Raw genomic sequence first — 113,754 nt, 5'->3', positions numbered from 1 at the left:
CGCCGACCTGCGGGAGCCGTTCGCGTACGTGCTCCGTGAAGGCGTCACGAATGTCATCCGGCACAGTGGCGCCCTGAGGTGCGAGATACGGCTCGGCGACTCGTCGCTGGAGATCCGTGACAACGGCCGCTCGCCCGCCCGTTCGCACGGGTCGGGGAACGGGCTTTCCGGGCTCGCGGAACGGCTCCGCGCGGTCGACGGGCGGATCGAGGCAGGTCCGCTCCCCCAGGGCGGTTTCCGGCTGCGGGCGAGTCGCGCGTGATCAGGGTGCTGCTGGCCGACGACCAGGCACTCGTCCGGGGCGCACTCGCCGCGATGCTGGCCTTGGAGTCCGACATCGAGGTGGTCGCCCAGGTCGGGACGGGTGACGAGGTCCTCGACACCGCACGGCGCACCCGTCCCGATGTCGCGCTGATCGACGTGCAGATGCCGGGAATGGACGGCCTGGCGGCCACGGCGGAACTACGCGCCGCCCTCCCCGCCTGCCGTGTCGTTATATGTACGACTTTCGGGCGACCTGGTTACTTCGCTCGGGCGATGGAGAACGGCGCGTCGGGGTTCGTGGTGAAGGACTCGTCCCCGGAGCACCTCGTCGACACGGTACGGCGGGTGCACTCCGGCCTACGGGTGGTCGATCCCGCCCTCGCCGCCGAGTCCTTGGCCAGCGGTTCCAGCCCGTTGACCGCCCGGGAGCGCGACGTGCTGCGCGAGGCACGGCACGGCGGCACGGTGGCCGAGGTCGCCAGGGCCCTGCGGCTGTCCAACGGGACGGTGCGCAACCACCTGTCCTCGGCCATCGGCAAGACGGGCGCGAGCACCCGCGCGGAGGCCGCGCTGATCGCCGAGGGATACGGCTGGCTCTGATCCCGCGCCCCGCCTCAGGTGGCCTCCGGGGAGGCACGGCATTCGGCCGGACCGTATCCTGGGTGGACGATGCCCGAAGGACACACGATTCATCGCCTGGCCGCGCAGCACCGGCAGGTGTTCGGCGGCGGAGCGGTGCGCGCCGAGAGCCCGCAGGGCAGGTTCGCCGCCGGAGCCCGCCAGATCGACGGCCGGGTGCTCCGGGAGACCGACGCGCACGGCAAGCACCTGCTGCTCGGATTCGACGACGACCGCTGGCTCCACGTGCACCTGGGCATCTACGGCAGAAACGCCTTCGGCCCGGTTCCGGCTCCCGTGCCGACGGGCGCGGTACGGCTCCGCCTCCGCAACACCGAGGAGTACGCCGACCTGCGCGGCCCCAACACCTGTGAACTGCTGGATCCCGCCGAGAAGAAGGCGCTGCACGATCGGCTCGGCCCCGATCCCCTGCGGGCCGACGCCGATCCGGAGCTCGCCTGGCGGCGGATCAGCCGCAGCCGCACCTCCATCGGCGTCCTGCTGATGGACCAGTCGGTCGTCGCGGGCGTGGGCAACATCTACCGCGCCGAGGCGCTGTTCCGGCAGGGCGTCGACCCGTCCCGCCCCGGCCGCGACCTCACCCACGTGCAGTGGACGGCCATCTGGTCGGACCTGGTGTCGCTGATGGCCGACGGGGTGCGGGTGGGCCGGATCGACACGGTCCGGGCCGAGCACACACCGGAGGCGATGGGCCGCCCGCCCCGCGTCGACGACCACGGTGGCGAGGTCTACGTCTACCGCCGCTCGGGGCTGCCCTGCTTCCTGTGCGGCGGCGAGATCCGCACCGAGGTGCTCACCGGCCGCAACCTCTTCTGGTGTCCGGGTTGCCAGCCCCGGTGATCACAGCAGGCGGGCGGCCGCCTCGATCGAGGCCTGGCTCGCGGGCAGGAGCGGGAGCCGGACCGAGGCGGTGGGGATCAGCCCCCGGGCGTGCAGCACACCCTTGACCACGGTGGGGTTTGGCTCGGCGAACAGGCTCGCCGACATGGCGGAGAGCCGGTGGCCCAGCGCGCGGGCGTGGGCGACGTCGCCGGAGCTCCAGGCCTCCACCAGTTCGACGAACCGGCCGGTGCGCAGGTGGGCGGAGGCGAGGATGCCACCGGAGGCGCCCAGGGCGAGCAGGGCGGAGAAGAAGGGGTCGTCCCCGGCGAGCACGGCGAAGTCCTCGGGCAGGTCCGCCAGCAGGGTGACGGTGTCCTGGTCGACCCCGCCCACCGCGTGCTTGACGCCGGTCACCATGGGCAGTTCGCCCAGCCGTCGCAGGGTGTCCGCGCCAACGGACTGTCCCGTCCGGTAGGGGATGTTGTAGACGATCAGCGGCACCGGGCTCTGCTCGGCCAGCACGGTGAAGTGGGCGAGCACTCCGGCCTCGGAGGGGCGGACGAAGGAGGGCACGGTGACCAGCGCGGCGTCCGCCTGGTCCTTGAGCCCGCGCAGTGCCTCGACGGAGCCACGGGTGTCGCTGGTCCCGGCGCCGACGACCAGCGTCGCCCCTCGCTCCTGGCACGCCTTCGCGCACACCTCGATGATCGCCTGCCGCTCCTCGCCGGCGAGCATGGCGACCTCGGCGGTGGTGCCGAGCGCCACCAGCCCGGCCGCTCCCTCGTCGAGCACGGCGCGCGCCAGACCGTCGAGCGCCTCCACGGCGACCTCGCCGTCCTCGGTGAACGGGGTGATCAGAGGAACGTAAACCCCACGAAATGTCATGATCCCAGCCTCGCGGCATCGACCATGCAGGTCCAGTTCCGTTTTCTTCCGAGACCATTAAGCTGAACTGATGCTCGATGTACGACGACTCCGCCTGCTCCGCGAACTCGCCTACCGGGGCACGATCGCGGCCGTCGCCGAGGCCATGACGTTCACGCCCTCGGCGGTCTCCCAGCAACTCGCGGCCCTGGAACGGGAGGCCGGGGTGGCGTTGCTGGAACGGACCGGCCGCCGGGTGCGGCTCACCCCGGCGGGAGTCGCGCTGGTCGGGCACGCCGAAGCCGTACTGGAGCGGCTGGAGCAGGCCTCGGCCGAACTGGCGGCCGCGCACGCGGGCCTGGCCGGCAGCGTCCGGGTCGGCGCCTTCCCCACCGCCACCCGCACCATCCTGCCCGCCGCCCTCGCGGCCCTGGGCCGTGACCATCCCGGACTGGAGCCGATGGTGGACGAGATCGACCCGGCCGAGGTGGCGCCCCGGCTCCGGGCGGGTGATCTGGACGTCGCCCTCGTCCACGAATACGACTTCGTCCCCGCCGTCACCGATCTGGCCCTGGAGACCGAGCCCCTGCTGGAGGAGCCCATGTATCTCGCCTCCGGCTCGCCCTGCGGCGGCGAGGACGACTCCCTGGCGGGGCGGCGCGACGCCGCCTGGATCGCCTCCAGCCCCGGCACGCTCTGCCACACGATGACGGTGCGGGCCTGCCAGGCCGCCGGATTCGCGCCCCGGGTCCGCCATCACATCGACGACTTCGCCACCGTGCTGGCCATGGTCGCGGTGGGCCAGGGCGTGGCGCTCGTACCGGAGCTGGGGGCGGCCGATCCGCCCGCCGGCGTCCGGCTCACCGAACTGCCGATGCGCCGCCGTACGCAGATCGCCTTCCGCCGGGGAGCCTCCGCCCACCCGGCCATCGCCGCCTTCATCACCGCGCTGCGGTCGTCGATCCCCTGCGACCGCGGCGCGCGGCCCGCCGGGTAGCCGCGGCCGGCCGTCATTCGTTCTTCGCGACCGCCACGGGCACGACGCCCGCCGCCGTGACGGCTGGGCGTCGCCAGGGTCCGTTGAAGAGGAAGATGGCCGGGATGAAGAGCACCAGGCAGCCGAGCGAGACGAGCAGCCAGCTCTGCCAGCTGGTGGCCGCCACGAACTGCGGGATGACGAGCAGGCCGCCCACCGCGATGATCTTGGTGAGGAAGCCGAACAGGCCCCATGCGGTGCCCTGCAGCCGGGGGTCGACGTCCTCGGCGTCCTCGGAGTAGTTCGCCATCCACGGCGCGTAGGCGACGCCCAGCGATCCGCCGAGCAGCGCTCCGACGACCATGAGCTGGCCGGAGGTGACCGAGTCGTCACCCAGGCTGTGGGCGAGGTAGGCGGTGACGAGCACCGCGCAGACCGTCCCGATGAGCGAGTACGGCTTGCGCAGCTGGGTGCGGTCGGAGATGCGGCCGGCGATGATCAGCGTGATCAGGTTGAGGATCCAGAAGGCGGCCATGATGGCGGACGCCTGCGCGGTGGTGACCCCGATGCTCTCCACGAGCATGATCTGGCCGAACAGGGTGAGGGTGAGATAGAGGACGAGCCACAGCGAGATGCCGATGACGTGCGCCCAGATGCTGCGGTGGCCGAACAGGGAGCGGGCCCGCGGCGGCCGCGACATGTCGACCACCCGCGTCGTCTGGTTCTCGGTCTGCTGGATGCGCGCCCGCAGTTCCGGTGAGAGGTCGGCGATGTTCACGGCGATGACGACCGAGATGACCAGCGAGAAGCAGCCCATGATGACGAACTGGGAGCGCCAGGAGTTGTCGAAGATCGGGAGTGTCCAGGCGGCCACCGCGGCGGCGATGAAGTTGGCTCCGACCGGTCCCCATGTCCAGAAGCCGAAAGCCTGGGCGCGGCCCATCCGGGGGGAGAAGTCACGCACCAGAGGGGCCGTGCTCGCCATCGCGACGCCGTCCACGAAGGCGAGGACGATCCGTGCGATCAGCAGGTCACGCGGGCTGTGCACCAGCGTCATCCCGAAGCAGCACACGGCCGTCAGCATCATGAGCGGAACCAGGAGGCGCACGCGGCCCAGGTGGTCGGTGAGCCGGCCGCCGACGGCCGCCGCGACGGCGCCGGTGACCGCCGCCGCCGCGGACACCGCGCCGTAGGTGGCGAGGTTCATCTCCAGGTCTTTCAGCAGGAGCGGGACCAGGGGTGCGATCTGCGCCTCGTATGACCCGATGAGGATGGCCAGCACGGCCATCGTGAGGATCTTCATCCGGCGGGCACCGGTGGGGTACTCGTCGAGTTCGCGTACGTAGGAAAGCCTCATGAACGGCCTCTCAAGCTGTAGTCCGTCGCCGACCCAGCGAAGATTTTCTAGAAGGGAACTCTAGAATTATTTTCTGAGATCCTCCGTCACCCCACCCGGCACGTCAAGAGGTTGTGCGACCCGCGTCACATCGGGGAAACATCCACGACCCCGGAAAGTCCACCGCGCACCCTGCGGGGAGCGCGCCACCCGGCCCGCCCCGGCGCCCGGCGCGGGCACGCCGCAACGAGGTTCCATCCGAGGCCCAGCGGAGACGGCCAGAGTCACGGCGCGGCGGTCTTCCCATTTCTCCCAGTTTTTTCTAGAGTCAGGTTCTAGAATTAGAATCTGGAATGACGCTCTCCCCGAGGAGAACGATGACCACCTCACCCAAGCCCGCTCCGAAGCCGACGCCGGACACCCAGCCGTTCTGGGACGGCACCGCAGCGGGAGAACTCCGCGTCCAGCGCTGCCTGACCTGCTCCCGCCACTACTTCTATCCACGTCCGAGCTGCCCCCGGTGCGGGTCGGGAGACGTCGAATGGGTCACGGCCAGCGGCCGGGCGACGCTCTACTCCTACGTGATCAACCACCGTCCGGCTCCGGGCTTCCAGGACGACGGGCCGTACGCGATCGCCGTCGTCGAACTGGAGGAGGGCGTGCGGATGATGACCAACATCGTGGGCGTCGACATCACGCCCGAGAACCTACGGCTCGACATGCCGCTCCGCGTCGTGTTCGAGCAGCGCGGCGACGTGCGCGTCCCTCTCTTCGAGCCGGCAGGAGCCCTACGTTGAACATCGTCATCGCGGGGGCTGCGGAGACCGACCACCTCGGCAAGCTCCCCCACTACTCGGCCATCGGACTGCAGCTCGAAGCCGCGCGCAACGCGCTGGCGGACGCGGGGCTGACCAAGGACGACGTCGACGGGGTCGCCGCGGTCGGCATGCCGGGCCCCGTCCAGGTCGCCCACGCGCTCGGCGTCACACCCGCCTGGCTCGACGGCACCGGTGTCGGCGGCTCGTCCTTCCTGTTCCACGTACGGCACGCCGTGGCGGCGATCCGCGCCGGACTCTGCCACACCGTGCTCATCACGCACGGCGAGTCCGGCCGGTCACACGTGGGCGCCGGCCGGTTCGGGCTGGGGGCCGACTCACTGCTCGGACAGTTCGAGCTGCCGTACGGGGTGTTCGGTCCGGCGACCACGTTCACGGTGACCGCGCTGCGCCACATGAAGGAGACCGGGCTCACCCACGAGCAGCTCGCGGAGGTGGCGGTGGCCCAGCGCCGCTGGGCCCATCTCAACCCCCGGGCGATGATGCGCGATCTGATCACCGTCGACGACGTGCTCGCCTCCCGGATGGTCGCCTACCCCTTCCATCTGCTGGAGTGCTGCCTGGTCACCGACGGCGGCGGCGCGCTCGTCGTCACCTCCGAGGAACGCGCGCGGGCCCTGGGCGTCCGCAAGCCGCTGGTGCACGTGCTGGGCACCGGCGAGTCCGCCGACTCGCCGATCGTCTCCCAGATGGAGGACTTCACCACCTCGAAGGCGTTCCGCCGCTCCAGCGAGGCCGCGTTCGCCGAAGCCAAGATCGACCACGCGGACGTGGACCATCTGATGATCTACGACGCGTTCGCCCACGTGCCGATCTACGGCCTGGAGGACATGGGCTTCGTCGGGCGCGGCGAGGCCGGCGCGTTCATCGCCGAAGGCCACACCTCCCCCGGCGGCAGACTGCCGATGAACACCAACGGTGGTGGGCTGTCCTACACCCATACCGGGATGTACGGCATGTTCGCCATTCTGGAGTCGGTACGCCAGCTACGCGGTGAGGCCGCCGCCCAGGTTCCGGACGTGGAGCTCGGCGTCGTGCTCGGCAACGGCGGCATGTTCATGTCGGCCGCCACCCTCGTACTGGCCAACCGGCGCCCGTGACCCGGCGGACACCGGCGGCCGGCTGCCTCCCGCCCGTCGTCCTGAGCGCGGACTCACCGCGCTCAGTCACGCCAGGTGACCAGCGCGTCCAGGGCCTCGACCTGCGATCCGCGCACCAGCAGCGGGTTGACCTCCAGCGACTCCAGCCGCTCCCCCAGGCTCGTGGCGAGGGCCGCGATCCGGACGACGACGTCGGCGACGGCGTCCAGGTCCGCCGGCTCGGTGCCGCGGGCGCCCGTCAGCAGCCGGTGCCCGCGCAGCTCGCCCAGGGCGCGCCGTACCTCCTGCGTGTCGACGGGCAGGATCCGCAGGGCGGTGTCCCGCAGCACCTCCACCCATATCCCGCCGAACCCCACGGTCAGGGTGAGGCCCCAGTCGGGGTCGCGCAGGATGCCGACGAGGAGTTCCACCCCGCCACTCCGCTGCGGCTGCACCAGCGCTCCCGCCTCCCGCACCCCGGCGGCGTGGAGTGCGGCGGCGACCTCGTCGAAGGCCTGCCGGACCTGGTCGGGGCCGGTCAGGCCGAGCCGCACCCCGCCGATGTCGCTCTTGTGGCCGAGCCCCTCCGCGGCCGCCTTGAGCACGACCGGGTAACCGAACCGCTCGGCGGCGGCGACCGCGGCGTCCGCGTCGGAGACCGGTTCGGAGGGCACGACCGGCAGGCCGGCCCCGGCCAGTAGGGCGGCCGCCCGGCGTTCGGCCCATACACCGGTCGCCTCCGCCCGCGGCGGCGGCCCATCCCCGGCCACCGCCCCGGGCCCGCCCGCGACGTCCCGCGCTCCGGCGGTCGCCCGCGCCGCGCGGTGGGCCTCCGACCACCTCACCGCGGCGCCGATGGCGTGCATCCCGTGCTCGATGCCGCCCAGCACGTGCGGGAAACCGGTCTGCTCCTGTACGGCACGGCCGAACTCGGTCACGTCGGTGAGCACGTTGGCCACGACCACGACGGGCAGCGGTGCCTCGGCGATGCGTCTGGCACTCTCCGCGTAGAACGCGAGGGCGGGGGCCGGGTCCGGCGGGGCGACTCGGGGCGACTCGGCCAGCAGCATGACGAGGTCGATGCCGGGGTCGGCGGCCACGGTCTCCAGCGCTCTGTTCATCAGCGTCCGGTCGATCAGCACATATCCGGTGACGTCGAGCGGGTTCTGCACGGTGGCGAACCCGGGAACGATCTCCGTGAGCCGGGCGACCGTCTGCGGGGCGAACGGCGGGAGCTCCAGCCCTTCCTCCTCGGCCCGGTCGGCGATGATCTCCGAGGCGCCGCCCGAGGGGGTGACGACGCCCATCCGCCGTCCCGGCAGGGGACCGGCGGCGGCGAGCAGGCCCGCCGTGATGATGAGGTCCTCGATCGAGCGGACCCGGATGACGCCGAACTGCCGGAAGGCCGCGTCGACGACGTCGTCGTCGCCCACCAGCGCGCCGGTGTGGGCCTGGGCCGCGCGCGAGGCGATCCCGCTGCGGCCGATCTTGAGCGCGACGATCGGCTTGCCCGCGAGCAACGCCCTCCTGGCCGTCCGGGCGAAGTCCGCGGGGTCGCGGATCGACTCCAGGAACAGGGCGACGACCTTGGTGTCGGGGTCGTCGATCAGGTAGTCGACGACGTCGGTGACCGTCGTCAGCGACTCGTTGCCCATCGAGGTGAGGAGGCTGATGCCCACGTTGCGGGCCTGTGCGAAACCGAGCACCGAACTGGCGAGCGCGCCGCTCTGCAGCACCACGCCCACCGAGCCGCGCAGCAGCGGTGCGGGGATGGGCAGGCCGTACGGTGTGATGCCCGCGGCGGCGTTGATGTAGCCGTTGCCGTTGGGACCCAGGACGGTCAGCCCCTGCTCCCGGGCGAACGAGGTGATCTCGGCTTCCAGCCGGCCGCCCTCCTCACCGACCTCGCCGAAGCCCGCGGTGAGGATGACGTAGCTGCGGATGCCGAGCTTGGCTCCCTCCTGCAGCACGGACAGCACCGCCGTGGTCGGCACCATGACGTAGACCAGGTCGACCGGCCCGGGGACGTCGGCCAGGCTTCGATGGGCGGGCTGGCCGTGCACGGTGCCGGCACGCGGGTTGACCAGGTGGACCGGGCCGGTGAAACCGTGCGTGCGCAGGTTGACGAACGTGCTGATCGACCATCCCGACTTGTCGGTGGCCCCGACGAGGGCGATCGAGGCCGGGTTGAACAGCGCGCGGACACCGCCGTCGCCGGCGGTCTGGGAGCTGGCGGTCATGTCACTCTCCGATGGTGCCGAGACGGGCGTGGCCCTTGAGCAGGTTGCGGGCTATGGTCCGGCGCTGGATCTCGTCGGTGCCCTCGAAGATCCGCAGCAGGCGCAGCTCCCGGTACCAGCGCTCGATGGGCAACTCCTTGGTGTAGCCCATGCCCCCGTGGATCTGCAGTACCCGGTCGACCACCTGATTCGCCATGATCGCACCGTTGAGCTTGGCGATCGAGGACGCGTGTCGGGCGTCCATGCCCTGCTGCACCTGCCAGGCGGCGTACAGGGTCAGCCACTTCGCCGCCTCGATCTCCACCTGGGAGTCGGCGATCATCCACTGGATGGCCTGGTACTCCGCGATCGGCCGGCCCATGGAGTGCCGGATCCTCGCGTAGTCGACGGCCATCTGGAGCATGCGCTCGGCCGAGCCGATCGCCCGGGCCGGAATCATGTAACGGCCCTGCCCGATCCACTGCATGGCGAGCTCGAATCCCCTGCCGACCTCCCCGAGCACGTTCTCCTCCGGCACCCGGACGTCCTCGAACACCAGCGAGGCCGGACCCCACTCGCCCATCGTGGGGATCGGCTCGGACTTCCAGCCCATGTCGCGGTCGACCAGGAAGCAGGTGACGCCGCCGGCCGCGCCGCGCTCGGGATCGGTCACCGCGAACACCATCACGAAGTCGGCCTCGCTGCCGCCGGTGATGAAGGTCTTCTCGCCGTTGACGACCCAGTCGCCGCCGTCCTTGACGGCCCGGGTGCGGATGTTGCGGGCGTCGGAGCCGGCTCCCGGCTCGGTGATGGCGAAGCACGACCGGCGCTCGCCCTCGATGGTCGGGATCAGATACCGCCTCTTCTGCTCGTCGTTCCCGGCGTACAGGATGTTGTCGGCCGTCCCGCCGAAGCTGAACGGCACGTAGGTCCGGCCCATCTCCATCACGATGATCGCCGACATCACCGGGCCGAGGTCGGCTCCGCCGTACTCCTCGGGGGTGCTGATCCCCCAGAAGCCCATCTTCTTGGCTTTGAGCCGGAGTTCGCGCAGGACGTCGGGGTCGACACCCGGGCGTCCCGCGTTCTCGTTGCGCAGCACCTCGGGCTCCAGCGGCATGACCTCCTTCTCGATGAAGGAGCGGACGGTGTCGCGGATCTGCCGTTCTTCGGTGCTGAGCGAGAAGTCGACCATGGTGGGCGCCTTTCTGGCCGGAAGGGATGCCACAGCGGGGCAACAAATTTCTAGAATTCAACTCTAGGAACGGATTCCAGACTGCGTTCACACCCGTCCGGCTGTCAAGGACGCGACCTCAAAAACTGGAACCTAATTCTAGAATTTTCGGTTATCATGGAGGGACAGACGTCCGCAGAGGGAGACCCATGGCACGCAAGGCGCCGAGCAGGAGCGGCTCATGGGAATGGAGCCGTACGGCAGAGACACGCAGGAGCATGCTCCAGGCCGCCGGTGAGGTCTTCACCGAGAACGGCTTCGCCGACGCCAACGTGGCCGACGTCGTGGCGCGGGCGGGCTCCAGCGTGGGCAGCCTCTACCACCACTTCGGCGGCAAGACCGAGCTGTTCCTCGCCCTGTGGGAGGAACACCAGGCCGCGCACGAGGAGGAGGCGGCCTCGACCGTGGCGAAGGCCAGGCAGGCCGGCGTCACCGACCCCCTGGAGCTGTTCGTCGCCGGGGCGCGCGCCTTCCTGGAGGGCTCCTGGCAGCGGCACGACCTGGCACGCCTGTTCATGGACGGCGACGGACCGCCCGGTTTCGAGTTGATGCGCCGCACCCGGGGCCGCGACTGGGTACGGCAGAACGCCGTCCTGCTCGGCGCGGGCGACGAACCGATGGACCGCCTCACGGTGGCCGTGCTGACCACCGTCATCGGCGAGGCGGGCCGCGAGGTCGTCACCTGCGAGACCGAGCAGGAGGCCGAGCGGGTCATCGAGGCCGCACTTGAGCTGATCAGCCGCTTCGGCCCGCTGCGGGGCCCCGACGACCGGTGACCGGGTCGGCGCCTCCGCGGATCCGCCTCACAGGCCACCCCGGCGCGGGAAGCCAGGGCACTCCACCGCACTTCAACGCGGGAAGTCAGGCCACCCGGCGCGGGAAGGCGTCCGGCGCGCGTCACCCGTCCCGGAAGGTCGCCCGCCCACGGTCGATCACCACGGTCCCGTCGTCCTTCACGGTCTTAAACAGCGCGGTGCCGCCGTCCACCCAGATGGAGACCGTGAGCGGCTCCCCCGGAAACACCGGGCTGCTGAAGCGCCCGGACATCGCCGTGAAGCGGGCGGGGTCCGAATCGGCCACGGTGTGCAGCAGCGCCCTGCCGGTGATCCCGTAGGTGCACAGGCCGTGCAGGATCGGCCGCTCGAACCCCGCCCGCGCCGCGAAGGCCGGATCGGAGTGGAGCGGGTTGCGGTCCCCGGACAGGCGGTAGAGCAGTGCCTGCTCGGGCCGGGTCGGGCAGGTCACCTTGTGGTCCGGCGCACGGTCGGGCTCCGCCCACTCGTCACGAGGGCCCCGTTCGCCGCCGAACCCGCCCTCACCCCTGATGAAGACCGAGCTCCGGCTGGTGATCAGCCGGTCGCCCGTCTCCGGGTCCACGGCGTTGGTCTCGCTGGTCACCAGGGCACCCGACCCCTTGTCGTAGATCCCGGTCACCGTGCCGGTCACGCGGACCCGGCCCTCGGGGGGCAGTTCCCGGCGCAGCTCGAAGGCCTGCTCGGCGTGGACCAGCATGGCCGGGTTGAAATCGCCCAGGCTGCGGCCGATCGGCGCCTGGGCGGCCAGGACCGCGAAAGTCGGCAGCACGCGCTGCCGGACGCCCGCCGAGTTCTCGGTGGTGAAGGGCAGCTCCCGGAGCGGGTCGCCCAGGCCGGCGCCCACCCCCACGGCGTACAGCAAGGTTTCCGCGGAGGTCCAGGAGCGCTCGTGCGACGGGCCCGGCACGCCCACGACGCCGTGGTCGAGGGGCATCTCAAGCCTCCGTTCCGGGGATGCGGCCGTTCTGCAGCGCGTTGGGCGCCGCCTTGCTCACCAGGTCCGGGATCACCGCGCCGAGCTCGGCGGGGTCCCATCGGGCGCCCTTGTCCACTCCGGGCCCGGCGTGCCAGCCCTCGGCCACGCTGATCACACCGCCCCGGACGTTGAAGACCCGGCCGGTGATCTCCCTGGCCTCCTCGCTGGCCAGCCAGACCGCGAGCGGCGCCACGTTGACCGGGTCCCCGGGATCGAACTCGTCCGCCCCCGGGACGGGACGGGCGATTCGCGCCAGGTTCTCGGTCATCCGGGTGAGGGCGGTGGGGGCGAGCGCGTTGACCGTCACACCGTATCTGGCCAGCTCCTGGGCGGCGATGACCGTCAGCGCCGCGATGCCCGCCTTGGCCGCGCCGTAGTTGCCCTGGCCGGGATTGCCGTAGATGCCCGACGAGGAGGTGGTGTTGATCACCCGTGCGTCCACCGGGACGCCGGACTTGAACCGCTCCCGCCAGTAGGCGGCCGCGTGCCGCAACGGAGCGAAGGTGCCCCGCAGATGAACCCGGACCACCGCGTCCCACTCCTCGGCCGACATGTTGACCAGCATCCGATCCCGCAGGATGCCGGCGTTGTTGACCAGGACGTGCAGATCCCCGAAGTGTTCCACCGCGGCCCGCACCAGCCGGCCCGCACCCTCGAAGTCCGAGACGTCCTCCCCGTTGACCACCGCCTCACCCCCCATCGCGCGGATCTCCTCCACCACCTCCCCCGCCGGTCCGGCCGACGACCCGGTGCCGTCCACCTCGGCCCCCAGGTCGTTGACCACCACCCGCGCCCCCTGGCGGGCGAACTCCAGCGCGTGGCCACGCCCGATCCCCCGAGCCGCCCCGGTCACGACCACCACCCGTCCCGCCACGATCCCGCTCATGCGACTCCCCATTCCTAGAATTGATTTCTAGAATGACACTGGTCACTCCACTCGCCCCTGTCAACCCACGGGCCCGGAAAAACCCGAGAGGATCACGCCGGGCGCGCCGCCGCCGGGTCACCCCGGAACCGGTGGCACCCGGTGGCACCCGGTGGCATCCGGAAAAAGCAGTGGGGCTCGGTCACCGCGGGTGGATAGCCTGCACGGGGCGAAAGATGGGAGATGCCGACGTGAGGCGCAAAGGACAGGTGCTCGTCTTCGACGCCGACGACACGCTGTGGGAGAACAACCTCCTCTTTGAGCGCGTCATCGACGACTTCCTGCACTGGCTGGAGCACCCGACCCTCGGCAAGGCCGAGATCCGCGCCATCCTCGACGACATCGAGAAGGCGAACGCCGTCACCCACGGATACGGCAGCAAGATGTTCCTGCGCAGTCTCCACGACTGCCTGGAGCGGCTGCGCGAACGGCCGGCGACCGCGGCGGAGCGCCGTCACCTCGACGACCTGGTGGTGGCGCTCGTCGAGCACCGGGTGGAGCTGGTCCCCGAGGTGGCCGAGACGCTCACCGCCCTCGGCGACCGGCACGACCTGCTCCTGCTCACCAAGGGCGATCCCGAGGAGCAGCAGCGCAAGCTGGACGTCTCCGGCCTCGCCCATCACTTCCGCGACATCCACATCGTGGCGGAGAAGGCCGTCGACACTTATCTGTGGCTCGCGGAGAAGCACGGGCTGACGCCGTCGGCGACCTGGATGATCGGCAACTCCCCGAAGTCCGACATCATCCCCGCCCGGCAGGCGGGGATGAACGCCGTCTTCATCCCGAACGACAACACCTGGGTGCTTGAGCAGACCGAGCTCGACCCCGACGACGGAGGAGTGCTGCGGCTGCGGACGTTCTCCGAGCTGCCGAACCACTTCTGACAGCGAAGGAAATCCCCACATGACCACCCCGTCCCCGGAAGGCCCCACCGGGCAGGTGCCGAAGACGCCCTCCGTCTCCTGCGTGTTCATCTGCCACGACGGCCACGGCCGGGTGCTGCTGGCCCGGCGCGGCGCCGGCGCGCGGGACGAGCCCGGCACCTGGGACTGCGGCGCCGGCGCGCTGGAGTACGGCGAGTCGTTCGAGACGGCGGTCGCCCGCGAGGTCCGCGAGGAGTATTCGACGGCCGCGCTGGAGATCGAGACGATCGGGGTCCGCAACGTCCTGCGGGAGGAACCGGTCTCCCACTGGGTCGCGGTGATCTTCGCGGTCCGGGTGGACCCCGCCGGAGCGGCCATCGGCGAGCCGCACAAGTTCGACGAACTGGGCTGGTTCGCGCCGGATGCCCTGCCGCACCCGCTGCACTCGCAACTCACCGAGAGCCTCCGGCTTTTCGCTTCACGGTGAGCATGCCCCTCCTCGCATATAGTCCGCTTCACAGGGCGGAGGGACGTACAGAATGCCAACGGAGCCTGGGCGTTTCATCGTTGTCACCGGCGGTCCGGGATCGGGCAAGAGCACGCTGATCGACCGCCTGCAGGAAGCCGGTTTCGCACGCTCGGACGAGGCGGGCCGCGGCATCATCCAGGACCAGACGGTGATCGGCGGGCGGGCGCTGCCCTGGATCGATCCGGACCTGTTCGCCGAGGCGATGCTCTGCTGGGAGCTGCGCTCCTACCGCCTCGCCGTGTCGGGTGCCGCGCTCGCCTTCTTCGACCGTGGCATCCCGGACATCGTGGGCTACCTGCGCCTCGAAGGACGCCCGGTCCCGCCGCACCTGCACGCCGCGGCGCAGCGTTTCCGCTACCACCGGCGCGTGCTCGTCGCACCCCCGTGGCCGGAGATCTACGAGCAGGACGACGAGCGCAGGCAGTCGTTCGAGACGGCGCAGCGGACCTACGAGTCCATGGTCGCCACCTACACGGAGTACGGCTACGAGCTGGTGACGCTGCCACGTGCGCCCATCGAGGAACGACTCCGGTTCGTGACCGGCTGGCTCGGCTGACCACCCCTGCCGAGCTCAGGCCCGGGAGCGGTTGCCGGGCGGCGCCGGAGAGGCCGGCTCCCGTTCCCCCTCCCCCGGGGTGAGCCGACCGCGGCGGCCGAGACGGTGGACGGCGAGCGCGCACGCGGCCCCCAGCGCCGACAGGACGAGCCACGGCAGTGCCGTGGATCCGCCGTCCAGCAGCAGGCCGGTCAGCAGGTTCCCCAGGGCGATGCCGATCCCGGCCACGGTGTTGTAGAGGCCGTAGTGCGTGGCCACCAGCCGGCCGCCGGCCAGCGAGACGACGGTGTCCATCTCGAAGGGGTAGATCAGCGTCGTGGCGAGGGTCAGCAGCACCGTGCAGAGCAGGACCGCGCCCACCCGGGGCACGGTGGCGTGCGGCCATGCCGTACCGGTCAGCGCCAGGGGCAGGAAGGCCGCCGCCATGAGAAGCAGACCGCGGGTCATGGCCTGAGGGTGGGACCAGCGACGCCGGGCCCGGTCGGTGACGCGGAGCTGACCGGCGATGGCCACGACGGCCGACAGCACGAACAGCACGCTGACGGCACCTGCGCCGTCCAGCTGCAGCGGGAGCGCCAGATACAGCTGGAACGACAGTACGTACGACCCGGCCATCGCCAGCGAGAACAGCAGGAACGACCGGCCCGACAGCACGGTCCGCCAGTCGGCGAACACTCCGCCGCCGGCGGTGGCGTCACCGGCCCGGCACCGTGGCAGCGCGCGGACCTGGAGCACGGTCAGCGCCGCGAAGACGGCCGCCGCGGTCAGGCAGGCCAGCCGGAAGTCCACCGCGACCAGGGCCAGCCCGATGAGCGGCCCCACCAGGATGCCGGCCTGATAGAAGACGTTGAACAGGGCGAACGCCTCCACCCGGCGGTCGGCGGCGTCATGGGCGAGGTAGGCGCGGACGGCCGGGTTGAACAGGGCTCCGGCGAACCCGGTCGCGGCCGAGGCGACCAGCAGCGCCGGTAGCGAGTCGACCAGTCCCAGCAGGGCGAAGCCCGCGGTGCGCAGCAGGCATCCGGCGACGATGACGGGCTTGTAGCCGAGCCGGTCGGCCAGGGTGCCGCCGAGCAGGAACAGGCCCTGCTGACTGAGGTTGCGCACCCCGAGCACCAGCCCGACCGTCCAGGCGGCCATGCCCAGTCCGCCGGACAGGTGGCCGGCCAGGTAGGGCATCAGCATGTAGAAGCCGATGTTGATGGTGAGCTGGTTGAGCATGAGCAGCTGGACGCTGCGGTCGAAGGAGCGCAGACGTCGCCACATCAGGAGCTCACCACTGTGGCGCAGCGGGTCCAGCGCGACACCTCGGCGTCGCCGGGGTGGGCGATCTCGTCGGGCTCGTCGGCGGGAGGGCGGTCGAGCAGGTTGTATGCGGAGCAGTAGGCGTCGTCGAAGACCGTGGTGTAGTAGCGGGCGGGCCCGTCAGGAAAGATCGCCACGATGCGGGTGTGCGGGGGCAGCACGCGGGCGTACCACGCGGCGACCACGGTGACGGCTCCGACGCTCCAGCCTCCGGTGGTGTAGTGGGTGGCGGCCAGTCGGCGACTGGCCCACACCGCCTCGTGCGGGGCGACCCAGTGCACCTCGTCGAACGCGTCGTAGGCGACGTTGCGCGGGCGGATGCTGCTGCCGAGACCGCGCATCAGCCGGGGCCGCGCCGGCTGTCCGAAGATCGTCGACCCGGTGGCGTCCACGCCGATCAGGCGGGTACGCGGGGAAAAACGGCGCAGCACGTCGATGATGCCCGCCGAGTGTCCTCCGGTGCCGACGCTGCACACCAGCACGTCGACCCGGCCCACCTGGGTGATCAGCTCGTGGGCCAGCCCCGCGTAGGCGTCGACGTTGTCGGGGTTGTCGTACTGACGGGCCCAGTAGGCCTCCGGATGGGCTCTGAGCAGCTCCTCCACCCGGTCCAGGCGGGCCTGCTGCCAGCCCACCCACCGGGTGCGGCTCGGTGACGGTCTCGATACATGTGCCGTAGGCGGCCAGCATGCCGTGCACGATGGCCTCCATACCGGGGTCGGAGACCACCGTGACCGGGTGGCCGTACACGATTCCGGCCAGGGCGAGCCCCAGTCCGAAGGTCCCGGAGCTGGAGTCGACGATCATCGCGCCCGGCGCGAGCTCGCCGCGGGCACGGGCACGCTGGACGATGTACAGCGCGGGACGGTCCTTGAGCCCGCCGGGGTTGGCCCCCTCCAGTTTGGCCCAGAACGCCCGGCCCTCTGGGGCGAAGGGTTCACCGATCCGGCAGACAGGTGTCCCTCCCACCAGGTCGGCGAGGCGGGGCGATTGGGCGTGGACGGTGGAAACAGACGACATGATGCACCCTTACATTGGTCGTGGGTCGGTGACGGCACGTCGGTGAGCGGCCCGTCCCGGTGGACGGCGACGCCCGGCGCGCGTCAGCAGCGACAGACCTCCAGGGTGTGGGTGAGCACGGACCGCGCCCGGTGTCCATCCGGCGGGGCCCTGCCCGACCGTCCGAGCAGGGGCTGGGCCGGGGACATGGCGGCGGCGCCGGCCTGGGTGAGGATGGAGACCACCTGGACCGGCGGCGCGGACCATACGGCAGGGAGCACGCATTCGACCGCATGCGCCTGTTCGCAGTGGTGGTCCTGCGACGACGGATGGGAATCGGCGGTGACGGCCGCCTCGGCCCGGCACAGCCGGTCCTTGTAGGGGATCGCGGCGTGGCTCCACATGTGGATCACCGTGATGATTCCGAGCAGCAGGACAAGCCACACGGCCACGCGTGGCTTGCTCTGGGCCTCGCACTTCATACTCATATCTAGTGACTTAATGTACTCATGTCACTACAGAATGTTAAATCGGGGAGGCTCGCCCCGGATCGGGCGGCCTTCCCAGAGAGCCGTCACGACGGCGAACCGGGCCGGCTTCCTGACCATGACCCCGTCAGCGGCGGAAACGCCGGGCGAGGTCCCGCACCGCCACCGCGAGCAGGTCGACGTCGGCCTGCGAGGTGAAAAGCGCCGGGGTCACCCGGACGCAGTCCCCCTTGACGGGCCCGCCCCGCCGTACCGTGAAGATCCGGTAGCGCTCGAACAGCTCCGTGGTGAGCGCGACGTTGTCGGCCTCCGAGACACGGCCGGTTATCCGGAACGCGGTGATCGTCCCGTACATGGCGGGCTCCTCGGGGGTCAGGATCTCCACGTTGGGGATGTCCCGCACCTGGTGGACCCAGCGGTCACGCAGGAAACGCAGACGCGCCTGCTTGACCCGCGCTCCCAGCGCGTCATGGAAGTCCAGGGCGGTGTCCACCGTGAGCACCGGCGCGATGTCCAGAGTGCCGGAGTGGACGCGCGAACGGATGTCGTCGGCGGGATAGGTCTCGTCGGCGTAGGCCAGGTCGACGTCGGCCAGGCGATCCTTGCGGATATAGAGGAACCCGCTTCCCAGGGGCGCCCCCATCCACTTGTGCAGGGAGAACCCGGCGAAGTCAGCACCGAGGTCACCCATGGTGAAGTCAAGCTGTCCCCACGAGTGGGCGGCGTCGACGATGACGTCGACGTTCCTGCCGCGGGCCATCTCGATGATCTCCCGTACCGGCAGCACGAGGCCGGTGCGGTTGTTCATGTGGCTGAGCAGGAGCAGCCTGACCCGGGGATGGTCGCGCAGAGCCCTGTCGTAGGCGTCCAGCGACGCCTGACGGGTGGCCGGCTCGGGGACGACCATCCGCTCGACGCTCACCCCTCGCCGGTCGCGCAGCCAGTTCATGGCGTACTGCATGCTGTGGTAGTCGAGATCGGTGTACATCACCGCGTCCCCCGGGCGGAGCCTGCGATACCCGGCGATCAGATCCTGCAGGGCCTCTGTGCCGCCGCGGGTGAGAGCGATCTCCTCCCTGAGCACGCCGAGGACGGTGGCGATGCGCTGCCTCACCTGGTCGGCCCTGGCCTTGTAGGTGGTGCGCAGCAGATAGGAGTTCTGCTCGTTCAGGTGGTCCACGTTGCGGTGGTAGGCCCGGTGCACCGGCTCGGGCATGATCCCGTAGTAGCCGTTCTCCAGGTTGACGAAGTCCGGGCTGACCCGGTATTGCCGTGCGACGGTCTGCCAGAAACCCTCGTTCCCGGCCAGCCGGTCGGGTGCGACCCCGGCGGGAACGACCGGCGGCCCCAGGGGGGGCGACGCGGCGGCGGGCGCCACCGGAACGAGAGCGGTGGCCAGCCCACCGAACCCGGCGACCACCTGACGTCTGGACATGACCATCGGAACACTCCACGCGGGGCGGTGGGGATCCACCCGCGGCGGAGCCTTGGATGAGTCCTCACGATCGGTCTCCAGTCTGCGCCGGACCCGCCTCCAGGGTCCGCATCCCCGCCGTACGGGCGTGGCGTGGCACGTCGCGCCGCCGGGCGAGTGTGCCGAACGGCCCAGCGCGTCCGCGCCGCCGGCCTCGGACACCGTCCACCTCTCCGCCGGTGGGCGCCACGTCTTCGTGGCCCGGCTTCGTCCTTCTTTAGAGGGGTATGAAAGTCCGGGTCCAGCTGTGAGGAGACGTGCCATGACCGAGGCCCTGTCCAGTCCGGTGACATTTCCGATGACCCGCGACGACCCCCTGAGCCCGCCGGAGGCGGCACGCCGGTTGCAACAGGAGGGGGCGCTGCACCGGATGACCTTCGCCGACGGGCACCTGGGCTGGCTGGCGACCCGCCACTCCACCGCCCGCGCCGTGCTCGCCGACGACCGGTTCAGCAACCGCGCGGAGACCACACATCCGCCGATCTCCAACGCCCTGGCCCAGCGCGAGAACCGGCAGATCCCGCCGGGGTTCTTCCTGCGGATGGACCCGCCCGACCACACCCGGTACCGGCGGCTGCTGACCGGGCAGTTCACGGTGCGCCGGATGCGGCAGCTCGAACCGCGGATCGCGCAGATCACCTCCGACTGCCTGGACGCCATGGAGAAGGGCGACCGGCCGGTGGACCTGGTGCAGGCCTTTGCCCTGCCGATCCCGTCCCTGGTGATCTGCGAGCTGCTCGGCGTGCCGTACGCGGACCGCGTGCAGTTCCAACGGGACTCGGCCGCGCTGCTCAGTCTCGAATCCTCCGCCGAGCAGGTGACCGCGGCGCTGACCGACCTGATGACCTACCTGCACGAGCTGGTGCTCCGCAAGCGGGCCGAACCCGGTGACGATCTGCTCAGCGGCCTCGTGGCGGGTGGGGAGCTGGACGAGTGGGAGCTCAGCGGGGTCGGCCTGCTCCTGCTCGTCGCCGGACACGAGACGACCGCGAACATGCTCGGGCTCGGCACCTTCGCGCTGCTGCGCGACCCCGCCCAGCTGGCTCTGCTCCGCGACGACCCGGCGGTGACCGAGAGCGCCGTCGAGGAGCTCCTGCGCTATCTCACGATCATTCACATGGGCCCGGTCCGAACCGCGTTGGAGGACGTCGAGATCGACGGGCAGGTGATCAGAGCCGGTGAGGCGGTGGCGTTCTCGCTGCCCGCGGCCAACCGCGACCCGGAGCGGTTCGACGCCCCCGATGCCCTCGACCTCACCCGGCCGCCGACGGGCCATCTCACTTTCGGCCACGGCATCCACCAGTGTCTGGGCCAGCAGCTCGCCCGCGCCGAGATGCGCATCGCCTATCCGGCGCTGCTGCGCCGTTTTCCCGGCCTACGGCTGGCCGTACCACCCGAGGAGATTCCCATGCGCTCCAATATGGCCATCTACGGTGTGCACCGGCTACCGGTCATCTGGTAGATCATTGAAAGAGGATCACCTGTTCGAGGAGGAGAACATGAAGATCACGGCGGATACCGAGGTCTGCATCGGAGCCGGCATGTGCGCGCTCACCGCGCCGGAGGTCTTCGACCAGAGCGAGGAGGAGGGGACCGTGGTGGTGCTGGACGGCGAGCCGCCCGCCTCGTCGGAGGCGGCGGTCCGCCGTGCCGTACAGCTGTGCCCCTCGGGAGCCCTATCCGTCTCCTGACGGAGTGGCGAGGTGGACGGCCCGCGCGTCAGGGGCGGCGTTCAGGGGCTCGCGGGCCGGGTCCGTGGTCCCCACGTCGGTGATCACTCCGGCCGTCGCCCGCCAGATCGGGGAGGCGGGGTCGATGACGTCGAAATGGTCACCTGACATTTCGAGATACGTCACCTGGTCGCCTGCCGCCTGGGCGGCCCGCGCGTATCGTCTGCCCAGGTCGACCAGGTCCAGGTCGTCGCCGCCGCCCTGCACGATGAGCTGGGGCACCCCCAAGGGAAGACGCTCCAGCGGGCTGGATCGTCCGTAGATCTCGGGCACCTCCGCCGCCGGTCCGCCGAGGGCGGCGGCGACTGCGCCGGAGCTGAGGTGCCTGCGGTCGCCCTCCACCAGGTCGAGGACCCCGGCCAGCGAGACGGCGAGGGTGATCCGGGGGTCGTCGGCCGCGGCGCGGAGGGCGAGCTGCCCTCCCGCCGAATGGCCGACCACCACGATCCGGCCGGCCGCGCCCTCGGCCGCCCGGCCGATCGCCTTGGCGACGTCCTCGGTCGTCGCGGCCCAGCCGTGCAGGTCGGGACGTCGGTATTCGAGGTTCCAGGCGGCGAATCCCCGGTCGGCGAGGTCGACGCAGAGCGCGTCCATCAGGTCCGCACCCCAGATCGAGCGCCAGTAGCCGCCGTGCAGCAGCACCGCGACGGGCGTCGATCCGGTGGTCTCGCGCGGCAGCCGTACGTCCGCCCACTGGTCGGGATGGTCACCGTAGGCGACCCGCCGCGCGGGCCGGCGCAGCCGGTGGACGGCGTGCCTGATCGCCCAGGTCAGTCCCCATATTCCCCGCCCGTGCAGATAGCCGCCCGCCGGACCGTCCGCGGGCGTGGCGGGTGAGGTGTCCTGCTTGGTCACGTCGAGCCAGACCGCCTGGGGATGCTCGGCGTACAGACTCCGGATCTCGGGGTCCGGCCCGGGCAGGACGACCAGGGCGCCGGGGAAGTCCAGGGTCTCCCGGAAGCCGGACAGGTCGGAGGCGGACACCACCTCCCCGCTGACGCCGAGAGCGGCGAACTCCCGGTCCGCCACCTCGGTGACCAGCCGGAGATCCGCGACCAGCCCGGGGCCGGTGACCACGAGCGCGTTGGGATTGGGAGAGATCATCCGTTTATTCTGCTCCATCCCATCCGAATCTATGGCCTCGGCATGTATGCCTTTGCCAGCAGCTCCTCCGCGCCTGCGTCGAGATCGACAAGCTGGGAGCGCTCCCCGACGGCATCACCGTCTACGCTCCGGGAAACTCCGACATCGTCCCGTCGAAGTGACACTCGCGTCCCGTAGCGGGACACATCCGTCGCAAGCCGCCGGTGAAGTTCCGTTTGTTACTTTTGAGATACTTGTCAAGCGGAACATCTCTAGCCGTGGGACTGCTGAGGCGTTAGCGTCTGCGCATGCGCCAGGTTGAGATCTCCGGTAAGAGGCTCCGGCTGAGGGAAGTCACCGTCGCCGACGTGGACGCGTTGCACGCCGTCTACGGCGACCCGACCGCGACCGAGCACCTGCCATTCGATCCCCGCACCCGTGAAGAGGTCGAGGGGCTGGTCGCCGAGGCACTGAAGGCCGCGCAGGCCGACCCCCGGCGGCTGTACGTGCTCGCGGTGATCGACCTGGACGACGAGGAGACCATCGGCGTCGCCCGGCTGCACGTCGAGGCCGACCACCCGCACAGCGCGGAGATCGGCCTCGGCCTGCGCCCCGACCACTGGGGCCGGGGCATGGGCACCGACCTGATCCGGCTGATGCTGACATTCGGCTTCCGGGACCTGCGCCTGCACCGCGTCTGGGGTGCCCGCTCCCCCGCCAACACGGCCGCCCAGCTCGCGATGCTCGTAGCCGGGATGGTCGAGGAGGGCAGGATCAGGCATCACGTCCGGGCCCGCGGCGCCTGGCGCGACTCCATCGTCCACTCGGCCCTGGAGGACGAATGGGAGGGGCACCGGGACGCCTGACCGGCCGGGCCGGGAGCCGCCGGCGGCCGGGGTCTCCGATGGTCGGCGTCGACCCCGGATGCACCGCTCGTCGTGCCCGGCATGGAGCCGCACGACGTAAAACTCCGCCACAGAGGATGTCGTGACGGAATTGCTGCCGTTTTTCACAACAAAGAGAGTGAAATGGGCCTAGAGTCCGCGCATGTGAGTGAGAGTTCCATCCTCCCCGTACGCGGACGCGCCGTCCGACCCTCCGGCCGGCACCGCAGGCCCGTGCCGTCCCAGCTCCCGCCCGAGGCCCCCGCCCTGGTGCTGGCCACACTCGGCGACGCCACCGGCGCCGCCGCCGAACTGGCCGCCCTCATCCGGGGCGACCATCCACAGATCGAGGTCCATCTGTCCGGACTCGGCGAGGACGGTAAAGCCCTGACCACCGCCCTTGAGGAGGCCGCCCGTGAGCGTCCCGCGGACGGTGTCGCCGCCATCGTGGTACCGCTCCTGACCGGACCGCACCCGGTCGCGGACCGGGTGATCGCCGCCGCGGTCGCCGCCAGCGGGTCGTCCGTGACGGTCACCGAATCGCTCGGGCCGCATCCGCTGCTCGCCGAGGCCCTGCACATCCGCCTGGCCGAGAAGGATCTGGCGAGGGCGGACCGAATGCGGCTGCTCAACGTCTCCAGCCCGGTCGACGCGGTGATCCTCGCCACGGTCGGCGGTGAGAAAGCCGCAGTGGAGGCGCAGTCGACGGCGGTGCTGCTGGCCTCCCGGCTGACGCTCCCCGTCCTGGTCGCCTCTCTCGACAGCGCGCCCGGCGTCGGCGAGGCGGCCGAGCGGCTGCACGGCATCGGCGCCCAGCGCATCGCCCTGTCCCCGTGTGCCATCGGCCCCGAGATGCCCTCCGGCCTGGTGACCGAAGCGGCGGCCGAGATCGGGGCCGACTGCGCCGACCTGCTGGGCGCGCACGGCCTCATCGCCGACCTCGCCGCCCGCGCCTACGGGAGCGTGCTGGCCGCGGACCGGCAGGCGTGAAGCGCGGACCGGCATAAGTCGCGGACCGGCGTGAGAGGTCCCCTCGGCTGGGTAATGAGATCTCATACTCACCGAGGGGACCGACCATGCTGTTCGGAAAAGAACACGTTGACCGTTACCGTGCCACCGACGGTGCCGAAGGGCACGAATGGCAGGGCACCACGGCTCTGATCCTGACCACGACGGGCCGCAAGAGCGGCGAACAGCACGACACCCCGCTCATCTACCAGCGTCACGGAGCCGACTACCTCGTCGTGGCGTCCAAGGGCGGAGCCGACGCCCCGCCGAGCTGGTATCTCAATCTGCAGTCCAACCCGGAGGTCGAGGTCCAGGTGCTGGGCGACCGGTTCACGGCCCGGGCCCGCACCGCCACCGCCGAGGAGAAGCCGGAACTCTGGCCGATCATGGCGGCTGCCTGGCCGGCTTACGACGAATACCAGACGAAGACCGACCGCGAGATCCCGGTGGTCGTGCTGGAACGCGTCTCATCCTGATCCGGCGTGCTCGCCGGTGCTCAGTCCTCCAGCCAGATGTAACCGGCGAAACGGCCGGTCGTCCGGTCACGGCGGTGAGAGAACAGGTCGGGGGTCTCCATGGTGCAGCGTGTGTCGTGGGTGACCTCGCCGACGCCCGCCTTGGCGAGCTGCGAGGTGATGGCGGCGCGCAGGTCGAGGGCGGGGGTGTCCTGGCGGGTGATCGACCACGCCTCGGGGAGGACGGCGGCGACCTCGTCGCGCATCTCGGCGGGAACCTCGTAGCAGGTGCCGCAGGCCATCGGGCCGATCAGGGCGGTCATGTCCGCCGGGCCGGCACCGTGCGCGACCATCGCGGCGACCAGGGCGGGGACCACCCCGAGGACGGTGCCGACCCGCCCGGAGTGCGCGGCCCCGACCAGGCCGGCCCGCGGGTCGGCCAGCAGGACGCAGGCGCAGTCGGCGCCCAGCGCGGCCAGACCGAGACCGGGCACATCGGTGAAGATCCCGTCCAGGGGCGGCGGGTCGTCGCCGAAGGGCTCGCTCACGTAGCGGACGTCGGCGCTGTGGACCTGCCGCATGAACACGACCCGGTCCAGTCCGAACTCGGCCGCGGTCCTGGCCCTGTTGGCGGCGACCGCCTCCAGGTCGTCTCCGGAGCCGGCTCCGAGGTTGCGGGTGCCGTACGGCGCGGCACTGACGCCGCCGTGTCGGTCGGTGATCCTCGTCTGAACGTTCACGGCCCCGACCTTACCCGCCCCGAGGAACCTCCCTCTTGGGACGTTCGTTACTCAAGTACGCGGATCCCCGAGAGATTGCGAGCGTCATGGCACAGGTCGCGTATGACCGGAAGGAACAGCTCCAGCAGATCGAGAGTGGTCTGATGCCGGGTGAGCAGATCATCGCCGTCTACGACGCCATCGGCGCCGGGACCGGCTTCCTGGGCCTCACCGACAAGCGGGTGATCGTGCAGGACAAGTCCTTCGTGGGCAAGAAGATCGCCATCACGAGCATTCCCTACGGGAAGGTCTCAGCGGTCAGCGTGGTGAGCAACAAATCCCTCGCCGGCTCGTTCTTCTCTTCCGGAGCCATCGCCATCCACGTGGGCACCCACACCTACGAGGTGGAGTTCCGGGGCGACAACAAGGCCCACCACGTCCACAACGTGATCCTGCACTTCATCAGCGGCTGAGACCACCGGGTGACCCCGCCGGGGCCGGTGACGACGGCCCCGGGCGGGTGGTCAGGGTCTGAGGACCGACCGGTAGAGATCCATCGTCCGCTCGGCGATCCGCTCCCAGGAGAAGTGCTGCACGGCACGGGCCCGCCCGGCTCGGCCCATCTCCGCGGCGAGCGCCGGGTCGGCGAGCAGCCGGTTGACCTGCCCGGCGAGGTCGGCGGCGAACCGTCCGGGATCGTCGGGGGTGCCGTCGGCGGCGGACGCCTCGATCGGGACCAGCAGTCCGGTCGAGCCGTCGGCCACGACCTCGGGGATGCCGCCGGTGGCGGTGGCCACCACAGCGGTCTCGCAGGCCATCGCCTCCAGGTTCACGATCCCCATCGGCTCGTAGATCGACGGACAGACGAACACGGCCGCGTGGGTGAGAATCTGGATCACCTCGGGACGCGGGAGCATCTCCGAGATCCAGATGACGCCCTCCCTGTCCAGTCCCCGGACGAGCGCGGTGACCTCGGCGGAGATCTCCGGCGTGTCGGGGGCGCCCGCGCAGAGCACCAACTGGGCGTCGGGATGGAAGTCCCTGGCCGCGTGAAGCAGGTGGACCAGGCCCTTCTGCCGGGTGATCCGTCCCACGAACACGACGTACGGCCTGCCCGCGTCGATACCGTGCTTGGCCAGGACGCCGGTCTCGCGGTCCGGGGTGTACTCACCGGTGTCGATCCCGTTGTGGATCACCGAAACTTTTTCCGCGGCGATTTCGGGATAGCTGGTGAGCACGTCACGCCGCATGCCCTCGGACACCGCGATGATCGCGTCCGCGCTCGCCAGCGCGCCGCGCTCGGCCCACGACGACAGCGTGTAACCGCCGCCGAGCTGCTCGGCCTTCCACGGGCGCAGCGGCTCCAGGCTGTGCGTGGTCACCACGTGTGGCGTGCCGTACAGCATCTTGGCCACGTGACCTGCGAAATTGGCGTACCACGTATGGCTGTGCACCAGATCCGCGCCCTCGCAGCCGGCCGCCATCTCCAGGTCCACACCAAGGACCTGGAGCGCGGCGTTGGCCGTCTCCAGGCCGGCGGGCACCCGATAGGCGTCCACACCGTGTTCGGGCCGTGATGCCCCGAAGCAGCGGACCCGGGCATCCGCCAGCCGGCGCAGCTCCCGGGCGAGGTATTCAACATGAACGCCGGCTCCGCCGTACACCTCGGGCGGATACTCACGGCTCAGCAGATCAACGCGCATATGATCAGCCTAGTGTTTCAGCCCTGTTCGTCAGGTTAAGGTCCTGATATGAGAGTCCTCGCGATCGTGCTCGCCGGCGGCGAAGGTAAGCGGCTGATGCCGTTGACGGCTGACAGGGCCAAGCCCGCGGTGCCCTTCGGGGGGATATACCGGCTCGTCGACTTCGTGCTGTCAAACCTGGCCAACGGCCAGTACTGGCAGATCGTGGTGCTGACGCAGTACAAGAACCACAGCCTTGACCGGCACATCTCCCGGACCTGGCGGCTGTCGTCGATGCTGGGCAACTACGTCACGCCGGTCCCCGCGCAGCAGCGGCTCGGACCGCACTGGTTCTCCGGATCGGCCGACGCCCTGTTCCAGAACCTGAACCTGATCTACGACGAGATGCCCGACCACGTCATCGTGTTCGGGGCCGACCACATCTACCGGATGGACCCCCGGCAGATGGTGACCCAGCACATCGACTCCGGCGCCGAGGTGACCGTGGCGGCGATCCGGCAGCCGCTGACCCTGGCCGACCAGTTCGGAGTGATCGAGACCGACCCCGCGGGGCGGCGGATCACGGCGTTCCGGGAGAAGCCCAAGGACGCGGTGGGCCTGCCGGACGCCCCCGATCAGGTGTACGCGTCGATGGGCAACTACGTCTTCAAGACCCAGGCGATGCTCGACGCGCTCCGGGAGGACGCTCTCGATCCCACCAGCAAGCACGACCTCGGCGGAGACATCATCCCGATGATGGTGAAGTCGGGCAGCGCGGAGGTCTACGACTTCGCCGACAACGTCGTGCCGGGGTCCACCGAGCGGGACCGTGGCTACTGGCGTGACGTCGGGACTCTCGACGCCTACTACGAGGCGCACATGGATCTCATCTCGGCGCATCCGATCTTCAACCTCTACAACAACCAGTGGCCGATCTACACCGGTCACGACCCGCTTCCCCCGGCGAAGTTCGTGCACAACGACGGGGACCGGGTCGGCCGGGCGATCGACTCGCTGGTCTCCGCGGGCGTGATCGTCTCCGGCGGCCTGGCGGAGCGCTCCATCCTCTCTCCCGGCGTGGTGCTGCACTCCCACTCCCAGGTCGAGGACTCGGTGCTGATGGGCAATGTGAAGGTGGGCCGCGGCGCCATCGTCCGCAAGGCCATCGTCGACAAGAACGTGATCATTCCGGACGGTGCCCGGATCGGTTTCGACCTCGAATACGACCGCAGTCGCTTCGCGGTGACCCGCAACGGCATCGTGGTGATCGGCAAGAACGAGATCGTCGAACGCTGACGCACACCCCGGAATCCCGATGCTCCGTGGGCGGCATCCCACCGGGCACGTGAGCTGCGAGACACCCCGGACCGGGTCTGCCCGGTCCGGGGGCCGCCCGGGGAATGGGCGGCCCGCGGACCGGCACGCTAGTTGAGCGAGGGCTTCTCCGGAAGCCGGTCGAGGATCGCCTGGAACATGGCGGCGTTCGACGTGGCCAGTGCGTCGACCCTCGTGCTCAGGTCATCGATCCGGCCCTCCAGCTTGTCGATCCGGCCGTTCACGATCGCGAACTGGTCGTCGATCGCGGTGAACCGGTCATCCATCGCCGCGAACCGATCGTCGATCGCGGCGAAGCGGTCGTCGATCGCGGTGAACCGATCGTTGATCGCCGCGAACTGGTTGTCGATCGCAGTGAACCGGTCATCCATCGCCGCGAACCGATCGTCGATCGCGGTGAAGCGCTTGTCGATCGCCGCGAACCGATCGTCGACCGCGGCGAACTGGGCGCGCATCTCGTCGCGGAGCAGGTCGACCTTGGTGTCGACCGCCGACACCCGGAGGTCGACCTCCGCCACTCGGCGGTCGACCTCCGCCACCTGGCTCTCGACCCGTCCGAGGCGCTCCGCCACCAGGTCCAGCCTGCCGTAGACAGGTGTCAGCGCGTCGTAGGCGCGGAGCGAGGCCCGCCGTCCGCAGTCGGCGCTGAGCACCATGAACTCGTTCTCCAAGCGGGTTACCCGCTCCTCCATCGTGGCCATGAGGATGTCCTCCGGATTCGAAATTCAACGTAGCCGGGATACGCCGGTGAGGACGGGAACTGGGGCGCGGGTCCTCACGGGAAGCCATCTTGGGGCCTTGCGGAGCTCTCCACATCCATCTCTCCGAGATCGGGACGAGCCACCCGCCATCAGAGGAGAAATCCCCTTCCAGGGGGGAAGACACGCCGGGCCGAGGTGAGCAAACCTTCCGACGGAGCAGCCGGATCGCAGTTGCGCACTCCTCCCTTCTCCCGAAAAATTCATTGACGGAGTGAGTACTCACTCCGCATGATGAATCCATGACAACCACCCCTCCCCGGCGCCGAGCGCCGGGCATGAGCCTGGAGCGGCGGCGCCACATGATCGTGCGGTCCGCCCTGCCCCTGGTCGCCGAGTACGGTGCCGCCGTCACCACCAGCCAGATCGCCAGGGCCGCGGGGATCGGCGAGGCCACGATCTTCCGGGCCTTCACCGACAAGGACGAACTGCTGGACGCCTGCGTGCTCGAGGCGCTCCGTCCCGACCACGTGCTGGAACAGCTCGCCGCGATCTCACTCGACCAGCCGCTGGTCGCCCGCCTGACCGAGGCCGCCGACGCCATGCAGGCGCATACGGCGCGGATCGGCACCGTCCTCGGCGCCCTGCACGCCGCGGGCCGCCGTTCCCGCGAACGCCGCGCTCCCGTCTCCCCCATGGACGGCCCGGCCGGGAACCCCGCGGACGGCCCGGCCGTCTCCTCCACGGAGAGTACGGTCCAGGACCCCGCGGGCGGCCCGGCGGAGGAGGGATCCACGGCCGGCCGCGTAGACGCGGCCCCCTCGCCGGACCAGGCAGGCAGGACACGTGTCCTGGACCGCGAGGACTCGGCCAGGCAGACCCACGAGGCGCTGGCCGACCTGTTCGAGCCCGAGCGCGACTCGCTCCGTCTCCCCCCGGAACGGCTGGCGACGATCTTCCTCCACCTGGTGACGTCCAGCGCCCGCCGTCCGCTGGGCGGCCCCCAGGTGAGCAACGACGACCTCGTGAACCTGTTCGTGCACGGCGCCCTGGCCTGAGAGGACCGCGATGACCGTCACCCTGAACCACACCATCGTCCCCGCCGTCGACAACGAGCGGGCCGCCCGGTTCTTCGCCGGCGTCATGGGGCTCACCTGCCTGCCGCCCGCCGGGGCGCGCGGCCACTTCGCCCCCGTCCGGGTCAACGACTCCCTGACTCTCGACTATCTGACCGTCGAGACCCCCGAGGGACACCACCTGGCCTTCGACGTGGACCCCGCCACCTTCGAGGGGATCCTCGCCCGTCTCCAGGAGGCCGGCGTGCCGTACGGCAACAGTCCCGCCGACCCCGCCAACGGCCGGATCGACCACCCGCTCTGTCCTCGCGGCCTGTTCTTCGTCGACGAGAACCACAACCTCTACGAGGTGATGTCCCCCGAGTGAGGAACGTCCCGGAGATCGGGGAACCTCGCGTCACGCGCGGCGGGACGGCCGGTCTGCGCCACGGCGGTGCGACGGCCGACGGGAGGCCCGGACCCGTCAGGGATCTTCACGAGATAGGTTCTCTCGTGACCCTCCCATGACCGTGCGGGCAGCGCACCCCCAAGCAAGTGAGGCCGGATGTTCGGAGTCATTCGCCCCTGCCGCGACCATTCCTGCCCGTCGTCGCATCAGGCCTGGATGGCACGCCTGTGCGGGCCGTGCCTGCCCCTGCGCGACGGGCAGGGTCAGGGGGCGCGACTGTGACCGCTGACGGGAAGAGGGCTCGAATGCGGCTGACGCGACCGTTCCGGCGGCTCGGCCCGGCGGAGCGGCAGGTCTGGGACGCCTACCCGACCGGCGCCTGGGTGGACCTGCGGACCGGGGACAAGGAGACCGACGACCCGGTGAACGGTCCGGCGTGGGGGCCGGACCGGACGGTCCGGGCGGAGGTCATCGCGGCGCTGCTACTCGGCGCGCGTGAGCCCGAGCCGGGCAGGACCGCCGGACTGCGACTGGCGGGCGCCCGCGTGACCGGGGAGCTGAACCTGTCCGACGCCGTCCTCACCGGCAAGCTCCACCTGCTCAACTGCCACCTCTCCGAGGTCGTCTCCCTCACCGACGCCACCACGTCCGGTGTGCGGTTCCGGGGTTGCGAGATGGAGCGGCTCCGGGCGGCCAGATGCACCGTCAACGGCCTGCTGGAGCTCGACGGCTCCACGGTCCGCAACGGGATCCGGCTGGACAACGCGCACGTGACGGGTCAGCTCCGGCTCTCCAGGGCGCGGCTTCACGCACCCGGTGAGCGGTTCCGGGCGAGCGAGAGCTGGCTGGAGGACGCCCGGCGGCCTTTCACCGCGGCGGAGATGAAGGAGCGGGGTCTCGGCCAGGACCAGTGGGCGGTGTGGGCGGGTGGACTGACCGTGGATGGCGGGGCGTTCCTGCGGGACATGCGCGTCACCGGCGGGCTCAGGCTGATCGGGGCGAAGTTCCACGGCGGGCTCTACCTGCAGAGATCGGTCATCACGGCGACCGGCTCGCATGCTGTGCAGGCCGACTTCATGGAGGCCGGGGCGGTGGAGTTCAGCGCGGGGTTCACCGCGAAGGGCACGATCCGGATGCGCAGCGCGCGTGTCAACGGCGTGCTCTCCTTCAGCGAGGCCACGCTGGAGGCCCCCGGCCGGACGCTCCACCTGAGCCATGCGCAGGTGGAGGAGCTGATCTGGCTGCCGACCTCCGTCAAGGGAGGGGTCAACCTCGGCTACTCCCGGATCGGTGTCCTGTTCGACGGCCCGGCGTCCTATCCGGACGAGGTCCGCCTCAACGGGCTGACCTACGAGGCGCTGCGCGGCCGATGGACCGTGGCGGAGCGGTTGGCGTGGGTGTGCCGCGACTCGGACGGCTACCGCCCCCAGCCGTACGAGCAGCTCGCCGCCTGGTTCCGCCGGATCGGACACGAGCCGGACGCCCGCCGGGTGCTGCTGGCTAAGCAGCGCCGGCGCCGGGGCACCCTCAGACCCACCGGCAGGTTCTGGGGTCGGTTGCTCGATCTGGTCGTCGGCTACGGCTACCGCCCCTGGCTGGCCGGGCTCTGGGTGGTGGTGCTGCTGGCCGCGGGGACCGCGGTCTTCGCCGCCGTTCCGCCCGCCCAGATCGACCCGGACGAGGTGCGGAGCTTCCAGCCGTTCGTCTACACGCTGGACCTGCTCGTCCCGGTGAGCGTCTTCGAACAGCGGGGAGCGTGGGAGCCGGTCGGCTGGACCCAGTGGCTGGCCTGGACCCTGGTCGCCTCCGGCTGGATCCTGGCCACCGCCCTGATCGCCGGAGCCGCCCGGGTGTTGCGCCCCAGCGCGGGCTCCTAGTGCTCCGACGGGCCGAACCGGGACAGCGGTTCGCTCTCCTGCACCACCCGGAAGCGGGGCAGCGACTCGGGGTACTTCTCCCGGATGAAGTTCACCATGTGCTCTCGCATGTCGCACTTGAGGTCCCAGGCGCTGGGCGAGTCGGCGGCGCTCATCAGGGCGCGCAGTTCGAGCAGTCCCCCGGGAAGGGTGTCGACGACCTGGAGGACCCAGTCCTTCTGGTCCCAGAGGGGGTGCTCACGCAGGGCGTGGTAGAGCTCGGTGCGGAGCTCCTCCACCGGGATCGACCAGTCCACCCGGAGCATGACCGCGCCGATCACCCGGCTGCCGTGCCGGGTCCAGTTCTCGAACGGGTTGGTGGTGAAGTAGGAGACCGGCAGCACCAGCCTGCGCTCGTCCCACAGGCGCAGCACCACGTAGGTGAGGGTGAGTTCCTCGATCCTGCCCCACTCGTCCTCCACCACGACCACGTCGTCCAGCCGGAGGGCGTCGCTGAAGGCGAGTTGCAGCCCGGCGAGCAGGTTGCCCAGGGTGGACTGGGCCGCGACGCCGACGACCACACCGGCGATCCCGGCGGAGGCCAGCAGTCCGGCGCCGAGCGCGCGCACCTGCGGGAAGGTGAAGAGCATCGCGCCCAGTGCCAGCACGACGACCACCGCCGTCGCCACCCGGCGGACCAGCGTGATCTGGGTACGGATCCGCCGGGCCCGCCGGTTGCGCTCGCCCTGGATGGTGACCAGCCGGTCCAGCACCACGTCGGTGACGGCGTAGGCGGCCTGGATGACCAGCCAGGTGACACAGCCGATCATGGCCAGGTTGAGGAACCGGTCGATCGCGTCGCCGACCGACCCTTCTACCATGCTCGGCCGGTAGAGGGTGTTGGCGGTCGCCACGACCGCCAGGGCGAACCCCGGCCAGGTGCAGCGGCGCACGAGTGGAGCGGCGAGGACCCACTTCTCGCCGATCAGCCTCCACCGCAACGCCCGCCGTACCATCTCCACGCACGCCACGGCGGCCAGCACGGAGGTGAGCAGGATGATCCATCTGGACACTGACGGCTTCCCCCTTCGTCGTCCGTTCCCAGTCGGAGTGCCCGGGGATTCACCGCGTAATCAGAATGCCTCGTCGAAAGACACATTCCCCTCAACAGCTACTTGATAGGCAGAAACACGACGTTCGAAGAAATTGGCCAGTTCCTGTACGTCCTGCAACTCCATGAACGCGAACGGGTTGGCGGTGCCGTAGCGGACGGGGAACCGGAGCCGGGTCAGCCGCTGGTCGGCCACATACTCCAGGTACTGCCGCATCTGGTCGACGCCCATCCCGGACAGGCCGTCGCCGCACAGGTCGGCCGCGAAGGCGAGTTCCGCGCTCACCGCCTCCTCGATCATCTGGGTGACCTGCGCGCCGAGCGCGTCGTCGAACAGGTCCGGCTCCTCGGCCCGTACGGTCTCCACCACCTCGAAGGCGAACTCCATGTGCATGGACTCGTCGCGGAAGACCCAGTTCGTCCCGGTGGCCAGGCCGCCGAGCAGTCCCTTGGAGCGGAACCAGTAGACGTAGGCGAAGGCGCCGTAGAAGAACAGCCCCTCGATGCACGCGGCGAAGCAGATCAGGTTGAGCAGGAAGGCCCGCCGGTCGTCCCGCGTCTCCAGCCGGTCCAGCCCGCCGAGCGAGTCGATCCACCGGAAGCAGAACTCGGCCTTGTCCCGGATCGAGGGGATGTGCTCGACCGCGGCGAAGGCCTTGACCCGCTCGTCGTGGTCGGGCAGGTAGGTGTCCAGCAGGGTCAGGTAGAACTGGACGTGCACCGCCTCCTCGAAGAGCTGCCTGCTGAGGTACAGCCGCGCCTCGGGAGCGTTGAGGTGCTGGTAGAGGTTGAGTACGAGGTTGTTGGCCACGATCGAGTCGCCGGTCGCGAAGAACGCGACGAGGCGGTTGATCAGATGGCGCTCCTGGGGCGTCATCTTGGCCAGGTCGGCCAGATCGGAGGTGAGGTCCACCTCCTCGACGGTCCACGTGTTGCGGATCGCGGCCCGGTAGCGCTCGTAGAACTCCGGATAGCGCATGGGCCGCAGCGTGAGGTCCATGCCAGGGTCGAGCAACATCAGGGGAAAACCTTTCGAAGAAGTGCTTACTGGCAGGCGTCGCAGTACTCGGGGTTCTCCAGAGAGCACGCGACGGCCTCCGGATCGAGCACGGCGACGGGCGCCGCCTGGGCCACCGTGGTCTGGGCGATCCGGGTCGCCGGGCGCGAGCGCAGGTAGTAGGTCGTCTTGAGACCGGCCTTCCACGCGTAGGCGTACATCGAGGACAGCTTGCCGATGGTCGGCGTGGCCATGAAGAGGTTCAGCGACTGCGACTGGTCGATGTACGGCGTACGGGCCGCGGCCAGGTCGATCAGCGCCTTCTGCGGCAGCTCCCAGGCGGTCCGGTAGAGCGTCTTGAGATCCTCCGGCATGCCCGGAACGTCCTGGACGGAGCCGTCGGCCCGCTTGATCGCGTCCCGGATCTGCGGGGTCCACAGGCCCCGCGCCTCAAGGTCGCGGACCAGATAGCGGTTGACCTGGAGGAACTCTCCCGACAGGGTCTCGCGTTTGAAGATGTTGGAGACCTGGGGCTCGATGCACTCGTAGCAGCCCGCGATGGAGGCGATGGTGGCCGTGGGCGCGATCGCGATCATCAGGGAGTTACGCAGGCCGGTCTCGGCGATCCTCGCCCTGAGCCGCTCCCACTCCGGCGACCGGCCGGCCCCGTAGTGGTCGGGATGGAGCACACCGCCGGCGGCCCGCGTCTCGGCGTAGGAGGGGTGCGGGCCCCGCTCGACGGCCAGGTCCGCGGAGGTGGCGTAGGCCGCCAGCGCGATCTCCTCGGAGATCCGGGTGGACAACTCCAGCGCCCGCGGCGAGTCGAACGGCAGCCGCAGCGCGAAGAGAACGTCGGCCAGGCCCATCAGGCCCAGGCCGATCGGCCGCCACCTCCGGTTGGCGGTCTCGGCCTCGGGGGTCGGATAGAAGCCCAGGTCGATGGTCCGGTCCAGGAACCGCACGGCGGTGCGGACGGTCCGGCGCAACCGTGCCCAGTCGACGTCCTCGCCGTCCAGGTGGGCGGCGAGGTTGATCGAGCCGAGGTTGCAGACGGCCGTCTCGGCGTCGCCGGTCACCTCGAGGATCTCGGTGCAGAGGTTGGACAGGTGGATGACGTTCTCGGGACGGGCCGTCTGGTTGGAGGTCCGGTTGGCCGCGTCCTTGAAGGTCATCCAGCCGTTGCCGGTCTGGGCGAGGGTGCGCATCATCCGGCCGTACAGGGACCGCGCCGGGACCTGCCTGACGTAGCGGCCCTCGGCCTCGGCGGCCCGGTACGCCTCCTCGAACGCGGTGCCGTACAGGTCGGTGAGCTGCGGGACCTCCTTGGGGTCGAACAACGACCACACGCCGTCGGCCTCGACCCGGCGCATGAACTCGTCGGGGACCCAGTTGGCCAGGTTCAGGTTGTGCGTGCGGCGGGCCTCCTCGCCGGTGTTGTCGCGCAGTTCGAGGAACTCCTCGACGTCGGCGTGCCAGGACTCCAGGTAGACGCAGGCCGCGCCCTTGCGGCGGCCGCCCTGGTTGACCGCGGCGACGCTCGCGTCCAGCGTGCGCAGCCACGGCACGATGCCGTTGGAGTGGCCGTTGGTGCCCTGGATCAACGAGCCGCGCGAGCGGACCCGGGTCCAGGCGACGCCGATGCCCCCGGCGTACTTCGACAGTCGCGCCACCTGCCCGTAGCGCTCGTAGATCGCCTCCAGTTCGTCGCGGGGCGAGTCGAGCAGGAAGCAGGAGGACAGCTGGGGCCTGCGCGAGCCGGAGTTGAACAGGGTGGGCGAACTCGGCAGATAGGACAGGGTGGCCATGAGCGCGTACAGCTCGGCGGCCTCCCCGACCGACTCCGACAGGCCGCAGGCCACCCGCAGGAAGAAGTGCTGCGGACGCTCCAGGACTTTGCGGGTCTGCGGATGACGGAGCAGGTAGCGGTCGTAGACCGTACGCAGCCCGAAGTACTCGAACCGGCCGTCGGCGTCCGGCGCCACCAGTGCGTCCAGCGCCTCGGCGTGGGTGGCCACGAAGGCGGCCAGGCCGTCCTGGATGAGCCCGGCCGCGTGCGTGGCGGCGATCGACTCGGAGAAGGTCCGCACGCCGTGCTCGGCCGCCTCGTCGGCGATCAGCTCCGCCAGCAGCCCGGCGGCGATCCTGGAGTTCTCCGGATCGGTGATCACCCGGGCGGCGGCCTCCTCGATGGCCAACCGGCGGGCAGCCGGGTCGTTACCGGTCTTCCCGGCGGCCTCGGCCAGAGTCTGTGTCACGTGATACCCCTCGCGCGCTCGAATTCCCCGTAGGGCTCCCGCCGGAAAAGCGCACGCGTCAAAGAACGGTCCCGGACATGCGGGACCGCCTCATTCCGCGGGCCCTCCCTCGAGGCCCTGGACAGTTTTCATGGTCGAGTCCGCCTCGCCTGGCACACCTCGGACCGCTTCACACGACCCTCAGCGCCCGGCTCGGCTCCCTCTCCCTGTGTCACCGGCAGGTCTTCGGACTCACGGGCGCCTGACACATGCCTACTGACCGTCGCTTCCCAGGCATGGCACGCCCAGTGCTTCGTGACGGTGGTCGTTCCCGTTCACCGCTGCGGGGCAGTCCCGGACTCACACCGGGTTCCCTCTTGCCTCGCCCTCGGAAGAAGGGCGAACCAGCAACGAGCAGGATCCTACATGTAGGGGCGCCGGACGCAACTACCCCAACAGCTTGTGGAAAAAGTGCTCAACAGGCCGAGTTCGTTGAGCACCTCCCGGGTGCGTCCGGTCTCCGTGACGAGCCACTGGCGGAAGTCGTCGCCGCTCAGGTAGACCCGGTTCCAGCCGTTGGCGACGCAGACGGCCCGCCAGCGGGGGGACGCGTCGATACGGTCACACAGAGCGACGGCCGCATCCCTGTCCTCGGCGCTCATGCCCCGAGGACCGAGGACGCCGCACCAGTCGGTGTACTCCAGACGGATGTCCAACTCCATCAGTGTCGGCGCGTCGATACCGTCGATCCGCTCGGCGGAGGAGACCATCAGCGGCCGCAGGCGGCCCGCGGCGATCTCGGGGACGAAGGATCGGGCGGAGCCCAGCAGGGCGGCCACCCGGCCGTCGTGAAGCGCCTGCGCCGCCTCGATCCCGCTGGCGTAGCCGGCATAGTCCAGCAGTCGGTTGTCCACCCCCAGGCACTTTCCGATCATGCCGTAGAGCACATGGTCGGAGCCTCCCTCCATCCGGCCCCCCACCGTCATCGTGGCGGGATCGCGGTGGAGCACCGCGGCGAAGTCCTCGAAGGCGCGAAGGCGCGAGCCGGCCGGGACGACCAGGGCCGCCCAGTCGCCGACCAGGCGGGCCAGGGGGGTGGTGGACTCCGCCACCGAGGCCGCGTTGGCGATCTCCGCCCCCGCGACCATGGGCATCCCGGTGAGAAGCATCCTGCCCTCGCGCGCGAAGGAGCCGCGGGCGGCGGGGAACGCACTCAGGGCGGAGGCGCCCAGGCCGCCGGGATGGTTGCTCACCTCGGCCGCCCGTGCCATCCGGTCCCCGGTCAGGACCATGGCCAGCGCGCGTGCGGCCCGGTCCCAGCCCTGCCCGCGCGCGGCGGGCGCGACCAGGGTCAGCCGGCCGGCCATGGGCGCGCGGGAGCCGCCGGTCCCGCAGCCGCCTGCGACCATGACCCCCAGGGCGAGCACGAGGAAGCGCCTGCGGTGCATAAGCGCCCCCTCCCCACGCCCCTTAATACCTTATGTTACATACGCATCACTTTCTGTCACAAATTGGGGGGTCTTATCGTTCTTGAGGGGATCGGCGGCGCCGAGACTCACTCCACCGTGACGCTCTTGGCCAGGTTGCGGGGCTTGTCCACGTCCCGCTCCAGCGCCACCGCGGCGTGGTAGGCCAGGAGCTGGAGCGGGATCGACAGCAGGATCGGATCCAGCTCGATCTCGTTCTTCGGCACCACGACGCAGTCGTCGGCCAGCTTGGGGTCGGCCGTACGGTGGCCGACCATGAGCACCCGTCCCCCACGGGCGCGGATCTCACCCAGCGTGGTCAGGTTCTTGTCCAGCAGTTCGTCGTCGGGGACGATCGCGACGGTGGGCATCTCCGGGCCGATCAGCGCCAGCGGCCCGTGCTTGAGCTCGCTGGCCGGATACGCCTCGGCGTGCACGTAGGAGATCTCCTTGAGCTTCTGCGCGCCCTCCCGGGCCACCGGGTATCCCCGGACCCGGCCGACGAACATCATGCTCGGCGTGTCGGCGTACTTGTGCGCGAGCTCCCTGATCTGCGGCTCCAGCGCGAGGATCTCCTTGATCTGGCCGGGCAGCCTGCGCAGGCCCTCGCAGATGCGGCGGCCGTCGGCCGGGGACAGGTCCCGCACCCGGCCCAGGTGGAGCGCGAGCAGCGCGAAGGCCACCGCGGTCGAGGTGAACGCCTTCGTGCTCGCCACCGAGACCTCGGGACCGGCGTGCAGGTAGACGCCGCCGTTGCACTCGCGGGCGATGGCGCTGCCGACGGTGTTGACGATGCCGAGCACCCGGCCGCCCTTGCGCTTGAGCTCCTGGACGGCGGCGAGGGTGTCGTAGGTCTCCCCCGACTGACTGATCGCCACGTAGAGGGTGTCGGGCTCCACGACCGGGCTGCGGTAGCGGAACTCGCTGGCCGGCTCGGCGTCGGCCGGGATCCGCGCCAGCTCCTCGATCAGCTGGGCGCCGATCTGCCCCGAGTAGTAGGCGGACCCGCAACCGATGATCTTCACGCGGCGGAACGACCGCGTCTCGCGGGCGTCCATGTTGAGACCGCCCAGGTGGGCGATGTGGAAGCGGTCGTCCAGCCGCCCGCGCAGCGTCCTGGCCACGGTCTCGGGCTGCTCAGAGATCTCCTTGAGCAGGTAGTGCTCGTAGCCGCCGGTGTCGTAGTGCCCGGCCTCCCAGTCGACGGTCAACGGCTCCTTGGCCGTCTCGCGCGCGTCGCTGGCGAAGGTGGTGAAACCGTCCGCCTTGAGCACCGCGAGCTCGCCGTCCTCCAGGTGGACCACCTGGCGGGTGTAACGGACCAGCGCGGCGACGTCGGAGGCGGCGAACATCTCCTTCTCCCCGATGCCCAGCACGATCGGGCTTCCGTTACGGGCCACGACCACCTCGCCGGGCCGCTGGGCGTCGAGCACCGCGATGCCGTACGTGCCGACGATCCGCTTGATCGCCATCCGGACCGCCTCCTCCAGCGAGTCGGACTCCTCGACGGTACGGGCGATCAGGTGCGAGAGCACCTCGGTGTCGGTCTCGGACGTGAAGACCGCGCCGTCGGCCTCCAGCTTCGCCCGCAGCTCGTCGGCGTTCTCGATGATGCCGTTGTGCACCACCGCGATGCGCTCGTCGGTGGACAGGTGGGGGTGGGCGTTGACGTCGCTGGGCGCCCCGTGGGTGGCCCAGCGGGTGTGCCCGATGCCCAGGCCACCCTTGAACCGCGCCGGCACGACCGCCGCCAGGTCGGCCACCCGGCCCTTGACCTTGCGCAACTTCAGGCCCTTGTTGGAGACCACCACACCGGCCGAGTCGTAGCCCCGGTACTCAAGGCGCTGCAGGCCCTCCAGCAGGATGGGCGCCGCGTCCTTGGGCCCCACATACGCCACGATTCCGCACATCTAACCGCTCCTTGCCATAGACGACCTGCCGGTGAACGACGTGCCCGTGAACGCCTCACCCGTAGACGATCCGGCGCAGCTGGCGCAGGGAGAGTTCGGGTGCCGCGACACGGCGGGCTGAGATCTCGACGGCGATCCGGGGAAAGATCTCGTCGTTGACCAGCCCTTTGGCCTTGAGCTCGGCGTGCCGCCGCCGGACGAACTCCTCCACGGGCTCGGAGAAGTACGCCAGCACGTCCGCCACCACCCGCGCCGCCTCCCCCGGACCGAGCGCGCTCGTCCGGGTCAGGTGGGTAATCAGCTCCTCATGCGGATGCCATGCCATGGCCACAGAGCAGGACCATACGCAGCATTGATGGCCTTCACCAAGTTTTCTGCCCGATTTCGGGCAAGTTTTGCTCCAGTGGACCCCAACACCATCCGACCATGAGACATTCGGTAATCCGATCCACCCTCTGCGTAGTCATCCGGCCAGGAGGAACCAGCATGCGCCGTCTGCCGGGGATCGCCGTCGCCGCCGCGCTCGCCGCACTGACCCCCCAGGCCGTCGGGGATCGGACGCCGGAGGCCGGGCCGACGGCTCGGCGGTCCGACGCACCGGAGAGCAGGCAGGCGGTCTTCGCCCGGGTGGCCCGGACCTACGGCGTGCCCGAGAGCGTGCTGCTCGCGGTCGCCTACCTGGAGTCCCGATGGGACGCCAACAACGGGCTGCCCAGCGTCTCGGCGGGCTACGGCCCCATGCACCTGGTCGACGGCCGGCTCGGCCCGGAGCTCCGCCGTCACGACACGGAGGACCCGCGCGGTGACGAGCGCCGGCCGCGCCCTCCCGTCGTCCCCGCCGCCCAGGCGCCCCCGCCCGAGGACACCCTGCACCGGGCCGCGGAGCTGACCGGGATCACCCCCGCCCGGCTGCGCCGGGATCCGGCAGCCAACATCGAGGGCGGCGCGGCGCTGCTCGCCGACCACCAGCGGCGCATCGGCGCACAGCCCGCCGCCGACCCGGCGCGGTGGTACGGCGCGGTGGCCCGCTATCCCGGCACGACGGGCACCGGAGCGGGCATCGGAGCGGCGGACTCCTTCGCCGACGAGGTCTACGCAACGATCCGCACCGGAGCCGCACGCGTGACCGACGACGGCGAGCGGGTGGTCCTGCGGGCGATCCCGGACCTCTCCCCTCCGCGCCTGCCCACCTCGGCCGGACTGCGGCGCGCGGCCGCGCCCGCGCCCGACTGCCCGCCCGCCCTCTCCTGTGAGTGGATGCCGGCCGCCTACCGGCGGCTCAAGCAGGGCGGTTACGGCAACCACGACCGCTACGACGCCCCCCGTCCCATCGACTACATCGTCATCCACGACGGGGAGACCGGCTACGACGCCATGACCCGGCTGTCCGCCGACCCCACCTACCTGAGCTGGCACTACACCCTGCGCTCCAGCGACGGCCACATCGCCCAGCACCTACGGGGCAGCGACATCGGATGGCACGCCGGAAACTGGTACGTCAACAGCCGCTCCATCGGCCTGGAGCACGAGGGCTACCTGGCCAGGGGCGCCTGGTACACCGAGTCGATGTACCGGTCCTCGGCCAGGCTGGTCGCCTACCTCGCACGCAAGTACCAGATCCCCCTGGACCGGGCGCACATCATCGGCCATGACAACGTGCCGGGCACCACTCCGGAAACCGTACGCGACATGCACTCGGATCCCGGCCCCTACTGGGACTGGCGCCACTACTTCGAACTGCTCGGCAGCCCCTTGACCGGCTCCTCCGACCCCACCGCGCGCTCGGTGCTGATCAGGCCGGACTACGCCCGCAACCGGGCACGCTTCACCGGTTGCGCCAAGTCCGGCACGTGCCCCAGCCGGAGCACCTCCTCGGTCTGGCTGCACAGCCGCCCCTCGGAGGAGGCCCCGCTGGTCAGGGACGTCGGCAAGCACCCGACGGACGCCTCCACCTACAGCGTCTACGACCAGGCGGCGCGCGCCTCCACCGGCCAGCGCTACGCCCTCGCCGGACGCAGAGGCGACTGGACGGCCATCTGGTACCTCGGGCAGAAGGCGTGGTTCCACGACCCGGCGGCCATCCGCACGTCCGTGCCCGCCACCGGCCGCCTGGTGACGCCCCGGTCCGGTCTCACCTCCGTCAAGGTGTACGGCAGGGCCTATCCCGACGCGTCGGCCTACCCCCGGGGCGTCCCACCGGAGAAACTGACCCCCCTGCAGTACACGCTTCCGGCCGGGCAGTTCTACAGCCTGGGCATGACGAGCCCCGCCACCTACCTCCGGGCGGGCGCCTTCGACCCGTCGCACCACCGGATCATCAGAGGGGACACCCCGTACCGGCAGATCCAGTTCGGTCACCGGATCATGTTCGTGCGGGCCGCCGACGTTCGGGTGATCAGCGACGAAGACCGTCGTTAGGTCGTCGGCATGCGCACATCCGCGCTCCGGAGGCGCTAGAGTTTTCATGTGCCCCGGATGACTTTCCGGGAAACACGCGGAAGTGGCTCAGTGGTAGAGCATCACCTTGCCAAGGTGAGGGTCGCGGGTTCGAATCCCGTCTTCCGCTCCGGCAGATCCTCCGGGATCTGGCTGGTGGAGTGGCCGAGAGGCGAGGCAACGGCCTGCAAAGCCGTGTACACGGGTTCAAATCCCGTCTCCACCTCAGTGCACGGACATCGGAGCCTCAGGGATCCGGTAAAGTAGCGCAGGTGCCGCCGAGGGGAAACCCGGAGCAGACACGCGGAAGTGGCTCAGTGGTAGAGCATCACCTTGCCAAGGTGAGGGTCGCGGGTTCGAATCCCGTCTTCCGCTCTGGTTCACCCGAGGACGATTAGCTCAGCGGGAGAGCGCTTCCCTGACACGGAAGAGGTCACAGGTTCAATCCCTGTATCGTCCACCACAGAGGTCCCCAGGTCATCGACCCGGGGACCTTTTATTTTCGGCGTCTTTTTCGGCGTCTTTTTCGGCGCGGTCACCGGGTCCACCGCGCGCATCGGCCCTCCCGGCTCTCCACGAATCGTCGCGATCATCCTTTTCAGCCGCGGCAGATCACCGTTAGGAGGCAACATAGAGGGACGCACAACGCGAAACCGGTTAATCGCTGTGCTTTTCCGACCGTAGTGAAGGGGGCCGACCTGTGCAGCGTGTGGTGGTCGATCCGGAGGTGCCCGCAGACATCGCCAACCTCCTGCGGCGGAACGGACCACTGCTCTCCCGCTTCCGGACCGGGTGGAGCCCGGAACCGAAGGGCGCCCGGCTGCCCACCCCACTTGTGATCTCCCTCGGCATCACGGCGGCCATGGTGGCCGCCGCCACCGCCGTCACCGGCGCGTCGAAGGCGTTCTTCCTGATCCTGGCCGGCCTCTATGCCACGGTCCTCACCTGCGTCTACATCGCCAGGAAACCCCTGCCACCCGACTCCGTCGAGCGGGTCGTGTACCGGAACGCGCAACGGTTCAGGGGGGGTTACCTGATCGTGGAGGATTTCGACTACAGCTCCAGGGATCTGCTCAGCCGGGTCCAGCAGGCGATCGATCGCATCTTCGGCTCACGGGTCAACGCCATGGGCATGCTCGACAGCGTGCGCAATTCGGTGATGCTGCCCGCCGAGGAATGGGAGATCGCCCGGCTGCTGACCAAGCTGTCGGCGCTGCGGGCCAGGCACCACACCCTCGCCCGGGGGGTGCGGACGCCGGAGGTGGCGGCCGCGATGGCGCCCCTCGAACGGGCGCTGGCCGCCAGCGAGACCGCCGTCGTCGCCCGGGTGGAGGCGCTGGAGCGGTACGCGCGCCACGTGGCGGCCGCCGATCGTGCCCTCAACGCCCAGGGTCAGGTCGACGCCCTCCTCGCCCACCTGCCGGAATACGAGCAGCTCATCGCCGAGACGGGTGCCGCCCGGTTCTCGGCGCCGGAGATCGGCCACCTGAGCGAGGACGCCGCCCAGCTCCGGCGGGCGCTCCATGACAGTGTCCGCTCCGCCCACGAGGCTTTCCGCTACCTGGATGGATGATCTGAACCTCTACGATCGAGGCGGTTCCGAGAGGGACGAGCGCGTGCTCGTCGATCCGGAGTTGCCCGAGGACATCGTCGACCTGTTCCACCGGCATGGACGGATGCTGTCGCGAATCCGCGCCGGCTGGCGGCCGGAGCCTCGACCTGCTTCCTTACGCCTGCCGATCCTGCAGATCTGTGCCGCGCTCGCCGCGCTCTTTCTGGCGAGTTTCCTTCTCCGGGATTTCGGGAGCAACTTCTTCATCGTGGCCGTGCTGGTCGTCCTCGTCGTCCTCATGGGGCGGCAGATCTCCTCCGGGCCACCGGAGACGGAGGAGGGCGACGACGAAACCGATCCGGACCTCTACCGGCACGCCCACTGGTACGAGGACCGATACCTGCTGGCCGAGGACTTCGATCATGCCTCTACCCGGCTCCTCGACCGGACCGGGCAGGCGGTCGACTCCATCCTGCGGTCCGAGGTCAACGCCGCGGGCATGCTCGACGACGTGCGCAACTCGGTGATGCTGCCCGCGCAGGAGTGGGAGATCGCCCGGCTGCTGGCCAAGCTGTCGGCGCTGCGGGCCGAGCACCGCGAGGCCGCCTACGGCGGGAGCAGCCCGGAGGTAGCGGCCGCGATGGCACCTCTCGATCGGGCGCTGGCCGCCAGCGAGACCGCCGTCGTCGCCCGGGTGGAGGCGCTGGAGCGGTACGCACGTCACGTGGCGGCCGCCGAACGTGCCCTGCGCGCCCACGACCAGATCGAACTGCTGCGGGCCAGACTCCCTCGCTACGAGGAACTCCTCGCCGAGAGCGGCGCCGACGCGCTGGCCGTACCGGAGCTCGACCATCTGAGCGAGGACGCGGGACGGCTGGAGCAGGCGCTTCGCGACAGTGTCCGCTCCGCCCACGAGGCCTTCCGCTACCTGGACGGCCCCTCTTCCGGCTGAGCGGCCGGCCGTACCGCGACGACGGTGTCCCGGGACCTCCGTCGCCGCCCTTGCCACGGACCTCCAAGGAAGCGAGGATGGCTCACATTCCTTGGAGGTGGCATGCGGATCCGCGTGGACGTCGCCCTCGGCGTGGTGGTGCTGGTCGACGTGCTACGCGTCTTCCTGCCGTCGCTGATCACCCTGTTCGGCCGGGCCGGCAGCACTCCGGCCGAGATGATGGGCCTGTACGCCGTCTCCTGGTTTCTGGTGGCCTTCCTCGCCGTCCCGCTGACCCGGTACGTCCGGCCGCGCACGGTGGCGATCGGCGCCGGGCTGGCGCTGCTCCTGGCCAGGCTGGCGTTGCAACCGACCTCCGGGGGTGATCCGCAGCTCTATCTGGCGAGCGCCGGACTGCTGGCCGGGCTGGTCTGGCTGGTGGCGACCGCGACGGACGCCGGGGACGCCCGGCCGGCCATGGCCGGAGTGATCACCGGCCTGGCGGCGTCCACGGTGATCCACGCGGCACTGGACGGCATCGACCTCATGTGGCGGCCCGGCCCACTCCCCTGGGTGCCGCTGGCGGTCGAACTCACCCTGTTCGGGATCTTCCTGCTGCGGACCCCGGCGACCGGGGAGACACGCCCGGGTGCGCCGCGCGTCTGGCTGCTGGTCGGTCCCGCGCTGCTGCTGTGGGGCCTTTACACGGGCAACACCGCACACGCCCAGGCCGCGGCCGGCTCCTCCGCACCGGCCGTCGCCGCGACCGTCGCCGTGCTCGTGGCGGCGGCCGCGGTGCTGTCGGTGGCGCCTTCGGCACAACCGCTGCTGCGCCGGGCGCCGATACCCGCGGTCGCCTTGGTCGCCTCGGCCGCGGCGTTCACGTTCGGGAAGGCCACCGTGGACGGCGTCCATGGCGTGGCCCCCGGCTGGACGATCGCCGCGCCGGTCATCGGGCAGCTCGCGCTGGGAGCCTGTCTGGCGCACGCGGCGGCGGCCTCCGGCCCCGATCGCCCGCTCCGGCGCGGTCTGGCCGCGGCGGCGGGCATGCTGCTGTTCGTCGTGTCGGTCTTCGGCTACTACGCCGCCTACGACCTGTATCTGCCCAACCAGTGGGTGCCCCTCTGCGCGGCGCTCCTGGTGGCGGCGGTGGCCGTCGCCGGCCGCACCGGCCTGCCCCGCGAGCCGTACGGGCGGAGGTTCCCTCCCGTCGTCGCCGCCGCCGTCGCGCTGGTGGCCGCCGTCCCCCTCTGGCAGGGCGCCGTCCCCGGCTGGGCGCCGCCGGGGGACGGGCTGCGGGTGGCGGCCTACAACATCAGGATGGGGTACGGCGAGTCCGGCCGGCTGTCGGTGGAGCAGCAGGCCGACGCCCTGAGGGCGCTGAGACCCCACGTGGTCGTGCTCAGCGAGGCCGACCGGGGATGGCTGCTCAACGGCGGCCACGACGACGTGCGGCTGATCGCCGAACGGCTCGGTATGCGTTTCATCTGGGCCCCGGCGACCGACGAGGTGTGGGGCGACGCGCTCCTCACCGACCTGCCGGTCACCTCGGTCCGCAACCACGTGCTCGTCCGGGGCGGCCCGACCGGGGCACAGGCGCTGGAGGTCGGGCTGCGCTGGCAGGGCAGGGACATCACCGTGATCGGTACCCACCTGCAGCCGCCGCCGGGCCGGCGCGAACTCGACCAGGTGGAACAGCTCGGCCGGATCGCCCGCGAGGCCGCCGGCAAGGGCCGTCCGGTGGTCGTGGCGGGCGACCTCAACCTCGGACCGGCCGACCCCGCCTGGCGGGTGCTGACGGACTCCGGGCTGACCGATCCCCTCGCCCCGGTCCGGCCGTTCCCCACCGTGCCGGGCGGCTCGGCCGAGCAGATCGACCATGTGCTGGTCACTCCGGAGTTCACCGGTCGGGATCAGGCCAACCCGGACGTCTCCCACTCCGACCACCGGCCCATCGCCGTCACCCTGGCCCTGCGGCCCTGACCGGACCCTCTCGATTAAGGTCGGTCCCATGACGGAAGAGCCAGTGCTGATCTTCGACGGCGACTGCGGGTTCTGCACGACGAGCGTCCGGTTCGCCGAGCGCGTGTTCGGTGTGCGGGCCCGGGTCACCCCTTGGCAGTTCGCCGATCTGGCGGCGCTGGACACCACACGGGAGCGGGCCGAGCGCGAGGTCCTGTGGGTCGAGCGGGGCCGGGTGTACGGCGGGGCGCAGGCGGTCGCCCGGCTGCTGATCGCCGCCGGTCCGCCGTGGAGCCTGGCGGGGCTCGTGCTGCGGGTCCCGCCGTTCCGGTGGGTGGCCAGGGGCGCCTACCGGCTCATCGCGAGGAACCGGCACCGCCTGCCCGGCGGCACCCCCGCCTGCTCCCTCCCGGCGGCTCGGCGATGACCGTCCTGCTCACCGGCTTCGAGCCGTTCGACGGTGCCGAGGTCAACCCGTCGTGGGAGGCGGTCAGGCTGGTGCCCGGGGTGCGGGCCGTACAACTGCCGTGCGTGTTCGGCGAGGCGCTCGCGCACCTGCGCGCGGCGGTGCGGGAGCACGACCCCGCGGTGGTCGTCTGCGTCGGGCAGGCCGGAGGGCGGCCCGACGTCACGGTCGAGCGGGTGGCCGTCAACCTCGACGACGCTCGCATCCCGGACAACGCCGGACGGCAGCCGATCGACGAACCGGTGGTGCGCGGCGGCCCCGCCGCCTACTTCGCCACGCTGCCGGTGAAGGCCTGCGTGGCGGCGGTCCGGGCGGCCGGGATCCCGGCGAGCGTGTCGCAGAGCGCCGGGACGTTCGTCTGCAACCACCTCTTCTACGGTCTCATGCACCTGATCGCCACCGAGCGGCCCGGTGTCCGGGGCGGTTTCGTGCACGTGCCGTTCGCCCCGGAGCAGATCCTCGACCAGGCCAGGCCGTCCATGCCGGTGGCGACGATCGCCGGGGCGCTCGCGGCGATCGCGGACGCGGCCGTCTCCGTGGACGACGACCTCCGCCTGGTCGGCGGTTCGCTGCAGTGAAGGCGGCCCCTACAGCTGCACTGACGGCGGCCCTAAAGGGGCACGCCATACACCACCCGGCGGCCCGCGAACTCGGTCACGCTCCACAGCGTCTTCTTGTCACGGACGCAGGTGAGGTCCTCGGGGCCCACCGGGTAGGGGCGTTTGACGATCTTGTCGCCGACCACGATGAGGGTGCCGTTCCTGGTCGCCCCCGCCGCCTGGCTGAGATACCAGGTGCCGTCGTGGGAGAGCGCGCCCTGGATCTTGGCCTCGGGCAGGCGGTAGGCGTCCAGCGCGGAGGCGACGCCGCCGTCGGCGCTCAGCGAGCCGTCGGACTCCAGTGACCAGCGGGCCACCCGGCCGAACGTGCCGGGAGTGTCCACGTACTCGCCGGAGATCAGGGTGTCGGCCGGGGTCGTGCGGTCGATCGCGGCGAAGGAGAACCGGGCGCCTCCGGCCGAGGTCCAGGCATCGGTCTGCGGCATCACATAGCGGTAGCCGAAGGCGTTGTACACCTCGCCCTTCCTGCCGATCGTGGTCTTGCCGTCCCCGTCGATCTCGAAGATCTGCCGGGTGTCGAAGACCCGCATGCCGCGGGTGGTGTCGGCCACGTAGAGCAGGCCGCCGTACCAGGCGATGCCGCCGGCGTGGATGTCGATCGGGGCGATGTCGCCGTCCGGGCGGGCCTGTACGAGCAGGACGTGCCGGTAGCGGAGCGTCGCCGTGTTGAGAAAGGAGAGCCGCACGCCCCGCTCGGCGCCCGTCTCGGGCTTGTAGTACCAGCTCACCACATACGTGCCCGCGCCGACTCCCGCGTCGGAGGAACAGGTCAGGCCCTGGGGGTACCAGTCGCGGACGGCGTTGTCGTCGGCGTCGAAGCAGTACCAGTCCACCGGCCGGGGCTTCATCGTCTGGAAGGCCCCGGCGCCGGTCGAGCCCTTCCTGACCAGGACGCGGTTCGCCTTGGCCAGCACGGTGTCGAGGGTCACGCGCTTGAGGTGCTTCTCCAGGGCCCGAACTCCGGTTGCGAGGTCGCCGCCGTTCCGCTTCAGCTGGAACGGTTCCACCGCTACGGCCGTCATCCCACTCATGGGTCTCCTCTTCCGTCTCGCCCGGGACGGGCGGAGCACGATGTGGAGTTCCTGAGTATGCCTGGAGTCAAATACCTTTTGTGATCATATTGGCCATGTGTGGACGGGCTTGCCGGTGAGCGACAACTCCCGGTAGCGGGTCACCATACGGGACCGGCCCGCCGGATCGTCGCCGAGCCGCTCAAGGGTCTCCCGCTGCCAGATCGCACCGGTGCGGCGGAGCATGACCCGGTCCCGGATGATCCCCAGCGCCCGGTCGGCCTCGTCCGGGTCCACGTCCAGCCGGATGAGACCGGCCCTGGCCGCCGGCAGCAGGTCCAGGGCGAGTCGCGAGGCCGGGATCTCCTCCGTGCCCCTGCCCGGCCAGGACAGGGAGGCGTCCAGGCCGTGGATCGCGGCCCGGTAGAAGTTGCGGTAGGCCGCGGCGAAGGGGAACTCCTCGACCGGCTCGACCGCCATGGCGGCGGTGAGCCCGAGCAGGAACGCGGCGTTGGCCGCCATGTCGGCGGGGGTCGGCCCGGCCGGCAGGGCGCGCATCTCCACGCGCAGGTGACCGCCGTTCACCGGGTCGTAGATCGGCCGGTTCCACTGCCAGATCGTGCCCTGGTGCAGTCGGAGCTCGGCCAGCTCCGGCGCCTCCCCGTCAGCCGGGGAGACCTCCTCGGTGATCATCGGCATGATCGGCTCGTAGTCGCGGACGCACGTCTCGAACATCTCCTCGATGCCGCTCACCCACTTGGAGCCGAAGGCGACCCGCCGGTCCCTGCGGTCGAGCCGCTCCACGTCCCGGTCGTCGGCCGCCTCCTCGAACAGCGCGATCCTGGTCTCCTCCCACAACCGCCTGCCGAGGAAGCTCGGCGAGTTGCCGCTGACCGCGAGGACCGGGCCGATGGCCAGCTGGGCGGCGTTGTAGACGCGGGCGAAGTCGGCGGGAGCCGTACGGAGGTGGACCTGCCAGGAGGTGTTGGCGCTCTCCAGGATGACGCCCTCGACCTCCAGTTCCAGCTGCTCGACCCCCTCGATGTGCACCCGGAACGGCTCGGTGCGCAGCCGCCGCAACCCCCGGCTCATCGCCCGGTAGCGGCTCTCGTCGCTGAGTGCCTCGTGGGTGAAGTCGAATTCACTCAGCGAGGGCAGGATTCCGATCGCCACGGCCTGCCCGCCCTGCGTCGCCGTCGCCGTGTCCACCAGGGTCATCGTCTCCCGCAGCTCCCGCTCCAGGGCGGTGAAGGGCCGCCCGGCGATCGGCAGCGGGGTCAGGTTGACCTCCAGGTTGAACCGGCCGAGCTCCGGTACGAGCCGGTCGTCGTCCGCGGCGTCGCGCACCTCGTGGTTACGTGGGAGCGGCCGGCCGTCCGGGGTGATGAGGAACATCTCCAGTTCGGCTCCGATGGTCGCGGGCCCAGCACCGAAGCCCGGCCTGGCGAGCAGCTCACGGAGCTCTGTGAGCTGCTGTGCCAGCCGTTCCCCGAAACGGGTGAACTCCGCCTCGGAGTAGCGGTCCTTGTCGACTTGCTGCCCCATCTCACCGTCCGATCAGTCGGTCCTTGTGTCCCCTCCTTCTGTCCCAGGCTGCGGGTTCTAATCGGAGCGCACGGTAAGAGACGGCCTGGACGGCGTATCGGACGCGCCACCGGCTCACCGGACCTTCGTCGGAGAGGTGGGCGCCGGTCGGACTTCCCCCGTCCGGCGGCGCCGGCCGTACGGGGCCCTCTCCTATGACGGTTTGCGAATACTGAGCATGTTGCTGAGGCCGTCGAGCCGGACGGGTCAGCCGGGCAGGGCGTCGGCGGTGGGCACCACCAGCCCGAACAGGTCACCGATCGTGGTCAGGGCGGCGGCGTGCAGGATGTCGGCGGGCAGCAGCGCGCCGTCGGGGTCGGAGAGCGGACGGGTGGCGCAGGCGTCGGCGACGACGGTGGGGCGGTAGTCCAGGTTGAACGCTCCCTGCGCGGTGAAGGCGACGCACATGTGAGTCATGAAGCCCGCCAGGATCAGATCGGGTCCGGCGTTCAGGTCCGTCAGGACCTGCTGCAGGTCGGTCTGGTGGAAGGCGTTGGGGAACGTCTTGACCACCACCGGCTCACCGTCACGAGGCGCGACCTCCGGGCTGATGGCGCCGATCTCGGCCCGGACGTCGTAAGGGGTGTCCGGACCGCCGTCGTTGACGACGTGGATGACGTGGGCTCCGGCGGCGCGGGCGCGTTCCAGCAGGCGGGCTCCGGCCGCAAGGGCCCGATCGGCGGCGGACAAGGCCATGACGCCGGTGCGGTAGGTGTTCTGGTAGTCGATCAGGACGAGGGTGGAGTCGGCCAGGCGCGCCGGGCCGGTGGGCAGGCCGATGACCTGGCGGAGGGTGGGCGAAGCGGTGGTGCTCATGACGGGTTTCCTTTCGGTCTTTCGGGCATGCTCGCGCCGCCGTCGGATGGACGGCGAGCGGGTGAAGGGGGTCAGGCCACCGTGTGGAAACGGCGGCGGTAGGAGCCTGGGCCGGTGCCCAGGCGGCGTCGGAACGCGCGGTGCAGGGTCTCCACCGAGCCGAGCCCGCTGTCGGCCGCAACCTGCGGCAACGGCAGGTTGGTGGTCTCCAGCAGGCGCCGCGCCACCTCCACGCGAGCCGACTCGATGTAGGCGGCAGGGGTGGTGCCGGTCTGCTGCCGGAACACCCGGGTGAACTGGCGTTGGCTCAGCCCCATCCGAACCGCCAGCTCTGTGGTGGTGAGCTCCTCGGCGAGATGCTCGGCGATCCACAGGCGCAGGTCGTCGATGTCGCGGCGACTCAAGGCGGCATGGGCCAGGGGGACGCTGAACTGGCTCTGACCGCCCTGGCGTTTGAGGTACATGACCAGTTGGCGCGCCACCGCCAGAGCCACCTCTTCCCCATGATCCTCGGCCACCAGCGCCAGGGTCAGGTCCAGGCAGGCGCTGATGCCCGCGCCCGTCCAGACCCGGCCGCTGGACCGCACGAAGATCGGGTCTGGGTCGACCGTGACGTTCGGATGGTCGGCGGCCAGTTGCGCGGCGGTGGACCAGTGGGTGGTGGCGGTCAGGCCGTCCAGCAGTCCGGCCTCGGCCAGGATGTGCGCGCCGACGCACACCGAGGCCACGCGGCGCGTGGCGGGAGCGATCCGCCGCACCCATGCCACCACCTCGGGGTCCGTCAGGGCGCGCGGCCCATCGGGGGTGACGTCCACGGCGCCGGGAACCAGCAGGGTGTCCACCTGGTCGCCGACTTCGTCGAACCTCAGATCGGCGAGCAGCCGCACCCCGGCGGCCGTGGTGACGGGACCGCCCTGGGGTCCGGCGAGCCGCACGTCGTACAGGGCGCGGCCACCGATCCGGTTGGTCAGGGCGAACACCTCGGCCGGACCGGTGACGTCGAGCAGGTCGACGTTCGGGAAGAGCGCGATGACGACGCGATGCGCAGCGGACATGACCCCGATTGTCACCGACTCCCCAGAATGACTGCAACGACAGTTATCTGTCATATACGGACATCCCTGCAGCCGCCTTCCTGCCTGACCAGGGTCATGGCCGTCACCGTGTCTACCAGCGCCACGTCGATGTCGTCGCGCGTGGCGGTCGATCACGGTGGTGTGGGTGTCTTGGTGGGTGTCAACTCCACCGGCGACCTCGATGATCGCCGCGCTGTCGGGTGTAATGGAGGCATTGTCGTCTCCCGTTGAGAACCCAAGGTCAGCCAGACGGTGGGGTAGACCCGGGTGGGAGGCGCCCATCTACAACATCACTGTCAGACGGGTTGGAGAGGTGCGTACGCGTGCGAGCGGTGGTCTTCGACGCTTTCGGGGCCGAGCCCCGGGTCAGGGAGGTGCCGGCTCCGGTGCCGTCGCCCGGCGGCGCGGTGGTCCGGGTGGAGGCGACCGGGCTGTGCCGGAGCGACTGGCACGGCTGGCAGGGCCACGACCCGGACATCCGGGTCCTGCCGCACGTGCCCGGACACGAACTGGCCGGGGTCGTCGAGGCCGTGGGGGCGGGTGTCGGCTCGTGGCGGCCCGGCGACCGGGTCACGGTCCCGTTCGTCTGCGCCTGCGGCTCTTGTTCGACGTGCGCTACGGGTGACCAGCAGGTCTGTGAACGCCAGACCCAGCCGGGCTTCACCCACTGGGGCTCCTTCGCCGAATACGTGGCGATCGAGAACGCGGACGTGAACCTGGTGGGGCTGCCGGCGGAGATGACCTTCCCCACCGCCGCGAGCCTGGGCTGCCGCTTCGCCACCGCCTTCCGCGCCGTGGTGACCGTCGGCCGGGTCCAGCCCGGCGAGTGGGTGGCCGTGCACGGCTGCGGCGGTGTGGGCCTGTCGGCCGTGATGATCGCCGCGGCCGCGGGAGCCCGGGTGATCGCCGTGGACGTCTCCCCGCAGGCCCTCGAACTCGCCGCGCGGTTCGGCGCCGCGGCGACCGTCATCGCACCGGGCGGCCCGTCCCGGAGAACGGACGCCGCACCGGGAGGCTCATCCCGGGAGAACAGCGGTGTCACACCGGGCGGATCGTCCCGGGAGAACGACGGTGCCACACCGGGCGGCGCGTCCCGGAAGAACGACGGTGCCACACCAGTCGGTTCGCCACAGGAGAACGGCGGTGCCGCGCCTCCTTCGGACGCCCACGCCTCCGGAGGCGTCGCCGAGCGCATCCGGGACCTGACCGGCGGCGGGGCCCATGCCTCGATCGACGCGCTCGGCAGCCCGCAGACCTGCGCGTCGTCGATCGAGAGCCTGCGCCGCCGGGGCCGCCACGTCCAGATCGGCCTGCTGCCCGGTCTCACCTCACTGCCGATGAACCGGGTGATCGGCCACGAGCTGGAAATCCTCGGCAGCCACGGCATGGCCGCCCACGCCTATCCCGCGATGCTGGAGATGGTCGGCAGCGGTCTCCTCCGCCCGGACCTGCTGGTCACCCGGACCATCGGCCTCGACGAGGCGGGGCCGGCGCTCGCCGCGATCGGCTCCGTCCCCGGCGTCACGATGATCTTGCCGGCGCGGTGAGGACATGTTCCGGCCGGCAGGGGCGCCCGGCTCCGCGCGCGGACGCCACGCCGGATGCCCGCGGGCACCGCACCGGCGCGGCGGCGGAAGCCGCACCGGGCGTCCTCCGCCGCTCCGCAGGACAAACCATGACTGTGTCCCATAAAAGATGACGAACACGGTGATAACGTCCCTGGGCATGCGTCCAGAAGATCTCACCTCGCTGCATGTCCCCGGAAGCGTCACCCTCCACGAGGATCTCCTCCTCGTCGACGTGGCCCGCCCCGATCTTGAGACCGACAGCTATCTCGGAGGCCTGTGGCGGCTCCCCCAGGACGGTCCCCCTGTTCCGTTCACCTTCGGCGACCGCGACACCGCGCCCCAGATCTCGCCGGACGGGGCCTGGGTGGCCTTCCTGCGTGCGAAGACCGGCGGCAAACCGCAGCTCCACGTGATGCCCACCGGCGGCGGCGAGCCGCGCCCGCTCACCGAGCTGCCGCTCGGCGCGGGTGCCCCGGTCTGGGCCCCCGACTCCCGCCGGATCGCGTTCGTCGCCCGGGTCCCCGAGGCCGGCCGCTACGGCACCGAGGAGGACGTGAGCGCCGCGGCCGAGGCGCCGCGCCGGATCACCGGGTTCCGCTACCGGCAGGACGGCGTCGGCTTCACCCTGGATCGGCAGCCGGCCCTGTTCGTGGTCAACGCCCTGGCCGACATCCCGCAGCCGGTACAGCTCACCGACGGCCCCTACTCCGTCGCCTCCCCCGCCTGGACCCCCGACGGCGAGCACGTGCTGGTCTCGGCGGATCGCGATCTGGACGGCGAGATCCTGCACACCGACCTGTACGCGGTGCCGGCCGCCGGTGGCGCACCGATCCTCGTGGTGCGCAGCGCCGGATCGGCCGACCTCCCCGTCGCGCTCCCCGGCGGGGAGGTGCTCTATCTCGGCACGGCCTTCTCCGGAATCCACTCGGTGGCTCGCAACACCGGCCTCTACCGTGCCCCGCTGCGGATCGGCGGCGAGCCGGCGACCGGGACGCGGCTGACCGAGGAGGAATCGGTGGGCATCGAGCCGATGCTCCCCGTCGCGGTCGAGGACGGCGTCCTGGTCACGGTGCGGGTGCGCGGCGCGGTCGAACTGCGGCTGGTCCCCTCCGACGCCACGGAGACGCCCCTGGAGAAGCTCCCCGTCGTGCTGGGTGAGCGGGCCAGCGTCAAGGCGTTCGCCTCCCACGGTGGGCAGATCGTCGCGGTGGTGTCCACGCCGGAGAGCCCCGGCGAGGTGGTCACCCCGGACCGGACGCTCACCGACTTCTCCGGGCCGCTGGCCGGTGTCCGCCCGCTCCAGGAGATCACCGCCGTGTCCGCCGACGGCTATCCCGTCCACGGCTGGCTGGCCCTGCCCGAGGGCGAGGGCCCGCACCCGGTCCTGCTGAACGTGCACGGCGGCCCGTTCGCCCAGCACGGGTGGGGCTTCATGGACGAGACCCAGGTCTACGCCGCCGCCGGATACGCGGTGGTCCTGCCCAACCCCCGCGGGTCGGCCGGGTACGGCCAGGCCCACGGTCAGGCCGTGGTCGGCGCGTTCGGTACCGTGGACGTCGACGACGTGCTCGCCCTGCTGGACGCGGCGCTGGCCCGGCCCGAGTGCGACGACGAACGGGTCGGCGTGATGGGCGGCTCCTACGGCGGGTTCATGACGAGCTGGCTGGCCGCCCATCACGGGGAGCGGTTCAAGGCCGCCTGGAGCGAGCGCGCGGTCAACGCCTGGGACTCCTTCACCGGCTCCTCCGACATCGGCTGGTACTTCGCCGAGGCCTACTGCGGCCCCGACGTCGAGACCCAGCGCGCGATGAGCCCGCTGCAGCACGCCGACCGGATCGACCTGCCGTTCGCCGTGGTCCACTCCGAGGAGGACTGGCGCTGCCCGGTCGAGCAGGCCCAGCGCATGTTCGTCGCGCTGCGCCGCAACGGCGTCCCGGCCGAGTTCCTGCTGTTCCCCGGCGAGGGTCACGAGCTCAGCCGGAGCGGACGCCCCCGGCACCGCCTGCAGCGCTTCGAGGCCGTCCTCGAATGGTGGTCGCGTCACCTGTCCTGATCCCGGCCGGGGCACCCGCCGAACCGCCACCGGCCCTCCGGCGGGTGCCCTGCCGGACCGGGGCCGGTGGCCTGCCCGGCGTTGAGCACGATCAGGTGGTGGCCGCCGGGCCGGATGTCTCCGCAGGCGCAGCCGGACGGCACGGGTGTCCGCCGTCCGGTCAGGCCAGGCAGGTCAACAGCCTGCCTCCGTTGTAGTCGATCATCTCCAGCACCGCGGCGGCCACGTCGATCGGCTCACCCGGCGGCAGGCCGTCCAGCTCGGCGTAGGCCCGGTGCAGGTTGCCGACGATGCGCTCGGGGTCGAGCAACCCGCCGTACTCGCCGAGGTCCGTCTCGCGCGCCGCCTCCAGCGGCGACAGGCCGGCCGCCCGGCCGAGCTCGGCGGTGGCCATCACGAACCGCAGGTATCCCTGCACCCGGTCGATGACCTCCGGTCCGCACACGCCGCCGTGACCGGGCACGATCGTCTCGGCGCCCAGCTTCCTGAGCCTGTCGAGGGCGGTGATCGACCCCTGGACCGAGCCCATCATCACGAACGGCGTGCCGCCGTTGAACACCAGGTCCCCGGCGAACAGCAGCGACCGCCCGGGGATCCACACGATCGAGTCGTTGGTCGTGTGCGCCGGGAGGCCCAGGTGGCGGACCTCGCAGCGCAGCTCGTCGGAGTGGACGGTCACCCCGTCGGTGTAGGTGAGGAACGGCGGGCAGGGCACCAGATCTCCCCAGTCCACCTCGGTCCAGGCCGTCCTGCGGTACTCCGGGATCCCCTCGGCGAGGATCGCCTCCCTGGTCTTCTCATGCCCGACGATCGTCGCCTCGGGGAAGGCGGAGTTACCGAAGGTGTGGTCGCCGTGGTGATGGGTGTTGATCAGTGTCGTCACCGGCCGGTCGGTGACCGATCTGATCGCCTCACGGTAGGCGAGGGTGCGCCGCTCGGTGGAGCAGGCGTCCACACTGATCACTCCGCGCCGCCCCACCAGGAAGCCGGTGTTGTTGATCCACCAGCTTCCGTCGGGCTGGATGTAGGCGTAGACGCCGTCGGAGACCTCCTCGACGCGGGCGGGAGGCAGGGGATGATCGTGGCGCGATGAGCTCATGGTCGAAATTATCGGCTCCGGCGGGACCCCGGTCACCGGGATCGCAAGATCGCCGGCCTCCGGGGGGTCATCCGCCCGGTCGGACTTCTGAGCGGGTGTTTGATCCTGCGGATTCCGTCCGATTCGGATTTCACAGGTACCTCTCAGCAACCTGCTCCACCGCCTGCCAGCGTTGACCCTGAGAGTTCTACGCGGTATTCATTCGGATTTCCTGACATAGTTACCCTTGCGTTCCGCATATTTCTCGCCTTTGCTGCGATGGCAGCCCTCCTGTTCGGCACCTCGGCTGCCGATACAGACCGGTTACCGAAAATCCTTGCACCTCCGGTCGGCCCTTGGCCGGAAGGCGGAATGTTCTCCGTTCGTCTGTGCATCAGTTACGACGGCGCGGACGCCTGCAGAGACAAGGAGGCGACTCCGGCGCAGAGGCGCACGATCGAGCAGATCCTACGGCAGATGCCGCAGATTACAGGTCTCCACTACGAGAGCAAATAGGAGGCACTGGACGATTTTTTGGAGGCCTCTCCCAATTTAATCGGGGTGATGCAAGAAAACGACATGCCGGAGACATTCACCGGAAGACTACATCGGTGGAGTTATGCGCCTGTTTTCAATTCGGCGCTCAAGAAGCTGCCCGGCATCGCCGTCATCCATGTCATACCCACCCCTCTCTGGGAGGGCACAGCTGATATGACCATTATCCTGTGCGACAACAGCAGAAGGTGGGGGCCCTGCGAGAGGCGAGGCAGGGCGACGGCCGACGAGAGGGCGGCGGTCGGAGTTCTCCTGAGGAGAATGAAAGGTGTCAAGCGCATCTATTTCGCGAACCAGGCGCATAACATGTGGATGTTCAAGCAGCTCGACACCTTGTTGTCGCACGTGATAAATCCTGCCCCCCAGGCAAAGGGCGACGATGCCAATCCCAAGCCATCGGACGAGTACTACGATAGCTACTACGTCAAACTTGACGATCCGATGCTCGTCCCATCAATCAGCGACAAAGTAGACGGCCTGCCCGGAGTATTTGGAGGGGTCAGGGTATCTGATTGGTACGGCTTGGTAGGTTTTTGACCTGCCTGATCGAGAAGTCAGTTCGGGCAGCCTGATATGTCTTCGGACTCGTTGCCAGCCAATATGGGCATCCGTCGCCCTACCGCCGGACAGGCGCAATCGGGCCACGAGATCGGCGGTTGCCAAGGGCAGGGAGGAATAGGCCAGGAACCACCCGGTTGACCCCTGGTACCTCCCAGTAGGCGTACCCCAACCGTGACGGCGCCAAGACCACCTTGCTGTCGAGGTAGAGGGCGAAACCCCGAGCGCTGGTGGGTTCGGCTCCCACTTTCGTTGAGGTCTTGGAATCCGCTTGCTCGCGGCGCCAGGTGGTCGCAGGCGGAGCGGTATCAGTTTTCAGGCCGCGCCTGTTCCGGTGGGACGGTTGCGGAGAGGACGTGCAGATCGTCAAAAGCTTGGAGGAGATGTGCGTCCAAACTCTGTGAGGGGTCCTCGATCCATGCTTGGGCGGCGTGGTGGAAGGTGGCCCAGCCGGTTTGTGCGGCCAGGCTGGCCAGCCGCTCGGGGATATCGCGCTGACGTAGCGCCTCCGCTACGGCTTCGGTAAGGGCTGCGGACTTGGCCAAGTCACGTTCTCGGAGGGCTGGGGTCTTGGCGATGACCGCTAACCGTGGCTCGGAGAACGGGCGGTTGTCCTCAAGGATTCGTCCGGCTTTCCGGAAGGCGCACAGCAGAATGCCGAGTGGCTGCAGGCCATCGGGGGCGTCGGCGACCTCCTGTATCAGCGCGGCGCGCAGGTCGGCTTCGCCACCGAAGAGCACCTCGCGCTTGTCCGGGAAGTGCCGGAAGAACGTGCGCTCGTTGACGCCTGCCCGGGCGGCGATCTCAGCCGTGGTGGTCTGATCGAACCCGCGCTCCCGGTACAGCTCCAGAGCCGCCTGTTGAAGGCGGCGGCGCGCTTCCATTCCACTTCGTGGCACCCCTCGAAGATACCGCATATGCCAGTGGCTGACACCACTTGACGCCAGCGACTGGCGCTACGTAAGGTCAGTAACTGGCGCTACTTAGTGCCAGTAGCTGTCGTTAAGTGGGAGGTTTTGGTCGCTGGTGGCAGCGACCCCGACCTTTCGGTCCGAACGCCGTCGAGGCGATCAAGGTCTCCATACCGCCTCGCAGACTCTGGCAGGACGCGCATGCGACATGTCGCTGCGCTGTGCTGTCCTCGAAGGCAGGCCATTCCCGCCTCACCCGCACCGGACCCGTTCAGCGGCCCTGGTGCACACACCCGCAGAGAGAGCGTGTCATGCATATTTTTGTCACTGGTGGTTCTGGCCAGACCGGCCCCGCCGTCGTCGCCGAGCTCGTCGCGGCCGGCCACGACGTCACCGCTCTGGCGCGCTCGGACGCCGCCGCCGCCCGGCTGGAGTCGCTGGGCGCCACACCACACCGCGGCTCCCTGGACGACCTCGACAGCCTGCGCCGTGGCGCCGAAGCCGCCGACGGAGTCCTGCACATGGCCTACGGCGGGGACTTCTCCGACCTCGACGACATGATGAGGCGCGACCGGACCGCGATCGAGGCGCTTGGCCAGCCGTTGGAACACTCGGGCAAGCCGCTCGTCATCACCTCGGGCACGCTGGTGATGCCCGCCGGCCGGGAGACCACCGAGAAGGACGAGCCCGACTCGGCCGGGATCGCCGCCTTCCGCATCGCGGGCGAGCGAGCCTGTCTGGACTTCGTCGCCCGGGGAGTACGCGCGAGCGTGGTCCGCCTCGCTCCTACCGTCCACGGTCCTGAAGACCACGGCTTCATCCCCATGCTCATCGCCACCGCACGAAAGACCGGCGTCTCGGCCTACGTCGGCGACGGCACCAACCGGTGGCCCGCAGTACACCGGCTCGACGCCGCGGTCCTGTTCCGCCTGGCACTGGAGAAGGCTCCTGCGGGCAGCGTGCTGCACGGAGCAGCAGAAAGCGGCGTCACCATGAAGAACATCGCACAGACGATCGCCCGGGGCCTGGATCTGCCGATGATCTCGCTGACCCCCGACGAGGCTGCCGGGCACTACGTCAGCCCGTTCATGGCCAGGGTCTACGGCTTCGACGCGCCCGTCTCCAGCGCTCACACGCAGGATCTGCTCGGCTGGTCTCCCACCCATCCGACACTTCTCGATGACCTAGAGCACGGCGACTACTTGGCCACGCCTGCCTTCTGACCCCCTCAGACCCATCCGGGCTCCCGCCGTCGGTGTCCTCGGGGGCGTCCGGTGCTCGAGCTTGAGGAACTGAGCCAGCACCACGGATACGCCCTCCGTAGCGCACGAAGCAGTTCAGAAGCCAGGTTCCGACATCGAGCGCTTCCGCCTTGATGATGGTCTGGCGCGCGTCGCCGGACCCAACCACTGCCGCCCCCTCGTGGATGGTGACGTTGATCAACCCGAAGGCGGTCCAGAAGTCGTTGCGATCCTCTCTGAGACGTTCGGCGACTTGCCGAGCTTGCGGAAAGAAGGTGCGGACGGCCGCTCAGTCGTGCTGGGCGGCGGCCGTGACCGCCACCAGGTAGAGCGCGCCGAGCATTGACAACGACCGGGGGTCGGTGCAGCGCGTCCACCGCAGGGGGTGATCGTGGCGCGATGAGCTCATGGTCGAAATTATCGGCTCCGGCGGGACCCCGGTCGCCGGGATCGCAAGATCGCCGGCCTCCGGGGGCCCGTCCGCCCGGTTAGACTTCTGGGCGCGGACGGTTCATCCAGGTCTCCGGATCTGGATGTCGTAAGAGGGAACCCGGTGAGAATCCGGGACTGCCCCGCAGCGGTGAGTGGGAACGACCGCCGTCATCACGCACTGGGCCCGACGGCCTGGGAAGCGACGGCCAGTAGGACACACCTGTCTCAGGTGTGGTGCCCGCGAGTCCGAAGACCTGCCCTCCGCCCGTGCGCCGTTCGGCGCGCGGTGGTCCGCGGCCCCGTGGGAGGGCCAGGGACGCACATCGCTGTGCGCTCTTTCCTCCTGCCCGGCCGCCCGTGGCTCAGCGAGGGAAGCTGCCATGAAGACAACGATCCTCGGATACCCCCGCATCGGGGCGCACCGGGAGCTGAAGTTCGCCACCGAGGACTACTGGGCCGGACGCGCCGACGCCGACGCCCTGGCGAAGACGGCCGAGGTCCTGCGCCAGGAGGTCTGGACGGGCCTGCGCGACGCGGGCGTCGACACGATCCCGTCGAACACGTTCTCCCTCTACGACCAGGTACTCGACACCACCGTGATGGTCGACGCGGTGCCCGGCCGCTACCGGCACCTGACCGGCCTGGACCGATACTTCGCCATGGCCCGCGGCGTCCAGGACATCCCGGCGCTGGAGATGACCAAGTGGTTCGACACCAACTACCACTACATCGTCCCCGAGGTGGGACCGGACACCCGGTTCCGGCTGGCCGACGGGGCGCGGGCCAAGCCGCTGGCCGAATACCTGGAGGCCCGGGCACTCGGCGTGGAGACCCGCCCGGTGCTGATCGGCCCCCTCACCTACCTGCTGCTGGCCAAGGCCGCGCCCGGCGCGCCCGCGGGATTCCGGCCCCTCGATCTGCTCGATCAGCTCGTCGAGGTCTACGCCGACCTGCTGGAACGGCTCGCCGGAGCGGGCGCGCAGTGGGTGCAGCTCGACGAGCCGGCCCTGGTCGCCGACCGGACCGCAGAGGAGGTCGCCGCGCTCGCCCGCGTCTACGAGCGTCTCGGCGACCTGCCCAGCAGGCCCCGGATCCTCGCGGCGACCTACTTCGGCACGGTCGGCGCGGACGCGCTGCGCGCCCTGGCCGCCACCCGGGTCGAAGCGGTCGGCCTGGACTTCGTCGCCGGACCGGGCAATCTCGACGTGCTCGCCTCCATCGGTGGGCTGCCCCGCAAGACCGTCGTCGCCGGTGTGGTGGACGGCCGCAACGTGTGGCGCACCGACTTCCAGCGGGCGAAGGCGACCTGCGCGGTCCTGTTCGGCCTGGCCGACCAGGTCGAGGTGAGCACGTCCTGCTCGCTGCTGCATGTCCCGATCGACCTGGACGCCGAGACCGCGCTCGACCCGGCGGTCCGGGGCCGGCTGGCCTTCGCCCGGCAGAAGGTCGCCGAGGTCGTCGCCCTCGGCCGGGCCCCGCGCTCCGACGGCCCCGCCCCCGGCCCGATCCCCGCCCCCGGAGCCGCCACGGTCGACCATCGGGTCCGGGCCCGTCTCGACATGCTCGGCGACGACGTACGCCGCGGCGACCGGGCGACGAGGTTCGCCGCCCAGCGGGCCGCACTGCGCCTGCCCGACCTCGCCACCACCACGATCGGCTCGTTCCCGCAGACCGCCGAGATCCGCAGGGCCCGCGCCGCCCACCGAACCGGGCAGGTCACCCCCGCGGCCTACCGGCAGGCCATGAGGCAGGAGATCGACCGGGTGATCGCCCTGCAGGAGGAGCTCGGCCTGGACGTCCTGGTCCACGGCGAGCCCGAACGCAACGACATGGTCCAGTACTTCGCCGAACAGCTCGGCGGATACGCCGCCACCGACCACGGCTGGGTCCAGTCCTACGGGTCGCGCTGCGTCCGTCCGCCGATCCTGCACAGCGACGTCTTCCGGCCGGAGCCGATGACGGTCGGCTGGGCGACCTACGCCCAGTCCCGTACCGACAGGCCCGTCAAGGGCATGCTCACCGGCCCGGTCACCATGCTCGCCTGGTCGTTCGTCCGCGACGACCAGCCTCTGGCCGACACCGCCCGCCAGGTCGCCCTCGCCCTCCGCGACGAGATCCACGACCTGGAGGCCGCCGGGATCCGCATCATCCAGGTCGACGAGCCCGCCCTGCGCGAACTCCTGCCGTTGCGGAAGGACGCACACGCCGCCTACCTGGCCTGGGCCGTCGGCGCGTTCCGGCTGGCCACCTCCGGGGTCGCCGACTCCACCCAGATCCACACCCACATGTGCTACTCGGAGTTCGGCGAGATCATCGGCGCGATCGGCGACCTCGACGCCGACGTCACCAGTGTCGAGGCCGCCCGCTCCGCCATGGAACTCGTCACCGCCCTGCGCGACGCCGGCTACCAGAACGGCATCGGCCCCGGCGTCTACGACATCCACTCGCCCCGCGTCCCATCCCCTGAGGAGATCGAGCAGAACCTGCGGCGCGCCCTCCAGGTCGTCGACCCGGCCCGCCTGTGGGTCAACCCCGACTGCGGCCTGAAGACCCGCGGTTACCCTGAGACCGAGGCGTCCCTGCGCAACATGGTCGCCGCCGCCGAGGCGCTCCGCGTGCCGCGGGGCTGACCCGAGACCGTCCGCCCCATCGCCGGTGTCCGGCGGTGGGGCGAGTCCGGTGCCGCCCCTCCGGGGTCACCCCCGCAGCAGGCGCACCTGGACCGGACGGCCGTCCACGGTCTCGAACTCCACCACGGTCGTCTCGCCCCGCACCCGCGCCTTGCACGGCTGGTCGCCGTCCGCGCGCCAGCGCCCCTGGAGGGTCACCCGCATCAGGTGCGGGTGGCTCGGGCTGGTCAGCCACGGCCGCGACCAGGGACTGTAGTGGCCGACGTAGCGGCCGCGCTCGTACTGGTCGGGGTCGATCCCGCTGTACAGCCGCAGGTCGGGGTCGCACACCGCGAGCACCAGGCCGTCGTCCCCGTCGCCGCGCAGGAGCACCATGGACGGCGTGTCCACCTCGCGCACCGGCCCCTCGGCCGCCTTCAGCGGTTTGAAGACCGCATAACCGGTGATCCCGGTCGCCCGGTCGCTCACCACGTGCGCGGAGGTGTCGGCGCGCAGCACGGTGTAGGGCGCGCTCGCCGGGTCGGCCATCGCGGCGGCGAACGCGGCCATCCGCTCGGGGGTGGCGCCGACCACCATGGCGTACTGGTAGCTCCCGCCCCGGGGGGAGGCGCCGTGCCTGATCCAGGCGGTCGCGAAGTCGCCGCTGGTCGGGGCTTCGGTCGCGTTGTCGCGCGAGGCCTGGGTGGTACGGGTCAGGCCGGCCCGCTGCCCGGCCGCCAGGTGGTAGCCGATGCCCTTGTCGTCCAGCAGCCAGCGCGGCGCGAGGTCCGGCGCGTCGTACGGGAAGGCGGTGACCGGCTCGGTCCCGTCGACGTAGGTGGGGGCCGACCGGCTGGACAGGCGGGTCTGGAAGAGCGTGGTCTCGGTCGGATGCGGGGAGTCGTTCTCGATGCCGGTGCCGACGGCCACGATCCGGTCGTCGAACAGGAAGACCGACTTCAGCGCGCGGTGCGACCCCTCGTACTTGGGGTGCTCGCGCAGCTCCATCGCGAACATGCCGTTGCGGCCGTCGATGGTGTGCGCTCCGCCGAACCGCGAGTCGGTGAGCAGCATCTCCTCGATGGCCCCGGTCAGGTCGCCCCGCAGTTCGTCCAGCGGCCGGTGCACGGTGGTCGTGCCGGGCCTGCGGTTCCAGTCCCAGCCCGCCTGGGCGTAGCCGCTGTCGGCGTTGCCGATCGGGTTTCCTCGGTGCAGCACCTGGATCTGGCCGTAGGTGTTGTACCGGCCGTACCAGTTGGCGCCCTCGTAGATCTCGGTGCTCCACAGGTAGCGGTTGTGCCCGCGCACCGTGACCTGCCAGTCCTGTCGCCGATGAACGGCCAGGGCGGCGTAGTTGACCGTCCAGTTGCCGGTGGGGGCGGGTTCGGCGGTGATGCCGCGCGCCGTCAGCCGTTCGGCCACCTGCTTCTGCTGGGCGGTGGGCGCGGCGGGAAGCAGCCGCAGGAACGCCGCGGCGATCTCGGGGTCCACGTCGCTTGAGCCGTCGGGGGTGCCGGAGATCGCCAGCCACTGGTACGGCACCGGCGACAGGGCGGTCAGCCCGCTGGGATTGCGCCCGCTGATCGAGATGGGCCAGTGGTTCTTGTTGGCGTAGACCCGCATGGTGAGCAGGGCCCGCTTGAGCCAGGTGTGCGCCTGGGAGCCGAGGCGGAAGACCCCGCCGCTGAGCACGTAGACCATCGGGGCCAGCCCGGTGAAGCCGTCGCGGACGTAGTCGGGGAAGAACCCGACGTGGTGGAAGACGGACCCGTCGACCTTGAGGCCGTCCTGGATGCCGTCGGTGGGCAGCATCGCCCAGTTCAGCCAGTCGAGCAGCGCGCGCAGGTACGCGACCTGCTCGGCTTCGGTGTCACGCAGCAGCGCGACCGCGAGCATCCCCCGGAGCGTGGTGTTGAAGATGTCCATGACGCTGCAGTGGGCCTGGCGGTGCCCGCGGTCCCGGAAGATCCGGCCGAACCCGGTCAGCCAGCCCAGGTCGGCGCGGACCTGTTCGAACAGTCCGGCCTCGCGCAGCACGTCCTTCATCAGGTAGACGGAGTCGTAGTAGCCGCGCACGTTGTAGCCCAGGTGGTGGATGGTGCCCTGGCAGCTTCCCCGGGTCCAGCCCTGGTCGCGCAGGTGGGCGATCATCCGGATGTAGAGGGCGGCGAGCGCGGGCCGGTGCGCCGCGCCGGCCGCGGTGTGGGCCAGCGCCAGCGCCTTCATCAGGTCGGTGGAGGCGCTCAGCGTGACCGCGTCGACGAACGTCGTGAGCTCGGCGGCGATCTTCGGTGGGTAGATCTGCGACTGGTAGGAGAAGACCGGGCGGCCCAGCCCGGTGGACGACGCCTCCGGGGCGCCGAGCGCGGCGACCTGGGCGGTGAGCGCGGCCACCGAGGCGTCGTCCACCTTCACCGGTGAGACGAGATACTCGTCCCGGTAGCGGGTGACCAGGGCGTGCAGCGAGGCGGTCTCCTCCGCCGACGGCGCCCCCGTGTCGAACCGGGCCTTGGCCAGCAGGCGGTCGAAGAGGTAGAGCGCCTGCCACTGCTGGGCGTCGTAGTCGTCGCCCTCCTTGGCGATGTCCGGCACCTGGGCGTCACGGCAGGGGGCATCCGGCCGCAGCGCCGCGTTGAGCATGAGCTGGTCGAGGTGGAGCGTCCCGGCGCGGCGGGGCGCGACGATCCGGAGGGTGTCCATGCCGGGATGCGGCCGGCCGTGCATGTCGTAGTCGTAGCGGACCCAGGCCGTCCGCCAGCCGGTGAAGCCGAGCCGGAACTCGAACCACGCGTCGGTCCGGTCCCCTCTGCCGAACTCGAAGCGGACCACGTCGTCCACCGGGACCTCGTTGAATATCCAGACTGAGAAGGTGTCCACGGTCCCCTGCCAGGCCTGGTCGTCCAGCGGCCGGTAGGGGTCGGGAGAGAAACCGAGGGGCGCGCTGACCGTGATCGTGGAGCGGCTGCCGTGTTCCCAGCGGAGGGAGTGGCTCCCGCAGATCGCCGCCCGGTCGGTGATGCTCAGCACCGAGCCCGGTCCGGCGGTGATCTGCGGTGGGACCGCGGTCTCCAGCAGGAAGACCGGCGGGGTCATGGCCAGGGCCCGCTGCTCCAGATCGCCGGCGGCGGCGTTCCGGACCGCCGCGTCCCCGGCCGTCCCGGCGGAGGCCGTACCGGGGCGCGGGAGCACGGCGCCGGCCATGCCCGCCGCGCCGGCCTTGAGCGCGGTCCTACGAGTGATCTTCACTACGGTGCCTCCTCCGGTCGGGCTAGCCGTATCAAACGGGAGCAGAAAGATATGAATAAAGAAGTAATTCTGATTTTTTCGAGGCCCGTTTGCCCGTCTGCGCCGGGGAAAACCACCGTTCGACAGAATTCATCCCTAATTCATGGCGTTGACTTGAGGTTGACTGCGGGCTCAGGATTCCACCATCCGCCCCCTCCCCCTGGAGCGTTCGATGTACGGATCCCTCCCCCGCCGGCAGGTCTTCAGGACCGCGGCCGCCGCGGCCGTGGCGGCCACGGTCACTCTCGGTGCCGTCGCCTGCGGCGGCGGCTCGGACAGCCAGGCCTCCGACGAGCTCGTCTACTGGTCGATGTGGAAGGCGGGCGAGCCCCAGGCCAAGGTGCTGGAGTCCGCCATCGCCTCCTTCACCAAGGAGACCGGCGTCAAGGTCAAGGTCGAGTGGAAGGGACGCGACGTCTCCAAGCAGCTCGCGCCCACGCTCAACACCAGGAACGTCCCCGCCGACCTGGTGGACTCCGCCGACCGCTTCGTGAAGTCGACGTTCGTCGCCACCGGGCAGGGCCTGGACCTCTCCCCCGTCTATGACATGGAGATCCCGGGCGAGGCCGGCAAGAAGGTCGGCGACGTGATCGCCCCCAAGTACCGCGACTACGCGACCACGGACGGCAAACCCTGGCTGGTGCCCTACGAGGTGCTGGCCGAGCAGATCTGGTACAACGGCGACGAGCTCAAGGACGTGGCCGACGCGCCCCCGAAGACCTGGGACGACTTCGTCGCCCTGCTGGGCGAGCGGAAGAGCGCGCGGGGCGGCGGACCACTGGCGCTGGACGCCGACATCGCCGACTATTCGGCCTTCTGGACCTACCACGCGGTCCTGCGCGACCTCGGCCCCGGCGCGTTCGGCGCCGCCGCGGTGGACAAGACCGGCGCCGGGTTCGACGACCCGGCGTTCCTGACCGCCGTCCAGAAGGTCGAGAAGCTCGTCAAGGACGGCTACTTCGTCAAGGGCTACGACGGCAGCAAGTATCCGGCCATCCAGCAGAAATGGGCCGGCGGCGGGGCCGACTTCCTGCTGCTGGGCACCTTCGCGCCCAGCGAGACGAAGCCCTCGGCCAAGGAGGGCTTCGCCTACCGCTCCTTCCCCTTCCCCGCGGGTGCCAAGGGCGAGCAGACCCAGGAGATCTCACTGATCGGCTTCGCGATCCCCGCCAAGGCGGAGAACGCCGAGGCGGCGAAGAAGTTCGTCGCGTACTTCATGAACAGGGAGCGGCTGTCGAAGATCGCCTCCGAGGGCGGCAACATCACACCGCGCCCCGACATCGAGGTGCCCGCCGAACTGGCCGACGTGAAGAAGACACTGGACACCGCGGAGACCCATCCGGCGCTCGACGGCGTGAAGATGGACAACGCCGACTGGTACACCAAGGTCTTCCAGCCGGTGAACACCGAACTGATCACCGGTAAGGTCTCCGCGGCCGACTTCGTGGCCAAGCTCAAGAGCACCTCGGTCGACTTCTGGAAGCTCAACGGCTGATGACCGCGACCGCAGTCCGCGAGACGGCGCCCGCCCCGGGACGGGCGCCCGCGCCCACGGCGCAGGGCAGCCCGCTCACCCGGTGGAGGCGGCGGCTGTTCTGGCCGTTCGTCGCCCCCGCGCTCGTCCTCTACACCGTCTTCTACATCCTGCCGACCCTCGCCACCGCCTGGATCAGCCTCAACAAGTGGGCGGGCGCCGGGCCGATGGAGTTCGCCGGGCTCGACAACTACCGGCGGCTGCTGCTCGACCCGATCTTCCACGACTCCTTCGCCAACACGCTGACGATCCTCTTCGTCGTCGGCGGCGCGACCTTCGCCCTCAGCTTCCTGCTGACGATGATCCTGCGCGACATGGCCGGGCGGAAGGCGGTCCGGTCGATCATCTTCTTCCCCAACATCGTCTCCGGCATCGTGCTGTCGATCCTGTGGGGGTTCCTCTTCCAGGCCGACGGCGTCGTCAACCAGGCGCTGCGGGCCTTCGGTGTGGACGACCCGCCGAACTGGCTGGGCGCCGACAACCTCTTCTCCATCATCATGATCGGTCTGGTCTGGGTGCAGACCGGGTTCTACACCACGATCCTGATGGCCGCCGTGGACCGCATCCCCAAGGACCTCTACGAGGTGTGCGACCTGGAGGGCGCCAACGCCTGGCAGCGGTTCCGGCACGTGACGCTCCCGCTGGTGTGGGACGTCGTCGGGGTCTGCGCGGTGCTCTGGAGCATCAGCGCGATCAAGATCTTCGAGTTCATCTACGCGTTCGCGGGCGCGGCCGGCCAGCTTCCGCCCACCAAGGTGTGGAACACCGCCCTGTACGCCTACGCCGAGGCCTTCGCCGGCGGCGTGCCCAAGTACGGCTCCGCCGCCGCGACCGGCATGGTCATGCTCGCCCTGGTCGGCGTGCTGGTCGTGCTGCTGCGCCGGTTGTTCCGCCGCGACCCGGTCCAGTTCTGAAAGGAGAGCCACCGTGGCAACGACCCGCAGGCTCCCCGGCCCCGCCACCCGTCCGTTCCGGCTCCCCGGACCGGCCAGACTGCTCGGCTCCCCCCTGGCGTGGCTGTTCGCCCTGTTCAGCGTGGCCGTCGCGGTGTGGATGCTGCTGACCTCGCTCAAGTCCACCCGCGCGATCTTCGCCGAACCCTGGTCGCTGCCGACCGACCCGCAGTGGGACAACTACGCCCGGGCCTGGACCGCCAGCGACTTCGCCGGTGCCACCCTCAACACCGTGGTCCTGGTCTTCGGCGCGGCGGCCACCACGATCGCGCTGTCGGCGCCGGCCGCCTACGCGCTGAGCCGGATCCTCACCCGCTGGAACAGCGGTCTCACCGCGTTCTTCGCGCTCGGCCTCGGCATCCCCTCACAGGTCATCGTCCTGCCCCTGTACGTGATGATGAACGCGCTCTATCTCGTCGACAGCCTGACCGGCATGTGGATCCTCTACGTCGCGACCTCCGTGCCGTTCACGGTCTTCTTCCTGACCGGCTTCTTCGGCTCGCTGCCCAAGGAGCTGGAGGAGGCGGCGGCGCTCGACGGGGCCTCCCCCAACCGCACGTTCTGGCAGATCATGCTGCCGCTCGCGCGCAGTGGCATCATCACCGTGATGATCCTCAACGTCATCCAGCACTGGGGCGAGACGCTGTTCGGCCTGATCTTCCTGCAGAGCGAGGAGAACGCCACACTCTCCCTCGCCCTGCTGGGCTTCCTGCAGCGGATGCAGTTCAACGGCGCCGACTGGGGCGGCCTGTTCGCCGGGGTCTGCATGGTGGTGCTGCCGGTCCTCGCCTGTTATGTCTGGCTCGGCCGGCGGATCATCGAAGGCATGACCCTCGGTTCGGTGAAATGAGGACCCCCGCCATGCCGGAGATGCGAGAACTGAAGTTCCGCAGGCTCGCCGCCGAGCTTCGTGCGGAGATCCGCTCGGGTCTCTGGGCGGCCGGCGCCAAACTGCCCACCGAGCAGGAGATCTCCCGCACCCACGGGGTCAGTCTCACCACGGTCCGCCGCGCGGTGGACGAACTCGTCGAAGAGGCGCTCGTGGTCCGGCGGCAGGGATCGGGCACCTTCGTGGTCCAGCAGGCGCCGGCCGTCCGGGGTGAGGCCGCGCTCGTCGGTGTGGTCGTGCCGGACACCACGCTGTACTACCCGAAGGTCCTGGAGGGCATCGAGGAGGCGCTGACCGCCGCCGGGGCACGGCTGATGCTGGCCTGCTCCCGCTACCGGCCGGTCGAGGAGGAGGCCGCGCTGCGGCGGATGCTCGACTCCGGCGTGGACGGCCTGCTCGTCGTCCCCACGCTCATCGGCCGCGCGGACCCCGCGGCCGTCATCGACCACCTGACCGGCCTGCCGGTGCCCGCCGTACTGATCGAACGCGGCCTGGACTCCGGTGACGACCCCAGCGAGCACGTCCGCACCGACCACGCGGCCGGGGGCTACGCGGCCGTGCGCCACCTCGCCGCGCTCGGCCACACCCGGCTGGCCCTGCTCACCCGCTCGGGCAACCCCACCAGCGCACCGGTCGGCCGGGGCTTCGAGAAGGCGGTGGCGGACCTGGGCCTGTGGACCGCCGAACCGTTCTCCACCCCGCAGATCGAGTGGAGCGCCGAGGTCGCCGACGGACAGGTGCGCCGCGTGGTGTCCGAGGGCGTCACGGCCCTGGTCTGCTTCGGCGACCGTGAGGCCATCATGGTGGTCTCCGCCGCCCGGCGGGCCGGTCTGTCCGTACCCGAGGACCTGGCGGTCGTCGCCTACGACGACGAGATCGCCGAACTGGCGGAGGTGCCGCTCACCGCGGTCTCCCCGCCCAAACGACATCTCGGCCGCCACGCGGCCGAGCTCCTGCTCCGCCGCCTGCGTGAGCCGGACCTGCCCAGACACCAGGTATGGCTGCGCCCCGGCATCGTCGTGCGCCGATCATGCGGCGCCTCGTTGAGAGAGATCACAAGTGACTGAACTCCGTCTGGGTCTGATCGGCGCGGGCGCCGTCGGCGTACTGCACGCCGACGCGTCGCTCCGGGTGCCCGGCCTCCGGGTGGGCGCCGTCTGCGACGTGAATCCGGAGGCCGCGCACCGGGTCGCCGCACCCCACGGCGTCCCGGTGCACGCCGACCACCGCGACCTGATCGCCTCGGGTGAGGTGGACGCCGTGGTGGTCAACACCCCGCACGCGCTGCACACCGCGATCGTGTGCGACGCGGCGGCGGCCGGGCTGCACGTCCTGGTCGAGAAACCCATGGCCACCTCGCTCGCCGACTGCGATCTGATGATCGACGCCTGCGCGGCCGCCGGGGTGCGGCTGGCCGTCGGGCACATCCAGCGCTTCCTGCCCGACAAGGTCGCGGCGATGACCGCGCTTGCGGCCGGGGAGATCGGCGAGACGCTGATGATGTCCGACCGGCGTGGCTCCGACTACCGGCCCGGCTCGCGTCCCGGCTGGTTCCTCGACCCGGAGATCGCCGGCGGAGGGGTGTTCATCAACATCGGCGCGCACACCGTGGACCGGCTGGTGTGGCTGTCCGGCCGCCGGGTCGAACGGGTGGAGGCCTCGCTGTCCAGTTCCCTGGACGGCTCCTCGGTCGAGACCGACGTGCTGGCCAGGCTGGTCCTGTCCGGCGGCCTGACCGCACAGGTCACGGTGACCAGCACCGGCCCGCCGGCCCCGCACGACGAGGTCGTCGTCGTCGGCGAGACCGGCGTCCTGTCGATCTCCTCCCAGACCGGTACGGCGCTGCACCGGGACGGCGTGACCACCTGGCTGCACCGGCCGGGCGGCGACGACGTCCCTGCGGCCTTCGCCGCCCAGCTCGCCGACTTCGCCGACGCCGTACGGGACGGCCGGGAGCCCGCGGTGACCGGCGCGCACGGGCGGGACGTGCTGGAGGTCGTGCTGGCGGCCTACGCCTCGGCGGCGAGCGGGGCGCCGGTGCGGGTGGGGGCCGTCGTTGGCCAGCCGTGATCCCGACCGGCCCAACGTCCTGCTCGTCCTGAGCGACGACCAGGGCCCATGGGCCCTGGGCTGTGCGGGCAACGACGACCTCCGCACCCCCGCGCTCGACGCCCTGGCGGCTTCGGGTGTGCGGCTGTCACGGTTCTTCTGCACCTCCCCGGTGTGCTCCCCGGCCCGCGCGTCGCTGTTCACCGGAGAGATCCCGTCCCAGCACGGCGTGCACGACTGGATCAGCCGGGGGCATGTGGGCGACGGCGGGGTGGACTTCCTGGCCGGGCGCAGGCTCTTCACCGACGACCTGCACGACGCGGGGTACCGGCTCGGCCTGGTCGGCAAGTGGCACCTGGGCGCCAACGACCGGCCCCGGCCGGGCTTCGTGCGCTGGCTGGCGCACGAGAGCGGCGGCGGGCCGTACCTGGACGCGATCCTCTACGACGAGGGCGAGCGGGTCACGGCACCCGGGTATCTCACCGACGTGCTGACCGGCGAGGCGTGCGCCTTCCTGTCGGGCGAGGCGGAGCGCGAGGAGCCGTTCTATCTGTCGCTGCACTACACCGCGCCGCACACCCCGTGGAAGGGGCAGCACCCCCCGGTGTTCGAGGCGCTCTACGAGGGCTGTGCGTTCGACTCCTGCCCGCAGGGGCCGCCGCACCCCTGGCAGCCGGTGGGCCCGGACGGGGCCCCGGTCGGCGGCGAGTCCGACGTGCGCGCCGCGTTGACCGGCTATTTCGCGGCGATCTCGGCGATGGACGCCGGGATCGGCCGGGTGCTGTCCCGGCTGGCGGAGCTGGGACTCACGGAGTCGACGCTGGTGGTCTTCACCAGTGACAACGGCTTCAACTGCGGCCATCACGGGATCTGGGGCAAGGGCAACGGCACCTTCCCGCAGAACGTCTACGACAGCTCGGTCATGGTTCCGGCGATCGTGAGCCAGCCGGGACGCGTCCCCGGCGGCCGGGTGTGCGAGGCACTGCTGTCGGCCTACGACCTGCGGCCCACGCTGCTGGAACACCTCGGGCTTCCGGCTGCCGGCGGATTACGGCCCGGACGGTCGTTCGCCGACGTCCTCGACGGCTCGCCGGGCGAGGACCGCTCCCGGGTGGTGGTGTTCGACGAGTACGGGCCGGTGCGGATGATCCGGACCGAGGAGTGGAAATACGTGCACCGGCATCCGTACGGCCCGCACGAGCTCTACGACTTGGTGGCCGATCCGGGTGAGGAACGGAACCTGGCCGCCGCCCCCGAGGCGGCGTCCGTGCGCGCCGGTCTGGCCGGCGAGCTGGACGCCTGGTTCGCCACCTATGTCGACCCGGCGGCGGACGGCAGGGGGCTGCCCGTCAACGGGTCCGGCCAGACCGCGCCGCTACGGCCGGGCTCCGGACTCGGGGCCTTCGAGGCCGCGCCGTTCCCGACGGTCCCCCGGTACGGATGATCCGCAGACCCGGCTCCGGACGCGCGGGCGCCGGCACCGGCGCTCAGCGTGACCCGGGCGGGAACATCCTTCGAGAGAACATGTGGAGCCTGATGTGAAGCTGTCCTTCAGCACGCTGGGCCTGCCCGGCGCGGGACTGTCCGAGGCGATCGAGATCGCGGCAGCGCACCGGTGCGACGGGCTGGAGCTGCGGCTCCACCCCGACACCGGTGTCCACGTCGGCCTGCCGGGGGCGGGCGCCCGCCGTACGGCGCCGCCGGCCTCCGGGGTTTCCGGACGCGAGTGGCGGACGGCGGAGCGGGAAGGCCCGCCCGCCGACCGGCCACGGGTCCGGGCGGCACTGGCCGCCGCCGGGCTGGAGATCTCCGCCCTGGCCGGATACACCGGGATCTGCGCGCCGGGGGACGACGGGCCGGTGGTCGAGACGCTGACGGCCGAGCTGGTCCTCGCCGCCGACCTCGGGGCCCCTGGGGTGCGGGTGTTCCCCAAGGGGGACGATCCGGCGGTCGGGGCGCGGCGGCTGAGGGCGGTCGCGGCGACGGCCCGGCGGCTGGGCGTGCGGGTGCTGGTGGAGACGCACGACGCGATGCCCACCGGTGCGGCCGTGGCGCGGCTGCTCGACGAGACCGGTGATCCGGAGGCCACCGGGGCGATCTGGGACCTGCTGCACCCGTGGCGGCACGGTGAGGATCCGGCGGACACACTCGCGGCCCTCGGCGAACACCTCGCCTACGTGCAGGTCAAGGATGCCGGTCCCGATGGGACGCCGGTCCCGATGGGGCAGGGCGCGGTCCCGCTGGAGGAGGCGGGGACGCTGCTGCGCGAGCGGGAATACGACGGGTGGGTGTCGCTGGAGTGGGAGCGGACCTGGTACCCGCACGTCGCACCGGTGCAGGAGGTGATTCCCGGGGCGGCGGCCTGGGTGCGCCGCTTCTCCTGAGCCGCGCCGATCGGCAGCCGCCTACCGCCGATCTCCGCCGGAACCGTCGGTCGTAGGCTGGCCTGCGAAGTGAACACAGGAGGCTTAGCCATGGAATATACGCGTCTTGGATCAACCGGAACGAAGGTGTCGAGAATCTGCCTCGGCATGATGAGCTACGGCGATCCGGCCAGGGGCAGCGACTGGATCCTCGACGAGACCGCCGCGGAGCCGATCGTGCGCGGGGCCGCCGACGCCGGGGTGATGTTCTTCGACACCGCCGACGTCTACTCCGCCGGCAGCAGCGAGGAGGTCACCGGCCGCCTGCTCCGTAAGATCTTCCCCAGCCGGGACGACTACGTGCTGGCCACCAAGGTCTTCTTCCCCGTGGGCAGGGGCGTCAACGACGGTGGCCTGTCGCGCAAGCACATCCACTCCGCCATCGACGACTCGCTGCGCCGGCTGGGCACCGACTACGTGGACCTCTACCAGATCCACCGCTGGGACGCGGACACGCCGATCGAGGAGACCATGCTGGCCCTGCACGACGTGGTCCGCGCGGGCAAGGCCCGCTACATCGGTGCCTCCACGATGAGCGCCTGGCAGTTCGCCAAGGCCCAGTATGTGGCCGAGGCCAATGGCTGGACGAAGTTCGTCACCATGCAGAACCACTACAACCTGCTCTACCGGGAGGAGGAGCGGGAGATGAACCCGCTCTGCGCCGACCAGGGAGTGGGCCTGATCCCGTGGAGCCCGCTGGCCCGGGGCCTGCTCGCCCGTGCCGGGTCCGAGGAGGCGACCACCCGCGGCGGGAGCGACTCGCGCATCGACTTCCTCTACACCGACGCGGACAACGACCGCCAGATCCTCGACCGGGTCGCCCAGGTCGCCCGGGACCACGAGGTCCCCCCGGCCCAGGTGGCCCTGGCCTGGCTGCTCCGCCAGCCGGGTGTGTCCGCTCCGATCGTCGGCGCGACCAAGGACCGGCATGTCGAGGACGCCGTCGCCGCGGTCGACCTTGCTCTGACGGACAATGAGCTCGCCTTCCTGGCCGAGCCGTACCGCCCGCACGACATCGCCCAGTGACGCACGCGGTCACCCGCCCGTCCTGCCCCGCCTGAGCACGCCCGGTGGACCCGGCCATGCCCGTGACCGGTCAGCGCCCGCCGGGCGGCGCGGGCCGCGGGCGACCGGCCTCCGCCCGGCCCCGGAGGCACCGGGTCTCCCCGGGCCGGCCGCGCCGCACCGGAAGGCGGCTCAGTCCAGGACGGCGTCCAGGAGCAGCGATCCGGCGCCGAGCAGCGCCGCGTCGGGGCCCGCGCGGGTGACGGAGATCTCCAGGTCGCGGGTGGCCAGCGGCAGGCAGCGTTCGTAGACGGCCGCGCGGATCGAGGAGATCAACGGCTCGGCCGTGGACAGGCTGCCGCCGATCACGATGGCGTCGGGGTTGATGAAGTTCACCAGGACGGTGAGCACCTCGCCGATGAGATGGCCGGCGTTCCTGACCAGGGCGGTGGCCTCGGGCACACCGTCGTTGACGGCGGCGACGACGTCGGCGGGCCGCCGTACCGCGATGCCCTGCTCGACCAGGGCGTCCATCAGCGCCGCCCCGCTGGCGTAGGCCTCCAGGCAGTCGGAGTGGCCGCAGGAGCACACGACGGAGGAGTCGGACCTGACCCGGACGTGGCTGATGTCGCCGGCCGCGCCCCTCCCCCGGTGCAGGCGGCCGTCGACGATCACGCCGCACCCTATGCCGCTGCCGGCCTTCAGCACCATGAGGTTGTCGCAGCCGGGCCACGCGCGGGCCTCGCCGACGGCCATCAGGTTGGCGTCGTTCTCGACGAGCACCGGCAGGTCGTAGCGCGCGCCGAGATACTCGGCGACGGGGAAGTTGTTCCAGCCGGGCATCCGCGAAGGGGACACCACACGGCCGGTGGCGGGGTCCACCGGCCCGGGGATGCCGGTGCCGACCCCGCGCAGGGGGGCGCCGGACGGGCCGTGGACGAGCAGTTCGTCGAACACGGCCGCCATCCAGTCCAGGGTCGCCTCCGGACCCAGCGCGATGTCGCAGGGGCGTTCCTCGACGATCAGCGGGGCGCCGCTGAGGTCGAGCAGGCCCAGGCGGGCGTGGCGGGCTCCGAGGTCGGCCACCGCGAGCAGCCCGGCGGTGGGACTGATCCGGAGCCGCCGCGGCCGCCGCCCTCCCCGGGAGGTTCCGGCCCCCTCCTCCACGAGCAGTCCGGTGCCGATCAGCTCCTCGACGCGCAGGGAGACACTCGACGCGGCCAGGCCGGAGAGGCGGGCCAGCTCGGCGCGCGACTCGGCACGGCCGGTGGCGACGAGGCGCAGGAGATCGCCTTGGGCGCCCCGCACGGGCAACCTCTCTTTGCCTGACATGAACAGAGAAATACCACGTCTGCACTTACTACGGCAAAGTGTTGACTTCAGCCAGAGTCATCCATTACGTTCCGCTTTGTCTTCGATTTCGAAGGAAGATGGCAATGATTCAGGTGCAAAGGCTGAACAAATGGTTCGGCGATCATCACGTGCTGCGCGACATCGATCTTGAGGTGGCGCAGGGCGAGGTCGTCGTGGTCATCGGCCCCTCGGGATCCGGAAAGTCCACGCTGTGCCGCTGCCTGAACCGTCTGGAGAGCGCGGGTTCGGGCGAGGTCCTCATCGACGGCGTCCCCGCCCCGGTGGAGGGCCGCGAGCTGGCCCGTCTCCGGGCCGACGTCGGCATGGTCTTCCAGTCGTTCAACCTCTTCCAGCACAAGAGCGTGCTGGAGAACGTCATGCTCGCGCCGGTGAAGGTGCGCGGCGTCAGCCGTACCGAGGCGGAGAGCACCGCCCGGGAGCTGCTGGCGCGCGTCGGCATCGCCGAGCAGGCCGCGAAGCTGCCCGCCCAGCTCTCGGGCGGGCAGCAGCAGCGGGCGGCCATCGCCCGCGCGCTCGCCATGCGCCCCAAGGTGATGCTCTTCGACGAGCCCACCTCGGCGCTCGACCCCGAGATGGTCGGCGAGGTCCTGGACGTGATGGTCCGGCTCGCGGCCGACGGCATGACCATGGTCGTCGTCACCCACGAGATGGGCTTCGCCCGCAGGGCCGCCGACCGGGTGGTCTTCATGGACGACGGCCAGATCGTCGAGACGGCCGAGCCGAACGCCTTCTTCGAAGCTCCCACGACAGACCGGGCCAGGGACTTCCTGGCCAAGGTACTCACGCACTGATCGCAAAGGATGGTGGGCCCGATGGTGTCCATGAAGCGGATGGCCGCTGTCGCCGCCGTGTCGATGATCGGCCTCTCGGCCTGTTCCGGCACGGATTCGGGCAGCCCGGCGGTACCGGGCGAGGCCAAGGGCGGTGATCTGCTCGCCAAGGCGCCGGTGGCGGCCGCCGCCGACATCCTGCCCGGCTCCACGATGGAGAAGATCAAGCAGCGCGGCGAGCTGATCGTCGGCGGATCGCTCGACGCCCCGCTGCTGTCGCAGCAGAACCCGACGACCGGCGAGGTCGAGGGTTTCGACGCCGACATGGGCAAGGCGCTCGCCAAGTACATCATCGGCGAGCCCAAGGTGAAGATCGTCAACTCGGCCTCGGAGACCCGTGAGGCGCTGCTGAGCAACGGCACCGTGGACGTCGTCTTCCAGACCTACACGATCACGCCGGAGCGGGCCGAGCAGGTCGCCTTCGCCGGCCCCTACTACTCCTCGGGCCTGACCCTCGCGGTCAGGAAGGGCACGGCGGGCATCGCCAAGCCGGAGGACCTGAACGGCAAGACCGTCATCGCCGGCGCCAACACCCCGGCCATCCCGGCGATCAAGAAGATCGCCCCGCAGGCGAAGATCGTGACGTTCGGCAGCGACCCCGAGTGCATGCAGGCGCTCAAGCAGGAGCGCGGCGACGCCTACGTCCAGGACGAGACACTCCTGGTCGCCAACGCCAAGAAGGACCCGTCGGTCCAGGTCGTCGGATCGCCGTTCACGACCGACCCGTACGGCATCGGCCTCAAGCACGGGGACGATCAGTTCAAGAAGTTCGTCAACGACTGGCTGAAGAAGATCCAGGCCGACGGCCTCTGGCAGCAGACCTGGAAGAACTCCATCGGCACGGTCGTGCAGGGCGAGGCTCCCACCCCGCCGCAGATCGGATCGGTGCCGGGTTCCTGATGTCGGCGATCCTGGATCACCTGCCCGAGTTCTGGCAGGGCCTGATCGTGACCCTCCAGCTCACCGCGGCGTCGTTCCTCGGCGCCGCGGTGATGGGCCTGGTGATCACGGCCATGCGGGTCAGCCCGGTCGGCGTGCTGCGCGGGATCGGCACCGCCTACGTGGAGACCTTCCAGAACCTGCCCCTCTTGGTGCTGCTGGTACTCGCCGTCTTCGGCCTGCCGGAGATCGGGATCAAGGCCGACCTGCTGGTGACGGCCATCGTGGTCATCGCGCTCTACGAGGCCGCCTATATCGCCGAGGCCCTGCGCTCGGGCGTCAACGCCGTCTCCGCCGGGCAGGGTGAGGCGGCCCGCGCGCTCGGGCTGACCTTCGGCCAGTCCCTGCGGCACGTGATCCTGCCGCAGGCGCTGCGCACGGTGATCCAGCCGCTGGGCAACATCTTCATCGCGCTGACGATGAACACCTCGCTCGCGGCCGCGATCGGCGTGGTGGACCTGACCGCCGCGGCCAACCGGGTCAACCTGATGGAGGCCCAGCCCATCCCGATCTTCGTCGGGGCGGGCCTGGCCTACGCACTGATCGCCGCCGGTGCCGGGTTCGTCACCGGGCGGCTCGAACGACGGCTGGTGGTGGTCAGGTGAGTAGTCTGCTCTTCGACGAGCCCGGACCGCGCGCCCGCCGCAGGATCCGGATCGCGACCGTTGTGGGGGCGGTCGCGGTCCTCGGTCTGCTGGCGCTGGCCGTACGGCAGTTCGCCGCCGCCGGTCAGCTCGGCGCCGACCGCTGGCAGCCGTACGCGACGTGGCCGATGTGGCGCTACCTGCTCGACGGGCTCTGGTCCACCGCGCTGGCGGCGGTCGTCTCGGCGGCGCTCGCGATGGCGGCCGGCCTGGCACTGGCCCTCGGGCGGCTGTCCCGGCGGCGCTGGGTGCGCCTGCCCGCCGCCACGTACGTGGAGGTCGTGCGGACCGTCCCGGCGCTGCTGCTGGTCTACCTCGTGCTGTTCGCTCTGCCCCGCTACGGGCTGGACCTGCCGCTGTTCTGGAAGCTCGTGGTACCGCTGGCGATCTCGAACGCGGCGGCGTTCGCGGAGATCTTCCGGGCCGGGATCCTGTCCGTGGAGCGCGGCCAGGGCGAGGCGGGTCTGGCGGTCGGGCTGACCCACGGTCAGACGATGCGCATGATCGTGCTCCCGCAGGCGGCCCGGCGCGTGCTGCCCTCGATCGTCAGCCAGTCCGTCGGCCTGCTGAAGGACACCTCGCTGGGCTTCGTCGTCAGCTACGCCGAACTGCTCTACAGCGGCAAGGTCCTGGCGTCCTACAACGGCCTGCTCATCCAGACCTACATCGTCGTCGCGCTGATCTACCTGGTCGTCAACGCGTCGCTGTCCAAGCTCGCCCGCACCCTCGAAGCCCGCCGGCGGCGGGCCGGCCGACCACGAAGGAGACTCACCCGTGCCTGAACTCGTCCCACTCGACGGGGGGCGTTCCGGATTCGTCCCGCTCGCCGAGGTGGTGCGTTCCGGATTCACCGAGAGCGTGCACTTCGGCAGCGCCGTCGCCCTCGCGCCCGACGGCGGTGTGGTGGTCGCCCGCGGCGCGGTCGGCGCGCCGGTGCTGCCGCGCTCGTCGGCCAAGCCGTTCCAGGCACTCGGGTGCCTGCTGTCCGGCGCCGACCTGCGCGGCCCACGCCTGGCCATCGCCGCCGGCAGCCACACGGGTGAGGACTTCCACGTGCGCCTGGTCGCCGAGATGCTCGGCGAGGCGGGGCTGGGCTTCGACGCCCTCGGCTGTCCCGCCGACTGGCCGGAGGACGAGGCCACCCGTCACGCGCTGATCCGGGGCGGCCTGACCGCCTCCCCCGAGCGGATGAACTGCTCGGGCAAGCACGCCGCGATGCTCGCCGCGTCGGTGGCCTCGGGCTGGGCGGTCGACTCCTATCTCGATCCCGCTCATCCCGTGCAGCGACGGGTCCGGGACGTGGTCGAGGAACTCTCCGGAGAGCGGACGGCCCACGTCGCCGTCGACGGGTGCGGCGCGCCGCTGTTCGGGCTGTCGCTGACCGGTCTGGCGAGGGCCGTGCGGGGGCTGGTCCTCGCCGCCCCTGGAACGGCGCCCCGGGCGGTCGCCGACGCGATGCGCGAGCACCCCGAGTACGTCGGCGGGACCGGCCACGTCAACACCTCGCTGATGCGGGCGCTGCCGGGGGCGGTGGCGAAGGGGGGCGCCGAGGGCGTGCTCGTCGTCGCGCTCGCCACCGGGCACGCGGCGGCGGTCAAGGTCATCGACGGGAGCCCGCGGGCCACCAGCGCGATCGCGCTGGCCGCGCTCCGGGCGGCGGGGGGCGACGTCGCGTCCGCCGGGGAGTTCGCACGTGTTCCGGTACTGGGCGGGGGCGTCCCGGTCGGCGAGATCCATGCTTTGGAGGATGAATGAGCCTTACCTATGAGATCTGCATCGACAGTACGGCGGGCGCGCTGGCGGCCGAGCAGGCCGGGGCCCACCGGGTCGAGCTGTGCTCGGCCCTCTTCGAGGGCGGCCTGACCCCGACCCTCGGCACCGTCGAGGCGACCCTCGCGGCGGTCTCGTCGATCCGCGTTCACGTGATCATCCGTCCCCGGGGCGGTGACTTCATCTATGACGCGTACGAGATCGCGGCCATGGAACGCGACGTGGCGACCGTCCGCGAGGCGGGGGCGCAGGGCGTGGTGATCGGGGTGCTGACGCCTTCGGGCGAGGTGGACGCCGAGGTGGCCAAGCGGCTCATCGGCGCGGCCGGAGACCTCTCGGTCACCTTCCACCGGGCCTTCGACATGACCGCCGACCCGTTCGCCGCCCTCGACACGCTGGCCTCCCTGGGCGTCGACCGGGTGCTCACCTCCGGTCAGGACATCACGGCGCTCGAGGGAGCGCCGCTGATCGCGTCGCTGGTCGAGCGGGCGGGTGACGGCCCGATCATCATGCCCGGCGGCGGCATCACACCCCGCAACGTGAGCCGCGTGGTCGCGGCGACAGGGGTCAAGGAGATCCACTTCGCCGCTCTCGTGGACGCTCCCAGCCCCGCCGTCCACCGCAACCCCCACCCGTTCATGGGCGGCGAGCTGCGCCAGCCGGAGTATGCCCGCCTGGTCACCTCACCGTGCCTGGTCTCCGAGGTGATCGCCGCCTCCGGCGCCTGAAGGGTGGCGGCGCCGTACGGATGACGGCCGCGGCGTGCGCCGTACGGGGCCGAAAAGCGTGGCGCGCGCCGTACCGGGCCGGAGGGCGTGGCGTGCCGGACCGGCGTCTCCGGCTCAGACGCCGGTGGGCAGGGTCTCCAGCTCGCCGCGGCTCTCCCGCTCCATGTGCAGCGGCTGCAGCGCGGAGGTTCTGGCGATCCAGCACAGGGCGTCGTAGCGGTCGCCGACCGTGCTGGGCCGGTAGTTGCGCCGCTCCCGTATCGGGTCGTACACCACGCCGATGGCGCGGTGCCCCAGCCGGGTGGTCAGCCAGCGGGCGTCCGGCTGGTCGGCGAAGACGAACAGGGCACGGTGGTCCAGGTCGGTCTCCGGACTGCAGAGCAGGCCTTCGAGGGTGTCGGCGGGCGGCGGGGGCACCGACATGACCTCCATGGACGCCCCCCATCGGGGGGCCGCGACCACCTCGCCGTAGGCGGTGGCGAAGCCGACCAGCACGACGTCGTCCAGGCCGTACCGCTCCCTGGCCAACTGGCCGAGGTTGACGATCCCGTCCCGCGCCATGTCGGTGGCCCTCGCGTCGCCGATGTGGGTGTTGTGGGCCCAGACGACGGCCTTCGCACCCTCGCCGTGGAAGTGCAGCAGCCGGTCCAGGGTGTCGGCCATGTGGATGTCACGGACGTTCCACGACTCGGCACCCCCGCCGACCATGGCCCGGTAGTAGCGCTCGGCGGCCATCGAGACCTCGGCGTTCTGCCAGATGTTCAGCCGCTCGGCCGGGTCGGCGGAGTCGGCGGAGACCGTCTTCCGTACCCGGCTCAGCAGCTCCACCACCTCCTGCTGACACCCTGCGGGCACCAGCCGGGTGCCTCGGGCATACGCCTGCGGATCCTCGGTGTACGGCTCGAAGCAGCGGTAGGCCTCAAGCGCGTTCCCCAGGTAGTCGGGGTGGTATTCGTGCAGGTACAAGACGATGGCCCGGAGGGACTCCCACAGGCTGTAGACGTCCAGCCCGTAGAAGCCCGCCCGCTCCCCGGGCGGCAGGCCGGCGTTGCGGTCCCGCAGCCACCGGCAGAAGTGCGCGGTCTCCAGGTTGGCCCACATCCAGGTCGGCCAGCGCCGGTAGGCGTCAAGCACCTCCTGCGGATCCTCGGGCGCGCCGTCGGCCAGCATGACCGAGCGGTTGACCTCCCAGCAGTCCGGCCAGTCCCCCTCGACCGCCACGAAGGAGAAGCCGCGTTCCTCGACGAGCCGGCGGGTCAGCGCCGCCCGCCAGGCGTAGAACTCGTGGGTCCCGTGGCTGGCCTCGCCGATCAGCACGCACCGGGCCTCGCCGATGCGGTCCGTCAACGGGTCGAGGTCGGCCGCCTCCTCCAGCGGAAGGGCCATCCCCCGAACCTCATCCGTTCCGTTCATGCGACATCCGTTCCAGAAGACCAGGCTCCGGCCTCCCCCGGTGCCGGGAACGCGGAGTCGCGGCACGCACGTCGCCGGCCACCGTACTCAGCGCTCTGCGGCCCGGGAGGAGCCCTCTCCCGAGACGTTCCCGGCCCGCGGCGTTCAATCCCCATTTATATAGATTTATCGCTATTTGCGAAGTTCAACGTGGCGGTCCGCCGACGGGAAAGGGCTCCGCCGAACGGGTACGGAACCCGCCGCGGCTTCCTGGCACTTCCGACGGATCTCCCCGGACCGGGAATGCCGGAGGTGAAGACAGAGTCGTCGTGGTGGCCGAGTACGACGCGTCGACCGAGCCGGGCGGCATATCCGCCTACCGCGTCACACCTTCTCGGTCCACTGCTTGAAGTAGACCCCGGTGGGCTTTCCGGCGATGCCGTTTCCGATGCGCTTCACCCCCAGTCCGAACTTGCCATTCGTCCACAGTTCGTAGCTGTATAGCTTGTAGCAGGGGTACGCCTGTACGTATCCCATCCGTCCCCTCGGCACCTCATAGCGCGTCTGCTTCTCCACCGAGTAGCTCTTGGTGACGCTGAACCCCACGGCTGCGGACAGCATGCTGACCGGGGTGACTTGCATGGACGACTCGTGTGTTGCCTCAACCCCTTCGGAGATCGTCAGCACCAGTTTCCCCGGACCGCGACCCTGCGCGCTCCCGATCACCTTGCTCCTGGCGGTCGCACATTTGAGCCCGCGATATTTCGCGTTTTTCACCTTGCAAACGCTGCGAACACAGCTCGCGAGCTTCGCAGTGGCCGACTGCGAAGCGCTGGTGGCGCCGTACGCTTCGACTTTGGCCACTCCCGCCTTTGGAGTGATGCTTTCTGTCCCTCTCCCTGACGCCGCCACAGCGGCACTGGAACTGAGCATTCCGAGAACTACCACGCCGGCGACGACGCCGGCTTTTGCCTTACCAAGCATGTTTCTCCTCGTTCTGGTCATTGTTGCCTGCTCACCAAGCGCTCGCGGTCGCGTCACGGGAGCACAGGTATGGACAGCCGTGTCGTCTCGGCCTCCTCCAGCCCGCAAGATGTCTCGCGCTGATCCTCGACGGCATCGCTGTCTTGATCGCCAATGCGAAAGCGAAATAGCAGCTCCAAGCGACGCCCGGGCCGTGCTGGGCGGTCATCGGTCGTGTGGCACCGCGTCGCGACGGCGCGCCACTCTGCGATCAGTCGGCCTGTGCTCGGCCGAAATGGTCAAGGCGACCCTGCCCGAAGCGGGCCAATCGAGATATTGTGGCGAGGTGACGGAGATACGGTTGAGAGAGCGTTGACGACCGTCACTGAAACGCTTTCACCAGTGGTCTTGGAGGTGACGCTGAGCGACTTGTCGAGAGTGATGATGCGCAGCCCGTGGCCCCTGGCCGAACGACCGTCCTCTCATCGCGGCACATGCTGATCGCAGAGCCATGGACAGGCTGCCATTTCTTTCATCTGACCGTGAGCGTCGCGCCGACGTTGCCCACGAAGCCGTATCGCTGACGTAAAGTTTTGCGAGGCAGTCCTCGGTGATCACTTCCCTGATGTTCTCCGCCGCATCGGCGGATGTCGCGAGCCCGGGTATCCCTAGGCTGATGGCACCAGCCACGATGGCGCACTTAAGTTGCTGTTCATAGGCCCTTTCCCAGTGGTTCCACGGAATGTGGTGAGAACCCACGATGGGCGATGTCGCTGAAACATCACTGAAACAGCACTGACGGCCCCCACGCTTGCGTTAGGGGTCGCACCCGTTAATTCGTCGGGGGTGGCGGGTCGAGCCAGGCCGTAGTGTCGCCAAGGTAAAGACCGCAGGCGCAGTCGAGGGCTTCCTGCGGGGTGCCAGCCGGGTAGCCGGTGGGCAGGACGGACTTCTCGTAGTCGTCATGGCTGGCGCGGTAGATGGCGAAGCCCCAACTGGTGGCGGATCCGGCGTAGCGGAGCCGGCAGAGCGGCAGGGTGGTGCCGTCGGGGAGTCGGCCAGCGACGTAGGTGAACTCGCCGTGGTAGCGGACGGTGATGCCGGCGAGCTGGGGTCAAGGCCCTCGCGTGCGAGATGCCCACCTCGAGCGGAACTCCCTGGCCCGATGGGCCTGCCCCGAGCTGGCCCGCCATACGGCAGCCAGTGGCATCGTTCCCGCGCCCTCGGCGTCCACCGTGCACCGCTGGCTCGCCGACGATGCCCTGAAGCCCTGGCAGCACCGGTCGTGGATCTTTCCCCGTGACCCGCACTTCGCCCTCAAGGCATCCCGCGTCCTGGACCTCTACCAGCGGGAATGGGAAGAGGAGCCGCTCGGCGAGGACGAGTACGTGCTCAGCACCGACGAGAAGCCCGGCGCCCAGGCCCGCATGCGCATCGGCCTTCCGCTCCCGCCGGGGCCGGAGCGGGCGACGCGGATCGAGAGCGAGTACCACCGCCTCGGCACCCTCGCCTGCCTGGCCGCCTACGACGTCCACCGCGCCCGGGTCATGGGCCGGTGCGAGCCGACCACCGGCATCAGGCCGTTCACCACGCTCGTGGACCAGGTGATGCAGAGCGAGCCGTACGTCTTGGCAAGGCGGGTCTTCTGGGTCGTGGGCAACGGCTCCTCGCACCGGAACTGGGCGGCGGCAGCCCGGCTCAGCGACGCCTACCCGAACGCCCAGATGGTCCATCTGGGCGTCCACGCCTCCTGGCTCAACGAGATCGAGGTCTACTTCTCCGTCATCCAGCGCAAGCTCCTCACCCCCGGCGACTTCGAGGACCTCGATGAGTTCGCCGCCCAGATCATCGCCTTCGAGAACCACTACAACGCCGCAGCCAGGCCCTTCGACTGGAAGTTCACCCGCACCGACCTCAACCGCCTCCTGGCACGTATCAGGCAGCACGACCGACACGCACCGCACCCGCTGGCCGGATGAACCCCGACGAATTAACGGGCGCGACCACTACACCTCTTTGAAAACAGGCCCTAGTCGCAGCTTAGAAGGTTGCTTCCTCCCGAGGTCTCACCTGAGCCTGCCAAAGAGGGCCTTGGCGACGGAGCCGACGCTCGGGACCTGCACCCGGCCTTCCATTAACTGGCGACGAAGGTCCACTTCACGCTCCTTGATCAAGGCATGGAGAGCCATGATCAACCAGGTGAAGCAAGTGCAGTTAACTGAGCAAGACCGCAGAACCAGTGCCTATGGCAGGGACGCGCTCTGCACGGCCTGGATGTCCAGCTCCACCTTCAGCGTCGAACCGATCAGGTTGACCCCGGCCCGCACCACCTGGTTGTACGTCATCGTGAAGTCCTCACGGCGCAGCTCGGTCTCGGCCCGGAACGCCGCCCGCAGGCCACCCCACGGGTCTGAGCCGGTCCCGAGGTAGGCCAGGTGGAGATCGACGGGCCGCGTCACCCCGGCAAGGGTCAGCATCCCGTGCACGATCCACCGATCGGAGCCCGCAGGGGTGAGCCCGGAGCTGCGGTAGGAGATCGTCGGATAGGAGGCGGCGTTCAGGAAGTCGGCCGAGCGGAGATGGTCGTCCCGCGTGCTGTTCCCCGTGTCGATCGACGCGGCCGCGATGTCGGCGGCCACAGCGGAGGTCTCCGGGGACCGGCCGACCTCGATCCGCCCGGCGAACTCGGTGAACCGCCCCCGGACGGTGCTGAGCCCCAGGTGCTGGGCCGTCGCCGAGATCGCGCAGTGGGCGGGGTCGAGCGCCCAGATCCCGGGAGGGGGAAGGTCGGCGCCGCCCTGCCGGGCCAGCACCACCGTCCCCAGCTCGGCGGCGCCGGATCCGGTCACGATCGCCGTCAGCGCGGCCGGCGTGTATCCGGCCGCGGTGGCGACGGCCGTGTACACGCCGGGCGTCAGCGGGCGGCTCGACACGACCCCCTCGGCGTCGGTCTCGGCCCGTACGACCTGCTGCCCGGACGTGTCGGTCATCGTGACGACCGCGTGCTGGACGGCCCACCCGTCCTTCGTACGGATCCGGGCGTACAGGCCCCGCCGGCCGTCCGGGGCGCGTCGCTCGGCCTGCCGGCTGGGGTAGGCGGCCTCTTCGCTGGTGTACATGGCGCTCCTGCTCTCCCTGCTCGTCCTTTCGGAGCAGTCCTTGCGCTATCGCCGGAACCGCTGCTCCCGGCGTCGGGCGTTACTCGGTGTGGGCCAGCAACAGGTCGCGGTTGTCGTCTGGGCCGTTGATGGTCACGGTGTCGGCCACCGGCGGGTATCCGGTGGCGATGAGGGTGTACTGACCGCCGGTCAGGTCGGCGAAGGCGTACGCGCCGTCCTCGCCGGTGGTCGTGGTGCCGACCACGTTCCCGGCCGCGTCCAGCAGGGTCACCCGCGCATCGTTCAGCGGGGCGCCGTTCCGCACCCGTACGGTGCCCCGGATCCGGGTGCCCGGCCGCAGCTCGACGTCCTGCCTGGTCTGGCCGGTGCCGAGGATCTCGACCGGAACGGCGGCCGGGCGATGGGAGTCCGCGCTGACCGTGAGCGTGTAATTGCCCGAGCCGACCCCGGAAAGGCCGTAGGAGCCCTCCTCGTCGGTCGCGCCCGAGGTGAGAACCTCGCCGCGGGCGTCGGTCAACACGACCATCGCCTCGGGCACCGGCTTGCCCTCCAGGTCGCGCACGACACCGGTCAGCTTGCTCGAACCGGCGAGGACCAGGTTGAAGTCGACCGGCTGGTCGCCCACGGCGAGGGTGGCCACTTGCGGCTCGCGATGGGTGGCCGACGCGATCAGGACGTAGGTGCCGGCGCCGGGCGTCCAGATGCTGTAGCCGCCGTCGGCCAGGCTCAGGGCGCGGCCGAACTGGTGGCCACGCGCGTCGATCAGTGTCAGCGTGGCCTGGGCGACCGGGTAGCCGTTATCGCCCTTGACGAAGCCGCGGATCTCGACGCCGCCGTCCGGCCGGCCCGTCCAGGAGTCGTTCGGCGACGCGTGCGCGGGCTCGTCGTCGGAACGTGCCGCAGCGGCCGCGTGCGGCGTCGCACTGGCTGCGGCCTGGCGGGCGGCGGCCTGGTTGGCGGCGGCCTGGTTGGCGGCGGCCTGGCTTCGGCGGGGGAGGAAGAAGGCGAGCACGAAGGCGAGGAGGGCGGCGCCGGCGCCGATGGCCATGACGACGCGGAAGCCGTTCTGGGAGGGGAGAGCGCTGGAGCCGAACGTGGTGGTCATCTGAGCCAGCACGAGACCCGCCACCGCGCTGGAGACAGAGGTGCCGACGGCGCGCATGAGGGTGTTGAGGCTGTTCGCGGCGGCCGTCTCGGAGACCGGCACAGCGCCCATGACGAGAGCGGGCATGGAGGCGTAGGCGAATCCGATACCGGCCCCGATGACACAGGAGACCAGGACGAGGTGCCAGATCTCGGACATCAGCGCGATGTTGAGACCGTAGCCGGCGGCGACGATGATGGTGCCGATCATCAAGGTGATCTTGGGTCCCTTGGCCGCGGACAGGCGAGCCGCTATCGGTGCCAGGACCATCATCACCACGCCGGACGGCGCCATGACCAGGCCCGCGGCCAGCATCGACTGCCCCAGTCCGTACCCGGTGGCCTCAGGCAACTGCAGCAGCTGCGGCATCACCAGGGACATCGCGAACATCGAGAAGCCCAGCATGATGGAGGCGAGGTTGGTGAACAGCACCTGACGCCGCGCGGTGGTGCGCAGGTCCACCATGGGCTCACGGCTGCGCAGCTCCCACCAGCCCCACAGCAGCAGCACGACGACCGCCGCGACGAACAGGCCGATCGTGAGGCCGTCGGACCAGCCCCAGTCGGCGCCCTTGGAGATCGCCAGGAGCAGGCACACCAGCGCGACCGACAGGCCGGCGGCACCGACCAGGTCGAAGCGGCCGCCGCTGCGCACCGCCGATTCGGGCACGATTGTCAGCACCAGGATGGTGGCCAGCACGCCGAGACCGGCCGCGGTCCAGAACAGCACGTGCCAGTCGGCGTTGTCGGCGATGAGGGCGGCGGCGGGCAGGCCCAGGGCACCGCCCACGCCCAGCGAAGCGCTCATGAGCGCGATCGCGGAGCCGAGCCGGGCGGGGGGCAGTTCGTCGCGCATGATGCTGATGCCGAGCGGGATGACGCCGGCCGCCAAGCCCTGCAGGGCCCGCCCGATGATCATGGGCGTCAGGGAGTCGCTGAGGCCGCACACGACCGATCCGGTGATCAGCAGGACCAGGCTGACAAGGAGCATGAGCCGCTTGCCGTACATATCGCCCAGCCGCCCCACCACCGGTGTGGCCACGGCGCTTGCCAGCAGCGTGGCGGTGATCGCCCAGGTGGCGTCGGACGGCGAGGCTCCCAGGAGCTTGGGAAGCTCGGGAACCAGCGGGATCACCAGGGTCTGCATCACCGCCACCACGATCCCGGCGAAGGCGAGCACCATCACGAAGGTGTTCGACCTCGGCGGATCGGCTGCGTGAGCAGGATAGTCGGAGCTGGTGGCCATGCGAAGCCTCCGTTGCAGCGGGGGAAGGTGAAGGGGCGAGGTATATTTTAATTCAGTCGCTTGACTTAAATTTACCAGCAGCGATCCGACCGGTCTGAAGGAGGGGTCCTCGTGGGTCGAGGTGACGATGGCCTGCGCCGCGCGTCCACGAGCCGCAGGGAAGCCCGGTGCGGTGGTGATGATGATCGGTAAGACGGGACGGGCCGAGCGGGCCGGCGTGACCCGCGAGCGGATCCTGACGGCGGCGGAGCGGCTGTTCGCCGAACACGGGGTGTGCGCCGTGTCCAACCGCCAGGTCAGCGAGACCGCCGGGCAGGGAAACAACGCCGCGGTCGGCTACCACTTCGGTACCAAGACCCACCTGGTCCGCGCGATCATCCGCAGACACGCCGAGCCGGTCGAGCGGATACGAGAGCGGCTGCTGGCCGACATGGACGACTCCGCCGACGTCCGCGACTGGGTCGCCTGCCTGGTGCGCCCGGTCACCGAGCATCTGGCCGACCTGGGTCCTCTCACCTGGTACGCCCGCTTCGTCGCCCAGGTGGCGACCGACCCCGCGCTCCGCGCGATCATGGCGGAGGAGACCCGTGCCTCCCCCTCGCTGCGCCAGACCATCGAGGGGTTCAACCGGTGCCTGCCCGAACTGCCCGCCGAAGTGCGTGCCGAGCGCGGCGACATGGCCCGCCAGCTGATCACGCACACGTGCGCCGAACGTGAACGCGCTCTCGCCGAAGGCACCCCCACAGCGCGGTCCAGCTGGCACGACGCCGCGACCGGGCTGATCGACGCCCTTGTCGGGCTATGGCTGGCGCCCATAACGCCCGACCCCTGACACCGCGCCGATCGACCGTGTACGGCCGGCTCGGCTGAAGCGCAGGGAAGTCCCGGCGGCTTTGTACGCAGGCGCTAAGGCGTGCCGTGCCCGGCGGGCCGGGATGCGTGTTCCGCTTCGCGGCGGTTCGCATGGAGGCTCGTGACGGTGACCATGGCCAGGACCGCGATGATGACCCCGAGTGAGACCAGGGTGGGAATCTGCGGGACCCACGCCCAGATGCCGTGCGCCCAGTGCAGGACGAGCTTGATCCCGATGAAGGCCAGGATGACGCCGAGCCCGTGGTTGAGGTGCCGCAGCTTCGCCAGGACGCCCAGCAGGACGAAGTAGAGCGCCCGCAGGCCCAGCAGGGCGAAGACGTTGGTGGCGAAGACGAGGAACGGGTCCTGGGTCACGCCGTACACCGCGGGCACCGAGTCGACGGCGAAGACGATGTCGGTGGCGAAGACCGCCACGACGGCCAGCGCCAGCGGGGTGAGAGCGCGGCGGCCGCCCTCATGGACGACCAGACGGGAGCCGCGGTAGTCGTCGGTGACCGGCATGAAGCGCCGCAGCAGCCTGACCGTGCGCATGGAGGAGATGTCGACCTTCTGCTCGCGTCCGCCCAGCGCGTCCTTGATGATCTTCACGGCGGTGGCGATCAGTATCGCGCCGAACAGCAGGAACGCCCAGGTGCCGCTCTGCAGGACGGCCGCCCCGAGCGCGATGAAGATCGCGCGCAGCACCAGCGCCCCGACGATGCCGTACAGCAGGACCCGCTGGGCCAGCGCGGACGGGACCGCGAAGGCGGACAGCAGCAGCATGAACACGAACAGGTTGTCCACCGACAGCGACTTCTCCACGACGTAACCGGTGAAGAACTCCACCGCGGGAGCGGACCCGAAAGCCGCCCACAGGTAGACGCCGAAGACCGCGGGAAGCGCCAGGTAGAAGACCGACCACCCCACCGCCTCGCGCATCCGCACCTCGTGCGGGCGCCGGGTCAGTACGAAGTCCAGGCCCAGCAGCAGCGCCAGGACCGCGACGCTGAACGCCCACAGCCCCGGTGAACCGATCGTTTCGATGTCAGCGGACATGAGACCTCCTCGAACGCATCCAGCCGTTCGAGGTCTCCTTCACCCGCACCATGCGGGCGGCCGCCCGGGGATGTTATGAAACATCCGTACTGACCGGGACGGCACTTGGGAAGTACTCCCCTCGCCGTTCCAGGGTAGGTGGTTTCCCGGTCGCGCTCCACCCCGGGTGACGCCCGGTGCCCGGGACGGGCGGCGACCGTTTGACCAGGGCCCTGCGCTGGGCGGATAGTGGAATCGACGCGTAGGGGAGTACCCGCCGTCCGACACCCTGATCGTCAGCACGGTCCCCGGCCCTGGGAGGCCCGGCAGGGTGGCCCTCCTGGGAGACCCGGGGGGCGCGGGAAGACCTTCGCCCTGATAGCGACCTGTCTCCAACGAGGTCGGGGGTGGATCTCCATGTCGGTCGATCTGGTGCTCGAAATCCTGCTGGGCGTCCTGCTGACGATCTCCGCGGTCGTCACCGCCGCCGTCCTGTGGCCGGGGCCGGGGCCGCGGCCGCCGTCCCCCCTCGAACCGCCCGCCCCACGCCGTCCCCCGGCGCCCGGCACGGGGCGCGGAGGCGCGGCCGGTCCGGGCCGCCGTCATCGGAACGGCCGCCCCCGGCGTCATGGGAAGCGCGCCCGGCCCGGTCGGGGCGGCCCGGGAAAACGTCGGCGCGATCTTCTAGGCTGTGCACCATGGCACGAGCTAACGACGCCGTGGCGTCCGCCTTGGAGGAATACGCCGAGCTGTTCGCGATGAGCGGGGGCGACGCCTTCCGGGTGCGGAGCTACCAGAAGGCGGCCAAGGCGATCGCCGGGTTCCCCGAGGACATCGCGGCCACGGCCGTGCGGAGCGTTCCCGGGGTGGGCGAGGCGATCGCCAAGAAGGTCGAGGAATACCTGGAGAGGGGAAGCTTCCGCCAGCTCGACGACCTGCGGACGAAGGTCCCCGCCGGGGTGCGGAGACTGACCAGGATCGCCTCGCTGGGGCCGAAGAAGGCCGTCTTCCTCTTCCAGGAGCTCGGTGTCGACTCCCCCGAGGCCCTCGCCGAGGCCATCGCGCAGGGGCGGCTCAAGGGCGTCGCGGGCTTCGGCCCCAAAACCGAGGAGAACCTGCTCAAGGGCATCGAGCAGCTGGAGCGGAACAGCGCCAGGGTGCACGTCGGCGTGGCCATGGACCTGGCCGAGCGGATCATCGCCTCGCTGCCCGCCGAGCGGATCGCCTACGCCGGATCGCTGCGCCGGATGAAGGACACCATCGGCGACATCGACATCCTCGCGGTCGGCCCGGTGAGCCTGATGGACGACTTCAAGAGCCGGCCGTACGTCGCGGACGTCATCGCCTCGGGCGAGAAGAAGACCTCGATCCGCACCACCGAGGGCGTCCAGGTCGACCTGCGGGTGGTTCCGGCCGAGTCGTGGGGTGCGGCGATGCAGTATTTCACCGGCTCCAAGGAGCACAACGTGCACCTGCGCGAGATCACCGTGAAGAAGGGGTGGAAGCTCTCCGAATACGGCCTGTTCGACGGCGACCGGGTGATCGCGGCCGAGCACGAGGAGGACATCTACCGGGCGCTGGGCATGCAGTGGATCCCGCCGACGCTGCGCGAGGACGGCGGGGAGATCGCCGCCGCGCTCCGCGGCGAGCTGCCCGTGCTGGTCACGCTCGACGACCTCCGGGGCGACCTGCACACCCATACCGACCTGACCGACGGCATCGCCTCGCTGGAGGACATGGTCGCGGCGGCCCGCGCACGCGGCCACTCCTACTACGCGGTGACCGACCACGCGCCCGACCTGGCGATGCAGCGGATGACCCTGGAGGCGGCCCTGGAACAGCGCGAGCGGCTGCGCGCGCTGCAGTCGAGCCATCCGGAGATGCGGCTGCTGCACGGCACCGAGCTCAACATCGCCCCGGACGGCTCGGTCGACTGGCCGGCCGAGGTGCTGGCGGGCTTCGACGTGTGCGTGGCGAGTGTCCACTCGCACTTCAAACAGTCGCGCGAGGAGATGACCCGCAGGTTCATCACCGCCTGTGAGAACCCGCACGTGCACATCATCGGCCACCCCACCACCCGCAAGGTCGGCGGGCGTCCGCCGGTGGACGCCGACTGGGATGCGGTGTTCCGCGCCGCCGCCCGCACCGGCACCGCCATGGAGATCGACTCCTTTCCCGACCGCTCCGACCTGCCCGCCGATCTGGTACGGCTGGCACGCCACCACGGCGTGAAGTTCTCCATCGACAGCGACGCCCACGCCGTGCCCCATCTGGACAACCAGCGGTTCGGCGTGGGCATCGCCCAGCGCGCCTGGCTGACTGTCGACGACGTGATCAACACATGGCCGCTGGAGCGGCTGCTAACCTTCTTGCGTCGCTGACGGTTACAGATGCGTCACTCCCCCTTCGCGGATTGCATGCTTTTTTGGTAGGAAATATATGTAAGTGGAAGAGAGGGTGCCGCATGCCGTACCAGAACCCGAAGGACGAGACCGGTCACCGGCGTGCCCGCGCCGAGCGGCCCGCCGGAGGCGGCCGTGAGCGCCTCCGGCTCGCGGCCGTCGACGGGGAGCCGATCTCCGTGCAGGAGACGCCGGGGATCGTCAAACCGCTGCCCCCGGAGACGTTCGTCCGGCACGAGACCAATGCCGAGATGCGCTGGGAGGCGATGCGCGACGTCGGCTATCACGTGCCCAACGACCGTTTCTTCGTGCGCAGCCACACCTCGACACCGATCATCGACGTGGCGACCTGGCGGCTGGAACTGCACGGCACGGGGCTGCGCACCCCCCGGAGCTTCGACTACGAGGAGCTGACCGCGCTCCCCTCGGTGACGATGGACGTGGCGATCGAGTGCGCGGGCAACGGCCGGAGCCTCTTCGGCGCCCAGCAGGGCCAGGAGGTCTCCGGGACCCCGTGGCGGATGGGCGGCATCGGGGTGGCCCGCTGGCGCGGCGTGCCACTGGCCACGGTGCTGGAACGGGCCGGACTCACCCCCGACGCCGTCGACGTCATGCCCCGGGGGCTCGATTCCGGCTATGTCGCCGACGGGGTCGACTACGGCCGGGTGCGACGCCCGATCCCGGTGGCCAAGGCCCTCAAGGACGTGATCCTCGCCTACGAGATGAACGACCAGCCGCTCCCGCCCGACCATGGCCATCCGGTGCGGCTGGTCGTCCCCTCCTGGATCGGCCTGGCCTCGATCAAGTGGGTGGGCGACATCGAGGTCTCCACCTCGCCGCTGACCTCACCGTGGAACACCGAGTTCTACCGGATGTTCGGTGCGGCCTACCCGCCGGAGGGCAGCGCCCCGCTGACCGTCCGGGGCGTGCGGAGCGCCTTCGAGCTGCCCTGGGAGGCCCATCTCACCGCCGGGCGCACCCATCTGCTGTACGGACGGGCGTGGTCGGGCAACGGCCGGATCGCCGGGGTGGAGGTCAGCTTCGACGACGGCGCCACCTGGCACCGCGCCCAGTTGCAGGGCCCGCATGTCGGCCCGGCCTGGACCCGCTGGCATACCACCTGGCACCCCCTGCAGACCGGCCCGCACACCCTGCTCGCCCGGGCGACCGACGAGACCGGCGCGGTCCAGCCGATGCGCACCGCGCACAACGACTACGGCTATCTTTTCGACGCCGTCGTCCGCCATCCGGTGACGGTCGTGAACGGTTGACCACCCCCACCGCACACCGATCACAGGGTAATCACATACGCAATTCTTACCTCCCCGGAAAAGGATGCGATTTTTCCCTGTACGGCGCGCATATCGAATGAACAGGCGACACTCCGGAGAAAAATCCATGGTCAGCAAGCCGGACTTCATCTGAAAGACTCCCAAAGTCGCTCGGCGGAAACGAGGCGGAAACGGAGCCGGGTGATGATGACCGTGTCCTTTCGTATCCGCCTTCCGCCAGGAGCTCAATCGATGCGCCAGCTGACCGCACTCGACGCGCAGTTCCTGCACGCCGAATCGGCGACCACCGCAGCCCATGTCGCCGGGGTCGCGATTCTCGACCCGGCCTGGGCGCCCTCGGGTGTCGTCACCCGCGAGGCACTGATCGGGCTGATGCGCGAACGGCTGCACCTCACCCCCGCGCTGAGTCTGCGCCTGGCCGGTGTGCCGTTCGGGCTCGACCATCCGTACTGGACGGAGGTCCCCGGCCTTGACGTCGCCGACCACATCTACGAGACGACCCTTCCGCTGCCCGGCGACGAGGCGCAGCTCGCCGAGGTGATCGCCCGGATCCACGAGCGGCGGCTGGACCGGGCCCGCCCCCTGTGGGAGATGCATCTCATCCAGGGCCTCACCGGCGGCCGGGCCGCCCTCTACGCCAAGGTCCACCACTGTGCCATCGACGGCGTGTCGGGCGCCGACGCCCTCGCCGCCCTGCTGGACCTCACCCCTGAGCCCCGGGTGGTCGATCCGCCCGCGCCGGCCGAGGCGACCACCGCTCCCGGGCCGGCCGCGATGTTCGCCTCGGCCGTGACCCGGTCGGTGACCCACCCGGCCAGAGCACTGCGTTCGCTGGTCAGGATGGCGGCCGATCTCGACGTGATCCCGGTGGCCGCCGCCCTTCCGGGGGCCCGGGCGATGGCGGCGGCCACCCGTACGATCTGGAGGGACACCGAGCAGGCGCCGGAGATGCCCTCCCTGGCCGTGCCGTACACGCCGTTCAACGGCCCGATCAGCGCCGAGCGACGCTTCTCCTACGGCTCGATCCCGCTCGCGGACGTCAAGCGGATCGCCAAGACCTTCGGGATCAGCGTCAACGACGTGGTCATGACGCTGTGCGCCTCGGCCCTGCGTTCCTGGCTGCGCGAGTGCGACGCCCTGCCGGACCAGCCGTTGATCGCCGCCGTCCCGGTGGCGGTCCGCACGGGCGACGCCCAGGACACGGTCGGCAACCGGCTCTCTGTCATGATCACCCCGATGCCGACCGACCTGGCCTCTCCCCTCGACCGGCTCCGGGTCATGGGACAGACGATGCGCACGGCCAAGCGGCGTTTCGCCGGCTCCCCCGCCACCTGGCTGAACGAGCTGTCGGCGGTGCTCCCCGCGGCCGTCACCGCGCTGGCGACCCCCGCCGTCTTCCGGCTCGCCTCGATCGTGCTGCCGCCGATCAATCTGATCATCTCGAACGTCCCCGGTCCGCAGCTCCCGCTCTACCTGTGCGGGGCCCGGGTGCTCGGCTACCACCCGATGTCGGTGCTGACCGACCTGAGCGGCGGGGTCAACATCACCTGCTTCTCCTACGACGGCTCACTGGACTTCGGCATCCTCGCCTGCCCCGGCAGGGTGAAGGACGTGTGGCGGCTGATGGGTCACCTGCAGGAGGCGATGGAGGAGCTGACGGAGCTGGCCGCCCCCGCCCCCAGCCGGGAGGCACGGGAAACGGTCGGCGTCTGAGCGGGACTCACCCCAGGGCGTGGGCGATCAGCTCGGCGACCGCGTCGGGATCGATGTGGTGGCCGGTGAGCTGGCAGAGGTTCTCCTGGTAGAGCAGCACCGCGGCGAAGGTCACCGCGGCCACCTCCAGCCGGGCGGCGTCGCCGCGGGTCGTGGGCAGCGCCAGCTCCAGCGCGAACCGGGCCCGCCGGATGAGCTCGCCGTTCAACCGGCCGAGCCGCTCACGGACCGAACCGTGCGTGTCGGCCTCACGGAACAGGATGCGGCGCATCGCCGGGGACGCGTTGAGCGGCAGGCGGCTCGCCAGCCGCGACAGGGCGCTCGCGGCGTCCCCGGGGACGGCCTCCACCTCGGGAAGCTCCTCCACGAGTGTGCGCTCGTCGATCAGCGCGACCAGCACGTCCATCTTCTTCGGGAAGTAGTGGAAGACGAGTCCCTTGGGCACACCGGCCAGCCGGGCGATCTCCGCCGTGGGGGTCGCCTCGTAACCGCTCCCGGCGAACAGTTCCTCGGCGGCGTTGAGGATGCGCGTGCGCGCGTCGGGGTCGGAGGTGTCACGCGTGCGCCTGGACGTACCGGAGCGCTGTCTGAGGCTGCCCACAGCTTCGACCCTAGCCTCCGACCGGGTCTGATTCCCATGCCGCCACGGAGAGAGTGCCGTACGCGCGCGATACCGGGAACGGAGCGGCCGCGGAGGATCCTCCCGCCGGCCCCGCGCCACGCGTGCGGCGGCCCGTCCGTTATGGGGAGGCTGAGGAAATAGGGGGTTACCCGGCAAATAGAGTGATGATTATGAGTCTTTCCGAGCTGAACCTCTTCCCGCTCTGCCTGGGTGGCAACGTATTTGGCTGGACCGCGGACCGCGACGCCTCGTTCGCCGTCCTGGACGCCTACGCCGAGGCGGGCGGCAACTTCGTCGACACCGCCGACGTCTACTCCGAGTGGGCCCCCGGGCACTCGGGAGGAGAGTCGGAGACGGTCCTCGGCGAGTGGATGGCCTCTCGCGGCAACCGCGACCGGATCGTGGTGGCCACCAAGGTCGGTGCGCTGGGCAGCCGTCCCGGGCTGTCCGAGGCCAACATCCGCGCAGCCGTCGAGGACTCGCTGCGGCGGCTGCGGACCGACCACATCGACCTGTACTGGGCGCACATCGATGACGCGAAGACGCCGCTGGAGGAGACTCTCGGCGCGTTCGACTCCCTGATCCGCGAGGGCAAGGTGCGCAACATCGGGGCGTCCAACTACGGCCCCGAACGGCTGGCCGAAGCGCTGGCGATCTCCGACCGGGACGGCCTGGCCCGGTACGGCGTGCTGCAGCAGCGCTACAACCTGATGGAGCGCGACTACGAGGGCGCGCTGCGCGACGTGGTCGTCGCGGAAGGGCTGACCAGCACGCCGTACCACGGTCTGGCCAGCGGCTTCCTGACCGGCAAGTACCAGCCGGGCGTCGAGGTGGACAGTCCGCGCGCCGAGCGGGCGTCGGCCTATCTGGCGACCGAACGCGGCCCGCGGGTGCTGGAGGTCCTGGACAAGGTGGCCGCCTCCCACGGTGTGGCCGCACCGGCCGTCGCGCTCGCCTGGCTGGCCGCCCAGCCCACGGTGGCCACGCCGATCGCCAGCGCCCGCAACGTCGAGCAGCTCACCCCGCTGCTCGCGGTCGCCGACCTGACGCTGACCGACGACGAGCTGGCCCTGCTGGACGAGGCGTCCCGCTAGATGCGGCACGGCCGGGCGTGCGCGCCCGGCCGTGTTCCGCATGGTGCCGTGTTCTGCATGGTGCCGGGCTCCGGTCGGATCCTGCGTCCGGGCCCGCCGAGGGCCGGACCGCGCAGTGCGGCCCGGCCCGTGCGGCGTCGGCCCGTGCGGCGTCGGCCGGGCTCAGTGCTGGGTGGCCTTCTCAGCGCCGATGCCGGTGAGGGAGCGGACCTCGATCTCGGCGTACTTCTCGGCGTTGTGCTCCTTGCTGAGCCGGGCTCCGAGGTATCCGGCCAGGAAGCCGATCGGGATCGAGACGAGACCGGGGTTGCTCAGCGGGAACCAGGCGAAGTCGGCGCCCGGGATCAGCGAGGTCGCGGTGCCCGACACGACGGGCGAGAAGATCACCAGGATCAGTGCGGAGACCAGGCCGCCGTAGATCGCCGAGACGGCGCCCGCGGTGTTGAACCGCTTCCAGAACAGGCTGTAGAGGATCGCCGGCAGGTTTCCGGAGGCGGCGACCGCGAAGGCCAGCGCGACCAGGAAGGCCACGTTCTGGCCCTGGGCGAGGATGCCGAGCCCGATGGCGACCGCGCCGATGACGAAGGCGGAGATCCTGGCGACCAGGACCTCCTGCTTGTCGGTGACGTTGCCGCGCTTGAACACGTGGGCGTAGAGGTCGTGGGCGAAGCTGGAGGAGGAGGCCAGGGTCAGACCGGCGACGACCGCCAGGATCGTGGCGAAGGCGACGGCCGCGATGACGGCCAGCAGGATCGTGCCGCCCACCTCGCCGAAGATGGCCGTGCCGATCGCCTCGGCGAGCTGCGGCGCGGCGGTGTTGCCCGCCTTGTCCTGCGCCAGGATCGCCTTGCCGCCGACCAGGGCCGCGGCGCCGAAGCCCAGCACGAGGGTGAGCAGGTAGAAGACGCCGATGATGCCGATGCCCCAGAGCACCGATTTGCGGGCCTCCTTCGCGGTGGGGACCGTGTAGAAGCGGATCAGGATGTGCGGCAGGCCCGCGGTGCCGAGCACCAGCGCCAGGCCCAGGCTGATCAGGTCGAGCTGGCCCGCGAGGCCCTGCGCCTCGGTGGCGTACTTCCCACCGGCGTTGAGGAACGCGTCGCCCTTGCCGCTCTGCGCGGCGGCCTCGCCGAGCAGGGCCGAGAGGTTGAAGCCGTACTTGCCGAGCACCAGCAGGGTGATCAGGGTCGCGCCGGTCATCAGCAGCACGGCCTTGACGATCTGCACCCAGGTGGTGCCCTTCATGCCGCCGACCACCACGTACACGATCATCAGCAGGCCGACGCCGACGATGGTGAGCGCCTTGCCGGTGGGCGAGGTGATGCCGAGCAGCAGGCCGACCAGCGCGCCCGCGCCGACCATCTGGGCCAGCAGGTAGAAGATCGACACGACGATGGTGGAGACGCCCGCCGCGGTGCGGACCGGCCGGGGGCTCATCCGGAAGGCCAGCACGTCGGCCATGGTGAACTTGCCGGAGTTGCGCATCAGCTCGGCGACCAGCAGCAGCGCCACCAGCCAGGCGACCAGGAAGCCGATCGAGTACAGGAAGCCGTCGTAGCCCGACAGGGCGATGATCCCGGCGATGCCCAGGAAGCTCGCCGCCGACATGTAGTCGCCGCCGATCGCCAGGCCGTTCTGCGCGCCGCTGAAGGACCGGCCGCCGGCGTAGAAGTCGGCGGCGTCCTTGTTGCTGCGGCTCGCCTTGAAGGTGATGCCCAGCGTTATCGCGACGAACAGCAGGAACAGGATCGTGGACAGCGTCTGGTGGCTCATTCGGTCCTCCCCTCGGCCTCGTGGCGGAGCTCGTCGGCCACGGGGTCGAGCTTCTTCTCTGCGTATCGGGAGTAGGCCCAGGCGATCAGGAACGTCGACACGAACTGGAGCAGACCGAAGATCAGCGCCACGTTGATGTTGCCGAACACCTTGGTGCCCATGAAGTCCCGCGCCCACACGGACAGCGCCACGTAGAGCAGGTACCACGCCAGGAACGCCGCGGTCATCGGGAACGCCCAGGCCCGGAAACGCCGCTTCAGCTCCTGGAATCTCTCCTCGCCCTGGATCTGTTCATAAACCGAGGCGTCATGTTGCCTGGTGGTCACGGGACCTCCCACGAATGTGATCTGGATCACGGCCAACGTAGGAGGGGAAGATACCCCGCGAGGAGCCCCAGAGACGGACGCTTCGCCCAGGTGGCTCCGGCTCGCGGTCAGTTGAACTCAGTTTGCGGCGAAAGGTCCATCCCCAGCGGTGAACGGTCACCCCGTGGAGGACGCGGACCGATCAGGTGGGCGGTTCTCCCGCTCCGCGATGGCAGGTGAAGCTTCCCGGGTTTCCCGCTCCGCGATGGCAGATGAAGCTTCCCGGGCCCGGCCCCGGAGACCCTCCGTGGCGACGAACGCGCCGCGCACCCCGGCGCCGCACTCTTGGGGCGATCGGGGATGATGAGGTTCCGGCAGCCTGGATCGGTGTGTCGTCGCAGCTCGCAGTGGGTATGCGGCGATGATCGGCGATCTGCGCACGGTCCGGCTGAAAGGGAGAGTGAACGCCATGGAGGAAGAGACGGCCAAGCTGACGGGGCTGCTGTACGAAGTCGGACTGCTCAAGCGCTACAAGCGCACGGGCTGGCTGGTCGCGGGCGTGCGCGACCCCGAGAGCATCGCCGACCACTCGTTTCGGGCCGCGGTCATCGCGAGCGTGATCGCGGCGCTGGAAGGCGGCAACCCCGAGCGCGCCGCGTTCATGAGCCTGTTCCACGACTCCCAGGAGACGCGGATCACCGACATCCCCTACCTCGCCAAGCGCTATCTCAAGGCGGCGTCCAACGAGGAGGTGACCGCCGAGCAGATGCGCGGCATCCCCTCCTCCGTCGCGGACGCCGTCATCGGCGCGGTCGGCGAGTACGAGGAGAAGGTCAGTCTGGAGGCCCGGTGCGCCCGTGACGCCGACAAACTGGAATGCCTGATCCAGGCCGTCGAGTATCGCGAGCAGGGCCACCAGAACGTCCAGCCGTGGATCGACAGCTCCCTGGCCGCCCTGCAGACCGCCTCGGCCAAGCGCCTCGCCGACGAGGCGCTCCGTACGGGCTCACTGGAGTGGCTGGGCCAGGTCCTCAACGGAGCTCCGGGGCTCTGAGGCCCCCGGATCGTCCCGGCGTTTCCGCACCGCGACGGTCCCCGGATCGTCCCGGCGCGGGATCAGGCCTCGGATGTCGGCGAAAATCCGCTGATGTGCGGCTGCCGCGTCGGGACTGGTCAGGTCCATGCCCTGGATGAACCCGTGCACGAGGCCGGGTTCGCAGCGGTGCGTGACGCGGACTCCGGCGTCGGCCAGGCAGCGGGCGTAGGCGTCGCCCTCGTCGCGCAGCGCGTCATGCTCGGCGGTCACCACCAGGGCGGCCGGCAGGCCGGACAGGTCGGGGTGGTGCAGCGGGCTCGCCGCGCGGCGCCGTTCCGGATCAGGCGTCCACTGGGCCGCGAACCAGGCCACCATGTCGGCGTCGAGCCCGTAACCTGTGCCCTTCTCGGTGACGCTGGGCAGGGAGAGCGTCAGGTCGGTGTTGGGACATATCAGGATCTGTACGGCTGGCAGCGGCCCGCCCTCGTCCCGCAACCGCAGGCAGGCCATGGTGGCGAGGTATCCACCCGCGCTGTCCCCCGCGACGGCCACCGGCCTGGCCCAGCCGAGCACCTCGACGGCGTCGTCGATCGCGGCCGGGTACGGATGCTCCGGCGCCAGCCGGTAGTCCACGGCCAGCACGTCGACGTCACACTCCCGGGCGAGGCGGCGACAGGTCCGGTCGTGGGTCTCCAGGTCGCAGAAGACCCACCCGCCGCCGTGCAGGAACACCATCAGCGGCCGGGGCTCGGCGGAGGGCCGGTAGCGGCGCAGCGGCAGCCCCGAGGGGCTGGTCAGATCCTCGACGTACGCCAGGTCGGGGCCCTTCGGACGGGTGGCGTTCCGGCTGCGCGCGCTTGCGCGCAGCTCGTCGACGAGCTCTCGTGACATGCCGGTAGATGATAGACGCGGCCTCGGAGCTCCCGGCTCCCGGGGCGGGAGTATTACGGTCAACCGCCATACAGGTCGGCGGCTCACCTCCATGGTGGGAGACCCGGAAGCCGCCTAGCGTTGATCGACATGATCAGCCTCAAGGGATTGTGCAAACGCTACGGCGACCGGACGGCCGTCGACGACTTGTCACTGGAGTTGCGACCGGGCACGGTCACCGGCTTTCTCGGGCCGAACGGGGCCGGCAAGTCGACGACGATGCGCATGATCCTCGGTCTCGACCGCCCGACGGCCGGTGTGGCGCTCATCGGGGGCGTGCCGTACCACGAGATCAGGAACCCGCTGCGGAAGGTCGGCGCGCTGCTCGACGCGCGCGCGGTGCATCCGGGGCGCAGCTGCCACGCACACCTGCTGGCGCTGGCGCGCAGCAACGGCATCGCGAGCGGCCGGGTGAAGGAGGTCCTGGAGAGGGTCGGCCTGGCCGACGCGGCGGGCAGGCGGGCCGGCGCGCTGTCGCTGGGCATGAGCCAGCGGCTCGGCATCGCCGCCGCGCTGCTGGGCGACCCCGAGGTGCTGATGTTCGACGAACCCGTCAACGGCCTGGACCCCGACGGGGTCCGCTGGGTGCGCCACCTGATGCGTTCGCTGGCCGAGGAGGGCCGCACGGTCTTCGTCTCCAGCCATCTGATGAGCGAGATGCAGCTGACCGCCGACCACCTGGTGGTGATCGGCAAAGGCCGGCTCATCACGGACGCGCCGCTGACGGAGGTCATCGCCCGCAGCTCGCTGACCGCCGTGATCGTCCGCAGCCCGCACGCCGGAGACCTCTCCGTACGGCTGAGCGCCGCCGGGATCACGGTGGAACGGCTCGGCGAGAACAAACTGGTCGCCACCGGTGCCGGCATCGAACGGATCGGGGACCTGGCGCACGAGGCCGGTGTCCGGCTGCACGAGCTGAGCACGCGCGAGGCCTCGCTGGAACAGGCATACCAGGAACTGACCGCGGACAGCGTGGAGTACGGCGCGCAGAGAGTGCAGGTGTGAACGATGGCGGCAGGTGAACTGGGCCAGGCGATCGGCTCCGAGTGGACGAAGCTGTGGTCGGTCCGCTCGACCTGGTGGTGCCTGGCGGGCGCGGGCGCGCTCATGGTGCTGAGCGCGCTGCTGCTGGGCGGTGCCACGGCGACGGACCTGCTCCGCGACGGCGGCGGACCGCCCTTCCCCGCCAGCCAGCCGGTGATCTCGGCGACGATATTCGTCCAGTTCGCGCTGGTCACGCTGGCGATGCTGACGATCACCTCGGAGTACGCCTCCGGTGCCATCCGTGTCACGCTGCAGGCCACACCGGTCCGCGGCCGGATGCTCGCCGCGAAGGCGCTGGTGGCGGCGCCGGTGATGTTCGTGGCGGGTGTGGTGGGCGGCGGTGTGGCGGCGGTGGTCGCCTACGCGGTGCTGTCCGCCGACCTGTTCGGCGGCTACGCGGCCCTGCCGCTCGCCCGGGTCGCACTCGACCTCCTGAAGGTGGGTGTCTTCTTCACCCTGGTATCGGTGATGACGATCGGCGTGGGCGCCGCGATGCGCAGTGCCGCGGGCACGCTGACCGTGGTGTTCATGCTGCTGATGGGCCTGCCGCTGATGCTGCTGACGGCCGGTGGCCAGGTGGCGTTGGAGGTGTCGTTGCGCATGCCGATGTTCGCCGGCCTGGCCTTCATGGGCAGCGTCGACAACATGACCGGTGGCCCGATCCCTTATCCGGCCGGTGAGGGACTGGCCTGGCTGCTCGCGTGGACGGCGGCCGCGGTGGCGGCCGGCTATGCGGTGCTGCGCCGGCGTGACGCCTAGACTCCGCACTCGTGTCAGCTAACCGTGTCGCCCGCACACTGCTGGGAGCCCTCGCGGGCATGGCCCTCGGTGTGGTCGAGCTGGCCTTCCTCTGCCTGGTCTGGCCGGCTGCGGTGCTGCCGGTCGCGCGGCCCGCCGTCGGCCGGGTCGCCGCCCGGTTGATGGCGGCGGAGCGGACTCGGCTGGCGCTCTGGCTCGACCACGACACGACGCGGACGGGCGGCCACGGATTCCTCGCCGCCCGCGCCGCACTCGGCGTGCTCGGCGGGTACGTCTGCGCGGCGGGCCTTTTCGTCAGCGGCCTCTTCCTCTTCGGCGGGCTGTGGGATCTGGTCTCGGGCGAGTCCGAATCGGTGCCGCTGGAGTTTCCGGGAGTGAAGCTGATCACCAGCAGCTGGGCACTCGGCCTGACGACCGGGGTGGTCCTGCTGCTCCTGGTCGTACTGTGGATCCTCGCGGTCGGCGCCGTCGAACGGCGCCTGGCCGCGCGCCTCCTCGGGCCGGACGGGCCGGAGCTGATGCGCAGGCGCATCGCCGAGCTGACCGCGACCCGTTCGGGCATCGTCCGGGCCGTGGACGACGAGCGGCGCAGGATCGAACGCGACCTCCACGACGGTGTACAGCAGCGAGGGGTGGCGCTGGCCATGCTGCTGGGCCGTGCCCGGCACAGTCCCGACCAGGCCAGAACCGCCGAGTTGGTGGCCCAGGCCTACACCGAGTCGCGCCAGTTGCTCGACGAGCTGCGCAGTGTGGCCTGGCGGGTCTACCCGACCGCCCTCGACGAGCTGGGCCTGCGCGCCGCGCTCGCGGGAGTCGCCGAACGGTCGAACGTGCCGGTGACCGTGCACTACGGCCTGACCGCCCGCCCGGCCTCCGAGATTGAGACGGCCCTGTACTTCGTGGCCCGTGAGGCGATCACCAATGCGGTCAAGCACGCGGGAGCGCATGACATCCTGGTCGTCCTGACCGAGAACGAACGGACGGTGAGCGTGACGGTCTCAGACGACGGCAGGGGCGGTGCCGTCCCCTCGGGCGGAGGGCTCTCCGGGCTGGCCAGACGGGTCATGGCGCTCGACGGCGACTTCACCGTCGACAGTCCCGAAGGAGGCCCCACCAAGGTCGCCGCGACGCTGCCCAGGGCGGCACCGTGCGACTGATCCTGGCGGACGACTCGGTGCTGCTCCGGGAAGGCCTGATCCGGCTGCTCGATGACGCCGGCCATGACGTCGTCGCCGCGGTGGGTGACGCGCGGGCACTGCTCGACGCCGTCGAGCGGCACCGGCCCGATGTGGCCGTCGTCGACGTACGCATGCCGCCGACGCACACCGACGAGGGGCTGCGGGCGGCCTTGGAGATCCGCGAGCGCCGGCCGGGCGTCGGGGTGCTCGTCCTGTCGCAGTACGTGGAGAAGACCTACGCGGCCACGCTCCTGGCCGGGGCCACCGAGGGCCTGGGCTACCTGCTCAAGGACCGGGTCTCGGAGGTGGCCGACTTCCTCGACTCGCTCGAACGCGTGCGCTCGGGTGGGACGGTCTTCGACCCCGAGGTGGTCCGCCAACTGCTCGCCCGCACCACGCGCACCGACCCGCTGAGCAGGCTGAGCACCCGGGAGAGGGAGGTGCTGGGGCATCTCGCGCAGGGCTTCGTCAACGCGGCGATCGCCGAGCGCCTGCACGTGTCGCTGAGCACCGTCGAAAAGCACGTCAACGCCATCATGGAAAAGCTCGACCTGCCCCGCGACCCCGGCTACAGCCGCAGGGTGCTGGCCATCCTGCGCTACCTCGACGGCTGATCGGAGGCGCCGGAGCGGGAGTCTCCGGCCTTCGGACCGGGGAGGAGGTCAGAGCGCCGCCACGTACACCCAACTGCCCGCTTGGCGGGCGAAGCGGCTGTGCTCGTCCAGTTGCCCGGCGTTTCCACGGTCGAGGTAGTGGGCGCGGAAGCGCACGGTGCCCTCGGTGTGGAAGGCGCTGCCGCCGGTCGTCTCGAGGATCTCCAGGCGCACCCACCGCAGCGTCCTGTCGAGGTCGACGCGCGGCGGGCGCGTCGCCGGGTGCCAGGTGCGGAGGAGGTATCCGTCGTCACCGACGCTGAAAGCGCTGAATCGTGAGCGCATGAGCAGCTCCGCGGTGGGCGCGGCGGCCTCTCCCCGGTGCAGCCGTCCGCAGCAGTCCCGGTAGGGCGCGGACAGCCCGCACGGGCACGGAGCGGTGGCGGCGGGGAGGCTCTGAGGCCGTGCGTTGCGTCGGGACACCTCCCCATTGTGCCCGGGGCCGCCGCCCGGCCCGGCCATGGACCTCCGGACCGGCCGGGGCCGGTGGCGGGGACGTCCCCGCCACCGGCCTGCAGCCTGTCCGACGTGCCGGGACCGGAGCCGGGGCACGTCCGCGACACATCGGCTCACCGAGGAGGCACCGGCCGCGGCACCCGCCTCGCCCCAGGTCAGTTCACCTCCCTGCGGATCACGCGCAGCACCCCGGCCGCCATCGGGACGACGATCCAGAAGGTCACCGAAACGGCGAGCCGTACGGCGTCGCCACCGGTCATGTCGCCGGCCATCAGGGGGTCGGTGGTGACGCCCAGGTCGAACCACCCGGCCAGGACCTCACCGGTGGCGCCGAGCCGTCCGCCTCGCTCGCTACCGTGAGAGACGGAGACGATGCGGTAGGTGGTCACCGGAGAGCGCGACGCCCCTCCCAGAAGGGCCGGGCGCGTCGCGGCGCATGGGGGCGACACAGCATTCCAGAAGATGCGTCGCGGAACGATCAGGCCGGACAGTGTGGCACTGGTACGGCGAAGCCGGCTCGCAAGAGCGGTGCGCTTCGATCAGTGAAAGGAAAGCCAAGTATGCCGTCAGACGTAAGGACCGTGCATTCATCGGGAACAGGGCCGCGGGTATTGAGACTGGGGCGGGTCGCCCTCAGTGTGTTCGTCGCCCTGGTGATGGCCCTGCTCACCACGACCGCCAGCGCCGACGCGAACATGGGGATCGACGAGCCTTCGGAAGGTCCGGCGAAGTTCGCCCCCGGGTTCGTCCACGGGAAGGTGGCTGTGGAGGGGGGCACCGTCCATTACGTCCGCGGCGGGTCGGGCCCGGCCATTGTGCTCCTGCACGGCTGGCCGGCGACCTGGTTGATGTGGCGCACGGTGATGCCGGACCTCGCCCGCGAGCACACCGTGATCGCCATCGACCTGCCGGGACTGGGCGACTCCAGCATCCCGGCCGCCGGCTACGACAAGGCCACCACGGCGCGACGGATACACGAGGCCGTCAAGAAGCTGGGCTTCACGCAGGCGGCGCTCATCGGCCACGACCTCGGCGCCCTGGTCGCCTACGCCTACGCGCGCGACTTCCCCACCGAGGTGACCCGGCTCGCCGTGATAGAGACGCCGCTGGCCGGCTTCGGTCTTGAGGAGCTCTACGGGCTGAGCTGGCACTTCCGGTTCAACATGTCCCCGGCGCCGATCCCTGAGCGGATCATGGACAACGACGACGTCAGCACCTACCTCGGCATGATGTACGACCTCGCCCATCGCCCGGAGGCGATAGAGCGCGAGCCCTACTTCAAGGCCTATTCGGATCCGGCCAGGCGCACCGCGGGATACGGGTACTACCGGGCGTTCGCCGCGGACGCGGAGAACAACAAGGCCAACGCGGCGAAGCGGCTGCCCATGCCGGTGCTGGCGCTGGGCGGGCAGTACTCGTTCGGGACCGGTGTCGCCGACTCGTTCCGCCTGGTCGCCAACGACGTCCGCGCGGCCGTCGTGCCCGACTCCGGTCACTACGTCCCCGAGGAGAACCCGCGCTTCACGAGTGACTGCGCGAACCTCTTCTTCGGCCCCCGGACCGGCACTCCGCAGCAGCCCGAACTCGCCGGCTGCGCCCCGTAGCGCCGGCATCGATCGGACGCCGGACCGGAGACCGCGCCACGTGCCGGTCTCCGGTCCGGGCGTTGAATGGAGCCCCTTCCCTGCCTCAGGGACGACCCATTCAAAACTCGTGGATCTTGGTTTGGGAATTGTCGTAGCGAGGCGCTAGCTTCGCGGTGTGTCGAGTCGAGCGATCTTCACCCGTGAGTTCATCAAGCGGATCGGGCGATTTGCCCTATTAGTCCGCTATTTCACACTGACGGCGATAGACGCGGCGTTCATCGACCCGAGTTGTGGTCGTGGACCACTCCTCGTAACTCCAACGACAAAGGAACAGAACAATGGCCAAGATTGTCGCGAACTTCTTCATCTCGCTGGACGGCGTGGTCGAGTCGCCGGACCAGTGGCACTTCCCCTACTTCAACGACGAGATGGGCGCCGCAGTCGGAGTGGGCGTACAGAACGCGGCGGCGTACCTGATGGGCCGCAAGCTGTACGAGGAGTGGTCGGCATACTGGCCGACGACGGACCAGGACCAGGACCTCGCCGAGATCTTCAACAACGCCCGCAAGTACGTCGTGTCGAACACCCTGGAGAAGGCGGACTGGAACAACACCACCGTCATCTCCGGTGACGTCGCGGCCAAGCTGCGCGAGCTCAAGGAGCAGACCGACGGCGACATCCAGATGTCCGGCTCCGCGACGACCGTGCGGTGGCTCCTCGCCAACGGGCTGCTCGACGAGCTGAACCTGCTCGTCCACCCGATCGCCGTCGGCCACGGCCAGCGGCTGTTCGAGGACACCCCGACCCACTCACTGGAGCTGGTCAAGTCCGAAACATTCAAGACCGGTGTGCTCAACCTGACCTACGTTCCGGCCGCCGGCTGACCGATGCCCCCGGGGCTCGCCGCCATGATTCGAATCCGTGGCCATGGCGGCGCGCCCCGGGCGGCGCGCCCGCCGGAATTTCCGGGCTTGACCGTGCGCCTCAGGGTCGCACTATCAACTCATGGATACTTCACGCCAGCCCCCGCTGGGGCGTTTCTGCGAAGTCAACGGCCGCCGATTACTGCTGTACCGCTCTGGGAGCGGAGGGCCCGCCGTAGTGTTCCTGCCCGGCGGCAGCGCTCTCGGACTCGACTACCTCAACATCCACGACCGTGTCTCCGAGTACACCACCTCCGTCCTGTACGACCGGGCCGGCACAGGGTGGAGCGACCCGGCCGAGCTGCCGCGCACCGCGGCCGACGTCGCCACCGAACTGCGGGACCTGCTGCACGCCGACGACGTGCCCGCTCCCTACGTGTTCGTGGTGCACTCCCTCGGCGGCGCCTACGCCCGGCGCTTCATCCAGCTGTTCCCCCACGAGGTGGCCGGCGTGGTCTACCTGGAGGCCTTCTACGAGGAGTGGAACACCTACATGGCCGACGAACGCCTGCACGTCAAGGCGCAGCCGGTCCCGGGCAACCTGATGCTGCGCCTCATCACCCTGCTCTCACGCGGCCAGTACAAGAAGATGCTCGCCACCTGGCCGCGCGAGGTGCGGGAGACGCTCCTGGCGCGCCACCTCACCCTCGACTCCCAGCGTGCGGGCGCACAGGAACGCAGCAACATGCCCGAGGTGATCGCCGAGCTCAAGGCCGCGGGCCCCGTACCGGACAAGCCGCTGATCGCGTTCACCGCGCTGGGCACCGACGCCGCGATGAAGCTCATGATGCCCAAGAAGGTTCTGCACGAGATGACCGAGAGCAAGGTCCGTCTCTACGAGGCCCTGGCCGCATCGGTGAACGAGGGCGAGCATCGCGTGCTCAAGGACGCCCGCCACAGCACGATCAACAGCGATGAGCCGGACGCCATCGCCCAGGGCGTTCGCGACCTCTGGCAACGCGTCCGCTGAAAGGGCTGAAGAGGGAGCCGATGCTCGGATAGGCCGGCTCGCCGCCCAGACCGGAGTGACGGTGCGCGCCGTCCGCCACCACCACCGCTGCGGCCTGCTGGCCGAACCCGAGCGCGACACCACCGTCTCCCGGGAACCACGACCTCCCGGACACCACGGCCACCCAGCCCGTCCGCAGCATCGAAGCCGCGGCCCGGTCTGGCAAGGTCACCTATGTTTTTTCCAGGGCACCCGTCAGGCATCTCGTGGGACTCGGCACAAGGACGAGCGCGCCGGCGGAGCAACCGACGCCGCTGGGCCGCACTGAGGTCCGCGTCTGAGGGGGAGGCGTCTCTTCGCGCGTGTGGCGTCATGACGACCGAAGACGACCTCGGCACCGGCACCGGCACCGGCAGGGTCAGTCGATCCGCTGGCAGATCGCCACCGGTAGCCGAGGAGACCACGTCTTGGTGGCGTCGTCGTAGGCACGGGCGTATCCGTTCTTCCCACCGGCACAGGGAGCGGCGATCGTCGTCTCCACATAGATGGTCCCGCCGGGAGTGATGGAGTGCGACCGGGCGGTCTCCCACTTGGAGAACGCCGTCCGGCCGGTGTTGTACTTGACGACCAGGAAGACGCGGCGGCCGACGGTGAAATTGCCGCCGGCGACCTTGAGATGGCCGTTGAAGATGTAGTCGAACAGGAAGCCGGCGGGGGCCGCGCTGGTGACGCCCGCGGCGGACGTGGTCGACGCGTTCGCCGCGGTGCTGAGGGCCGGAACGCCCAGTGCGACGATGCCGGCGGTGGCAGTGACTCCGAGCAGGGTGCGGATGGTGCGGCTCATCGGGATCTCCTGTGTGCTCGTGTGACCGTGCGGTTCGGGACGCTCTGCCGATCAGAGGCCTGCATCACCATTGATAGGCCGGGGCACCTGCAAGGTGCTTACAACAGCCCTGACGTCCGCATGCGGACCGCTGCAGGTCGTCCAGACCGTGATCAGTCCCGGCGCTCCGATCGGCCGCCACCGTGATCGCCGATCAGAGGCTAGGAAATACGCTTCCGGTAAGTGGAGATGAACTCCCAAAGGATCTTCCGGTCCAAATCCAGGCTCGCGGTTTTGTCATGCCAGATGCCCGTGAAGCCTCGTTGAACGTCCCACCCATCTGACTTCGGCGTGATGTTGAGCTCGACGGTCTTATTGGGGAACGGACCGAACAGCCCAGGCTTTCCAGCCAGATCCGCTTGGCTCCAGCCCGGGCCCAGGATGGGACCGAGGGCCCCTATCGTCTCCTGTCTGGTGGCGCTCAAGAGCGGTCGGTCGTTTATGACCGACATGTTGCTCTTGTAGAGGACGTTGTACGCCAGTTGAACAAACTCGTCGAGACTGGTCTTCGCCCAAATTTCGCCGACCCTCGTACGCCGCGAATCCGATGAGCCGAGGCTGCTGTCCTTACCGTCGGTCGTCCTCATCGAACGGCCCTTGGCCATATCGAACTCGTGGCCGAGCTGGCCCACCCGTTTCTGCAGGAAGAAGGGATTCCTTCTGTCCTCGGCAAACTTTGCGAGCGCGAAGACGGAGACCGCAGGAGCGGTGATCGTAAGAATCCCCAAGGCCCACTTGACATCGTGCCACCGCTTGGCCGGACTCTGCTTCCAGTCTCTGCCCTTCAGGCTCGCATAGCTTGGGGCAGGCCAGGCTCGGGAGGCGAGTGCCGCACCGGTGCTGAGAACGGCCATGCCGAATCCCATCTCAGCGGCGTGCTTCCAATTCCAGCCGGCGCCGCTGGCCCATCCCGCGGTCGCCAGCACGGTTGAGCTCACCGTCCCGCCGACCAGGATCCGGGAGAACGCCCGCTCCCAGGTGGCCGACTCCATGGCCTCGGCGAGACCGGTGAGCGCGGGTCCGCCTCGGCGCAGGAGCGCGGGCAGCGCGGCGTGCGCACCGGCCATCAACCCGCCGGCGAGCGCTCCGTGGCCGACACTCCGGACCAGCTCCGCCGCATCGATGTCGCCGGTGGTGAACAACTGATCGATCGCGCTCAGCCCGCCGGAGAACATCGCGCCCAGCGCGGCCTGACGAATGATCAGCAAGATGATCCGCAGTGCCAGGCCCTCCGCTCGGAGCAGCTTTTTCACCACGACGTCGAGGAGCGGGCCGAGCCGGGGGGCCAGTAGCTTCGCGAGGAGCATCAGCGTCAGCACGAACACCGCGGATGCCACGAATCGCCATCTGGCCTTGACGATCGCGTCGTAGGCGATCTGGCCGCAGTCGGCGAGATGCCGGCACCGCCGCTGCAGGTCCGCCAGTTGCCCCTGCTCGCCGTGCACCACCCACGCGGCCCGTCCGAACGCGGCCGTGGTCGGCCCGGACCCGGCCCTGATCGCCCGCCCGGACTGCCCGGCGATCTGCTCCCGAACGTCGCCGACCACGCGTCCCAGCGCCGTCGCGGCATCCCGTAGCCGCGCCACACCGTCGAGATCGCCATCCGGCCACGCGGATCCGAATCCCACAGATTCGAGGAACCAGATCGCCTGGCTCACGAAGCCAGGCGGTGGTGTGGTCGTCGGCAGGCCGCCCGAGCCCAGTCGGGGCCTGTACTCCTCCGGGTCCTTCAGCCATCCCGGACATGGCTGCGCGCACGGGATCCCGGCGTTCGCCTCCTCGGCCACGGCATACCTGCCCCCGGTGACGGCCAGCCCGGCCGCCATCCCGCGTAGCAGGTTAACCGCCACGACCAGGTCTTTCAGCAGGTCGTCACGGAGTCGGGCGAACCCCGGCACGCCCGCAGCGGGATCGCCCTCGAACAGCGCCCGGCCCAGATCGTCCTGACCGAAGGGCCGCTCGTCCATCACCCGGCAGAACGCGTCCACGCCTCGGGCCAGATCATCAGCGGCCTCCCGGACGCCTCCCCCCGCGCTGACCCAGGTCTCCGGGTTGAATTGCACTGCCCCCGCAGGAGCCAGATCGTTGGCGGCGATGTCTCCTCACCTCCACGATCTACAGCAAACGCTCGCAAACTCTAACGGATCATCTATGCCGACGGAATGCGTGGCCGCTTCAAGGGCGCCCTCTGGAGTAACGGGCGCCGGAGCCGGGGCGGACGCCCGCCCGCCGACCTGCCTCAACGATTTTCCTGCTCCTGCGGAGGGCTACGTGCCCACAGCGCACACTGGCGGGCCGGGAAGCGTCCAGTCACGCGCCGACTACACATAGCGGAGACCGAGATCATCCCGATCACCGCGGGCAGGGCACAACAAGGGCACAGGAGAGTGTGAGACTCATCGAGATGTCGAGAAGCGATGATTGAAAAACCCCATTTCTCAGGTCGTCGGTCATAGGGTTCCTGATGCGGGCGAGGTTTTTGCCGTGCTCCCCTTCGTGCTTGCGTTTCCATTCAAACAGGAGCTCGGGCGGGTAGAGATCCGCGCCTGTCTTCCTGTCGTCAACCTCCGCATGATGCGCCAGGCATAGAAGTATTGGATTGTGAAAGGAGTCCCTTTCCTGCCCCTCTTCGAGGGTACGGCAGGGCGATGACGTGCGGACCCAGGTTGCACCCCGTAGATGTAAGCGATCTGG

General features: G+C 70.2%; 100 protein-coding genes, 4 tRNA genes, 1 pseudogene and 2 riboswitches (1 of these 107 running past the window's edge). Of the genes and pseudogenes, 63 read left to right on the top strand and 42 right to left on the bottom strand.

Annotated elements, in window-relative coordinates:
* From OHA77_RS35905 to OHA77_RS35895, 3 genes are all read left to right on the top strand, one after another.
* Nucleotides 1-262, top strand: the 3' portion of a protein-coding gene (locus tag OHA77_RS35905; protein ID WP_406313704.1) for a sensor histidine kinase. Its footprint begins 872 nt before the window's first position; only the last 262 of its 1,134 coding nucleotides appear in the window; its start codon lies off the left edge, out of view; it ends in the stop codon at nucleotides 260-262.
* Entirely contained in the window at nucleotides 259-864 is a 606-nt protein-coding gene (locus OHA77_RS35900; protein WP_326823757.1) for a response regulator transcription factor, read from the top strand. Before OHA77_RS35905 ends, OHA77_RS35900 begins: the two co-directional genes overlap by 4 nt.
* A gap of 69 nt (nucleotides 865-933) precedes the next feature.
* On the top strand, nucleotides 934-1,743 hold the full coding sequence (locus OHA77_RS35895) for an Fpg/Nei family DNA glycosylase (RefSeq protein ID WP_406313703.1): 810 nt from the start codon (nucleotides 934-936) through the stop codon (nucleotides 1,741-1,743).
* On the opposite strand, the gene dapA is transcribed toward OHA77_RS35895, so the two are convergent.
* A complete protein-coding gene (dapA, locus tag OHA77_RS35890; RefSeq protein ID WP_406313702.1) occupies nucleotides 1,744-2,610 on the bottom strand; it encodes a 4-hydroxy-tetrahydrodipicolinate synthase in 867 nt (288 codons plus the stop codon).
* 70 nt (nucleotides 2,611-2,680) lie between these two features.
* Between dapA and OHA77_RS35885 the strand changes: the two genes are divergently transcribed.
* Entirely contained in the window at nucleotides 2,681-3,586 is a 906-nt protein-coding gene (locus OHA77_RS35885) for a LysR family transcriptional regulator (protein ID WP_406313701.1), read from the top strand.
* 13 nt (nucleotides 3,587-3,599) lie between these two features.
* Here the strand turns inward: OHA77_RS35885 and OHA77_RS35880 are convergent, their stop codons facing one another.
* Nucleotides 3,600-4,922, bottom strand: coding sequence for an MFS transporter (locus tag OHA77_RS35880; protein WP_406313700.1), 1,323 nt, complete (start codon nucleotides 4,920-4,922; stop codon nucleotides 3,600-3,602).
* Nucleotides 4,923-5,278: 356 nt separating this feature from the next.
* On the opposite strand from OHA77_RS35880, the gene OHA77_RS35875 reads away from it, so the two are divergent.
* Nucleotides 5,279-5,698 carry a Zn-ribbon domain-containing OB-fold protein gene (locus tag OHA77_RS35875; protein WP_326823762.1) on the top strand — a complete coding sequence of 140 codons (420 nt, stop codon included), beginning with the start codon at nucleotides 5,279-5,281 and terminating at the stop codon, nucleotides 5,696-5,698.
* Complete coding sequence (locus tag OHA77_RS35870; RefSeq protein WP_406313699.1) at nucleotides 5,695-6,837, top strand: thiolase C-terminal domain-containing protein; 1,143 nt, start codon at nucleotides 5,695-5,697, stop codon at nucleotides 6,835-6,837. Before OHA77_RS35875 ends, OHA77_RS35870 begins: the two co-directional genes overlap by 4 nt.
* A 62-nt stretch (nucleotides 6,838-6,899) precedes the next feature.
* Here OHA77_RS35870 and OHA77_RS35865 read toward each other — a convergent pair whose 3' ends face one another.
* Nucleotides 6,900-9,056, bottom strand: a complete 2,157-nt coding sequence (locus OHA77_RS35865; protein WP_406313698.1) for an acetate--CoA ligase family protein — start codon at nucleotides 9,054-9,056, stop codon at nucleotides 6,900-6,902.
* 1 nt (nucleotide 9,057) lies between these two features.
* On the bottom strand, nucleotides 9,058-10,230 hold the full coding sequence (locus OHA77_RS35860; protein ID WP_406313697.1) for an acyl-CoA dehydrogenase family protein: 1,173 nt from the start codon (nucleotides 10,228-10,230) through the stop codon (nucleotides 9,058-9,060).
* A 188-nt stretch (nucleotides 10,231-10,418) separates the two neighbouring features.
* Between OHA77_RS35860 and OHA77_RS35855 the strand changes: the two genes are divergently transcribed.
* Complete coding sequence (locus tag OHA77_RS35855; RefSeq protein ID WP_326823766.1) at nucleotides 10,419-11,045, top strand: TetR/AcrR family transcriptional regulator; 627 nt, start codon at nucleotides 10,419-10,421, stop codon at nucleotides 11,043-11,045.
* A gap of 121 nt (nucleotides 11,046-11,166) precedes the next feature.
* Here OHA77_RS35855 and OHA77_RS35850 read toward each other — a convergent pair whose 3' ends face one another.
* Nucleotides 11,167-12,018, bottom strand: coding sequence for a MaoC/PaaZ C-terminal domain-containing protein (locus OHA77_RS35850; RefSeq protein WP_406313696.1), 852 nt, complete (start codon nucleotides 12,016-12,018; stop codon nucleotides 11,167-11,169).
* 1 nt (nucleotide 12,019) lies between these two features.
* On the bottom strand, nucleotides 12,020-12,946 hold the full coding sequence (locus OHA77_RS35845) for an SDR family oxidoreductase (RefSeq protein ID WP_326823768.1): 927 nt from the start codon (nucleotides 12,944-12,946) through the stop codon (nucleotides 12,020-12,022).
* Nucleotides 12,947-13,176: 230 nt separating this feature from the next.
* Between OHA77_RS35845 and OHA77_RS35840 the strand changes: the two genes are divergently transcribed.
* Genes OHA77_RS35840 through OHA77_RS35830 form a run of 3 tightly spaced genes read left to right on the top strand, consistent with a single transcriptional unit; the run spans nucleotide 13,177 to nucleotide 14,933 of the window.
* The gene (locus OHA77_RS35840) at nucleotides 13,177-13,869 is read left to right on the top strand and encodes an HAD family hydrolase (protein WP_406313695.1); all 693 of its coding nucleotides are present in this window, start codon (nucleotides 13,177-13,179) and stop codon (nucleotides 13,867-13,869) included.
* A 19-nt stretch (nucleotides 13,870-13,888) separates the two neighbouring features.
* Nucleotides 13,889-14,335 carry an NUDIX domain-containing protein gene (locus tag OHA77_RS35835; RefSeq protein ID WP_406313694.1) on the top strand — a complete coding sequence of 149 codons (447 nt, stop codon included), beginning with the start codon at nucleotides 13,889-13,891 and terminating at the stop codon, nucleotides 14,333-14,335.
* A 52-nt stretch (nucleotides 14,336-14,387) separates the two neighbouring features.
* Nucleotides 14,388-14,933 (top strand): AAA family ATPase, encoded by a 546-nt coding sequence (locus OHA77_RS35830; RefSeq protein WP_406313693.1) that lies wholly within the window; start codon nucleotides 14,388-14,390, stop codon nucleotides 14,931-14,933.
* A gap of 15 nt (nucleotides 14,934-14,948) precedes the next feature.
* On the opposite strand, the gene OHA77_RS35825 is transcribed toward OHA77_RS35830, so the two are convergent.
* From OHA77_RS35825 to OHA77_RS35805, 5 genes and pseudogenes are all read right to left on the bottom strand, one after another.
* Nucleotides 14,949-16,199: an MFS transporter gene (locus OHA77_RS35825; protein ID WP_406313692.1), complete on the bottom strand. Its 1,251-nt coding sequence runs from the start codon at nucleotides 16,197-16,199 to the stop codon at nucleotides 14,949-14,951.
* The gene (locus OHA77_RS35820; RefSeq protein WP_406313691.1) at nucleotides 16,199-16,873 is read right to left on the bottom strand and encodes a pyridoxal-phosphate dependent enzyme; all 675 of its coding nucleotides are present in this window, start codon (nucleotides 16,871-16,873) and stop codon (nucleotides 16,199-16,201) included. Before OHA77_RS35820 ends, OHA77_RS35825 begins: the two co-directional genes overlap by 1 nt.
* Nucleotides 16,874-16,952: 79 nt before the next feature.
* Nucleotides 16,953-17,258 (bottom strand): annotated as a pseudogene (locus tag OHA77_RS35815) (pyridoxal-phosphate dependent enzyme); the annotation flags it as partial.
* Between the two features lie 83 nt (nucleotides 17,259-17,341).
* Nucleotides 17,342-17,725, bottom strand: a complete 384-nt coding sequence (locus tag OHA77_RS35810; protein WP_326823774.1) for a hypothetical protein — start codon at nucleotides 17,723-17,725, stop codon at nucleotides 17,342-17,344.
* 127 nt (nucleotides 17,726-17,852) lie between these two features.
* Nucleotides 17,853-19,160 carry an aminotransferase class V-fold PLP-dependent enzyme gene (locus OHA77_RS35805; protein WP_406313690.1) on the bottom strand — a complete coding sequence of 436 codons (1,308 nt, stop codon included), beginning with the start codon at nucleotides 19,158-19,160 and terminating at the stop codon, nucleotides 17,853-17,855.
* A 301-nt stretch (nucleotides 19,161-19,461) separates the two neighbouring features.
* Here OHA77_RS35805 and OHA77_RS35800 point away from each other — a divergent pair, with 301 nt between their 5' ends.
* On the top strand, nucleotides 19,462-20,661 hold the full coding sequence (locus OHA77_RS35800) for a cytochrome P450 (protein WP_406313689.1): 1,200 nt from the start codon (nucleotides 19,462-19,464) through the stop codon (nucleotides 20,659-20,661).
* 4 nt (nucleotides 20,662-20,665) lie between these two features.
* On the top strand, nucleotides 20,666-20,890 hold the full coding sequence (locus OHA77_RS35795) for a ferredoxin (protein WP_406313688.1): 225 nt from the start codon (nucleotides 20,666-20,668) through the stop codon (nucleotides 20,888-20,890).
* On the opposite strand, the gene OHA77_RS35790 is transcribed toward OHA77_RS35795, so the two are convergent.
* The gene (locus OHA77_RS35790; protein WP_406313687.1) at nucleotides 20,876-22,033 is read right to left on the bottom strand and encodes an alpha/beta hydrolase; all 1,158 of its coding nucleotides are present in this window, start codon (nucleotides 22,031-22,033) and stop codon (nucleotides 20,876-20,878) included. The two genes, OHA77_RS35795 and OHA77_RS35790, sit on opposite strands and share 15 nt — an antisense overlap.
* A gap of 287 nt (nucleotides 22,034-22,320) precedes the next feature.
* Between OHA77_RS35790 and OHA77_RS35785 the strand changes: the two genes are divergently transcribed.
* From OHA77_RS35785 to OHA77_RS35775, 3 genes are all read left to right on the top strand, one after another.
* Complete coding sequence (locus OHA77_RS35785; protein WP_406313686.1) at nucleotides 22,321-22,878, top strand: GNAT family N-acetyltransferase; 558 nt, start codon at nucleotides 22,321-22,323, stop codon at nucleotides 22,876-22,878.
* A 183-nt stretch (nucleotides 22,879-23,061) separates the two neighbouring features.
* Entirely contained in the window at nucleotides 23,062-23,886 is an 825-nt protein-coding gene (locus OHA77_RS35780) for a sirohydrochlorin chelatase (protein ID WP_406313685.1), read from the top strand.
* An 86-nt stretch (nucleotides 23,887-23,972) separates the two neighbouring features.
* Nucleotides 23,973-24,380, top strand: coding sequence for a nitroreductase family deazaflavin-dependent oxidoreductase (locus OHA77_RS35775; protein ID WP_406313684.1), 408 nt, complete (start codon nucleotides 23,973-23,975; stop codon nucleotides 24,378-24,380).
* A gap of 20 nt (nucleotides 24,381-24,400) precedes the next feature.
* Here the strand turns inward: OHA77_RS35775 and pgeF are convergent, their stop codons facing one another.
* Nucleotides 24,401-25,099, bottom strand: coding sequence for a peptidoglycan editing factor PgeF (pgeF, locus tag OHA77_RS35770; protein WP_406313683.1), 699 nt, complete (start codon nucleotides 25,097-25,099; stop codon nucleotides 24,401-24,403).
* A gap of 86 nt (nucleotides 25,100-25,185) precedes the next feature.
* Here pgeF and OHA77_RS35765 point away from each other — a divergent pair, with 86 nt between their 5' ends.
* Nucleotides 25,186-25,551: a PH domain-containing protein gene (locus tag OHA77_RS35765; protein ID WP_326823782.1), complete on the top strand. Its 366-nt coding sequence runs from the start codon at nucleotides 25,186-25,188 to the stop codon at nucleotides 25,549-25,551.
* A gap of 51 nt (nucleotides 25,552-25,602) precedes the next feature.
* Here OHA77_RS35765 and glgA read toward each other — a convergent pair whose 3' ends face one another.
* Nucleotides 25,603-26,781: a glycogen synthase gene (gene glgA, locus OHA77_RS35760; RefSeq protein ID WP_406313682.1), complete on the bottom strand. Its 1,179-nt coding sequence runs from the start codon at nucleotides 26,779-26,781 to the stop codon at nucleotides 25,603-25,605.
* 48 nt (nucleotides 26,782-26,829) lie between these two features.
* Here glgA and glgC point away from each other — a divergent pair, with 48 nt between their 5' ends.
* Nucleotides 26,830-28,056 (top strand): glucose-1-phosphate adenylyltransferase, encoded by a 1,227-nt coding sequence (gene glgC / locus OHA77_RS35755; protein ID WP_326823784.1) that lies wholly within the window; start codon nucleotides 26,830-26,832, stop codon nucleotides 28,054-28,056.
* A 128-nt stretch (nucleotides 28,057-28,184) separates the two neighbouring features.
* Here glgC and OHA77_RS35750 read toward each other — a convergent pair whose 3' ends face one another.
* Entirely contained in the window at nucleotides 28,185-28,796 is a 612-nt protein-coding gene (locus OHA77_RS35750; RefSeq protein ID WP_406313681.1) for a hypothetical protein, read from the bottom strand.
* 299 nt (nucleotides 28,797-29,095) lie between these two features.
* Between OHA77_RS35750 and OHA77_RS35745 the strand changes: the two genes are divergently transcribed.
* The 3 genes from OHA77_RS35745 to OHA77_RS35735 all read left to right on the top strand — a co-directional run bounded on the left by OHA77_RS35745 (nucleotide 29,096) and on the right by OHA77_RS35735 (nucleotide 32,134).
* Nucleotides 29,096-29,851: a TetR/AcrR family transcriptional regulator gene (locus OHA77_RS35745; protein ID WP_406313680.1), complete on the top strand. Its 756-nt coding sequence runs from the start codon at nucleotides 29,096-29,098 to the stop codon at nucleotides 29,849-29,851.
* Between the two features lie 10 nt (nucleotides 29,852-29,861).
* Nucleotides 29,862-30,236 (top strand): VOC family protein, encoded by a 375-nt coding sequence (locus OHA77_RS35740; RefSeq protein WP_406313679.1) that lies wholly within the window; start codon nucleotides 29,862-29,864, stop codon nucleotides 30,234-30,236.
* Nucleotides 30,237-30,562: 326 nt separating this feature from the next.
* Nucleotides 30,563-32,134 (top strand): hypothetical protein, encoded by a 1,572-nt coding sequence (locus OHA77_RS35735; RefSeq protein WP_406313678.1) that lies wholly within the window; start codon nucleotides 30,563-30,565, stop codon nucleotides 32,132-32,134.
* Here OHA77_RS35735 and OHA77_RS35730 read toward each other — a convergent pair.
* From OHA77_RS35730 to OHA77_RS35705, 6 genes are all read right to left on the bottom strand, one after another.
* Nucleotides 32,131-33,186: a mechanosensitive ion channel family protein gene (locus OHA77_RS35730; protein ID WP_406313677.1), complete on the bottom strand. Its 1,056-nt coding sequence runs from the start codon at nucleotides 33,184-33,186 to the stop codon at nucleotides 32,131-32,133. The two genes, OHA77_RS35735 and OHA77_RS35730, sit on opposite strands and share 4 nt — an antisense overlap.
* A gap of 60 nt (nucleotides 33,187-33,246) precedes the next feature.
* On the bottom strand, nucleotides 33,247-34,242 hold the full coding sequence (locus tag OHA77_RS35725; protein WP_406313676.1) for a ribonucleotide-diphosphate reductase subunit beta: 996 nt from the start codon (nucleotides 34,240-34,242) through the stop codon (nucleotides 33,247-33,249).
* 26 nt (nucleotides 34,243-34,268) lie between these two features.
* Entirely contained in the window at nucleotides 34,269-36,476 is a 2,208-nt protein-coding gene (locus OHA77_RS35720; protein ID WP_406313675.1) for a ribonucleoside-diphosphate reductase subunit alpha, read from the bottom strand.
* 198 nt (nucleotides 36,477-36,674) lie between these two features.
* A riboswitch (cobalamin riboswitch) is annotated at nucleotides 36,675-36,879 on the bottom strand.
* Nucleotides 36,878-37,903: a Bug family tripartite tricarboxylate transporter substrate binding protein gene (locus OHA77_RS35715; RefSeq protein ID WP_406313674.1), complete on the bottom strand. Its 1,026-nt coding sequence runs from the start codon at nucleotides 37,901-37,903 to the stop codon at nucleotides 36,878-36,880. It overlaps the preceding riboswitch by 2 nt.
* A 107-nt stretch (nucleotides 37,904-38,010) precedes the next feature.
* Nucleotides 38,011-39,831, bottom strand: a complete 1,821-nt coding sequence (gene glmS / locus OHA77_RS35710; RefSeq protein WP_326823793.1) for a glutamine--fructose-6-phosphate transaminase (isomerizing) — start codon at nucleotides 39,829-39,831, stop codon at nucleotides 38,011-38,013.
* A gap of 55 nt (nucleotides 39,832-39,886) precedes the next feature.
* Nucleotides 39,887-40,156, bottom strand: a complete 270-nt coding sequence (locus tag OHA77_RS35705) for a hypothetical protein (RefSeq protein WP_406313673.1) — start codon at nucleotides 40,154-40,156, stop codon at nucleotides 39,887-39,889.
* A 161-nt stretch (nucleotides 40,157-40,317) separates the two neighbouring features.
* On the opposite strand from OHA77_RS35705, the gene OHA77_RS35700 reads away from it, so the two are divergent.
* From OHA77_RS35700 to pcp, 10 genes are all read left to right on the top strand, one after another.
* On the top strand, nucleotides 40,318-42,249 hold the full coding sequence (locus tag OHA77_RS35700; RefSeq protein ID WP_406313672.1) for an N-acetylmuramoyl-L-alanine amidase: 1,932 nt from the start codon (nucleotides 40,318-40,320) through the stop codon (nucleotides 42,247-42,249).
* Between the two features lie 76 nt (nucleotides 42,250-42,325).
* Nucleotides 42,326-42,397 (top strand) — tRNA-Gly (locus OHA77_RS35695).
* Nucleotides 42,398-42,422: 25 nt separating this feature from the next.
* Nucleotides 42,423-42,493, top strand: a tRNA-Cys gene (locus OHA77_RS35690).
* A gap of 77 nt (nucleotides 42,494-42,570) precedes the next feature.
* Nucleotides 42,571-42,642 (top strand) — tRNA-Gly (locus OHA77_RS35685).
* Between the two features lie 13 nt (nucleotides 42,643-42,655).
* Nucleotides 42,656-42,730 (top strand) — tRNA-Val (locus OHA77_RS35680).
* Between the two features lie 237 nt (nucleotides 42,731-42,967).
* A complete protein-coding gene (locus tag OHA77_RS35675; RefSeq protein WP_406313671.1) occupies nucleotides 42,968-43,840 on the top strand; it encodes a hypothetical protein in 873 nt (290 codons plus the stop codon).
* Nucleotides 43,833-44,771 (top strand): hypothetical protein, encoded by a 939-nt coding sequence (locus OHA77_RS35670; RefSeq protein WP_406313670.1) that lies wholly within the window; start codon nucleotides 43,833-43,835, stop codon nucleotides 44,769-44,771. Before OHA77_RS35675 ends, OHA77_RS35670 begins: the two co-directional genes overlap by 8 nt.
* Before the next feature lie 102 nt (nucleotides 44,772-44,873).
* Nucleotides 44,874-46,733, top strand: a complete 1,860-nt coding sequence (locus tag OHA77_RS35665) for an endonuclease/exonuclease/phosphatase family protein (protein ID WP_406313669.1) — start codon at nucleotides 44,874-44,876, stop codon at nucleotides 46,731-46,733.
* Between the two features lie 28 nt (nucleotides 46,734-46,761).
* Complete coding sequence (locus tag OHA77_RS35660; protein ID WP_406313668.1) at nucleotides 46,762-47,139, top strand: thiol-disulfide oxidoreductase DCC family protein; 378 nt, start codon at nucleotides 46,762-46,764, stop codon at nucleotides 47,137-47,139.
* Nucleotides 47,136-47,756, top strand: a complete 621-nt coding sequence (pcp, locus tag OHA77_RS35655) for a pyroglutamyl-peptidase I (RefSeq protein WP_406313667.1) — start codon at nucleotides 47,136-47,138, stop codon at nucleotides 47,754-47,756. The genes OHA77_RS35660 and pcp overlap by 4 nt, the downstream gene beginning before the upstream one ends.
* A 32-nt stretch (nucleotides 47,757-47,788) precedes the next feature.
* On the opposite strand, the gene OHA77_RS35650 is transcribed toward pcp, so the two are convergent.
* The 4 genes from OHA77_RS35650 to OHA77_RS35635 all read right to left on the bottom strand — a co-directional run bounded on the left by OHA77_RS35650 (nucleotide 47,789) and on the right by OHA77_RS35635 (nucleotide 52,263).
* Entirely contained in the window at nucleotides 47,789-48,829 is a 1,041-nt protein-coding gene (locus OHA77_RS35650) for a hypothetical protein (RefSeq protein WP_406313666.1), read from the bottom strand.
* 84 nt (nucleotides 48,830-48,913) lie between these two features.
* Nucleotides 48,914-50,353 carry a glutamate--cysteine ligase gene (locus OHA77_RS35645; RefSeq protein WP_406313665.1) on the bottom strand — a complete coding sequence of 480 codons (1,440 nt, stop codon included), beginning with the start codon at nucleotides 50,351-50,353 and terminating at the stop codon, nucleotides 48,914-48,916.
* A 246-nt stretch (nucleotides 50,354-50,599) separates the two neighbouring features.
* Complete coding sequence (locus tag OHA77_RS35640; protein WP_406313664.1) at nucleotides 50,600-51,208, bottom strand: cysteine hydrolase family protein; 609 nt, start codon at nucleotides 51,206-51,208, stop codon at nucleotides 50,600-50,602.
* A gap of 71 nt (nucleotides 51,209-51,279) precedes the next feature.
* Entirely contained in the window at nucleotides 51,280-52,263 is a 984-nt protein-coding gene (locus OHA77_RS35635; protein WP_406313663.1) for a GlxA family transcriptional regulator, read from the bottom strand.
* Between the two features lie 344 nt (nucleotides 52,264-52,607).
* On the opposite strand from OHA77_RS35635, the gene OHA77_RS35630 reads away from it, so the two are divergent.
* Nucleotides 52,608-53,831 carry a zinc-dependent alcohol dehydrogenase family protein gene (locus tag OHA77_RS35630; RefSeq protein ID WP_406313662.1) on the top strand — a complete coding sequence of 408 codons (1,224 nt, stop codon included), beginning with the start codon at nucleotides 52,608-52,610 and terminating at the stop codon, nucleotides 53,829-53,831.
* A 178-nt stretch (nucleotides 53,832-54,009) separates the two neighbouring features.
* Complete coding sequence (locus OHA77_RS35625) at nucleotides 54,010-55,905, top strand: S9 family peptidase (protein WP_406313661.1); 1,896 nt, start codon at nucleotides 54,010-54,012, stop codon at nucleotides 55,903-55,905.
* A 160-nt stretch (nucleotides 55,906-56,065) separates the two neighbouring features.
* Here OHA77_RS35625 and OHA77_RS35620 read toward each other — a convergent pair whose 3' ends face one another.
* The gene (locus tag OHA77_RS35620; RefSeq protein ID WP_406313660.1) at nucleotides 56,066-57,004 is read right to left on the bottom strand and encodes an MBL fold metallo-hydrolase; all 939 of its coding nucleotides are present in this window, start codon (nucleotides 57,002-57,004) and stop codon (nucleotides 56,066-56,068) included.
* Between the two features lie 543 nt (nucleotides 57,005-57,547).
* On the opposite strand from OHA77_RS35620, the gene OHA77_RS35615 reads away from it, so the two are divergent.
* Nucleotides 57,548-58,075 carry a hypothetical protein gene (locus OHA77_RS35615; RefSeq protein WP_406313659.1) on the top strand — a complete coding sequence of 176 codons (528 nt, stop codon included), beginning with the start codon at nucleotides 57,548-57,550 and terminating at the stop codon, nucleotides 58,073-58,075.
* Between the two features lie 329 nt (nucleotides 58,076-58,404).
* Here OHA77_RS35615 and OHA77_RS35610 read toward each other — a convergent pair whose 3' ends face one another.
* The gene (locus tag OHA77_RS35610; protein ID WP_406313658.1) at nucleotides 58,405-58,980 is read right to left on the bottom strand and encodes a TetR family transcriptional regulator; all 576 of its coding nucleotides are present in this window, start codon (nucleotides 58,978-58,980) and stop codon (nucleotides 58,405-58,407) included.
* A gap of 338 nt (nucleotides 58,981-59,318) precedes the next feature.
* On the opposite strand from OHA77_RS35610, the gene OHA77_RS35605 reads away from it, so the two are divergent.
* On the top strand, nucleotides 59,319-60,230 hold the full coding sequence (locus OHA77_RS35605) for an SDR family oxidoreductase (RefSeq protein WP_406313657.1): 912 nt from the start codon (nucleotides 59,319-59,321) through the stop codon (nucleotides 60,228-60,230).
* 508 nt (nucleotides 60,231-60,738) lie between these two features.
* A riboswitch (cobalamin riboswitch) is annotated at nucleotides 60,739-60,957 on the top strand.
* A 103-nt stretch (nucleotides 60,958-61,060) separates the two neighbouring features.
* Nucleotides 61,061-63,310 (top strand): 5-methyltetrahydropteroyltriglutamate--homocysteine S-methyltransferase, encoded by a 2,250-nt coding sequence (gene metE, locus OHA77_RS35600; RefSeq protein ID WP_406313656.1) that lies wholly within the window; start codon nucleotides 61,061-61,063, stop codon nucleotides 63,308-63,310.
* Nucleotides 63,311-63,376: 66 nt separating this feature from the next.
* On the opposite strand, the gene OHA77_RS35595 is transcribed toward metE, so the two are convergent.
* Nucleotides 63,377-66,535: a chondroitinase family polysaccharide lyase gene (locus OHA77_RS35595; RefSeq protein WP_406313655.1), complete on the bottom strand. Its 3,159-nt coding sequence runs from the start codon at nucleotides 66,533-66,535 to the stop codon at nucleotides 63,377-63,379.
* Nucleotides 66,536-66,746: 211 nt separating this feature from the next.
* Here OHA77_RS35595 and OHA77_RS35590 point away from each other — a divergent pair, with 211 nt between their 5' ends.
* From OHA77_RS35590 to OHA77_RS35555, 8 genes are all read left to right on the top strand, one after another.
* A complete protein-coding gene (locus OHA77_RS35590) occupies nucleotides 66,747-68,069 on the top strand; it encodes an ABC transporter substrate-binding protein (protein ID WP_406313654.1) in 1,323 nt (440 codons plus the stop codon).
* Nucleotides 68,069-69,022 (top strand): carbohydrate ABC transporter permease, encoded by a 954-nt coding sequence (locus OHA77_RS35585; protein WP_406313653.1) that lies wholly within the window; start codon nucleotides 68,069-68,071, stop codon nucleotides 69,020-69,022. The genes OHA77_RS35590 and OHA77_RS35585 overlap by 1 nt, the downstream gene beginning before the upstream one ends.
* Before the next feature lie 13 nt (nucleotides 69,023-69,035).
* The gene (locus OHA77_RS35580; RefSeq protein WP_326823815.1) at nucleotides 69,036-69,911 is read left to right on the top strand and encodes a carbohydrate ABC transporter permease; all 876 of its coding nucleotides are present in this window, start codon (nucleotides 69,036-69,038) and stop codon (nucleotides 69,909-69,911) included.
* Nucleotides 69,912-69,922: 11 nt separating this feature from the next.
* Nucleotides 69,923-71,017, top strand: coding sequence for a substrate-binding domain-containing protein (locus OHA77_RS35575; protein ID WP_326823816.1), 1,095 nt, complete (start codon nucleotides 69,923-69,925; stop codon nucleotides 71,015-71,017).
* Nucleotides 71,010-72,020, top strand: coding sequence for a Gfo/Idh/MocA family protein (locus OHA77_RS35570; protein WP_406313652.1), 1,011 nt, complete (start codon nucleotides 71,010-71,012; stop codon nucleotides 72,018-72,020). The genes OHA77_RS35575 and OHA77_RS35570 overlap by 8 nt, the downstream gene beginning before the upstream one ends.
* On the top strand, nucleotides 72,007-73,443 hold the full coding sequence (locus tag OHA77_RS35565) for a sulfatase-like hydrolase/transferase (protein WP_406313651.1): 1,437 nt from the start codon (nucleotides 72,007-72,009) through the stop codon (nucleotides 73,441-73,443). The genes OHA77_RS35570 and OHA77_RS35565 overlap by 14 nt, the downstream gene beginning before the upstream one ends.
* Before the next feature lie 94 nt (nucleotides 73,444-73,537).
* Complete coding sequence (locus OHA77_RS35560) at nucleotides 73,538-74,383, top strand: sugar phosphate isomerase/epimerase family protein (RefSeq protein ID WP_406313650.1); 846 nt, start codon at nucleotides 73,538-73,540, stop codon at nucleotides 74,381-74,383.
* A gap of 90 nt (nucleotides 74,384-74,473) precedes the next feature.
* A complete protein-coding gene (locus OHA77_RS35555) occupies nucleotides 74,474-75,448 on the top strand; it encodes an aldo/keto reductase (protein ID WP_406313649.1) in 975 nt (324 codons plus the stop codon).
* A gap of 171 nt (nucleotides 75,449-75,619) precedes the next feature.
* On the opposite strand, the gene OHA77_RS35550 is transcribed toward OHA77_RS35555, so the two are convergent.
* Nucleotides 75,620-76,735, bottom strand: a complete 1,116-nt coding sequence (locus OHA77_RS35550; RefSeq protein ID WP_326823821.1) for an ROK family protein — start codon at nucleotides 76,733-76,735, stop codon at nucleotides 75,620-75,622.
* 128 nt (nucleotides 76,736-76,863) lie between these two features.
* Between OHA77_RS35550 and OHA77_RS35545 the strand changes: the two genes are divergently transcribed.
* From OHA77_RS35545 to OHA77_RS35520, 6 genes are read left to right on the top strand one after another with little or no spacing between them, the layout of a single operon-like run.
* Nucleotides 76,864-77,592 (top strand): amino acid ABC transporter ATP-binding protein, encoded by a 729-nt coding sequence (locus OHA77_RS35545; RefSeq protein ID WP_406313648.1) that lies wholly within the window; start codon nucleotides 76,864-76,866, stop codon nucleotides 77,590-77,592.
* Nucleotides 77,593-77,613: 21 nt separating this feature from the next.
* Entirely contained in the window at nucleotides 77,614-78,531 is a 918-nt protein-coding gene (locus OHA77_RS35540; RefSeq protein WP_326823823.1) for a glutamate ABC transporter substrate-binding protein, read from the top strand.
* On the top strand, nucleotides 78,531-79,175 hold the full coding sequence (locus tag OHA77_RS35535) for an amino acid ABC transporter permease (RefSeq protein ID WP_326823824.1): 645 nt from the start codon (nucleotides 78,531-78,533) through the stop codon (nucleotides 79,173-79,175). Before OHA77_RS35540 ends, OHA77_RS35535 begins: the two co-directional genes overlap by 1 nt.
* Nucleotides 79,172-79,996, top strand: a complete 825-nt coding sequence (locus OHA77_RS35530) for an amino acid ABC transporter permease (protein WP_406313647.1) — start codon at nucleotides 79,172-79,174, stop codon at nucleotides 79,994-79,996. Before OHA77_RS35535 ends, OHA77_RS35530 begins: the two co-directional genes overlap by 4 nt.
* Nucleotides 79,989-80,969 carry an asparaginase gene (locus OHA77_RS35525; RefSeq protein ID WP_326823826.1) on the top strand — a complete coding sequence of 327 codons (981 nt, stop codon included), beginning with the start codon at nucleotides 79,989-79,991 and terminating at the stop codon, nucleotides 80,967-80,969. Before OHA77_RS35530 ends, OHA77_RS35525 begins: the two co-directional genes overlap by 8 nt.
* On the top strand, nucleotides 80,966-81,712 hold the full coding sequence (locus tag OHA77_RS35520) for a copper homeostasis protein CutC (RefSeq protein ID WP_406313646.1): 747 nt from the start codon (nucleotides 80,966-80,968) through the stop codon (nucleotides 81,710-81,712). Before OHA77_RS35525 ends, OHA77_RS35520 begins: the two co-directional genes overlap by 4 nt.
* A gap of 114 nt (nucleotides 81,713-81,826) precedes the next feature.
* Here the strand turns inward: OHA77_RS35520 and OHA77_RS35515 are convergent, their stop codons facing one another.
* Both OHA77_RS35515 and OHA77_RS35510 read right to left on the bottom strand, forming a co-directional pair.
* Nucleotides 81,827-83,125 (bottom strand): erythromycin esterase family protein, encoded by a 1,299-nt coding sequence (locus OHA77_RS35515; RefSeq protein WP_406313645.1) that lies wholly within the window; start codon nucleotides 83,123-83,125, stop codon nucleotides 81,827-81,829.
* 363 nt (nucleotides 83,126-83,488) lie between these two features.
* Nucleotides 83,489-84,109: a hypothetical protein gene (locus OHA77_RS35510; RefSeq protein WP_406313644.1), complete on the bottom strand. Its 621-nt coding sequence runs from the start codon at nucleotides 84,107-84,109 to the stop codon at nucleotides 83,489-83,491.
* Between the two features lie 1,085 nt (nucleotides 84,110-85,194).
* On the opposite strand from OHA77_RS35510, the gene OHA77_RS35505 reads away from it, so the two are divergent.
* Nucleotides 85,195-86,046 (top strand): transposase, encoded by an 852-nt coding sequence (locus OHA77_RS35505; RefSeq protein WP_406313643.1) that lies wholly within the window; start codon nucleotides 85,195-85,197, stop codon nucleotides 86,044-86,046.
* Nucleotides 86,047-86,310: 264 nt separating this feature from the next.
* Here OHA77_RS35505 and OHA77_RS35500 read toward each other — a convergent pair whose 3' ends face one another.
* Nucleotides 86,311-87,186, bottom strand: a complete 876-nt coding sequence (locus tag OHA77_RS35500) for a YceI family protein (RefSeq protein WP_406313642.1) — start codon at nucleotides 87,184-87,186, stop codon at nucleotides 86,311-86,313.
* Between the two features lie 79 nt (nucleotides 87,187-87,265).
* A complete protein-coding gene (locus tag OHA77_RS35495; RefSeq protein ID WP_406313641.1) occupies nucleotides 87,266-89,575 on the bottom strand; it encodes an MFS transporter in 2,310 nt (769 codons plus the stop codon).
* Nucleotides 89,576-89,756: 181 nt separating this feature from the next.
* Here OHA77_RS35495 and OHA77_RS35490 point away from each other — a divergent pair, with 181 nt between their 5' ends.
* Entirely contained in the window at nucleotides 89,757-90,407 is a 651-nt protein-coding gene (locus OHA77_RS35490; protein WP_406319927.1) for a TetR/AcrR family transcriptional regulator, read from the top strand.
* Nucleotides 90,408-90,481: 74 nt separating this feature from the next.
* On the opposite strand, the gene OHA77_RS35485 is transcribed toward OHA77_RS35490, so the two are convergent.
* Nucleotides 90,482-91,483 carry a TerC/Alx family metal homeostasis membrane protein gene (locus OHA77_RS35485; protein WP_406313640.1) on the bottom strand — a complete coding sequence of 334 codons (1,002 nt, stop codon included), beginning with the start codon at nucleotides 91,481-91,483 and terminating at the stop codon, nucleotides 90,482-90,484.
* Between the two features lie 677 nt (nucleotides 91,484-92,160).
* Here OHA77_RS35485 and polX point away from each other — a divergent pair.
* From polX to OHA77_RS35470, 3 genes are all read left to right on the top strand, one after another.
* A complete protein-coding gene (gene polX / locus OHA77_RS35480; protein WP_406313639.1) occupies nucleotides 92,161-93,843 on the top strand; it encodes a DNA polymerase/3'-5' exonuclease PolX in 1,683 nt (560 codons plus the stop codon).
* An 83-nt stretch (nucleotides 93,844-93,926) separates the two neighbouring features.
* The gene (locus OHA77_RS35475; RefSeq protein WP_406313638.1) at nucleotides 93,927-95,135 is read left to right on the top strand and encodes a sulfite oxidase; all 1,209 of its coding nucleotides are present in this window, start codon (nucleotides 93,927-93,929) and stop codon (nucleotides 95,133-95,135) included.
* Between the two features lie 252 nt (nucleotides 95,136-95,387).
* A complete protein-coding gene (locus OHA77_RS35470) occupies nucleotides 95,388-96,869 on the top strand; it encodes a WS/DGAT/MGAT family O-acyltransferase (protein WP_406313637.1) in 1,482 nt (493 codons plus the stop codon).
* Nucleotides 96,870-96,876: 7 nt separating this feature from the next.
* On the opposite strand, the gene OHA77_RS35465 is transcribed toward OHA77_RS35470, so the two are convergent.
* A complete protein-coding gene (locus tag OHA77_RS35465) occupies nucleotides 96,877-97,470 on the bottom strand; it encodes a TetR/AcrR family transcriptional regulator (protein ID WP_326823834.1) in 594 nt (197 codons plus the stop codon).
* A gap of 191 nt (nucleotides 97,471-97,661) precedes the next feature.
* Between OHA77_RS35465 and OHA77_RS35460 the strand changes: the two genes are divergently transcribed.
* On the top strand, nucleotides 97,662-98,585 hold the full coding sequence (locus tag OHA77_RS35460; protein ID WP_326823835.1) for an aldo/keto reductase: 924 nt from the start codon (nucleotides 97,662-97,664) through the stop codon (nucleotides 98,583-98,585).
* A 162-nt stretch (nucleotides 98,586-98,747) separates the two neighbouring features.
* Here the strand turns inward: OHA77_RS35460 and OHA77_RS35455 are convergent, their stop codons facing one another.
* Entirely contained in the window at nucleotides 98,748-100,358 is a 1,611-nt protein-coding gene (locus tag OHA77_RS35455; RefSeq protein ID WP_326823836.1) for a cation acetate symporter, read from the bottom strand.
* Entirely contained in the window at nucleotides 100,355-100,684 is a 330-nt protein-coding gene (locus OHA77_RS35450) for a DUF485 domain-containing protein (RefSeq protein WP_406313636.1), read from the bottom strand. The genes OHA77_RS35455 and OHA77_RS35450 overlap by 4 nt, the downstream gene beginning before the upstream one ends.
* Nucleotides 100,685-101,132: 448 nt before the next feature.
* Between OHA77_RS35450 and OHA77_RS35445 the strand changes: the two genes are divergently transcribed.
* On the top strand, nucleotides 101,133-101,717 hold the full coding sequence (locus tag OHA77_RS35445; protein WP_326823838.1) for an HD domain-containing protein: 585 nt from the start codon (nucleotides 101,133-101,135) through the stop codon (nucleotides 101,715-101,717).
* Here OHA77_RS35445 and OHA77_RS35440 read toward each other — a convergent pair.
* Entirely contained in the window at nucleotides 101,670-102,590 is a 921-nt protein-coding gene (locus OHA77_RS35440; protein ID WP_406313635.1) for an alpha/beta hydrolase, read from the bottom strand. The two genes, OHA77_RS35445 and OHA77_RS35440, sit on opposite strands and share 48 nt — an antisense overlap.
* A gap of 129 nt (nucleotides 102,591-102,719) precedes the next feature.
* Between OHA77_RS35440 and OHA77_RS35435 the strand changes: the two genes are divergently transcribed.
* Genes OHA77_RS35435 through OHA77_RS35420 form a run of 4 tightly spaced genes read left to right on the top strand, consistent with a single transcriptional unit; the run spans nucleotide 102,720 to nucleotide 106,224 of the window.
* Nucleotides 102,720-103,634: an ATP-binding cassette domain-containing protein gene (locus OHA77_RS35435; RefSeq protein ID WP_406313634.1), complete on the top strand. Its 915-nt coding sequence runs from the start codon at nucleotides 102,720-102,722 to the stop codon at nucleotides 103,632-103,634.
* A gap of 3 nt (nucleotides 103,635-103,637) precedes the next feature.
* Nucleotides 103,638-104,432, top strand: a complete 795-nt coding sequence (locus OHA77_RS35430; RefSeq protein WP_406313633.1) for an ABC transporter permease — start codon at nucleotides 103,638-103,640, stop codon at nucleotides 104,430-104,432.
* Nucleotides 104,433-104,443: 11 nt separating this feature from the next.
* Nucleotides 104,444-105,589, top strand: a complete 1,146-nt coding sequence (locus OHA77_RS35425; protein ID WP_406313632.1) for a sensor histidine kinase — start codon at nucleotides 104,444-104,446, stop codon at nucleotides 105,587-105,589.
* Nucleotides 105,580-106,224: a response regulator transcription factor gene (locus tag OHA77_RS35420; protein ID WP_326823843.1), complete on the top strand. Its 645-nt coding sequence runs from the start codon at nucleotides 105,580-105,582 to the stop codon at nucleotides 106,222-106,224. Before OHA77_RS35425 ends, OHA77_RS35420 begins: the two co-directional genes overlap by 10 nt.
* A gap of 48 nt (nucleotides 106,225-106,272) precedes the next feature.
* Here OHA77_RS35420 and OHA77_RS35415 read toward each other — a convergent pair whose 3' ends face one another.
* Nucleotides 106,273-106,686, bottom strand: coding sequence for a YchJ family metal-binding protein (locus OHA77_RS35415; RefSeq protein WP_326823844.1), 414 nt, complete (start codon nucleotides 106,684-106,686; stop codon nucleotides 106,273-106,275).
* Between the two features lie 188 nt (nucleotides 106,687-106,874).
* Nucleotides 106,875-107,108 carry a hypothetical protein gene (locus OHA77_RS35410; protein WP_406313631.1) on the bottom strand — a complete coding sequence of 78 codons (234 nt, stop codon included), beginning with the start codon at nucleotides 107,106-107,108 and terminating at the stop codon, nucleotides 106,875-106,877.
* A gap of 222 nt (nucleotides 107,109-107,330) precedes the next feature.
* Between OHA77_RS35410 and OHA77_RS35405 the strand changes: the two genes are divergently transcribed.
* The 3 genes from OHA77_RS35405 to OHA77_RS35395 all read left to right on the top strand — a co-directional run bounded on the left by OHA77_RS35405 (nucleotide 107,331) and on the right by OHA77_RS35395 (nucleotide 110,198).
* The gene (locus tag OHA77_RS35405; RefSeq protein ID WP_406313630.1) at nucleotides 107,331-108,323 is read left to right on the top strand and encodes an alpha/beta fold hydrolase; all 993 of its coding nucleotides are present in this window, start codon (nucleotides 107,331-107,333) and stop codon (nucleotides 108,321-108,323) included.
* A gap of 320 nt (nucleotides 108,324-108,643) precedes the next feature.
* Nucleotides 108,644-109,189: a dihydrofolate reductase family protein gene (locus OHA77_RS35400; protein WP_326823850.1), complete on the top strand. Its 546-nt coding sequence runs from the start codon at nucleotides 108,644-108,646 to the stop codon at nucleotides 109,187-109,189.
* Nucleotides 109,190-109,310: 121 nt separating this feature from the next.
* Nucleotides 109,311-110,198 (top strand): alpha/beta fold hydrolase, encoded by an 888-nt coding sequence (locus tag OHA77_RS35395; RefSeq protein ID WP_406313629.1) that lies wholly within the window; start codon nucleotides 109,311-109,313, stop codon nucleotides 110,196-110,198.
* Between the two features lie 397 nt (nucleotides 110,199-110,595).
* On the opposite strand, the gene OHA77_RS35390 is transcribed toward OHA77_RS35395, so the two are convergent.
* The gene (locus OHA77_RS35390; protein ID WP_326823852.1) at nucleotides 110,596-111,021 is read right to left on the bottom strand and encodes a hypothetical protein; all 426 of its coding nucleotides are present in this window, start codon (nucleotides 111,019-111,021) and stop codon (nucleotides 110,596-110,598) included.
* A gap of 200 nt (nucleotides 111,022-111,221) precedes the next feature.
* Nucleotides 111,222-113,048, bottom strand: coding sequence for a sugar transferase (locus OHA77_RS35385; protein ID WP_406313628.1), 1,827 nt, complete (start codon nucleotides 113,046-113,048; stop codon nucleotides 111,222-111,224).
* Nucleotides 113,049-113,754 lie beyond the last annotated feature (706 nt).

This window comes from Streptosporangium sp. NBC_01639, assembly GCF_045209755.1.
GTDB lineage: Bacteria > Actinomycetota > Actinomycetes > Streptosporangiales > Streptosporangiaceae > Streptosporangium.
The sequence above is the reverse complement of the archived record's forward strand: the minus strand, read 5'-3'. Positions and strand labels throughout refer to the sequence as shown.

Coding starts and splice junctions, on each gene's coding strand:
- OHA77_RS35895 (WP_406313703.1), top strand. CDS start 934: ATGCCCGAAGGACACACGATTCATCGCCTGGCCGCGCAGCACCGGCAG.
- dapA (WP_406313702.1), bottom strand. CDS start 2,610: ATGACATTTCGTGGGGTTTACGTTCCTCTGATCACCCCGTTCACCGAG.
- OHA77_RS35885 (WP_406313701.1), top strand. CDS start 2,681: ATGCTCGATGTACGACGACTCCGCCTGCTCCGCGAACTCGCCTACCGG.
- OHA77_RS35880 (WP_406313700.1), bottom strand. CDS start 4,922: ATGAGGCTTTCCTACGTACGCGAACTCGACGAGTACCCCACCGGTGCC.
- OHA77_RS35875 (WP_326823762.1), top strand. CDS start 5,279: ATGACCACCTCACCCAAGCCCGCTCCGAAGCCGACGCCGGACACCCAG.
- OHA77_RS35865 (WP_406313698.1), bottom strand. CDS start 9,056: ATGACCGCCAGCTCCCAGACCGCCGGCGACGGCGGTGTCCGCGCGCTG.
- OHA77_RS35860 (WP_406313697.1), bottom strand. CDS start 10,230: ATGGTCGACTTCTCGCTCAGCACCGAAGAACGGCAGATCCGCGACACC.
- OHA77_RS35855 (WP_326823766.1), top strand. CDS start 10,419: ATGGCACGCAAGGCGCCGAGCAGGAGCGGCTCATGGGAATGGAGCCGT.
- OHA77_RS35850 (WP_406313696.1), bottom strand. CDS start 12,018: ATGCCCCTCGACCACGGCGTCGTGGGCGTGCCGGGCCCGTCGCACGAG.
- OHA77_RS35845 (WP_326823768.1), bottom strand. CDS start 12,946: ATGAGCGGGATCGTGGCGGGACGGGTGGTGGTCGTGACCGGGGCGGCT.
- OHA77_RS35835 (WP_406313694.1), top strand. CDS start 13,889: ATGACCACCCCGTCCCCGGAAGGCCCCACCGGGCAGGTGCCGAAGACG.
- OHA77_RS35830 (WP_406313693.1), top strand. CDS start 14,388: ATGCCAACGGAGCCTGGGCGTTTCATCGTTGTCACCGGCGGTCCGGGA.
- OHA77_RS35825 (WP_406313692.1), bottom strand. CDS start 16,199: ATGTGGCGACGTCTGCGCTCCTTCGACCGCAGCGTCCAGCTGCTCATG.
- OHA77_RS35810 (WP_326823774.1), bottom strand. CDS start 17,725: ATGAGTATGAAGTGCGAGGCCCAGAGCAAGCCACGCGTGGCCGTGTGG.
- OHA77_RS35805 (WP_406313690.1), bottom strand. CDS start 19,160: ATGTCCAGACGTCAGGTGGTCGCCGGGTTCGGTGGGCTGGCCACCGCT.
- OHA77_RS35800 (WP_406313689.1), top strand. CDS start 19,462: ATGACCGAGGCCCTGTCCAGTCCGGTGACATTTCCGATGACCCGCGAC.
- OHA77_RS35790 (WP_406313687.1), bottom strand. CDS start 22,033: ATGATCTCTCCCAATCCCAACGCGCTCGTGGTCACCGGCCCCGGGCTG.
- OHA77_RS35785 (WP_406313686.1), top strand. CDS start 22,321: ATGCGCCAGGTTGAGATCTCCGGTAAGAGGCTCCGGCTGAGGGAAGTC.
- OHA77_RS35775 (WP_406313684.1), top strand. CDS start 23,973: ATGCTGTTCGGAAAAGAACACGTTGACCGTTACCGTGCCACCGACGGT.
- OHA77_RS35765 (WP_326823782.1), top strand. CDS start 25,186: ATGGCACAGGTCGCGTATGACCGGAAGGAACAGCTCCAGCAGATCGAG.
- glgA (WP_406313682.1), bottom strand. CDS start 26,781: ATGCGCGTTGATCTGCTGAGCCGTGAGTATCCGCCCGAGGTGTACGGC.
- glgC (WP_326823784.1), top strand. CDS start 26,830: ATGAGAGTCCTCGCGATCGTGCTCGCCGGCGGCGAAGGTAAGCGGCTG.
- OHA77_RS35750 (WP_406313681.1), bottom strand. CDS start 28,796: ATGGCCACGATGGAGGAGCGGGTAACCCGCTTGGAGAACGAGTTCATG.
- OHA77_RS35745 (WP_406313680.1), top strand. CDS start 29,096: ATGACAACCACCCCTCCCCGGCGCCGAGCGCCGGGCATGAGCCTGGAG.
- OHA77_RS35740 (WP_406313679.1), top strand. CDS start 29,862: ATGACCGTCACCCTGAACCACACCATCGTCCCCGCCGTCGACAACGAG.
- OHA77_RS35735 (WP_406313678.1), top strand. CDS start 30,563: ATGCGGCTGACGCGACCGTTCCGGCGGCTCGGCCCGGCGGAGCGGCAG.
- OHA77_RS35725 (WP_406313676.1), bottom strand. CDS start 34,242: ATGTTGCTCGACCCTGGCATGGACCTCACGCTGCGGCCCATGCGCTAT.
- OHA77_RS35715 (WP_406313674.1), bottom strand. CDS start 37,903: ATGCACCGCAGGCGCTTCCTCGTGCTCGCCCTGGGGGTCATGGTCGCA.
- glmS (WP_326823793.1), bottom strand. CDS start 39,831: ATGTGCGGAATCGTGGCGTATGTGGGGCCCAAGGACGCGGCGCCCATC.
- OHA77_RS35705 (WP_406313673.1), bottom strand. CDS start 40,156: ATGGCATGGCATCCGCATGAGGAGCTGATTACCCACCTGACCCGGACG.
- OHA77_RS35700 (WP_406313672.1), top strand. CDS start 40,318: ATGCGCCGTCTGCCGGGGATCGCCGTCGCCGCCGCGCTCGCCGCACTG.
- OHA77_RS35670 (WP_406313670.1), top strand. CDS start 43,833: ATGGATGATCTGAACCTCTACGATCGAGGCGGTTCCGAGAGGGACGAG.
- OHA77_RS35665 (WP_406313669.1), top strand. CDS start 44,874: ATGCGGATCCGCGTGGACGTCGCCCTCGGCGTGGTGGTGCTGGTCGAC.
- OHA77_RS35660 (WP_406313668.1), top strand. CDS start 46,762: ATGACGGAAGAGCCAGTGCTGATCTTCGACGGCGACTGCGGGTTCTGC.
- pcp (WP_406313667.1), top strand. CDS start 47,136: ATGACCGTCCTGCTCACCGGCTTCGAGCCGTTCGACGGTGCCGAGGTC.
- OHA77_RS35650 (WP_406313666.1), bottom strand. CDS start 48,829: ATGAGTGGGATGACGGCCGTAGCGGTGGAACCGTTCCAGCTGAAGCGG.
- OHA77_RS35645 (WP_406313665.1), bottom strand. CDS start 50,353: ATGGGGCAGCAAGTCGACAAGGACCGCTACTCCGAGGCGGAGTTCACC.
- OHA77_RS35640 (WP_406313664.1), bottom strand. CDS start 51,208: ATGAGCACCACCGCTTCGCCCACCCTCCGCCAGGTCATCGGCCTGCCC.
- OHA77_RS35635 (WP_406313663.1), bottom strand. CDS start 52,263: ATGTCCGCTGCGCATCGCGTCGTCATCGCGCTCTTCCCGAACGTCGAC.
- OHA77_RS35625 (WP_406313661.1), top strand. CDS start 54,010: ATGCGTCCAGAAGATCTCACCTCGCTGCATGTCCCCGGAAGCGTCACC.
- OHA77_RS35620 (WP_406313660.1), bottom strand. CDS start 57,004: ATGAGCTCATCGCGCCACGATCATCCCCTGCCTCCCGCCCGCGTCGAG.
- OHA77_RS35615 (WP_406313659.1), top strand. CDS start 57,548: ATGCAAGAAAACGACATGCCGGAGACATTCACCGGAAGACTACATCGG.
- OHA77_RS35610 (WP_406313658.1), bottom strand. CDS start 58,980: ATGGAAGCGCGCCGCCGCCTTCAACAGGCGGCTCTGGAGCTGTACCGG.
- OHA77_RS35605 (WP_406313657.1), top strand. CDS start 59,319: ATGCATATTTTTGTCACTGGTGGTTCTGGCCAGACCGGCCCCGCCGTC.
- metE (WP_406313656.1), top strand. CDS start 61,061: ATGAAGACAACGATCCTCGGATACCCCCGCATCGGGGCGCACCGGGAG.
- OHA77_RS35590 (WP_406313654.1), top strand. CDS start 66,747: ATGTACGGATCCCTCCCCCGCCGGCAGGTCTTCAGGACCGCGGCCGCC.
- OHA77_RS35585 (WP_406313653.1), top strand. CDS start 68,069: ATGACCGCGACCGCAGTCCGCGAGACGGCGCCCGCCCCGGGACGGGCG.
- OHA77_RS35575 (WP_326823816.1), top strand. CDS start 69,923: ATGCCGGAGATGCGAGAACTGAAGTTCCGCAGGCTCGCCGCCGAGCTT.
- OHA77_RS35555 (WP_406313649.1), top strand. CDS start 74,474: ATGGAATATACGCGTCTTGGATCAACCGGAACGAAGGTGTCGAGAATC.
- OHA77_RS35545 (WP_406313648.1), top strand. CDS start 76,864: ATGATTCAGGTGCAAAGGCTGAACAAATGGTTCGGCGATCATCACGTG.
- OHA77_RS35540 (WP_326823823.1), top strand. CDS start 77,614: ATGGTGTCCATGAAGCGGATGGCCGCTGTCGCCGCCGTGTCGATGATC.
- OHA77_RS35535 (WP_326823824.1), top strand. CDS start 78,531: ATGTCGGCGATCCTGGATCACCTGCCCGAGTTCTGGCAGGGCCTGATC.
- OHA77_RS35520 (WP_406313646.1), top strand. CDS start 80,966: ATGAGCCTTACCTATGAGATCTGCATCGACAGTACGGCGGGCGCGCTG.
- OHA77_RS35515 (WP_406313645.1), bottom strand. CDS start 83,125: ATGAACGGAACGGATGAGGTTCGGGGGATGGCCCTTCCGCTGGAGGAG.
- OHA77_RS35510 (WP_406313644.1), bottom strand. CDS start 84,109: ATGACCAGAACGAGGAGAAACATGCTTGGTAAGGCAAAAGCCGGCGTC.
- OHA77_RS35500 (WP_406313642.1), bottom strand. CDS start 87,186: ATGTACACCAGCGAAGAGGCCGCCTACCCCAGCCGGCAGGCCGAGCGA.
- OHA77_RS35495 (WP_406313641.1), bottom strand. CDS start 89,575: ATGGCCACCAGCTCCGACTATCCTGCTCACGCAGCCGATCCGCCGAGG.
- OHA77_RS35490 (WP_406319927.1), top strand. CDS start 89,757: ATGATCGGTAAGACGGGACGGGCCGAGCGGGCCGGCGTGACCCGCGAG.
- OHA77_RS35485 (WP_406313640.1), bottom strand. CDS start 91,483: ATGTCCGCTGACATCGAAACGATCGGTTCACCGGGGCTGTGGGCGTTC.
- polX (WP_406313639.1), top strand. CDS start 92,161: ATGGCACGAGCTAACGACGCCGTGGCGTCCGCCTTGGAGGAATACGCC.
- OHA77_RS35475 (WP_406313638.1), top strand. CDS start 93,927: ATGCCGTACCAGAACCCGAAGGACGAGACCGGTCACCGGCGTGCCCGC.
- OHA77_RS35470 (WP_406313637.1), top strand. CDS start 95,388: ATGCGCCAGCTGACCGCACTCGACGCGCAGTTCCTGCACGCCGAATCG.
- OHA77_RS35460 (WP_326823835.1), top strand. CDS start 97,662: ATGAGTCTTTCCGAGCTGAACCTCTTCCCGCTCTGCCTGGGTGGCAAC.
- OHA77_RS35455 (WP_326823836.1), bottom strand. CDS start 100,358: ATGAGCCACCAGACGCTGTCCACGATCCTGTTCCTGCTGTTCGTCGCG.
- OHA77_RS35445 (WP_326823838.1), top strand. CDS start 101,133: ATGGAGGAAGAGACGGCCAAGCTGACGGGGCTGCTGTACGAAGTCGGA.
- OHA77_RS35440 (WP_406313635.1), bottom strand. CDS start 102,590: ATGTCACGAGAGCTCGTCGACGAGCTGCGCGCAAGCGCGCGCAGCCGG.
- OHA77_RS35435 (WP_406313634.1), top strand. CDS start 102,720: ATGATCAGCCTCAAGGGATTGTGCAAACGCTACGGCGACCGGACGGCC.
- OHA77_RS35430 (WP_406313633.1), top strand. CDS start 103,638: ATGGCGGCAGGTGAACTGGGCCAGGCGATCGGCTCCGAGTGGACGAAG.
- OHA77_RS35400 (WP_326823850.1), top strand. CDS start 108,644: ATGGCCAAGATTGTCGCGAACTTCTTCATCTCGCTGGACGGCGTGGTC.
- OHA77_RS35395 (WP_406313629.1), top strand. CDS start 109,311: ATGGATACTTCACGCCAGCCCCCGCTGGGGCGTTTCTGCGAAGTCAAC.
- OHA77_RS35390 (WP_326823852.1), bottom strand. CDS start 111,021: ATGAGCCGCACCATCCGCACCCTGCTCGGAGTCACTGCCACCGCCGGC.